Genomic DNA, 93,290 nt, shown 5'->3' on the forward strand with positions numbered 1-93,290 from the left:
GTTCTTCCGGGCGGATAGTCGGCATGTGCTGCTTTTTAGGTCGCTCGAAGGCATTGCCAATCCCTGACGCCGGATTGCTTTCAATTAAACCGGTGTTAACGGCAAATATCATAATCTCATTGATGCGCTGAACCAGCCTGCGTACCGTTTCAAGTGCGCCACGGGCTTTGATCGGTTCTAACGCCTGTATCAGGGTTCTGGCCTTGATGTCCTGCACGGGGATATCTTCTATTGTGGGTAATAGATCCTTTTCAATAGAACGCCAAATATCTTGCGCATGCGTGGCGCTAACGCTGCCTTGTTTGAGGGCAAACCAGTGTTGCGCAACGTTGATAAAAATGCTGTCCTGGGCGATTTGGCGCTGTTCTGCCTCATCCTCGGCTTTGGCCTGGGGATCAATGCCCTTGGCTAAAAGGGCGAGCTTTTCGCCTCTGATTTCTCTGGCATCGGCCAAAGACAGGGCAGGGTAAGCCCCGAGGCTAATCATGGTGCGCTGTGCGGTGCCGGGTCGCTGATAACGAAAACGCCATATTTTTTTGCCGGTGGTTTTTACCAGCAAAAATAAACCGTCGCCATCATGCAGCGTCAGGTCTTTATCGAGGGCTTTGGCTTTTTGTACTTCGGTATGGGTGAGGGGGCGTGTCGTCCGCGCCATGTAAGGGATCGTCCATTAATTGGTATACGTTTATTGGTATACATCATAGCGTATACCAATTCGTATACCAATAGACGCTGGATTTAGCTGGATATCCTCGGACAACTACAGATACAAAAAAGCCCACAAACCTAGGTGGGATGCGGGCTTTCAGGACTTCGCCGGACGTGTCCGGATGATAAATTGGTGGAGCTGGGGGGATTTGAACCCCCGTCCGGAATTATTACATCCTCGGTACTACATGCTTAGTCCAATCATTACATTCACCTGGCAGCTGCGGATGGACACGCCACTGACAAACTAGCCTGATTAGATTTGACGCTTTAACCCCAGGCAGGATCTCCACGCGAGCTCTTATGGGTTTTGGCCTCTCTTGATCCCCGTCCTAAGAGCGGAGGCTAGGGAGAGAGGGAACCATCAGTTTCTTAGGCTGATTAAGCTGCTAAAGCAGCAGGTTCGAACGAGTTATCGTTTGCAATTATTTTTTTTGAGGCTGTTTAACGAGGCCTACCTCACCTCGGCATGCACCTTGGGTTTCACAAATCCCGTCGAATCCAGAATCAGCCCCAAGTTGTTAATTTGATTATAGCAAAATTAGCATAACGCGGCAAACTTTAACGATTGGCGTGCTTCATAATGCGCGCTTTATCCACCTGCCATTCGCGCTCTTTAACGTCTGAGCGTTTGTCGAAATCTTTTTTACCTTTGGCCACGCCGATCTTGATTTTGGTCCAGGCGTTTTTCCAGTACATCGACAGGGCGACCACGGTATAACCCTCGCGGTTGACCCGGCCAATGAGAGAGCCGATTTCTCGTTTGTTCAGCAGCAGTTTACGGGTACGCATAGGATCGCAAACCACATGCGATGAGGCTGCCATCAGCGGCTGGAAGGTGGCGCCGAACAAAAAGGCTTCGCCATCTTTCAGCACGACATAGCTGTCACTGATGTTGGCTTTGCCAGCACGTAGTGATTTGACTTCCCATCCCTGCAACGCGAGTCCAGCTTCGAACTCTTCCTCAATGAAATATTCATGTCGGGCGCGTTTGTTCTGCGCAATGGTGGCTGATCCGGGTTTATATGCTTTTTTCTTTGTCATGATGCTAAATATTATACAGTTTTGTGACGGGAATAAAATGCCTAAGTGCAGGTGTTGTGCGGATCTGCGGTTTTTTAAGACAATCGGTCATTAACAGTTTTTGTCTCATGACAGATAAATGATAATATTATGATGTATTAGTCATGACAGGAATCCTTATGCCTCATATCAATCGTTCTGCACTGGTGCCCTACAGCGCGGAGCAAATGTTCGCTTTAGTCAATGATATTCATGCTTATCCGGAATTTATTCCCGGGTGTACCAGCAGTCGGGTGGTCGCTAAAGAGGGTAATGAGCTCACCGCTGAGATGGCGGTATCCAAGGCCGGTATTAGCAAAACGTTCACTACGCGCAATGTTATTACCGATAATCAAAGCATTGTGATGCGTCTGGTGGAAGGGCCGTTTCGCTCTTTCGCCGGCAACTGGCGCTTTACCAGCTTAAGTCAGGATGCCTGCAAGATCGAGTTTGCGATGAGCTTTGAGTTTAAAAGCAAACTGATTGAACTGGCGTTTGGTCCGATATTCAAAGAAATGGCCAATAGCATGGTGCAGGCTTTTACTCAGCGGGCTAAAGAGGTTTATCGTGCCTGATATCCCGGACAGGCCTGATATCCATGTGGAAGTGGTGTATGCATTGCCCGATCGCCAGTACCGACATCAGATAACTTTGGCGGACGGAAGCACCCTCGAGCAGGCAATACAGGCATCGGGAATTCTTAGACAGCGCAAGGACATCGATTTGGCGAAGAACAAAGTGGGCATTTTCAGCCGACCAGCCAAGCTTGCCGATAAGATTAACGATGGCGACCGGGTGGAAATTTACCGGCCATTGTTAATCGACCCAAAAGATCTCCGCCGCCAACGCGCTGAGCGTACTAAAAAATAACCAGACCGTATCCGGTTATTTCCGAGCAAAAACACCCGGCGTAAAGGGGTTATTTACCGCCCAGTTCCGTTGGTTAAGGTGCTGGTATCCCTTACCATCATCCACTGATGTTTACCTTTTATGTCGCTGCGTTTAACGTTATCCGCTGTTTTCACCAGCCCGCTGTTGATGGGCTGGTAATGCGCCACAGGTTGCACTATTTGTTTTACTTCGGATCGGAATCCAGTGCGTCACGCCGATTAATGTTGGTCAAGACATCCGCATTATTGAAGGTCAGGATGACGGTTTGCTGAGTAACCGGCTCATGACCCGGCTGGCGACGGAATACATAGAACCAGGTGCTCGTGCCGAACGGGTCGCTCATCATTGGTGTACCTAACGTATAGGCTACCTGCTGTTTTTTCATGCCGGTATGAATTTTGGCCAAATCGCTTGCCGTGAGATAGTTTCCCTGATTGATGTCCGGGCGGTAGACCAATCTTTCCAGCGTGGAACAACCGGCGGTTAACATCAGAAGTACGACAGCAGCAGCGGTCAACGTCTTACAGCTCATAATAATCACATTCCTTTTGGGCATAGGATGCCGATGATAATAGACCTTGTCGACATTGGAAACCTCTACAAGGCTCCTCTATGACCTCAGGAACATAAAAAAGTTGGTGTTTTCTAAGCAGCAAGCAATTCTTTAGCATTGGCCAAGGTGTTTTTCGTCACCTCACTACCGCCTAGAAGGCGCGCCAGCTCCTGCAAACGGGCTTTTTTATCCAAAGCCAGCATCTGGGTTTCGGTCTCAAGGCCGTCGGTATTTTTACTAACAAAAAAGTGATGATGGCCTGAGCCGGCAACCTGCGGCAAATGGGTCACACACAGCACCTGGGTAGATTCACCCAGTTGACGCAGCATTTTACCCACGATAGCGGCGGTGGGGCCGCTGATACCGACATCCACTTCGTCGAAGATCAACGCCGGAGTATCCATCTTACGGGCGGTAATGACCTGTACCGCCAGTCCGATTCGGGAAAGTTCGCCGCCGGAGGCGACTTTGACCAAGGGTTGCAGGGGCTGACCGGGGTTGGTGGTCACCAAAAATTCTATACGGTCCGCGCCATCGACGCTTAACTGATCCGCGGCGAAGTGGACGACAATATCAAGTCTGCCGTGGGGCAAGGAGAGTTCCTGGATACTGTGGGTGATCAGGGCTGACAATTCAGCTGCATGCGCTACTCGTTTGTGATGGAGCTGCTCGGCCAACTGTTCAGCCTCATTACGATGCTGTTCAACCGCCAGTACCCGCGTTTGCGCATCGGTATCGTATTGCTCGCCCAATTGCTGTTCACGCAGCAATTGCTGATAAAACTGCGGCAGGTCCTCGGGGTTGACATGATGCTTACGCGCCAGGGCGATCTGGCGCGACAGCCGCAGCTCCAGATCGGATAAACGCTGGGGGTCCAGGTCCAGTCGATCGCCATAATGGCGCAGCTCATCGCTGGCCTCGGTAAGCTGTATTGCGGCCTCTTCCAGCAGGTCCATTACCGGAGAAAGTGTGCCGTCCATTGCCACCAGCTCTGTGACCCGTTGTTTAATGGCATGAAGTTGACTGAGCAGGGTGTGGTCTTCTCCTTCGCTTAGCATCTCAAGCGCCTGACGGGTGGTAGCAATCAGTTGGCCGCTGTTGGCTAACATCTTATATTCCCGATCGATTTGTTCAAACTCATCGGCAACCGGCGCCAACTCATTAAGCTCTTTTAACTGATAGTGCAGCAGCTCACGCCGCGCCTCGCGTTCGGCGGCGTTCTGGCGGAAGGTTGCCAGATCCAGGCAACTTTGGTGCCATTGCTGATAAGCACCCGCCATGGCGTGTAGCAGCGTTTTTTCATCGGCATAGGCGTCCAGCAGCTGTTTTTGATAGTCTGGGCGCAACAAGAGCTGATGTGCGTGCTGACCGTGGATTTGAATCAGGTGATGGCCCAGTTCGCGCAGTTGCGACAGTGGTACCGATGTGCCGTTGATAAAGCCGCGGGAGCGGCCGTCATGGCCTACCACGCGTCGCAGCAGGCACTCATGACCCTCATCGAGCTCATTGTCCACCAGCCACTGAGCGGCCAGTGGGGTGTCGTTTAAGGCGAAACGTGCGCAGATATCCGCCCGGGGCGAGCCGGGCCGTACCATGCCAGCATCGGAGCGGCTGCCCAGGCACAGGCCGAGCGCATCGATGGCAATGGATTTACCCGCCCCGGTTTCGCCGGTGATAACGCTCATTCCCGATTTAAAATCAATCGTTAACTCGCGCACTATCGCAAAATTAGCAATGGTCAATTGAGCCAGCATGGTTGCTCCCTGTATATAAAAACACAGCTGTGGTTAAACACAGTATAAACTGGTTTTATGTACAGTAAAGCAACCAATGCGATTTTTTAAAATAATTTTTTGGACCAGCCCAATTTAGTGCTTAACGTGTGGAAATAGTTGTAATCGTGCGGATGTATCAAATCCAAATGATATTTGCTGCGGCGAATAAAAATCTCTTCACCTTCCTGGATAGGCAGGGCAATTTGACTATCGCAGCTGATTTCCAGTTCGCTGCCCACATGAGAGAATTTCAGGCGAATGGTGCTGCTGCCGTTGATCACCAGCGGACGAGATGACAGGGTGTGTGGGAACATCGGCACCAGCGCGATGGCATCCACCGTCGGGGTAAGAATGGGGCCGCCGGCAGAGAGTGAATACGCCGTGGAGCCGGTAGGCGTGGCGATAATCAACCCGTCCGAGCGTTGGGAAAACGCGAAGTTGTCATCGATATAGACTTCAAACTCAATCATATGCGCCACTTTCCCCGGATGAAGCACCACTTCATTGATGGCGGTGCTCAGCCGGCCGCATTCAGTACCACGGCAGACCTGCGCTTCCAGCAGGAAACGTTGCTCACAGCGGTAATTGCCCACCAGTACTTCTGCCAGTTGCTGCAAGGCTGAATCGGGATCCAGATCAGTGAGGAAACCCAGATTACCGCGGTTTACCCCGATAACCTTGATATCATAACGGGCCAGAATACGCGCCGCCCCCAGCATATTGCCGTCGCCGCCTACCACCACCGCCAGGTCGGCATGTTGACCAATATCCGCCAGGCTGCCGGTTTGCGCACCTTTCAACTTAAGGTCGCGGGCGATTTGGTGCTCCATGATGACGTTATGTCCTTTCTCCATCAGCCAATGATAAAGCTGTTCGTGCGTGGCCAAGGCATTTGGATGGCGCGGGTGGCCCACGATGCCAATACTTTGAAAGGGCGTGTTCATGAATTTACTTTTCCTCACCATGTTTTGCTGGTTACATTATGCAGCATCCCTTGAATCCCCGCTATTCATCCCCATAATAAGCCAGGTAGCAAGATCAAAAGGCTAAAACGCGGAGAAACTCATAATGAGTAGTAAAGAACAGAAGTCCCCTGACGAGCAAGTCTCACAAGAAAACGAAATGGAACTCACACCAGCGCAGGTTGAAGAAGCACTGCCCGAGACCGCAGACGTCGTGGATCCACGCGATGAGCGTATCGCTGTTCTGGAAGCCCGGTTGGAGGAGCTGCAGCAACATGAGCGCGACAGCCTGCTTCGCGCCAAAGCGGAAGTAGAAAACGTTCGTCGCCGTAGCGAGTTGGACGTAGAAAAAGCCCATAAATTCGGATTGGAGAAATTTGCTGGCGAACTGCTGCCGGTGATCGACAATCTGGAGCGCGGGTTGGATATGGCTGATAAGTCAAACAGTGAGTTGACGCCGCTGATTGAGGGGATTGAATTAACCCTCAAGTCATTATTGGACGTGGTTCGTAAATACGGTATCGAGGTGGTCAGTGACACCCACGTGCCTTTCGATCCTTCTGTGCATCAGGCGATGACCATGCTGGAATCCGCCGATCATGAGCCAAATCACGTCATGATGATCATGCAAAAGGGTTATACCCTTAATGGCCGTTTGCTTCGCCCCGCCATGGTGGCGGTGTCTAAAGCTAAAAACTAACGCTCCAGAACCGGTCATCGGAATCGATAACCGGCTGACGTCTGCCATTACGCACTGGGGAGATGCGGTTGCCAATCAATTGGCGTTTCTCCACGTTGCGTCAACAGTGCATTGGCCTGTGAGAAATGCCTACAACCCATAAATCCCCGATGGGCTGATAGCGGCGAAGGATGAGGCGCTTTAAGCACTGCGTGGCGTTTAGCATCAATAATTCCGCCTTTTTTCTGTGCGTGGGATCCCCAGAGCAGGAAAACAATCCCCTCGCGCGAATCATTTAAGACCTCGATCACTTTATCGGTGAAGGTTTCCCAGCCCAGGCTGGCGTGGGAATGCGCTTTGCCCGCTTCCACCGTCAACACGGTGTTGAGCAGCAGTACACCCTGACCGGCCCAGCTTTGTAGGCAACCGTGCTCTGGCCGGATAAATCCCGGGATATCAGTCAGCAGTTCTTTATAGATATTAACCAGCGAAGGGGGGGCAGGCACGCCCGGTCGAACGGAAAATGACAAGCCATGCGCCTGGTTGGGGCCATGATAAGGATCTTGCCCGAGGATCACCACCTTCACCGCCGCCAGTTCGGTGTAGCGAAACGCATTAAACACATCCGACTGCGGAGGATAAATGGTTTTTCCCGCAGCCCGTTGACTGGCGACATACTCCAGTGTGTGCTGGAAGTAGGGCTGGTTTTTTTCACTGGCGAGGGCATCACGCCAGGTTGTACTCTGACTCATGGTTCGCTCCATGTTGTTCGGCAATAAGGACCGTAGCTTACCGGTATCTGGCGTGAGGAGAAATCATTTCCGTTTCTCAATCACCCGACCCACCTGTCTTAGCGACATCGGCGGTTTTATTGCCAGCTCGGCATAACGATAAAAGTGGCTAAATTGATGTAAAACAAAAATAGGATATTTTGATGAACAAGCAAACTGCTCAAAAATTGATTTATATCAAAGAAATCGAACGTCGTTATGGGTATATAATGAGCAATGGACAATTGGTTTTACCAAAAAAATTATCAAGCCACACTACAGAGGCAAATTATGATTAGCGGAATTCAGATTACTAAAGCCGACAACAAAGCACTGCAAAATTCCTTCTGGCTGCTGGACAGCGACGTTAAACAGGCCCGTTGCCTGTGCGCTGTGGGCGGTTACGCCGATGACCAGATCGTTGCGTTAGGGGATCTGGGAAAGATGGAATACCGTGAAATCCCACTGGAAATGAAAGAAAAAGTGCGGGTGGAAGGCGGTCAACATTTGAATGTAAACGTATTGACCCGTGAAACGCTGGAAGAAGCCATCGCCGATCCGGATAAATATCCACAGTTGACCATCCGCGTTTCAGGCTATGCCGTACGTTTCAATTCGTTGACGCCGGAACAACAGCGCGACGTGATCACCCGTACCTTTACGTCCACCCTGTAATTTGTGGTTCGTATTATACGCTAAGGGAGCTACGGCTCTCTTTTTTATGGTCGCGATAATCGCCATAAAAAAGAGCTCCACCCGAGCGGTTTGTTGTGCCTAAACCTAAAGAACTCAACGTTCGGCCATACGGTTTTTTAAATTAATCGCTCACCGCGCAAAAAAAACAAAACCCTGTTTAGATCAAAAAAACCAAACTATGTCGATGCGACAATTTTAACCAATATGTGATTTGGTGTAATTTTGTTTATTTTTCGTTTAATAACAATAAGTTAAAAAAATTTCCTCATGAGGATGATGTTATCGTTATCGGGATAAAAATAAATACACCACCTTAAGGCCAATTTTCCCCTTAAATTGTTGTAAATTAGCCTTTATGCCATAAAAAAACCGCCCTGAAGGGCGGTTTTTTGGTGTGGGTGCCGCATTAATCATCATTCGGCTTATTGCTTATCACACTAGCATCCACGGACTCGGTAGCGGCGGTCGCCGCGGTTTTGCCTACTCGGCGCTTACCAATATTGCGTTTATCACGCAACCGGACCTTTACCTTGTCTTTGACCTGGCTTTGTTCTTTTTTCTCTTTACGTTTTGCCAGTACTTTTTTCGACGGTTTGCCGGTAACTTTCTCGGCGGGGGCGCGGGTCACGGGCCGCAGTTCTTCCACAATGCGCGCTTTTAACGGTTCGTTAAGGTAGCGGCTGATCTTACCCAATAGCAGATGATCGTGGGCTTCCACCAGAGAGATGGCCGAGCCTTTACGCCCGGCGCGGGCGGTGCGGCCAATACGATGCAAATAGACATCAGCCGTGGTAGGCAAATCGTAATTGATAACGTGGCTGATATCATCGATATCCAACCCACGCGCCGCAATGTCGGTGGCGACCAGGACATTCATGCGACCTTCATTCATCCGCCGAATGGCCTCGTTGCGTTTGGCTTGCACCATTTCGCCTTCCAAATAGCACGACGCGATGCCCGCGGCATGCAACCAACTGACCACTTCATGAACCCGTTCGCGTTTGCGCACGAACACAATGGCTTTGGTGACGTCGGGTAACGCAAGCAAATGGCACAGCAGGGCGGTTTTATGTTTCAAATCATCGGCGCGATAAAACCATTGGGTGATTTTTTTGCGTTCACGCCGCGATGGCGACGCGTCGACTTCTACCGGATCATTGAGCAGCCGCTCGGCAAAATCTTTTACCGCATTACCTTCCAGGGTGGCGGAAAACAGTAATGTCTGCTTGCGCCAGCGGGTTTCGGCGGCGATAAGCTCGACATCTTGGGCAAAGCCCATCTCCAGCATGCGATCCGCTTCGTCAAGGATCAGCGTTTCCACGGCCCGGCAATCGAAATTTTCTTCTTTAATGTATTGCAACAACCGGCCAGTGGTGGCAACAACGATATCCTGATTTTCACTAAATACAATCGCGTGATTCATAAAGGCCACGCCGCCGGTGATAGTGGCGATGTCCAGACTGGTATGTGCGGCCAGCTGTTTAGCCTGTTCAGCCACTTGCATCGCCAGTTCGCGGGTCGGTGTCACGATAAGTACCCGGGGTGGGCCGGATTTCCTGCGCGGAAAATCCAGCAGATGCTGGAGCACGGGTAAGAGGTAGGCGGCGGTTTTGCCGGTACCGGTAGGGGCCGAACCCAACACGTCGCGCCCTTCCATTGCCGGCGGGATCGCTTCGGACTGAATGGCGGTAGGGCGCTCATAGCCTTTATCGCGCAGTGCCGCGATCAAGCTTTCATGTAGGTCGAGTTCGCTAAATTGGGTTACAGTCATGGTCTACCTCTGGTTGGGGCGCAGATTATAGACGGATCGGGCAGAATGTTCATCTGTTTCCGTGTGGGGGGGCAATTTACCTTCCGGCGCAGGGGCTGAGAAGCCCGGATCCTCAAGTCCGTCACTAAAGTAACCCGGAATGCCGCGAGAACCAAATGATGAACGATGTGCTGAATGACAATACCCCATTGCGTAGGGATGGCTTTACCTTCAAGCGGTTTTTCGCCGCCCATGACCGCTGCGCCATGAAGGTGGGTACTGACGCTGTACTGCTGGGTGCGTGGACGCCGCTGGCTGACGCGGTAGATGTGTTGGACATTGGCACCGGCTGTGGGCTCATTGCGCTTATGCTCGCCCAACGCACCGGTGATCATGTCCGTGTCGCTGGGATCGAACTGGACGAGCGCGCCGCCTGCCAGGCGCGGGAAAACTTTGCGCTAAGTCCGTGGCGGCAGCGTTTAAAGGTTATCCAGGGGGATATCCTTAATCCCGCCGTCTTGGGTTTTCCGGTGCTTGACAAACCTGGGCATGAACGCGACGGTCATGCCGTTGCCGCTTATCAACTTATCGTCAGTAACCCGCCTTATTTTCCGGTGGGAGTGGCCTGCGGTAGCACTGAGCGCGATCGTGCGCGCCACACGGCGTCCTTAACCCATCAGCGCTTGCTAGAGGTGGTGCGTCTGCTGTTGGCCCCTCAGGGGCTATTCTCAATGGTGTTGCCGGCCGAGATAGGCGAGCGGGTGATCGGATTAGCACAAGGGCAAGGCTGGCACCTGCGTTACCGTACCGATGTGGCAGACCGGCCGGGCAAGGCGCCACATCGGATGCTTCTGGCATTATCATTAACGCCAGGCGCGGCGGTGGTCACCGACATGGTGCTTAAGGACCCAGATGGACGTTACTCGGCGGCGTATCGCACCTTGGCCGGTGATTTTTATCTGCATATGTCCGGTGTCGCCACCCCCGCGCCATAAAACACCGTCACGCTCTATTTATCAGGGATGTAGAATGGTCGGTTGGGGATTGTCCGTCATCTCTGGATAGTCAAGAGTGTAATGCAACCCCCGGCTCTCTTTACGCAACATCGCACTTTTGACGATCAGTTCCGCCACCTGGGTCAGATTGCGAACCTCAAGCAAGCTGTTGGAGATGCGAAAATTGGAGTAATACTCATCGATTTCACGTTGTAACAAGTTGATGCGGTGCAGCGCCCGTTCCAAGCGTTTAGTGGTGCGCACAATGCCGACATAGTCCCACATAAACAGCCGCAGTTCGTGCCAGTTGTGCTGGAGCACTACCGCCTCGTCGGAGTTATCTACCCGGCTTTCATCCCAGACGGGCAGATGTTTGGCCAATTTGATGGTCGGCAATCGCTTGATGATATCTTCTGATGCCGACCAGCCATAGACCAGGCATTCCAGCAGTGAATTGGATGCCAGGCGGTTTGCCCCATGCAACCCGGTATAACTCACTTCGCCGATGGCATAAAGTCCATCGAGATCGGTGCGGCCATGTTGATCGACCATCACCCCCCCACAGGTATAGTGGGCTGCCGGTACGATGGGGATCGGTTGTTTGGTTAAATCGATATCCAGCGACAACAGTTTTTCGTAGATCATGGGGAAATGCTGACGGATGAAATCCGCCGGTTTGTGGCTGATATCCAGGTACATGCAGTCGGCACCCAACCGCTTCATCTCGTGGTCGATGGCGCGGGCAACAATATCGCGTGGAGCGAGCTCGGCGCGTTCATCAAAATCGGGCATGAAACGCGTGCCGTCCGGCCGCTTGAGATAAGCACCCTCGCCGCGCAGTGCCTCGGTCAGCAGAAAATTTCGCGCCTGTGGATGAAACAGGCAGGTAGGATGAAACTGGTTGAATTCAAGATTGGCCACCCGGCAACCCGCACGCCAGGCCATGGCGATGCCATCGCCTGAGGAAATATCCGGGTTGGTGGTGTATTGATACACTTTTGAAGAACCGCCGGTTGCCAGCACCACCGATTTTGCCCGACAGGTTTCCACCTGCTCCTTTTCGCGATTCCAGATATAGGCTCCCACCACGCGGCGGGTCCCGGAAAGCCCGATTTTACTCGAGCAGATCAAGTCTACCGCGTTGCAGCGTTCCATCACGTGGATATTGGGATGGTTGGCCGCCTGGGAAACCAAGGTGGTTTCCACTTCTTTACCGGTCGCGTCGGCGGAATGCAGAATGCGCCTATGGCTATGGCCGCCTTCGCGGGTCAGGTGATAACGCTCTGCCGCAGGATCGCCGGTGGCTAACGCTGCCGTGTCGCGGGTTTCAGTGTCGAACAATACACCTTGGTCGATTAACCACTGTACGCAGTGGTGCGCGTTGCCGGCGATAAATTCCACCGCTTCGCGATCGCACAGTCCCGCTCCGGCGATTAGCGTGTCCTCTACGTGGGAGTCTATGCTGTCGGTTTCATCAAATACCGCGGCGATCCCCCCTTGGGCATAATACGTTGATCCTTCATTGAGAGGGCCTTTGCTTAACACCATGACCTGACAATGCCCTGCTAGGCGTAATGCCAAGGACAGGCCAGCGGCGCCGCTGCCGATCACCAACACATCGGTTACATGTTCAGTTAAAGGTTGCATAATAGAGGGTAGTTACCATAGAAAAAAGACGGTTTTCCGATGGTAGCACTCTATGATTTAGGTCTGAAAGGGTAATTGACGATATTTTATCCGGGGACAAATTACGCATGTTTGCTGACAGCAAATGGATTTCAAGGTACCCTGCGCTCTCAATAGGGTGCTGAAGGGATGACGAGCGCTAAGGCTTTGCGTTTTCGGCATTCAGGGAGCCCCTAATATTAATTTCGTGATAGTCTGTCTGTCACCCGGTGTGAACACCGGCGCACCAAAGGCCGTCTCCCATTTCATTTAACTAAAAATACAGGTGGGACGGAACTTTATGTTTTGCGTAAACTCCAATCGAGTGCTTGCTCGTGTTATCAGTTTAGAGGCTGGCAGTTCTATTTTTCGCGTGGAGATAAATTTGAGGAGAATTTACCTCGGATGAGCGAGCAGTTAACAGATCAGGTGTTGGTTGAACGGGTTCAAAAAGGCGACCAAAAAGCGTTTAACTTGTTGGTCGTGCGTTACCAGCACAAAGTGGCGAGCCTGGTCTCTCGGTATGTCCCCCAAGGGGATGTGCCAGATGTGGCGCAGGAGTCTTTTATCAAAGCCTATCGAGCCTTGGAGTCGTTTCGTGGGGATAGTGCTTTTTATACCTGGTTGTACCGTATTGCCGTTAATACGGCTAAAAATTATTTGGTTGCTCAGGGCCGTCGCCCCCCGTCCAGTGATGTGGACGCGAGCGATGCTGAAAACTATGAAAGTGCCGGTGCATTAAAAGAAATATCGAACCCTGAGAATTTAATGTTGTCTGAAGAGTTACGACAGATAGTGTTCCGCACTATTGAAGCGCTTCCAGAGGACCTAAGAATGGCCATTACCCTGCGGGAATTGGATGGTTTAAGCTATGAAGAAATAGCCTCCATCATGGACTGCCCGGTGGGAACGGTAAGATCCCGAATCTTCCGTGCACGCGAAGCGATAGACACTAAAATTCAACCGCTGATTCAGCGATAATGATGGCGGCAGAAGAGAAGGTACCCACGCATGCATAACGAAAAGATTTCCGCGCTTATGGATGGTGAGTCGTTCGACAACGAACTGCTCAATGAATTATCCAAGGATGACAGGTTACAACAAAGCTGGCAAAGGTATCACCTGATTCGCGACACGATGCGCGGGGATGTCGGTGACGTGATTCACTTTGACATTGCCAGTCGTGTGTCGGCTGCACTGGCACAGGAACCGGCACGATTGACGCCGCAGACTGTGAAGGAATCTCAGCCCTTGCCTGAAACCTGGCACAAACTGCCATTTTGGCATAAGGCTCGTCCTTGGGCGGCGCAGGTTATGCAGATCGGTTTGGCTGCCTGTGTATCGCTGGCGGTGATTGTCGGCGTGCAGCACTATAATCAGCCGAACAATATCGATTCGCAGCCGGAATCACCGGTGTTTAATACGTTGCCGATGATGGGGCAGGCCTCGCCGGTTAGCTTGGGGGTTCCCTCTGCTTCTTCAGCCGCCGACAATGGTTCCCAGCAGCAACTCCAGGAGCAACGTAAGCGGATAAATGCCATCCTGCAGGATTACGAACTGCAGCGTCGAGTTCATTCCACGCAGATGCAGTTCGATCAGCATGAAACTCAACAGGCTGCAGTGCAGGTGCCTGGTACCCAGTCATTAGGAATGCAACCGCAGTAATGAAGCAATTTTGGTGTGCTGTTTGTTTTATAACAAGTAGTCTGTTTTATTCCACCAACACTCTGGCCGAGGCCCCCACAGCGGCCCCCGGGGTGTTGTTGCAACAAATGAGCCAGGCTAGCCAGTCGCTGAACTACGAGTTTTCCTTTATCAGCGTCAGCAAACAAGGTGTGGATTCTCTGCGCTTTCGTCATGCTGTGGTTGAAAAACACCAGCTAGCACAGCTTCTGCAGATGGATGGCCCACGTCGTGAAATAGTGCAACGCGACAATGAAATCAGCTTCTTCGAGCCTGGATTTGAACCTTTCACCTTGATCGGCAATCATATTGTTGATTCTCTTCCATCAATTGTTTACGCTGATTTCGACCATTTATCCAAGTTCTATGATTTTATTTCTGTCGGCCGTACGCGTGTTACCGATCGTTCTTGTGAAGTGGTACGTGTGGTGGCGCGGGATGGTACGCGTTTTGGTTACGTCTTATGGATCGATGCCGCGACTAAACTGCCATTGCGGGCTGATTTACTCGACCGCGATGGGGAAACGCTGGAACAGTTTCGCGTGATTTCATTGATCGTCGATCCGCAGGTACAGTCTCTGATGAAGGGACTCGAAAAAGTCAATTTGCCACCGCAGTTGGCTGTACCAACGACCGGTGCCAGCGACTTTAGCTGGGAGGTCAAGTGGTTGCCTGCGGGTATGATTGAGGTGGCGCATAGCAACCGCACACTGCCCGGGATAAATGTGCCGATTGAAACTCGGCTCTATAGCGACGGACTGTTTAGTTTCTCAGTCAACATCGCCCAGACAGACGCGGTGAATTCCGAGCACTCTATTCGCACTGGCCGAAGGACAATCCATACCCTCATTCGTAGCAATAAAGAAGTTACCGTTGTCGGCGAACTGCCTCCGGCTACCGCCAAACGCATCGCCGACAGTGTGACATTTAAGGTGCAACCATGATTAAAGAGTGGGCAACGGTTATTTCGTGGCAGCAGGGCGTCGCACAACTGCGTTGTGAACAGCATTCCGGTTGTGGCAGTTGCCATTCACAAGGCACCTGCGGCACCAGCATTCTCAATAAAATGGGTCCTGAGTCCACTCAGCAGCTTAATGTCATCAGCACGCAGCCGCTGGTTCCCGGTCAGCGGGTTGAAGTGGGCATTACCGAAGCCAGCTTGATTCGCTCGGCATTGCTGGTGTATATGCTGCCGTTGGTGGGATTAATCGGTTGTGCGGCCTTAATGCAAGGTTGGTTTAATACCGATCTGGCGGCGGCTTTTGGTGGTTTGGTCGGCGCTACCGGTGGTTTTATGCTGGCGCGTTTTTATGCTCAAAAATTGGGTGATAAACGCCAGTACCAGCCGGTGATCCTGCAAATTGCCTTGCCTCCCTCGGCGTTGCGCCTGGAGCAGGAGAAGCCCCAATAGTCTCCTGACCCGGCGAACATGACCTGGTGAACATGACTTGGTGAACATGACCTGGTGAACATGACCTGGTGAACATGACCTGGTGAACATGACCTGGTGAACAATGTGCGGTTGCCATCGCCACAGACGGCTATCATCCCCGGTTTTATCTCTCTGATTATCCTCCACTGTGTACGGTTCAGTGACAGCCGAAGTTGGCTGATCCTGGTGGTGTGTTGCACGGCAATGGCCAACGATCCCTCGCCATGTTTATACATAGGCTATTGTCTGCTCCCGCTATCCTTCCTTGAAACTGCCATACAGTGTAATATGCGGCCATGCCATATTGAGTATTTTGACTTTTAAGTCCATCGCGGTGTTCACCGAAATAAATCTAAGCAACATAATTAGAGAAAAATTCATATAAATGAACCACATAAGAAACTTTTCCATCATAGCTCACATCGACCATGGTAAGTCGACTCTCTCCGACCGGCTGATCCAAACCTGTGGAGGTCTGGCTGAACGCGAAATGGCTGCCCAGGTCCTGGATTCCATGGATTTGGAACGCGAACGCGGCATTACCATCAAAGCCCAGAGCGTGACGCTTGATTACAAAGCCAACGACGGTCAGATTTATCACCTTAACTTCATCGACACGCCAGGCCATGTGGATTTCTCCTACGAGGTTTCCCGTTCTCTTGCCGCCTGCGAAGGCGCGCTGCTGGTCGTCGATGCCGGGCAGGGGGTCGAAGCGCAGACCCTGGCAAATTGCTATACGGCCATGGAAATGAATCTTGAAGTGGTGCCGGTGCTTAATAAAATCGATTTACCTGCCGCTGAACCCGATCGGGTGGCGCAGGAAATTGAGGACATTGTGGGCATTGACGCCACCGACGCGGTACGTTGTTCGGCTAAAACCGGTGTGGGCATCCCTGAATTGCTCGAGCGACTGGTGCGGGATATTCCGCCACCGCAGGGTGATCCGGATGGACCGCTTCAGGCACTGATCATCGATTCATGGTTTGATAACTACCTGGGCGTCGTATCGCTGGTTCGCTTGAAAAACGGCACCCTGCGCAAAGGCGAAAAAGTAAAGGTCATGAGCACCGGCCTGAGTTATAACGCCGATCGTCTTGGTATTTTTACCCCTAAACGTGTCGATCGCGATATTCTCAAATGTGGCGAAGTCGGCTGGCTGGTGTGTGCCATCAAGGATATTCTGGGCGCCCCGGTGGGAGATACCCTGACCCTGGCCCGCCAGCCGGCGGAAAAAGCCTTGCCAGGCTTCAAAAAGGTCAAACCGCAGGTCTATGCGGGCATGTTCACCATCAGCTCTGATGATTACGAGGCGTTTCGCGATGCGCTCGGCAAGCTGAGCCTGAACGATGCGTCTTTGTTCTACGAGCCGGAGAGTTCCACCGCCCTGGGATTTGGTTTTCGCTGCGGTTTCCTTGGCCTGCTGCATATGGAGATTATCCAGGAGCGTTTGGAACGTGAATATGACCTCGAACTCATCACGACTGCGCCGACGGTTATTTATGAAATCGTTACCACCGATAACCAGACCATCTACGTCGATAGCCCGGCTAAACTTCCACCATTGAACAATATTTTGGAATTGCACGAGCCAATTGCCGAATGTCATATGCTGTTGCCCCAGGAGTTTCTCGGCAACGTCATCACCTTATGTATCGAAAAACGCGGTATGCAGACCAATATGGTCTATCACGGCAACCAGGTCGCGCTGACCTATGAAATTCCCATGTCAGAAGTGGTTCTGGATTTCTTTGACCGGTTGAAATCGACATCGCGTGGTTATGCCTCATTGGATTACAGCTTTAAACATTTCCAAACGTCGGATATGGTGCGAGTGGATATTTTGATCAATGGCGAACGGGTAGATGCGTTAGCGTTGATTACCCACCGGGATAATTCCCAGCGGCGTGGCCGGGAAATTGTGGAAAAAATGCAGGAGCTGATCCCACGCCAGCAGTTTGATATTGCTATCCAGGCCGCCATTGGCAACCATATTATTGCTCGTTCCACTATTAAGCAATTGCGTAAAAATGTCCTGGCAAAATGCTATGGTGGTGATGTTAGTCGTAAAAAGAAATTGCTGCAAAAGCAGAAAGACGGTAAGAAACGCATGAAGCAGGTGGGAAATGTCGAGCTGCCGCAGGAAGCTTTCCTGGCGATACTGCACGTTGGCAAAGACAGTAAATAGGTTCTTAAGGAGTTTGCATGGCAAATATGTTTGCCCTGATCCTGGCAATAGCCACCTTGATAACAGGTATTATCTGGTGCGTGGATCGTTTTAAATTGGCACCGGCGCGTCGCGCCCGGCTGGCCGAGCTAGCTGCAGCCGACGATGTGGCTATTGATAAGACGTTGCAGGAAAAAGTCAAACAACCGGGCTGGATTGAAACCTGCGCGTCCATTTTTCCGGTGTTGTTGGTGGTCTTTATTGTTCGTTCGTTCATTTACGAACCGTTTCAGATTCCGTCTGGTTCCATGATGCCGACATTACTGGTGGGCGATTTTATCCTGGTAGAAAAATTTGCCTATGGAATCAAAGACCCCATAACCCAAACGACGCTTATCCCAACCGGCCATCCCAAACGTGGTGATATTGTCGTGTTTAAATATCCACCGGATCCGAAGTTGGATTATATCAAACGGGTCATCGGTTTGCCCGGCGATCGGGTGATCTACGATCCGCTCAGCAAGACGGTGACGGTACAGCCGGGATGTGCGGATAGCACCACCTCCTGCACCAGTGCTTTGCCTATTACCTACAGCGATATGGCACCCAGTGATTTTGTCCAGACCTATGATTCCAACGGTAGCGGTGAATCCTCCACCGGTTTTTTACAGGTCCCACCAGACAGACAGGTTCAGGGTGGTGTTCGCCTGGCCGAACGTACGGAAAACTTGGGAAATATGTCACATCAAATCTTGCAGGTTCCGGGACAGCAGGATCAGGTCGGTATGTACTATCGCCAGCGTAACCAGCAGTTGGCTGAATGGTCGGTGCCGGCGGGACATTATTTTATGATGGGCGATAATCGTGATGATAGTGCTGACAGTCGTTATTGGGGATTTGTCCCCGAACGAAATCTGGTGGGCAAAGCCGTCGCGATCTGGATGAGTTTTGAAAAACAGGAAGGTCAGTGGCCAACCGGCGTTCGTTTAGAGCGTATCGGTGCAATACATTAATCGAAACCTGTTTTAAGCGAAGCATTATTGCGCTTCCCGTTGTAGAATACCCCCCTCTGACAATAAACACTGGCCCCCGTTCCGGGGGCCACTGCAAACGAAACAGATTTGTCTTGGTTTGGTTACTGGTATAACCTTAATAATTCGAGTTGCGGGAAGGCGACGACACAGCGAATCCCCCAAACGCTTACGCAAGTAAGTGATTCGGGTGAAAGATCGTGGTCAGCGCACCTGCAACTTGAAGTATGCCGGGTATAGATGTAATGCCAGGGAGCAGGTCACACGTATCGGCAAACCGGTCCCGTATGTTGTAGTTATTTGACGCATGGTTGAGTTATTGGTAACGCATGAACCCCATCTTAATAAATAGGCTCCAGAAGAAACTGGGCTACACTTTTCAACAGCACGAGCTTTTGTTACAGGCCCTGACTCATAGAAGCGCCAGCAGCAAACATAACGAACGGCTGGAATTCCTCGGCGACTCCATATTGAGTTTTGTTATCGCCAATGAGCTATATCTGCGCTTTCCCCGTGTCGACGAAGGGGATATGAGCCGGATGCGCGCGACTTTGGTGCGTGGCAACACGCTGGCCGAAATGGCTCGGGAGTTTGATCTGGGCGAGTGCCTGCGCTTAGGGCCAGGGGAATTGAAAAGCGGCGGTTTCCGCCGAGAATCTATTCTGGCTGATACGGTGGAAGCCCTTATCGGCGGCATATTTCTTGATAGCAATATTGAAAATATCGAACGTTTGATCCTTAATTGGTATCATAGTCGTCTGGAGGAGATAAGCCCCGGCGACAAGCAAAAGGACCCCAAAACTCGCCTGCAAGAGTATTTGCAAGGGCGTCATTTGCCGTTACCTACCTATTTAGTGGTTCAGGTCCGTGGCGAGGCGCATGACCAGGAATTTACTATTCACTGCCATGTCAGTGGCTTACCAGAACCCGTTGTGGGCAATGGTTCAAGCCGCCGTAAAGCCGAACAGTCAGCTGCCGAACAAGCGCTGAAAGAGCTGGAGCTTGAATGAACGAAAATCAGAACGAAGAAAAAACATATTGCGGATTTATTGCCATCGTCGGCCGGCCAAATGTTGGCAAGTCTACGCTGCTCAATCAGTTTCTCGGGCAAAAAATTTCCATAACCTCACGTAAGCCGCAGACCACACGCCACCGGATAATGGGCATCCATACCGAAGGGCCATACCAGGCGGTTTATGTCGATACCCCTGGACTGCATATTGAGGAAAAACGCGCCATCAACCGATTGATGAACCGTGCTGCCAGCAGTTCACTGGGTGATGTGGAGCTGGTGATTTTTGTGGTAGAAGGTACCCACTGGACGCCGGATGATGAGATGGTGGTCAATAAGTTACGTGGTGTTGATTGCCCGGTGGTGTTAGCGATTAATAAAGTCGATAACGTCACCGACAAAAGTAAGCTGCTACCCCATATCACTTTCCTCAGCCAGCAGATGAACTTCCTGGATGTCGTGCCGATTTGCGCCGAAACCGGGATGAATGTCGATACGCTAGCCAGCATTGTGCGCAAATGTATGCCTGAGGGCATCCATCAGTTCCCGGAAGAGTATATTACCGACCGGTCACAGCGCTTTATGGCCTCTGAAATCATCCGTGAAAAGCTGATGCGTTTTCTTGGTGAAGAGCTGCCGTACTCCGTCACGGTGGAAATTGAACGCTTTATCACCAATGAGCGCGGGGGATTTGATATCCACGGCCTGATCCTGGTGGAACGCGAGGGCCAGAAAAAAATGGTCATTGGCAATAAAGGGTCGAAGATTAAAACCATTGGTATTGAAGCCCGTCAGGATATGGAGACCATGTTTGAGTCCAAAGTGCATCTTGAACTCTGGGTCAAAGTGAAATCAGGCTGGGCCGATGATGAACGTGCTTTGCGCAGCTTGGGTTATACCGACGATCTCTGAGGGCTAACCCGATGGATGGCTGGCAGCGTGCATTTGTCTTGCATGGACGACATTATAGCGAAACCAGCCTGCTGTTGGATTTTTTCACTGAAAACGATGGGCGGGTGCGCATACTGGCTAAAGGCGCACGTTCTCGTCGCTCTGCGTTAAAAGGGATATTACAGCCGTTTACGCCGTTACTGATCCGCTGGAGTGGACGCGGTGAAGTGAAAACCTTGCGCAGCGCTGAGCCGGTATCGATGGGGCTGCCATTAACCGGGTTGATGCTTTACAGCGGGCTATATACCAATGAACTGCTGTCCCGGGTCCTGACCCACGAAACCGATTATTCCTCACTGTTTTTTGACTACCTGCACTGCCTGCAATCGCTGGCGGGTGATAACGGCTCGCCGGAACCCGCGCTAAGGCGTTTTGAACTGGCCCTGCTCGGGCATCTGGGATACGGTGTTGATTTTTTACACTGTGCCGCCACCGGACTGCCGGTGGATGACGATATGACGTATCGTTTTCGTGAAGAAAAAGGGTTTATTGCCAGTGTGGTCATCGACCACTACAGTTTTACCGGACGCGAACTTCAAGCGCTGGCCACCCGCCAGTTCCCCGATATTGACAGCTTACGCGCCGCCAAACGCTTTACACGCATGGCGCTTAAACCCTATCTTGGTGGTAAGCCGCTAAAAAGCCGCGAGCTGTTTCGCCAGTTTATGATAAAAAAACCAACGGATAAAACAGCGCCCACAGAGGATCTCCCTGATAAGGTGTAGAACTATGCCACAGGACACCCAGGGCGAGCGATTTTAGGAGGTAGACATGGCGGTACAGATTACTGCTGGTTTGATGTATCCACGCGCATTGCGAGCGCGCGGATAATGGCCATCCTCGGTCTTGGAACCGATATTGTCGAAATAGCCCGTATCGAAGCGGTGGTAGCACGCAGCGGGGACCGCTTTGCCCAGCGTATTTTGAGCGACGTGGAATGGGCACAATATCTGAATCATAAGCAGCCGATCCGTTTTCTGGCCAAACGGTTTGCGGTAAAAGAGGCGGCGGCAAAAGCCTTTGGCACCGGTATTCGTAACGGTCTCGCCTTTGCACAATTTGAAGTGATCAACGATATCCTGGGCAAACCGGGACTGCGGTTTTATCTGCAGGCCGACGCGTTGGCCAAGCGTTTGGGGGTGACCAGCGTGCATGTCAGCCTCGCTGATGAGCGGCGTTATGCCTGTGCCACCGTTATTCTGGAGAAGTAGCCGGACTCATAAGCGAGGGTCGTGGTACATCAGCACATATTTCTCCCATAGCTTATCGTTGCTTTCGACCCGCTGTGGGTCAGGCAAAATGGTATTATCAATGGGACACACGTTGACGCAGGTGGGGGTGTCGTAATGCCCGACGCACTCTGTACAACGATTTGGATCGATCTGATAGAACTCCGCACCCATGGTAATCGCCTGGTTAGGGCATTCAGGCTCGCACATGTCGCAGTTGATGCACCGCTTTGTTATTAGTAACGCCATCTCAATCACTTAGATATTAAATATATTAAAATCATGCGGTTATCTGGATTTATTTTTGGATATGATCCCGCACTACGGGTCGGTTTTCACCCTTGTTTTGGCATCGAAAAAACCTGTCCAGCAACACCAAATGGCAATATATGCCTTTTTTAGCCTCCAGATTTTACCTCAACTATGAGTGTAGCGCTGGTTGCCACTGATACACGCCAATGCCAATCCCGCGCACTGTAACACACCAGCAGGATAACCCCAATAAGGATGCGCTCCTGGCCGCATTTGCACACGGGAAAAGCGGCAAACTACCATAGGCAAATTCGCGACTACAGTTAACATCATGTCGGCACACTTGGACAAATTTGGAAATTCTTTTCTGTGCAGAGTGCTCTTATGCATAGTGGAACAACATCATGAACTCAATAAAATCACTACTACTCACGCCAGATATCTTATTCATAATTTTAGCCTCTAAATGTCTATACCGAACGAATTATGGGCCTTCGGGGCATGGGTAGGTCCACTCACGTTGCACAATGACCAGAATTACCTTGGTAGTGGCATCAATAATTGAGTATTCTTGTTGCGCCAGACCATAAAGGCAATCCTTTGGCTCAATACAACGCCATTGACCTAGATGGTGAGGGCGGTGATATAACTTGTGTTAAGATGAACCATCATCCAAGATGCACAAAATATACAGAATGGAATTACTTAAGGAGTTTTTTTAGTGAAAAAGGTAAACAAGGGGTCGGCGTTAATTTATTTTTCCGCATCAATTTTTGCCATGATCATTTCTTATTTTCTGACTTACAGATATTTCCCTATTGAACCAGATGCTGCAAACAGTTCCCTGGTTTGGCGCGGTTTCCTGACCGAGGGGTTTTCGGTATTCCGAGATTGGGCGCCCACCCCGGATAACTGGTACTTTACCATTTACCCATTTAATTTCATTTTCTTTTCACTTTATTCTGATGATGGAAAAATACCATTAATACTGTCTACGTCGGCATTCATCGCTCTTACATCGGTTATTATTACAATTATATTAAATAATACTAAAAAAACATACTTTTCATTGATTTCTCTTGCTTGTTTAATACTGTTTCCTGCTTATTCATATACCTTTGGTTTTCTTGCTCATCCATTTTCGCACAATTCAACCAATTTTTTTGGAGTTGTTGTATTTGGTTTATGCTTTTGGAATATTGAAAAAAAATCGATTATTATAACAATATTGTATAGCTTTTTGGCGGTATTAGCCGCGGCCTCTGATCCTTGGTTTTTAGCGTCTTACTTTCTTCCTGTTTTGCTTTCTACTGTTTATTTCTCTTGGAAAAAGTATATTGATAAAAAATCAATGATGGTATTTGGCATAGCCTATGTGTTAGCAATAACCCACGTCATCCAAAGGATTTTCGGATTACCAATACAGCGATTAAAGGTGGTTGGTTTCGAACAATGGATAATAAATGCTGAGTGGGTTGTTAATGTGCTTGGTAAAAGCATGAATATATTTTTCATTGACTTACCAATCGCGTATATTGCTTCATTTATTGTTTGGTCAATTACTATTCTCTACTCACTATCAATTTGTTTAAAAGCAGGGATTAAAGCTCAGTACATCGGAGTTTTCAGTGCGCTCTCAATCGCTGGTATAATTTCGTCTTTCATAATCAGCTATGAAGATCCCGCGTATATAAGTGCCCGTTTTTTCATGAACGCTGTGTGCTTCGGTATCGCTATTTCGGTTTTAACGTTCTCTTTTAAAAGAAAATATTTAATAGCAATTGTACTTGCCATGTTCATTGGATCTTCCATTTACTCGTATCAACAGCATACTCGCCCATTATATGATCAGGAAGAACAAACCTTAAATTATATCAAATTTTTAGAGGATAATAATCTAACATTTGGCTACAGTGACTATTGGAAAATGTCAAATAGCGTAAACTGGTTTTCTAATGGTTCTATTCATATCACCCCTGTTTTGTTTGACAACGTAACATATCGTATTAGATTTAATTTTACTCGCCTACAAACAATGAGGTCATGGTTGACAGATGAATATATTGAAAAGTCACCAAAGCGTCAGTTTGTTGCAATTCCAGCGGTTAAAAGTATTGATGAAAACTCAGAGCCTAATCTTCGATTAAACGCGATAAAGAATCAAGTTGGTATCCCTGACCAAGTACTAACGTTTCAAAACATGACTATTTATGTATATAATCATAAAATAGCAATACATTAGGCACACATTACTTGTTCACATACATCACATTTTAGTTGTTGTACATGAGGAATAATATATACTGTAAATTAGATAAAAATGGATCCCTAACACCTACATTCGAATTGGTCATTCAGTTTGGCGGTTATCAGTAGCTCAGAATAGCCGCCATTTTTAACCCTACTTCATAGGATATGCAAGTTAACTGGCATAACAATTTTTTGCTCGCATTTTATGGATTGCATTGTTGCCTTTTTAGCGTTGGCCAAGCGTTGTGATAATTTTTTATTTACTGGCGTACGACCACAGCGTTTAGCAAAATCCTAGTTTCAATAGCCATGCTGAGATAAATATTGAATAATGCAATTATACTGAGGTACTTTTGGTTTTTAATATGTGCGTTTAAGTAAAACGCGTTGTCTGGAGTGTACAGCCGTTATTGTTAAATTTATCCTATCCAGGGTGTATGCCATTTTGCCAGAATTAGCACTATGGCAAATAATTACTTTATTTCTCAATTATTTGTTTTTTATGTAAAAAATAAATAAATCATTATTGATACCTCTTGCTTTTTGTTAAAAACAATTCTATGTTAAATACATAAATAACTGACATCTATCAGTAGATATTGAATTTGATAATTAGTATTTTATTAAATGGTGAGATAGATTTTTGTGATAATGTTCCTGCAAAAATAATTTATCATCAGTAATGGTTCGGAAGTTGAGTAACCACTTTTGCAAATGGTAGGGTGTTCAATATATATCAGGTAAAATAGCATTTTTGTAATGCCGTATTGTAGAGCGTTTTTTAATTACTTACCTTACTGTTGGTGGTGGAAGAATTAAGTGATTTAGCTCATCAAGAATGATAAGTCGCTAATGAAATGTGTTGGCAGCCCCCTTTAAGGGGCACTTAACCTAAGACATATTGTGTATACGGTCTATCTATAACATCAGGATGCTTTTGTTAAAAAATAGAGTGATAGCACGATGTCGGGATTGTGTGACAATTATTTTTGTATTTCCTCAATGCTGAAAAAGGTAGTTAACGTTATTATTTTCTTCTATTTTACACTAGTCATTCATTGCATAAATCACTTTTTTGGAGATATATGAATATATCATCTATAGAAAAATATACTCATAAAAATAGCGTCAGTGATGGACAACATGGTTTAAATAATTTTTCTACGCTTCCTCCAGGTAATTTACTTGATGACAGCTATCAACCTCAAGGAAAAAGACTCGCAGCCTTAGCCAGAGTGTATAATGATAGCCAGTATTATATTTCTACATATCACCGACCGTCTAAGACGGAGACCTTATTAAGTGGTTTTGTACTTTCGACCCAGTTGCTTATATGGCAATTTTCTCATGTAATTACTCGGCCTATCAGAGATGTTGGTGTATTTTACGATCGATCCGCTTCTTACTTCGATTTGAATGCTTATCAAGGCTGGTTTACCGAAAATATCTATCAAAAGGTATTGAATTTTAGTGATCCTCTGCGTTTTCCTGCTGCGCAAGCGAATGACCAGACCCAGTCGATTTTGTCTGATCACCATGTTATTCCCGTTTCTCCCAACACAGAGTCACCAACGATTTCACCTATTCCAAATGTAACAAATAGGCTTGCCGTTTTTTTTGCCAAAAGATATGGAACGCTGCAAGGTGAGCATGAGGTTGATCTTAACCAACTGATGAGAAATGTTACTGATTATATTACTTTCAATAAAAACGGGGCTGTGGTGTTAGGCAGGGAAATACTGTCATCAGAGACGACTGGCACCATAACGTCCTTAAAAAAATATACGGCTTATACTTATCAAATGACAATTCATCATTGGGTCGAACGACATCTATTCGAACAAAGTGCGTTTGATTATATTGTAAAAAAATTGATTAAGCACCGTGATCATAAAAAGAATATTTTACAAAAAGTTAAAGGCTCTGTTTTTAGTAAAATAAATAGCAGTATTTATAAAGGGCGGAAAACGGGTAACGGTGAATCAGCGACTTATATTTTTGATAAAGTAGCCGTTGCTGAATTTCCTATATGGCATAATGGGTTATCCCTTAGTTTTGGTGAAAATAATCAAACCTGGGGATTTTGTCATGCAGGTTTATCTTTTGCTGCGCGGTGGGGCGCGGATATTTCTTTGTTTTCGCAGGATGAAGCGTATGCGCTGGGTTTGATGGTTTATGTGCAATTGAAGGAACGAGCTATTCCCGCCAGTTGGGTTAGGTTATTTTCAATGCCAGCTTTACTTTTTTATATAATGGAACATCCTGACGAATTGCCGAATTGGGATCCCGCCATGCGTAGTACATATGAAAAAACCGCGCTAGACGCTTTTTTTTCCCAAAGAGAGACTATTGATGAACATCCACTGGTGCTGTTTAACGAAAGTCTAAGTCAATTCAAACCCCGTTTGCAGGTCCTTGGTTGTGATACACCACAGGATACGGAATCCCTCGATAAAGCCTATGAGCTACAAAATTCTTCTATCGCTGATAAGTTTTATGATATTGATAAATTATATATATTGTCGGAATTTAATTTATTAGATACTGATGCTAAAGAATTTATTAATGCGGCAAAAATTTTTATGGTGGAGTTTTCGTTGGTTAAAACCAGAAATCTGGGGCGAAAAATGCAGCTAGTTCCTAGCCTGGATTATGATAAAGACCTGTTGACTGTATTAAATAATCCACCCCATATTGATTTGTTTATGGCTGAACATAATAGGGTTACCCGGATTTATGCTCTAAAGTCGGTAAACGGGCGTTATGAATTACACCGCGTTGATGAGAATGTGCTTCTCTATCGTGAGCTGCTGGCGCCGAATGACCAAACGGTGTTTGATGATCAGTTTACGCTACATATAAAAGAATCTAAGACTGATATTATCATGGCCTCCTCGCAGGTAATGATTAAACTGATTGAACGCTTAGCCGATAAGCATAAACGTACATTTAAGCAGCAGTTGTCGCTTTATGGTTTTGAACAAACCTTAACAGAAAAGGCCAAAGAAATATTATTGTCAATCGTCCCTTTCTACAATTGTGTCAAGGCGGCGAGCAGCGGTAATTATGGCGAAGCGATTTTTGACTGCAGCCTTGATATTTTAGCATTAATACCTTTTATCGGCCAAGCGTCATCCTTGTCAATACGGCTCGCCAGTGGCGTGACCAAAGGTGCGCTGATTGCGTCGCAAAAAACCGCGATGAGTATCAGCATGACCTATGGGGCCAGGCAAGCGGTGAAACATGCGCTGAAAACTGGCTTGTATAACTCGCAGCATTTTATTTTCCAACCCATGGCATCTCAGCTGAGCCGAGCTGTTTTATTGCGTTTGGGACTCTCGGCGCTGCGCGGTATTGACCCCGGAGCGGAAATGATGTTCTCCATCACCCGTTCCGCTAGCAGACGGTCAATAAAGCTGGGGTACCAAATGATCGACGCCATTCCGCAGCTTAACACCGCTTTGCCAAAACTTAACGTCCGTAAATCGACCTCAGGGTTACCCTCTGGCGCGGAGATGGCGAAGCCCCATGCTTTACCAACAGATTTAGTGGTGCAAGGGGGGATGGGTAATCCGGACATACGAAAAATGGAGGCAGGCGATGCGTCTTTGGCAAATGTCGCTATCGGCGTGAACGCAAAGCAGCTTGCCCCTCTCGACTTGACCATAGAGAAAAATACCCGTTGGGTATTGCCGCCGTTTAAAAAATTTATTATGAATCGACCCGTAGTGCTGGCTCCCAATGCGGATGTGAACTACAGCATACAGGCAGCATTAACCGAAATCTTTGGCGATCACCATTATTTTGTTTTTAAAGGCCCAAAGCGTTTTAATAAGGCGTATTACCTTAACGATCTGAAAGCCCAAACCAATAAAGAATTAATGAATGTTAAAATGAGTTTACAACGTGCGTTATTGAATTTGAAATGGATGCAAAAATCACATAATAATATTGTCAAGCTCAATAATTATTTTGCTAAAGCTCTGGGAGTGACTGACCCAGATATTATCCGACAAGCGTTGTTTGTTTTTGAAAAGGTAATTGAAAAAAGTTTATTTATGCTGCCTAAAGTAAAAAATAACATAGCATTTTTTTCAAGGAAAAATTTGTTAAGTGATGATGTTATCATTGAATTGGATACGGTCGAGCAAAATACGGGGCCACTTGCTTTTTGTCTGCCGAGCGATCCGCAACACAGGATCTTTATAAATGTGGATCGTTTGATTACTGTATCAGAAGATCGTTTGGAGATGTCTCATACGTTACTTCATGAAACGTCTCATTTGGCGATCGCAACAGAAGATACAATTTATTTTCCTTCTTCCAATATTCGTTATAGCAGCGCCCAACAAATTTTATCCATTTTTGATCGTGCTTTATATTCGCGTACCCTGCTATTGGAACACATTAGAATGCGCTTAATTGATAATATACCGTTAACGCCAGGGCAGGTTATTTATGACGAAGATATTTACCGCTTACTCGAAAGCGACCCGGTATTCAAAGCCAATGCCATGATGTTAAATGCCGATAATGTCGTAAAGTATATTCGGGATATTGCGGCAATGGATGGCGCAGAAACTGCGCGAGCACCCAGAACGTCCAGAGCGGCATTACCCGATAGGCCACCGCAGCTGCCATCAGAGTTGTTGTGCGACATGATAATTTCTCTGGTGTTGCAACGTGCCTTTGATAGCATCAACGTTGACGAACAGACCAACTGAAGCCTCAATGTCTCAGCCTTGAGCCAGCTTATTGAGCATTTCTTCGCTATGGCGGATTCGTTGTGGCGCATGCTCGAGATCGCGCTGTACCAAGGCCATAAATAACAAATCGGTTAACGCCTGTTGCGCGGTGGTCGACGATAAGGCGCCACTGCCTTGGGCCTGTTCTTGGGCTACTGTGTATAAGGCGATATCGGCATGTTGCTGCAAGGCATTAGGGGAAAAATGGGTGATCGCCAATACGTGTGCACCCACCCGATGTGCCTCTTGTGCTGCCAGGTTGATCTCCCTCCGCCGGCCACTAAAAGAGATGGCCACTAAAAGATCTTCCGGGCTAATGGCCTGGACGGTGGCGAGCAGTACATGCATATCGGTCTGCGCCACTGCCGACATGCCGATTTTCATTAATTTGTACGAAAAATCCTTCGCGACCAGCCCGGAAGCGCCGATACCGACGATAATCACCCTGCGGGCGTCTTGTAGCAGCACCACGCTTTGCCGGAGTCGCTCTTCGCTATTGATATCCAGAGTCGCCCGAAGGGCCGCCACTTTTTCTGTCAGTAATTTTTCCCCAACCGTTTTTAATGGGTCATTGCTGAGAATATGATTATGGACGGTTACCGAAGGGGGATCCTGAACACTTGCCAAGGTTTCGCTCAGCGCCAGCTTTAGCGCGGTAAAACCTTTGTACCCCAGTTTTTGCGCAAATTTGACCACACTTGATTGGCTGACGCCCACCTGCTCGGCCACTTTTTGTGAGCTCAAATGACGGGCTTGGTCGGTTTGTGTCAAAAGGTAATCGGCCAATTTGCGATCATTGGTTGATAATGACCGGTATAGCTGGCGGATGCGTAATACACTACTCATAATTATGGCTCAACGGTGAGGGGCGAAGACAGGTTACAGAATTTTCTCCCCTGTCGGAATTTACTATTCAATAATAGTGTTAAATAGGTGAATTAATAATTCAAGGTAATGTGATGGACAATGATGTGGCAAAGCTCGGCGCGTTAGTGTCGGAAACCCGTAATCCTGCTTCGATGAACCTCGATACACTGACTACGCTGGAAATGGTCACCTTGTTTAATCAGCAGGATCATTTGGTACCCCAGGCGATTAGCCACCAACTACCGGCGATTGCCGCTGCGGTGGATTTAGCCGCGGCGGCGTTGGCGGCCGGCGGTCGTCTGATCTATCTTGGCGCCGGTACCAGCGGACGTTTAGGCGTCTTGGATGCGGCAGAATGTCCTCCCACCTTCGGCGTGCCGTCCGGGCTCGTGGTGGGACTGATTGCTGGCGGCCCTGGTGCCTTGTTGCACGCGGTGGAGGGGGCTGAGGATGACCTTGAGCTAGCCGCTAAGGATTTGCTGGCACTTAACCTGCAGCCGGTGGATATGGTGGTGGGTTTGGCGGCGTCGGGGCGTACACCTTATGTGATCGGCGGACTGCGTTATGCCACCCGTTTGGGCTGCGCCACTGCGGCGATTTCCTGTAATCCGGATTCTCCGATCGCCCATGAGGCTGGTATCGCTATTTCACCGTTGGTGGGTCCGGAAGTCCTTACCGGCTCTACCCGCATGAAGTCCGGTACGGCACAAAAACTTATTTTGAATATGCTCTCCACCGGCGCGATGGTCAAACTGGGTAAGGTATATCAAAATTTGATGGTGGATGTTAAAGCCACCAATATCAAACTCGCGGATCGGGCTTGCCGTATTGTGGTTCAGGCAACTGGCGCTGATAGAGCGCAGGCACAGACCGCGCTGGAACAGGCTGATTTTGAAGTGAAAACGGCAATATTAATGATTCTCACCGGCGTCGACGCTACCCAGGCCAGACGATCGTTATCGCAACAGCGTGGTTTCTTGCGTTGTGCGCTGGGTGATAATGTTGCGGCAAGTGGTGACAAGCGTAGCAACGGATTGAATAATTCTGAGGAGTGATTTTGAGCCCTGTCGCAAACCGACGTATTGTATTTTTCGATTTGGACGGCACGTTACATCAACAGGATATGTTCGGCTGTTTTTTACGTTATATGCTGCGCCATCTGCCGCTCAATTTGATCCTGGTATTGCCGGTCTTGCCATGGGTGTTATTCGGTCTGCTGATTAAAGGACGCTCCGGCCGTTGGCCCATAAGCTTATTACTGTGGGCTATCACCTTCGGTCACAGTGAAGCTCGGCTTATGGCTTTGCAGGAGAGTTTCATCGACTGGTTTCGCCAGCGTGTTACCGCTTATCCTACGGTTTTGGCGCGGCTAAATGAGTACCTTGCCAGTGATGATACGCAGGTTTGGCTGATTACCGGCTCCCTGGAGCCCTTGGTCCGTGGGGTGTATGCCGATGCCCCGTTTTTATCACAGGTAAACGTGATCGGTAGCCGGAGCACCCGTCGATACGGCGGCTGGGTGTTGACCTTACGCTGCCTGGGTCATGAGAAAGTGGTGCAATTGGAGTCAGCGCTGGGTACGCCGCTCAAACTGTTTAGCGGTTACAGCGATAGCATACATGACAGCCCGTTACTCTATTTCTGCCAGCATCGTTGGCATGTTACGCCACGAGGCGAGCTGCAGCCGTTAGAGTAAGTGTCCCCATCACCGTAGGCAACGACGAGCTGCCCGGGGTTTTGCGGTCGTCCGCCTTATACCGCTATAATCAGCCGGCGGGAAATAACCCTGGAGACATATTATGTCTAATGAACTGGACGACGAATACTGGATGCGCCATGCCTTAACCTTGGCCGAGCGGGCCGCAGATGAGGGTGAGGTGCCGGTGGGCGCAGTGCTGGTTCTGGCTGACCGGGTGGTCGGCGAAGGGTGGAACCGCTCGATTGGTCATCACGATCCCACCGCCCATGCGGAAATCATGGCCTTGCGCCAGGGTGGTGCGGCATTGTGCAATTATCGGCTGTTAAACACCACGCTTTATGTCACGCTGGAACCGTGCATTATGTGCGCCGGGGCGATGATTCACGCCAGAATCGGCCGTTTGGTGTTCGGCACCTGCGACCCAAAAACCGGCGCGGTGGGTTCATTTTGCGACGTGCTGCGCCAGTCTGGCCTTAATCATGCGGTGACGGTGAGCCCGGGCGTGTTGGCCGAGGACTGTTCACGTCAACTGAGTGCTTTTTTTCGTGGCCGCCGCGAACTGCATAAAGCGCGGCGTCAAGCCTTGAAACTTCAAGATGCCGGCGTTATGGCGTCGAGTGCGGTTTGGTCCATGAAGGCGCAAAAATAGCACTGGTATTATTGGTCGAAAAAAGCCCGCTGACCTTGGCGGGCTGCTTTGTGGCGTCAAGCGCTGCAGCCTGGTTGGTCACTGCAGTTTGCCGCGCGATTTTTTTCTGTTTTTCCTCTAAATATCCGATTAGGCTCATCTCGTAGAGACGGATATTTTCCACATAGTTATAGGCCTGCTGGCCACGAGCATAACCATAGGTGGTTTGTTGGTAGTAACGAGGCTGGCTAAGCATCGGCAAGCGTTGTTTCACATCCACCCAGCTATCGGGGTTACCCTGTTGGCTGGCCGTTAAGGTGCGTGCGTCCAGCATATGGGAATACCCCATATTATAGGCCGCAAGCGCAAACCAGATTTTTTCCTCTTCAGGTATGGTGTCCGGCACTCGCTGCATCAAGTGCGATAGATAGAGCGCTCCACCGCGGATGCTTTGCTCCGGATCCATGCGATCCGCAATTCCCAGACTATCCGCCGTAGAGCGGGTAAGCATCATCAGACCTCGAACCCCAGTGGGGGAGACGGCCTGGGGATTCCAATGGGACTCTTGGTAAGAAATCGCGGCCAACAATTTCCAATCAATCTCTTTGGCGTATTGCTGAAATAACGATTGCAATGCCGGTAGCGTGGCGTCAATGGATGTCAGGAAAGTTTTGGTATCGACGTAGTCAAAACTGCCCACATGGCCCAGGTATTTTTCCTCAAGCCGCGCCAAGATACCGTTCGTCTGCTGTTGGCTAAAAAAATCCAGCAGGGCGGCGGAGAGATTATCGCTGTTTTTTCGTCGCAGATACCAGGTAACCGGCTCTTCTTCGCTTACGTCAAAGGCGACCGCCAGCCGAGGATGGATACGTTGCAGCAGCCCGACCGTGGCTGAATCCACCAAGGTATAATCAAGTTTACCGTCGGCCACCTGTTCGAGCAGCGATGTGCTGCCGAGATCAGATGACACCTCCCAGTGCAAGTTCGGGTACTTTTTTTGCTTTAACTCGCGCAGCAGGGAAATATGTGCCGATCCGGAAGACACGGCTAGCCGGCCTTGTAGTGCGCCCAGGTTTTTTGGGCGGGGTTGACCTAGCCGATAAACCAGCTGTTGCGAAATATAATAGTAGGCGGGACCGGTGGCGAACCGTTGTAGTCGATCGGTGTTGTAAATCAGACCGGCGGCCAGGAGATCCGCGTCATCATTGTCCAGATCATCAAACAGTTCATTGAGCGTGCTGCGTTGACGGATTACAAGCTTGACACCCAAATAATCGGCGAAACGTTTCACCAGTTCGTAATCGAAGCCGGTTTGCACGTTATTATTGGAATGAAAACTCAACGGCGCGTCAATCGTGCTGACCCGTAGCGTTCCCCTGGATTTTATCTCGCTCAGCTTGTCTTCTCGCGCGTTGTGCCACGGGACGTTGAACCATAACGCCCAGGTTAGCATGGCGGCGACAAGACTCATCACAGCATAGTTAAATTTGATTTTTTTCAAATAGTTATCTCTAGATGGAGCGAATATTTCGCTGTCTCGTTCGGCAGTATTATTAGCATTTTCTCCCTGGAGTGGGGGCATTTTGCGCAACAAAACGCCACTGTGCAACTTTATTGCTTAGCGACCGGGTCTTGAGGGTGCAGATAAGAATCGCAACATTTACCGCGCAAACGGTTTCGTCCGGGGCCGGTATTCTCTATAATGGCGCGCGTTTCCCCCCAAAAATCAAAAATTGCCCGCGCGTATGTGGCGCGCGGAAGTTGGCCAGAGTTGCACCCCATGGCAAGCCGTACCACTGACCTGCGTTCGGCGGTTCAAAGACGAGAGATCTTTTATTATGGAAATACTGCGTGGTTCGCCCGCTTTATCAGCATTTCGTATCAACAAGCTACTATCCCGCTGCCGTGAAGCCCAGTTGCCGGTGAATGATGTTTATGCTGAATATGTCCACTTTGCCGATCTGAGTGCCCCCCTTAACCCAGAAGAGCGCGGCAGGTTGCAACAGCTGTTGAAATACGGTCCCTCGCTTGCTGAACATGCGCCTCAAGGTCGTTTGCTGTTGGTGACGCCGCGTCCCGGCACACTGTCTCCCTGGTCATCAAAAGCTACCGATATCGCCCATAATTGCGGGTTGGCGCAGGTGAAACGTCTAGAACGTGGGCTGGCGTTTTATTTCCAGGGCGAGGCCATGACGGATGTGCAGTGGCGGCAACTGGGTGTGCTGCTGCATGATCGGATGATGGAAACCGTCTTTGATACGCTGGAGCAGGCGGGTGATCTGTTTACTCAACAGCCGCCGGCGCCGGTTCAGCGGGTGGATATGCTAACAACCGGTCGACTGGCGCTCGAACAGGCTAACCTTAAACTCGGGCTGGCGCTGGCACCTGATGAGATAGATTACTTGTTTGAGGCGTTTACCCGTCTGGGACGTAATCCCACCGATGTTGAACTGTATATGTTCGCCCAGGCCAATTCTGAGCATTGTCGCCATAAAATTTTTAATGCCGATTGGATTATCGACGGAGAGCAACAGCCCAAGTCATTATTTAAAATGATTAAGAACACCTTCGAGCGTACGCCTGATTTCGTGTTGTCCGCTTACAAGGACAACGCTGCGGTGATGGAAGGGTCTGCTGTTGGTCGCTTTTTTGCCGACCCACAGGATGGCCATTATGCCTACCATCAGGAGCCGGCGCATATCTTGATGAAAGTGGAAACCCATAACCATCCGACCGCCATCTCCCCCTGGCCGGGTGCCGCTACGGGATCGGGTGGCGAAATTCGTGACGAAGGCGCCACCGGCCGGGGCGCGAAACCCAAGGCCGGGCTGGTGGGCTTTTCCGTGTCCAATTTGCGTATTCCTGATTTTGAACAACCGTGGGAGCAGGATTTCGGTAAGCCGGATCGGATTGTCAGCGCCCTGGATATCATGATGGACGGACCCTTGGGGGGCGCAGCATTTAATAACGAATTCGGCCGCCCCGCGCTGACCGGCTATTTTCGTACTTATGAAGAGCGGGTGAACAGCCATAATGGCCTGGAGCTGCGCGGCTACCATAAGCCCATCATGCTGGCGGGCGGCATCGGCAATATCCGTGACGAGCACGTGCAGAAAGGGGACATTACCGTAGGCGCCAAACTTATTGTACTGGGTGGTCCGGCGATGAATATCGGCCTGGGCGGCGGCGCTGCGTCATCCATGACCTCCGGTCAGTCGGATGCCGATTTGGATTTTGCCTCGGTACAGCGTGATAACCCGGAAATGGAACGTCGTTGCCAGGAAGTGATCGATTGCTGTTGGCAAATGGGTGCGGCCAATCCGATTCTGTTTATCCATGACGTTGGCGCGGGTGGCCTGTCCAACGCCATGCCGGAATTAGTCAGCGATGGTCATCGCGGCGGGCGGTTCCAACTGCGTGCCATCCCCAACGATGAACCGGGTATGAGCCCCTTGGAAGTCTGGTGTAATGAATCCCAGGAGCGTTATGTTATGGCGGTGGCGCCGGCCCAGTTGGCGGTATTCGAGGCCATTTGCCGTCGGGAACGTGCGCCTTACGCGGTCATTGGCGAGGCCACCGAGGAACTGCATTTGCGTCTGGACGACACGCATTTTGCCGATCGGCCCATTGATTTACCGTTGGATGTGTTATTGGGCAAAACGCCCAAGATGCTGCGTGATGTGACTCGGCTGTGCATTGATGCTACGCCGCTGAGCCGCGAGGGCATCGTATTGGCCGACGCGGTGAAGCGCGTACTGCGTCTGCCGGTGGTCGCGGAAAAAACCTTTTTGATCACCATTGGCGATCGGACGGTTACCGGAATGGTGGCACGTGACCAGATGGTCGGTCCGTGGCAGGTGCCGGTGGCGGATTGTGCGGTGACCACGGCGAGTCTGGACAGCTATTATGGCGAGGCGATGTCAATAGGGGAACGGGCGCCTGTGGCACTGCTGAATTTTGCCGCGTCGGCGCGTCTGGCGGTGGGCGAGGCGTTGACTAACCTGGCCGCGACACAGATTGGCGATATTAAACGTATCAAGTTATCCGCTAACTGGATGGCCGCAGCCGGACATCCCGGCGAGGATGCGGGTTTGTATGCAGCGGTTAAAGCCGTGGGTGAGGAACTTTGTCCGGCCCTGGGGTTAACGATTCCGGTGGGTAAGGACTCCATGTCGATGAAAACCCGTTGGCCGCAAGGAGAAGAGCAGCGCGAAATGACATCGCCCATGTCGCTGGTGATCACTGCCTTCGCCCGGGTGGAAGATGTGCGGGGCACCGTGACGCCGCAACTGCGTGCCGATCGGGATAATGTACTGCTGCTAATCGATTTGGGCGCGGGTCACCAGGCGTTAGGGGCAACTGCGCTGGCGCAGGTGTATCGTCAGTTGGGCGATGACACCGCCGATGTGCGCAACGTGGAACAATTGGCGGGATTTTACCGCGCGATTCAGCAACTGGTGGCAGAGCGTGTCTTGCTGGCCTACCACGATCGTTCCGATGGCGGCCTGTTGGTGACCTTGCTGGAAATGGCTTTTGCCGGCCATTGTGGTCTCGCGGTGGATATTGCCGGATTGGGTGATGACACTTTGGCGGCACTGTTTAATGAGGAACTCGGTGCGGTGATTCAAATCGCGGCTGAGGACCGGGCCCAGGTTGAGCAGATATTTGCGCAGCAGGGACTGTCAGACTGTCTGCATGACCTGGGACAGGCGACGGCGGGTAACGACGTGGTGTTCCGCGCCGGCACCGTGGATGTGTATCGTGAAAACCGTACCCAGTTACGGACGTGGTGGGCAGAAACGACCTGGCAGATGCAGCGTTTGCGGGATAATCCTGATTGTGCCGATCAAGAGCACGTCGCTAAGCAGGACGATAGCGATCCGGGGTTGAACGTGGTGCTGACATTTGATCCGGCACAGGATATTGCCGCGCCGTTAATCACCGGGTTCAACATCGCCAAAGGGATATCGCCAAAGGTGGCGATCCTGCGCGAACAGGGGGTTAATTCCCATGTGGAGATGGCGGCGGCTTTCCATCGGGCCGGTTTTGATGCGATCGATGTGCATATGAGCGATCTGCTGTCCGGGCGAGGGCAATTGCATGATTTCCAGGCGTTGGTGGCCTGTGGCGGATTTTCTTATGGCGATGTGTTGGGGGCCGGGGAAGGGTGGGCTAAGTCTATTTTGTTTAATCCGCGGGTGCGCGATGAATTTGAGGCATTTTTTCATCGTGCCGATACCTTGGCACTTGGCGTGTGTAACGGCTGTCAGATGATGTCCAATTTGCGCGATCTGGTACCCGGTGCAGATCTTTGGCCACGATTTGTGCGTAATAAATCGGAACGTTTTGAAGCCCGGTTTAGTTTGGTTGAGGTGACAAGTAGTCCTTCTTTATTACTTCAAGGGATGGTGGGTTCACGTTTGCCGATTGCGGTATCGCACGGGGAAGGGTTGGTGGAGGTGCGTGACGCGGCTCATTTGGCGGCGTTGGAGGCGGCGGGTTTGGTGGCGCTGCGCTTTGTTGATAATCGTGGCCTGCCTACCGAGACGTATCCGGCAAATCCGAACGGCTCGCCTAATGGTATTACCGCTGTGACCAGTGCCGATGGTCGGGTCACACTGACTATGCCGCATCCGGAGCGGGTGTTCCGTACGGTGAGCAATTCTTGGCATCCTGAGGCGTGGGGCGAGGATGGGCCCTGGATGCGGATTTTCCGTAATGCGAGGAAGCAGTTAGGATAAGGGTGGAGGGCGCGCAGCCCTCCCTTTTACAGGGTTTGCGGTGCGATCGGTGATCGCGGGCCTAGCGTACCATGGGGCGCTCTGGCGGCCGGGAAACGGCCGCTTCGACCCCATCGGTGCGCTCTCCCTTTTACAGGGTTTGCGGTGCGATCGGTGATCGCGGGCCTAGCGTACCATGGGGCGCTCTGGCGGCCGGGAAACGGCCGCTTCGACCCCATCGGTGCGCTCTCCCTTTTACCGGGCTTGCGGTGCGATCGGCGATCGCGGGCCTAGCGTACCATGGGGCGCTCTGGCGGCCGGGAAACGGCCGCTTCGACCCCATTGGTACGCTTTCCCTTTTACCGGGCTTGCGGTGCGATCGGCGATCGCGGGCCTAGCGTGACATGGGGTGCTAGGCGGGGCATGAATTTGATTTTATTGTTGCCATAATAAAAAAAACCTGCGAATAGCAGGCGATAAATAAAACAAAATGAAATGAAATAAAGGGTATCTGGTCAGGTTAGAACCCTGACGAGAATGTAATTGTAGATAATGTTTAGTAAAAATAAACATCGTGAAGAACATATAGTACGATTATTAATCAAAAAAGAACTATTCAGAAAAAACTCACAAAAATATCAACATTAGCCCGTGCACAGTTCACCGATATGCCCGAACCATAAATGGGGTGGTGTATTCGATATGACGATTGATATTACAACGGTTAATGCTCACCCTCAATCAACCTACTGATGATCCTGTCATGCATTTTGCCGATGTTGAGTATCCGATAGCCTTGTCGTTTTAGCCGATTGCAGTGTTTCAGGTTTTCACGTCCAATTCGCTGCGTGTAAAGCTTGTTTGTTTAGATCGCAAAAGCCGCCAACATCCGATGAAATCAAACCCACGATGCACAATCGAGTTGTGCAAAACCGTTGCTATAAGGTGTGCCCCGGAGCTCAGTAACGTGCCGGGACATCAAGCTTTTTCGCGTGGATTATTAGCGGCCCGCAACAGACACGCTACCGAATACCAGCATTTTTGTTACAAAATTGCGGTGCCGAACCAACGCAAAAATTATTTTTTGCGCTAATACTATGAATAGAGAATGAAAAACCAGCGAAGGAAAAATGGGGTTCTGGCTCAATGAATACTGATATTCCCCAACCTTTTTTTGATGGTCACAACGACCTGTTGCTGAATTTGTGGTTACATCATGGTGATGATCCGGCTGAGGCTTTTTACGCCGGGCTGGTGGGGCAGCTCGATTATCCGCGAATGCGCCGCGGTGGGTTTGCCGGAGGTCTGTTTGCGGTGTTTGTGCCACCGGCAGCGTATTTGACCAATATGCGTCTACGGGGAAGCATAAGAGACGAGACGGATTGCGCTCCGTTGGCCATTTCTGCAGCACAGATCGAGATATTGCATACATTGGCGCAAGATTCTCAAGGCCGGGCGCGTATCTGTCGTTCGGTAGATGATATCGAATATTGCCTGCGGAACAATGTGTTGGCGATGGTATTGCATCTTGAAGGCGCACAATCCCTCGATACGGATCTGCTGCTGCTAGATCAATTTTACCAGCAAGGTTTACGCAGTATCGGTCCCTTCTGGAATGAGCAAAATCAGTTTGGCTCTGGAGTGAAGGGCGATTTCCCCGGATCGCCGGATACCGGACCCGGCATGACGCCGGCAGGCAAAGCGCTTATTGAGGTCTGCAATCAGAAAAGGATTCTGATTGATTTGTCACATATGAATGAGAAAGCGTTTTGGCAAATGGCTGAATTGAGTGATGCCCCCTTGGTGGCGACACACTCCAACGCGCACACCATTTGCCCACAGCCACGCAATCTTACCGATATGCAATTGGCGGCGATTGCCGCCAGTGATGGTTTGGTCGGCGTCAACTTTGGCACGGCATTTCTTCGCGGGGACGGTAAACATGACGGGGGTACGCCGATAACCGACATTGTCAAACATCTGTGTTATCTCATTGACAGGATTGGTGAAGACCGGGTCGGTTTCGGTTCCGATTTTGATGGTGTCAACGTGCCTGACGCATTGGGTGATGTTGCCGGCATGCCGCGGCTGCTGGAGGCAATGACCCGGGCGGGTATCAATGATGCCTTGCGTGAGAAGCTGGCCTGGCGCAACTGGCTGAGGGTGTTGATGCGGACATGGGGTGGATAAGGAAGTATTGAGCCGCTCCACCCCCGCGCAATATAACCGAATGCCACGTGATGATGATTTTTTGTTGTGCTTTGGATTACCCCTCGTTGTGGGTGGGAACGGTGATACTTTATTTAAAACCAGAGAGGAGAAATATGATGACTGTGTGGACAAAACCGACGTTTGAAGACTTGCGCCTTGGTCTGGAAGTGACGCTTTACATTTCCAACCGTTAATCTTCAATGCCCGCGCTACTGCGGGCATATTTCTTTTTTAATGTTCCGGTTAACATATGCAGATAAAAATTTTAGGCTCCTCGGCTGGCGGAGGATTTCCACAATGGAATTGTAATTGTAAAAACTGCCAGGGCGTACGCACCGGCACGATCAAGGCCTCCAGACGGACGCAATCCTCTATTGCCATCAGTGACAACGGTACTGAGTGGGTGCTGTGCAATGTTTCACCCGATATTTACCATCAAATCCTGGCGACCCCGGAATTGTCACCCTCACCCGGCGTGCTGCGCGGTACCGGTATCGGGGCCATTATTCTCACCGACAGCCAAATAGATCATAGCGCGGGTTTGCTTAATTTGCGGGAAGGATGCCCGCATAAAGTGTGGTGCACTGACGAGGTACATCAGGATTTAACCACTGAGTTTCCTCTGTTTCCTATTCTTTCGCACTGGAAAGGCGGGCTCGAACACTACCCCATTGTGCCAGGGCGGCCATTCAGCGTCTGCGTCAGCCAGACGATACGGTTCACGCCAATTCCGTTGCTGAGCAATGCACCGCCTTATTCCACATACCGCGACTGCCCGCTGCCGGGCCACAACATTGCGTTGTTTATGGAAGACGGCCGCAGCGGTAAAAGTCTGCTCTACGCGCCTGGTTTGGGCGAGCCGGATGAAACGCTGATGCCGTGGCTGCAAAAAGCGGATTGTTTGCTGGTCGACGGCACTCTGTGGCGTGATAACGAACTCGCTCTCACCGGCGTCGGCCAGCATACCGGCAGAGACATGGGGCATATGGCGTTATCGGAAGAATGGGGCCTGGCCGCATTGCTGGCCTCCCTGCCCGCTGAACGCAAGATCCTTATCCACATTAATAATACCAATCCCATCCTCGATGAAGACTCTGTCGAACGGCAAAGTCTGACGCGACAAGGCATCGAGGTGAGCTGGGATGGGATGCTGATTGAGGTATAGCTATGACACAAACGCAACCGCTGTCTCCGCGGGCCTTTGAACAGGCGCTGCGGGACAAAGGCGCCTACTACCATATCTACCATCCCTACCATATCACCATGCATAACGGCCGGGCGACCCGTGAACAGATCCAGGGCTGGGTGGCGAACCGTTTTTATTATCAGACCAGCATCCCACTCAAAGATGCGGCTATTATGGCCAACTGCCCGCATCCGGAAGTGCGTCGCAAATGGGTGCAACGCATCCTTGACCATGACGGTCACGGCGACGGAGACGGCGGTATTGAAGCATGGCTGCGCCTCGGCGAAGCCGTGGGCTTGGCGCGTGATGTGCTGCTGTCCGATGAAAGGGTGTTGCCGGGCGTGCGCTTTGCTGTGGATGCCTATGTCAATTTTGCCCGTAGCGCCAACTGGCAGGAGGCAGCGTGCAGCTCGCTGACCGAGCTGTTTGCGCCGCAGATCCATCAGGCGCGGCTTGATACCTGGCCCGGCCATTATCAGTGGATTGAAATGGAGGGCTACGGCTACTTCCGCAGCCGCCTGAGTCAGGCGAACCGCGATGTGGAACATGGGCTACAGCTGGCGCTGGAGTATTGCGACAGCGTGGAAAAACAGCAGCGCATGTTGGAAATCCTCCAGTTTAAATTGGATATCCTCTGGAGCATGCTGGATGCCATGAGTATGGCGTATGAATTGCAACGTCCCCCTTACCATACCGTCTCCACCGAGTCAGTCTGGCACAAAACGAGACTGGTATGACGGAGCTTAATCCATCTCAGACGCCGATGTTCCGGCGCGGCTTCCGCTTGCAGTGGGAAGAAAAGCAGAACAGCCATGTCATCCTCTATCCAGAAGGGGTGGCGAAACTCAACGATAGCGCCGCTGCCATTCTGCAGTTGGTGGACGGCAAGCGAACCTTGGGTGATATTATTAACGATCTCTGCGCCCGTTTTCCGCAAGCGACGGGGATTGGCGATGACGTCACAGAGTTTTTTGGCCAAGCCTACCGGCAAAAATGGATTATCTTTCGTGAATGAGCTCAACCCGACCGTGAACCCGCCGCTATGGCTACTGGCGGAGCTCACTTACCGTTGCCCGCTGCAGTGCCCATACTGCTCAAACCCCCTCGATTTCGCGGCGCAGGACGAAGAGCTGACGACCGCACAGTGGATCGAGGTATTCAAACAGGCGCGTGCGCTGGGCAGCGTGCAACTCGGTTTTTCCGGCGGCGAGCCACTGATGCGCAAAGATCTGGCGGAGCTGATCGCTGCCGCCCACGACCTTGGCTTTTACACCAACCTCATCACCTCGGGTATCGGCCTGACGGAGAAAAAACTGCAGACCTTCGCGGACGCCGGTCTTGATCATATCCAAATCAGTTTCCAGGCCAGCGATGAAACCCTGAACGCTGCGTTGGCGGGGTCGAAAAAAGCCTTCCAACAGAAGATGGCGATGGCAAAGGCAGTGAAAGCACATGGTTATCCGATGGTGCTCAATTTTGTGTTGCATCGTCATAACATCGATCAGATCGACCGCATTATTGATCTTTGTATCCAGTTGGAAGCGGATGACGTCGAACTGGCCACCTGCCAGTTTTATGGTTGGGCCCAACTGAACCGGGAAGGGCTGCTGCCAAGGCGGGAGCAAATCGTGCGCGCCGAGCAGGTAGTGAAGCGCTACCGTGAGAGCATGGCGGAGAGCGGCAATTTGACCAATCTGCTGTTTGTTACGCCCGATTACTACGAAGAACGGCCCAAGGGCTGCATGGGCGGCTGGGGCGCCATTTTCCTCAGTGTCACGCCGGAGGGCACTGCGCTGCCCTGTCACAGCGCACGTCAGTTGCCGGTTAAATTTCCCTCGGTGCTGGAGCATGACCTGGACCATATTTGGCACCGCTCCTTCGGTTTCAACCGCTATCGCGGTTTCGATTGGATGCCGGAGCCGTGCCGCTCATGCGACGAAAAGGAGAAGGACTACGGCGGCTGCCGCTGCCAGGCTTTTATGTTGACCGGCAGCGCCGACAATGCCGACCCGGTTTGTGCGAAATCGGCTCACCATGACACGATCCTCGCCGCGCGGAAAATGGCCAACCGTACTCGGATTCAGGTTCATGAGTTACAGTTCCGTAACCGCGTCAATTCACTGTTGATCTTTAAAAGCAGCCTGTGAGCGGGGGCCGGCAGATAGCGCGGCTCCGGCTGGCGAATGGTTTAAGGCTTTGTTTACGGCATGATGCGCAGGCAACCGAAGCCGCTGCGCTGCTGCAGGTGGCCGTAGGCAGTGATGCTGAACCACCGGCCTGGCCGGGTTTGGCTCATTTGCTGGAACATCAGCTTTTCACCGGCAGCAAAACCTATCAACAGCAACAGCGGTTGTTAGCCTGGATCCCGGCGCATGGGGGGAGATTGAATGCCACCACCCGCAGCGATCGTTCCGCCTTCTTTTTTGCCCTCGATCCCACAAAGCTGGCGCCAGCTTTGGCTCGCTTGGCAGATATGCTTGCCGCACCGTCATTTGATCTTGCTGCCCTGGAACAAGAGATCAATGTGATTGAGGCGGAATACCGGTTGTTGCTCAATGACCCGGACACTTTATGTGACGCGGCGCAGCTGCATCTGTTTGATGGAGCGCCGGCCCTGAGGCGTTTTCAGGTGGGTAATCGTGTTGCTTTTGGCGCGGATTTGCCGTCTCTGCAACAGGCACTGCAGGATTTTCATCGATGTCACTACCAGGCCGGTCAAATGACACTGTGGCTGCAGGGCCCGCAACCGCTGGCTGAACTGCGCGCGCTGGCAGACCGCTTAGGTGCCTGCCTGCCCGCAAGCCGGACCGTCATCCCGTCGGTGCCGTTACGGTTGGCGACCCGTGGCGACGCTATGCTACGTGTGGCTGGTGCTCCACGGCTGCGCCTGAGTTTTGCCCTGAACGGCTGGCAGGATTGTGACGCCGGTTGGTTTGATGTGTTGCGCACCCTGTTAAATGATGAGGCGGACGGTAGCCTGATGGCCTGGTTGCGAGAACGTGAATGGTGCGACGGTGCCCGTCTGATGAACAGCTGGCGCGGCACGGATGTGGCCATCGTCGCGGTGGAATTTACCTTGGCCCAAGCCGACCCCGCTTTGGGCGTACAGGTGGAACGCGGGTTTTTACACTGGCTAAAACAGCTGTCCGCTCTGTCGGAGCAACAACTGCAGCATTATGCTTGGCTGGCACAGCGGCGCTTTGACAGCCAAACACCACTGGATCAGCTGCGGGATCTGGCTTTTGATGCTCCGGCGTTGTCAGGTATCGATACCCATACCTGGCAACGCTGGCTGTCACGGTTCCGGCCGGAGGGGATAAGTCGTTTATGGTTAGATGAGCAGGTGACGGGGATCCTGGCGCACTGCCGGGGTTTTTCGCTACAGCTTGCCCCGTTTATTCCTCCAGCAGTGGCACCCAGCCCGGTGCCGACATGTTGTTTCCCTGCCGGCCACTCATCTGCTTGGACGCAACCTCTACCATGGATGCCGTCAGTATCGCGAACGGTTTTGCCGGTCGAGTCCGTCAGATTGCGGCATATAGCGGCGGCGGAGGCTGCGGTGCTTATGCTTTACTCCGCGCCCGGCAGTGATTTTACTCAGCTTCAGAAACATGTTCTGCACGCGGCACTGAGGGCTCCGGCGGCGAATCTGGCCCATGGCGGGGGCGAGATTCGCATTGAGTGGCTGCAGGGCGCCTGGTTGCTACAGCTTGGTGCTGATGATGACACAATGTCTTGCGCGCTGGAGGCGATAAGTACACGGCTAAGGGGGCTTTCTGAGTGGATGATTCGCCAAGGACAACGTGCTCGGCAGCATGAATTGCAGCAAGAACAGGGGCAGATCCCGGTACGCCGACTTTTGCGCCAACTGCCGTGCTGGCTGTCGGCGGTGATCGGGGAAGATAATAGCACTGTCCACTGTCTGGCTGATATCTCATGGCAGGGCACCCTGTATGGCGGCACAGCCAGCCTGCATCACAGGCTGTCCCATATGCTAAGCTGTTTCCCCGGCACCTTTACAACACCAACGTTCCCCTCCTCGGCGGCAACAGCGGCTCCATTAGTTGCTGTATCGTCATGTGCTGATGCCTCAACTCCCGCAGTCTACGGGCAAACGGGGGTGACGCGTTTTACACTGACGCAAACCGAGGGAGATAATGCCTTTGTACTTTTTTGCCCGTTGCCGGATACCGACATCAACACCCAACTCGCTTGGCGTCTGCTGGGGCTGATTTATCAGCCGCTGTTCTTCCAACAGTTGCGCGTAGAGCAGAATGTCGGCTATGTCGCCAACTGTCGTTTTCATGATATGGCTTGGCGATCGGGCATTTTATTTGTGTTGCAATCACCGCATCTTAACGGTGAAGACTTGCATCAGCGCACGCTATTATTTTTGCAACAGATGGATCAGCGGCTCGGCGAGATGCCGGTGGCTCGCGTTGCCGAACTGCGCTCAACGCTCTGGCAGATGCTGACCCACCGGGATGCAAACCGCTTTATCCGTGCCAGGCAGGCGTGTTTTACTCTTGATCAGGCACTCACCACACCCCAAGCACAGGCGCGCCTTGAGAAAATAGACCAAAAAGCGCTAAAACGCTGGCACCGAATTTTTAGCCACGCTGCCACACATAGCCGCGATACCATGGTGGCCACGACTACCATTGAATAATGCTTTGACCTAAAGCAAGGCTACAGACATTACCGAGTACGCGTTGCGCAAAACCGTTACCCATGGCTACCATCACAGGGGATAGGTCGTGTTTTTCAGGGGTGGACGCATGTGTTTGTTACCCGATATGCCGTCGTGGGCAGCGAGAAGGCAATACTTTTGATCGTGCACCTTACCTTTGGTTTAGGTGTTGATCGGACTGTGTGGCATAGGAATGAGACGGTGTAGGGGTAGTGTCGCTTTTTTTATGATTATCACTGTTTGAGTGTCTCTGATCGAAGACATATAACTATATGTTTTTAAATAATAAAATATTTACTGTGAATTAGCGTCTCTAAATGGAGACAGTTATTTGCGGTAATAACGAAATTTTAACGTTAAATGCGATGCTGATTATTTTATTATTGTTTTTTATCAGTTAGTTAAATAAATAATTTACTTTTGGCATAATAACTGCATAATATTGCCCAGTTGCTCATTCACCCTGATATGACAATGTTGCCTGATAGTTTGTGGCCTATATTGCATCATAACTTCCGAATGACGCCAAAGAACGGTGCCTATCGTCCAACAATACCGATAATTGCCTCGCGGCTTTATCAAACTTAGGACGACACGTTGAGTGAGGCACCCCCTATTGAGTAAAAAAAAGCACTTGCCGCAAGGTTGAGTGCTTTTTTTTTGCTTTCTTAAGCTGGCTGAAGCGGATAGCATTTGTTTACCTTGGCGGTCAATACAGGATGTTGGGTTTGAAAAGATGGCGTCTGTTTCCCCGATCGTTGCGACAGTTGGTGATCCTGGCCTTTACGTTGGTGCTGTTGCCGCTATTGTTGCTGGCTTTCCAGGCGTGGCAAAGTCTGGATAATTTGAGTGAACAGGCGGCGGATATTAATCGGACCACGTTGGCTGATTCCCGACGGATTGAGTCTATGAGCAGCGTGGCATTGGAAATGGAGCGCAGCTATCGACAATATTGTGTGCTTGATGACCAGACGTTAGTCAACCTTTACCAAAATCAGCGCAAGCAGTACGCGCAAATCCTTAACGTGCGGGCTGATAGATTGCCGAATCAAGATTATTACCATCGATTGTCTCAATTGTTGGAGCAACTGGAGCATGTTCAGTGCGAAAACAGTGGGCCTAATGCCGAAGCGTCGATATTACTCAGTGATTTTTCCCATGCTAATAACGATATGGTGCGCGCGATCCGGAGTCATATTTTTTTGCGGGGACAGCAGTTGCAGCAGGCTATCGCCGAGCGCGGCCATTTTTTCGGTTGGCAGGCGTTGTTGTTATTTCTATTTAGTTTGACCTTGGTGATGCTGTTTACCCGGATGATTATCGGTCCGGTAAAAACCGTTGAGCAAATGATTAACCGGTTGGGGCAGGGGCGTCCCTTGGACGATCGTGTGACCTTTACCGGTCCGCGTGAAATTCAGTCTTTGGCGCAGCGTATTTTGTGGTTGAGCGAGCGTTTATCCTGGTTGGAGTCTCAACGCCATGAATTTTTGCGTCATATTTCACATGAATTAAAAACGCCATTGGCCAGCCTGCGTGAAGGGACGGCGTTATTAGCGGATGAAGTGGCGGGGCCGTTAACCGTCGATCAGAAAGAGGTGGTGACGATTCTCGACAGCAGTAGCCGCCATTTGCAGCAGTTGATTGAGCAGTTGCTGGATTATAATCGCAAGCTGGCCGATAGCCCGGCGGAATTTGAGGATATTGCGCTGCGTGAGATGGTCGATGCGGTTATTGTCGCCCACAGTCTACCGGCTCGGTCAAAAAATATCCGCACCGAGGTCGGGCTGGAATGCGAGCGTTGTCGGACACAGCCGGAATTATTAATGCGTGTGCTTGATAATCTCTACTCCAATGCGGTGCACTATGGTGAGGAATCCGGTACCATTTGGATCCGTGGCAAACAGGCCGCAGGGCGCATCATTATAGAGGTTGCCAATAGTGGGAAATCCATTCCATCCGCTGAGCAAAGCATGATTTTTGAACCTTTTTTCCAGGGCAGCATCCAGCGCAAAGGTGCGGTTAAAGGCAGTGGCCTGGGACTGAGCATCGCGCGTGACTGCGTACGTCGCATGAATGGCGAGCTGAGTTTGGTTGCGGTGGAGTATGCCAGTGTTTGCTTTCAAATAGATTTACCTTTTAACCGCCGGGAATAAATAACCATGACCTTATGTAACTCATCGGCGATTTACCGGCTGGTCAGTATGCTGCACCACCCGTTTAAAGACGTCGTGCGCACCCGGTCGGGACGTTCTTTCGCCCCCTTGTGTTGCTGTTTGCTGTTGTTGGGGTGCTCCAGCCAGTCTGTGCGTACTGGTCTGGGGTCGACATCTTCTCTGGAACAGCATTTGGCCACGCCAGGGCAGCATGTTGCCGAATGTCGTGAACTTTGGCATACCGACGATCAGGCTACCTTGGCGGATGCTCGCTATTGGCTGCGCGCGATGCAATGCGCTGAACGTATTACGCCAACCCAGGCCAGGCTCTTGGCTGCCGAGCAGGACGGTGAAACCTGGTATGAGGCGTTTCGGCAAAGTCTTTTGCTCAATTCAGCCGGCATCAGCGTGATCGAACGTCGCGAAAGTTATCAGCATTTATTGGGTTTTCGTTCCCGGTTCCCTGCTGCAGTCTACCCCTTGTTCAGAATGTGGCGTCAGCAGCAGGCGCTGCGCCTTATGCTCGCTGAGGCGCGTAGTCATAACCAGCAACAGGCGGAGGCAAGTGCTGCCCAGATTGAGCAGATGCGGATACAGCAGATCGAATTACAACGTAAACTGGATGTGACGTCTCGTAAGCTGGAAAATCTGACAGAAATCGAGCGTCGTTTATCGGCCCGCAAACAACAGCTAGCGCCGGATATGCCTGATAATGACGATACTGCCTCTTCGCCAACGGTTCCGGCTAAAACACCGTCCACCACCGGCCATGGGGCCGGTGTAACGCAACAGGGAGCCGGGAGCCAATGAACCAGCGTCGATCCGCCAACCTGTTGCTGGTTGATGACGATACCAGTTTGCTTAAACTGCTGGGAATGCGTTTGACCAGTGAGGGTTTTCATGTCACTACCGCAGAAAGTGGTCAGGAAGCGTTACGGTTGCTGGTTCGTGAGAAAATCGATTTAGTCATAAGCGATTTGCGCATGGATGAAATGGATGGTTTAGCGCTGTTTGGCGAGATTCAGCGCTACCAACCAGGAATGCCGGTGATTATTCTTACTGCCCACGGTTCTATCCCTGATGCGGTGGCTGCGACGCAAAAGGGGGTATTCAGTTTTCTGACCAAACCGGTGGATCGCGATGCGCTGTATGAGGCTATCGATAATGCCCTGCGCTTATCGATGCCGGCGGGGGACGATAGCTGGCGTGATGCCATAGTGACACGTAGTCCGCTGATGTTAAGGCTGTTGGAGCAATCGAGAATGGTGGCGCAGTCGGACGTCAGCGTGTTGATCACCGGCCAAAGCGGTACGGGTAAAGAGATCCTGGCGCAAGCCATCCACGCGGCCAGTCCGCGGGGAAAACACGCGTTTATCGCCATCAACTGTGGTGCGTTGCCGGAGCAGTTATTGGAATCCGAGTTGTTTGGACATTCGAAAGGCGCATTCACCGGCGCGGTGAGCAGCCGTGAAGGGTTGTTTCAGGCTGCGGCCGGGGGAACCTTGTTTCTCGACGAAATCGGCGATATGCCGTTATCCTTACAGGTTAAACTATTGCGGGTATTGCAAGAGCGCAAGGTGCGGCCGTTGGGCAGCAATTGGGATGTCGATATTGATGTGCGGATTATTTCCGCCACCCATCGCGATTTACCAAAAGTGATGGCTGCGGGGGAATTTCGCGAGGATCTCTATTATCGCCTGAATGTAGTCAGCCTGAAATTACCCACGCTGCAGGAACGCGCTGAAGATATTCCGATCTTGGCGACCCACTTACTGCGTGCCGCCGCGCAGCGGCATAAGCCATTTGTTCGCAGTTTTTCCACTGACGCCATGAAACGCCTGATGGCGGCGAGTTGGCCGGGTAATGTACGCCAGTTGGTTAACGTGATAGAACAGTGTGTGGCTTTGACATCCGCGCCGGTGATCAGTGAAGCACTGGTCGAGCAAGCGCTGTCTGGAGAAAACACCATATTGCCGACCTTTGTTGAGGCGCGGTTGCAGTTTGAATTACATTATCTGCGTAAATTACTGCAGATTACTAAAGGGAATGTAACCCAGGCGGCGAGGATGGCCGGCCGAAACCGGACGGAATTTTATAAACTGTTGTCCCGCCACGAGCTGGATGCAAATGATTTTAAAGCATAAGTTGGCTCTGTTTTACCCGATGACGTGCGGCAAGCGCCGCCAATCAGCTTGCAAAAGGGTTTTGTGATGAAAAAAATTGATGCAATTATCAAACCGTTCAAATTGGACGATGTCCGCGAGGCCTTGGCGGAAGTCGGCATTACCGGCATGACCGTAACCGAGGTAAAAGGCTTTGGCAGGCAAAAAGGGCATACCGAGTTGTATCGCGGTGCGGAGTACATGGTGGATTTTCTGCCCAAGGTGAAAATAGAGTTGGTGGTGTCGGATGATATCGTCGACAGTTGTGTGGAAACCATTATGAATACCGCCCAGACTGGCAAAATTGGGGATGGCAAAATATTTGTTTTCGACGTGGCGCGCGTCGTGCGTATCCGTACCGGTGAGCAAGACGAAGAAGCGATATAATTCCAGTGCAGGCAGTCCCGACGCGGATAACGGTCGGGTCCGCCGGTTTTTCTGTCATGAAAAGACTGCCACGGGCATGAAAAAATTTCCCGATCCCTTCCCAACGCCCGCCCAACGCCCGTTCTGAGGTACCCTACGGTATCGTTTGCGTAAAAACCCCATCCAGACCCTATCGGAACGAGGGCAAAAAAGTTTACACTATCGCTATGACCATTCCGGATTTTAATTGTTTTTTTTATTGACAGAATTCAGCCAGCCGAGCCAGCTGATTTAGGAGAAGCGGATGTTAAAGCGTGAAATGAACATTGCGGATTATGACGCCGAACTTTGGCAAGCAATGGAGCAAGAAGTGGTGCGCCAGGAAGAGCATATCGAGCTGATTGCTTCGGAAAACTATACCAGTCCCCGCGTAATGCAGGCACAGGGCTCGCAGCTGACCAATAAATATGCCGAAGGTTATCCGGGTAAACGCTATTATGGCGGATGCGAATTTGTTGATGTGGTTGAGCAACTGGCCATCGATCGTGCCAAAGAGCTGTTTGGTGCCGACTACGCCAATGTGCAGCCGCATTCAGGTTCTCAGGCAAACTTTGCCGTTTACACCGCACTGCTACAGCCTGGTGATACCGTTCTGGGTATGAATCTCGCCCACGGTGGGCACTTGACCCACGGTTCGCCAGTAAACTTTTCCGGTAAACTTTATAACATCATCCCTTATGGCATTGACGAAAGCGGCCATATCGATTACGCCGAATTGGCTGAACTGGCGTTGAGCCACCGTCCTAAAATGATTATCGGCGGTTTCTCCGCTTACTCCGGTATTGTGGATTGGGCCAAAATGCGCGAAATTGCCGACAGCGTTGGCGCCTATCTGTTTGTGGATATGGCACATGTAGCGGGACTGGTTGCCGCTGATGTCTATCCTAACCCGGTACCTCATGCTCATGTGGTCACTACCACCACCCATAAGACACTGGCGGGTCCGCGTGGCGGTTTGATTCTGGCCAAAGGCGGCAGCGAAGAACTGTATAAAAAGCTAAATTCCGCAGTGTTTCCTGGTGGGCAGGGCGGTCCATTGATGCACGTCATCGCGGGTAAAGCGGTTGCGCTAAAAGAGGCTATGGAACCAGCGTTCCGTATCTACCAGCAGCAGGTGGCTAAGAATGCCAAAGCGATGGTGTCGGTATTCCTGCAGCGCGGCTACAACATCGTGTCCGGCGGCACTGAAAACCATTTGTTCTTGGTGGATTTGGTGGATAAAAATATTACCGGTAAAGAAGCCGATGCAGCCCTGGGCCGGGCAAATATTACGGTTAACAAAAACAGCGTTCCTAACGATCCGAAAAGCCCGTTTGTCACCTCTGGTATTCGTATCGGTACTCCGGCGGCCACGCGGCGCGGTTTTAATGAGCATGATGTGCGTGAACTGGCTGGCTGGATGTGTGACGTGCTAGACAGCATCCATGATGAAGCCGTGATTGAACGCACCAAACAAAAAGTGCTGGATATTTGCGCCCGTTATCCGGTTTATGCCTGATACCGGCAAACGTCACTGGCGTTTGTTGGCTTGCCCAATAGGGTAAGCGGGTAGTATTGAACGGCCCTCGTTGACAGGGCCGTTTTTTTTGGGGTACCGGCGGTTTGCTTAGATGCTGCCCTGTCGTGAGGGCGCTTCAAGCAGTTGGCGGATCCGCTCTTGTTGGGAGGGTGCCAGCGGCAGGTGGACCAACATCAGCGGAGGTGAAAATAACGGCAGCGTCATGGCAAATGGCGTCACAATCAGCGCGGTATTTTGGGGCGCCCCTTGCGCATGAAACTCGTCCATGGGCTGGAATTTGATGTTCAGCGGCAGCAAGGTCAGTTCGCGGATCTGCAGTTCCAGTGGTTTTTCTTCTTGCCCCTGGCTTTTAGTCAGAATGACCACCTGCCGCTCTTGCAAATCATTATCATGCATCAGCCAGGCACCAAATATTACGGCTATCAGGCCCACCTCCTCACAGGAAAACTGCATACGGTATGCGGCTTCAAACGACATGACTGCGATGCGTGTGGTGCGCAGTAGCCGAGGATATTTTTCTTCCACTTCTGACTGCAGGGTATTGTCGATGCCTACATGAAAATAGCCTCTTTCCAATGCGGCGCCAAGATGGGAAAATAACTGATTGGCCAGCATTTCTGGCTGGTTGAATGTCATACTGGCCAAGTGTTCAAAGTCCTGAATCAGTTTTTCCACTGCTTGCAGTAAGCGTCGGTCGCTCTCGGAATTGGCCTGCGGCAGATGAGGCGTCTTTAATTGGTTAACCAGCAGAGTGAAACACAGTAATTCCGTCGTGGGCAGTGGCCATTGGCGAAACATCTCCGTCACTGGGCGATATTCGGCCTTAAGCTGCAGCCATTGCTGCTGATGTTGAGTAAAGTCTGGATGGCATTGAAGATGGCATTGAATGAGAACATAACGCAGATAGAGCAACAAAAATGCGCGGTCATAGGCGGCGGCCTGCCGACCGAGCAAGGCGAGATAGTGCTCCATCAATTCCTCGATCCGTTCCCGTGTTGCCTTAAGCTCCGCCGGTAGCCCGAGCCACTTTTGTTCCAGCAGGGGTAAAAAGTGACAGTCTACTTTTGTCGGACACAGGCGCAGCGCTCGGCGCATGCCTTCGATCAGGCACAATCGCTGATTGAGAATATTGCCTTCTATCCGATAGCTGCCATCGTGGCGTACGATTAGTGTCAGATGGTATATTTGCCGGATTTCGCGCGCGATATGCGCGAGATCCCGCTGGGTTACCAGCACGTCGTCGTCGTTACACTGGGCAAGGGAATGTAGCGTTAAAGACGATAACGGCGCAAAAAGCATCAACAGTAAATGGCTACGACGCTGGAAACCGGAAAGCACTGGTACCTGCCGGGTGTTCACTCTCATTGGTTGAGATGACCTTGGGTTAGCGTTATTGCCAAGAATAGCGAATTAATCACCGGTCTGGGCGGTTAGCGGTTTATTATCCGAGCAGCGTCACGTTTTAACCGGTTTGGGCCGCCGTGATGGGGGCGGTTCATAGAAAGGGGACTCGACCACGTTGGACATTGATTATGTTATGTAGCGACTATCGCGTGACGGCGCGAAATACGGCAGTATGGCACGGCATGATCCGGTTATTGCTGTGGTTAAGTTGGACTATCAGCGCTTCGGCCCTGGCTCACCCGCACAGTTTTATTGACATGAAAACGGAAATCGTTAGTCAAGATTCACGGCTTATCGGTTTGAAAATGACCTGGACCATGGATGAAATTACCTCTTCGGACGTATTTTACGATGCCGCCGACGCTAAACCCGGTTCTGTGACCTGGAAAAAATTGGCGGCGCAGGTGATGGCCAACGTATTGGGCCAACATTATTTCACCGAAATGTATCGTGACGGCCAGCGGATAAAATTTGAAAATTTACCTGCGCAATATCATTTGTATCGTAACGGATTGAAAGCCACGCTGATGTTTGTGATGCCGCTGGCGCATCCTCCGCTACTTGCCGGCTCCCCGATTATCTTTTCGACCTACGACCCCACCTATTTCGTTGATATGACGTATCAAGGCCCCGCCGCTATAACCCTGCCGTCAACGGTGGCGTCGCGCTGCACCATCGCGTTGGCGACCCCGACGCCGAATGTGTCGCTGCAGGCTTATGCGCTTTCACTGGATAAACCTGGCTCACCGGGCGTGGATATGGCGCTCGGTAAACAATTTGCTCAACGGGTAACACTGCAATGTCACTAAACCGGTTAATTTCACGTACCCCAGGTGCGCAACAGCGACCATTCGCGTCCTTCTGGTTGCTCGGGGGGCTGTTAGTTATCATGCTAACGCTAATTTGCGGGTTGATTTTGTATTGGCCGCAGATTTTCGAGCAAAGCGTACTCTGGCAAAAACTGCTTCATCAGCACTTGGTGTTATTGATCCAACGGGTGCAGGAGAATCCCAGCCGGGCCGGCAGCGGGCTGCTGTGGTTTAGTTTACTTTATGGAGTATTGCACGCCATCGGGCCTGGCCACGGCAAAATGGTGATTTCTACCTACCTGGCGACCCATCGTTCCAGGTTGAAGATGAGCCTGTATATGACGCTGGCCGCCTCCTTGTTGCAGGGTGCGGTGGCGATCGTTCTGGTGTCGAGTGTTTTGGTTGTCCTGCGCCTGTCTTCCCGGTTTTTACATCTCGGTGAATTCTGGTTGGAAAAAAGCAGCTATCTGCTGATGGCGGTGCTTGGCCTGATCTTATGCCAGCGCGCGGCCCGACGCGGTTGGTCCATTATAGCGACGCGCAATCACCATCATCATCATGATGGCTGCGGTTGCGGACATCATCATTTGCCCGATGGCGAGCAATTAAAAACCGTCGATGGTTGGCGCACCCGGCTGGCGGTGATACTGGCGATGGGCATTAGGCCCTGTTCCGGGGCGGTGCTGGTATTATTGTTTGCCAAAGTCCTGGGGGTGTATCTCTGGGGGGTATTGGCGGCGATAGTGATGGCGTTCGGCTCGTCGTTTACACTGCTGCTGGTCGCGTTGTTGGTGTTTTGGAGCCGTCAGTTGGCACAGAAACTGGCACAACACCACGATGGGGGATCGGGGGCTGGCGTAGCTTGGAGCATACTCTCGTTTGCGGGAGGTGCACTGCTAATCCTGGTCGGCGTAGTGCTGTATATCAGCGCACAGCCCATGTTTATGGGCGGGATTGGACCTTTTAGCCATTAACTGGCCTGATGATAGCCAAAACAATGCGACACAGTGTTAGCAAGCCACCTGCTCAGCGGTAGTAGCCTGAGCAGTTTTGCCAACGGCATGCAGCCCTAGAGACGCATTACTGACACCGGATGCCAGGCTATCCAACAGTCTCTACGGCCATAGAGAAATCCGGGCGCGTTGGTCCGGTGGCCGCGATCCTTTCGCGGGCTTAACGTTTAAGCGCGTCACTCAACTCTTCGCGCATGGCCGCTAGCATGGCTTTGACTACCCGGGGATTACCCGCCACCAGGTTACCTGAGTTCAGGTAGTTATGGCCACCGACAAAATCGGTTACCAGACCGCCCGCTTCTCTGACCAGCAGCTCGCCGCCGGCGTAGTCCCAAGGTTTTAAGCCAATTTCAAAAAATCCATCCACCCGGCCGGCGGCTACGTAGGCCAGATCCAGTGCGGCAGAGCCGCTACGACGGAAATCAGCACATTGCTTAAACAGTTTGCTGATGAGATTCATATAGCTATCAGAGTGCTGCTTGAGTTTGAAAGGAAAACCGGTGGCGATGATGGTGCCTTCCAAATCGCGTGAGGTGCTGCCACGCAGACGATAACCGTTAAGCTGAGTGCCTTGGCCACGGGTTGCGGTGAACAGCTCGTTGCGCATGGGATCGTAAACGACAGCCACTTCAGTGCGGCCTTTAATGCGTACGGCGATGGAAACAGCGAAATGGGGGAGGTGTTTAATGAAGTTGGTGGTGCCATCCAGTGGGTCGATAATCCATTGTACATCGCCATCTTCACCGGGCAACTCACCACATTCTTCACTAATAATAGTGTGCTGTGGGTAAGACTTGCGGATAACTTCGATGATTAAACGTTCCGCCTCGCGATCGACGTTGGTCACGAAGTCATTGTCGCCTTTCTGGCTGGCTTCAACAGCATCGGGGGTTTCATAATGTTTGGCAATTAAATTACCGGCCTTTCGCGCAGCGCGAATGGCGATGTTGAGCATCGGATGCATGGATATCGTCCACTAAGATGTTAAAGAACTAAAACGGCACGGATTATAGCAGAGCCACAGCAAAATACCTACGGCTGTGATAATATATTGCCCACTTCTCCTCTGCCATATAAGACTATGCTACACAATATTCGCGTCGTTCTGGTTGAAACGTCCCACACCGGCAATATCGGCTCCACCGCCCGGGCCATGAAAACCATGGGTCTGAGCAATCTTTATTTGGTCAACCCACTGACTAAACCCGATTCCCAAGCCATAGCACTCTCTGCCGGGGCCAGCGACATCATCGGCAACGCCACCCTGGTTGATAGCCTTGACGAAGCCTTATCCGGCTGCGGCCTGGTGGTCGGCACCAGCGCGCGTTCCCGCACCTTGCCCTGGCCGATGCTCGACCCCAGGGAGTGTGGCGCCAAGTGTATCCAGGAAGTGGAACATGCGCCGGTGGCACTGCTGTTTGGCCGTGAACGGGTCGGTCTGACCAATGAGGAATTGCAAAAATGCCACTTCCACGTTGTCATCCCGGCCAACCCGGAATACAGCTCATTAAACCTGGCCATGGCAGTACAAATCCTGGCTTATGAAGTCCGCACCGCTTTCCTGGAACACCAGCGGGCGGCCACGCCGGCTAGGGTTCACGATGAGTCACCTTATCCGCTAGCGGAAGAAGTGGAGCGGTTTTACCAACATTTGGAACAGGTGCTCAACCATACTGGCTTTATCCGCCAGGCGCATCCGGGACAGGTGATGAGTAAACTGCGTCGCTTATTTACCCGTGCGCGCCCGGAAGCCCAAGAATTGCATATCCTGCGCGGTATCCTGACATCTATCGAGCATATGTCGCCGGCGCGGCATGAGCGATCGGCAGACGCAGACGTTGCGGCGGAAAAGGTGATACGGCACAATAATACTTGAGTAAAATGGTTGGTTAAATAGTTGACTAAATTAGTCGGGAATGGCAGACTTTTGATATAATTCACCCACCAGGATACATCATTATGAGATTGACTTCCAAGGGTCGCTACGCGGTTACTGCTATGCTAGACGTTGCTCTGCACTCTAACGAGGGCCCCGTGCCGCTGGCGGAAATATCCGAACGTCAAGGGATTTCCTTGTCCTATTTAGAGCAACTGTTCTCTCGTTTGCGCAAACATGAGCTGGTGGCCAGCGTGCGTGGACCAGGCGGTGGTTATCTGTTGGGCAAGGGCGCTGACCAAATCGCCGTTGGCGCCATTATCACCGCCGTTGACGAGTCCGTTGATGCAACCCGTTGCCAGGGCAAGGAAGCTTGCCAGAACGGTGATCGCTGCCTGACGCATACGCTGTGGCGCGATCTTAGCCTGCGTATCAGTGATTTCTTGAATAATATTTCTCTGGCCGAACTGGTCAACAACCAAGACATTCTGGATGTCGCAGATCGGCAAAACAATGACATTCGCCGTACCACCAACGGCCGCATTCAAGAAACCATCAACGTGAATCTGCGTGCATAAGCAGAACACGGTGGCTGCGGCGCTTGCCTGCGGTCTTTCAGGGGCATAAACGCAATGAAATTACCTATCTATCTGGATTATTCCGCCACCACGCCCGTCGACCCTCGGGTGGCGGAAAAAATGATGGGGTGTCTCACCCTGGACGGGACCTTCGGTAATCCCGCGTCCCGCTCACATCGTTTTGGCTGGCAGGCGGAAGAAGCGGTAGATATCGCACGTAACCAAATCGCGGAATTGGTGGGTGCCGATCCGCGCGAAATTGTGTTTACTTCCGGTGCGACGGAATCCGATAATCTGGCGATAAAAGGCACGGCTGGTTTTTATCGCGACCAGGGCCGGCATATCATCACCAGCCAAACAGAACACAAAGCCGTACTCGATACCTGCGAGCAACTGGAGCAGGAAGGTTTTTCCGTGACCTATCTGGCGCCGCAGGCCAGCGGGATTATCGATCTCGGCGATCTGGAAAGGGCGATGCGCCCCGACACGATCCTGGTGTCAATCATGCATGTGAATAACGAAATTGGCGTCATCCAGGATATTGCGGCCATCGGTGATTTATGCCGTAATCGCGGGATCATTTTTCATGTTGACGCCACGCAAAGCGTAGGAAAAATTGCCATCGATCTCAATGAATTGAAGGTCGATTTAATGTCGTTCAGTGGCCATAAAATATATGGTCCGAAAGGGATCGGCGCGCTGTACGTTCGCCGTAAACCCCGGGTGCGAATTGCCGCCCAAATGCACGGTGGCGGCCATGAACGTGGTATGCGATCCGGCACGCTGCCGGTCCACCAGATTGTCGGCATGGGCGAAGCATTCCAGATTGCCAAGGCGGAAATGGCCAGCGAATCACGTCGTTTGCGCGCGCTGCGTGATCGACTCTGGACGGGGCTCAACGGGCTGGAAGCGGTCCATCTTAACGGTTGTCTGGAGCAGGGCGCGCCCAATATTCTTAATGTCGGCTTTAACTATGTGGAAGGCGAATCACTCATTCTGGCATTAAAGGATCTGGCGGTTTCTTCAGGTTCCGCGTGCACCTCCGCCAGTCTGGAGCCGTCCTATGTCCTGCGCGCCTTGGGGGTTAATGCGTCGTTGGCCCATAGTTCGATCCGTTTTTCTCTGGGGCGCTACACCACCGAAGAGGAAATCGACTTTGCCATTGCGCTGATCAATACTGCCATTGGCCGCCTGCGCGGTTTCTCGCCAGAGTGGATGGCGTTTAAACAACACCAGAAGTTAACCCGCTGAGCTATTGTTATACCCTGAGTAATTTACGTCGCAGGAAAACCAAGGCCCATGCAACCGGAAGTGTGACGGGTATATCCATTATTATTGCCCCGCTCAACGTCGCATTTTATAAAACAATTAACGGAGTCAAAAGATGACAACCGAAACGATGCTGGTCACGCTATCCACGGCGCCAGCCGACCCCCGGTGGGGCGAAAAAGCATTATTGACCGTTAACGATCGCGGTATGACAATTCATCTCAAGAGTGATAATCGACTTGTCAGTATCCAGCGCGCTGCTCGCAAGATTGACGGACAGGGAATCAAGCATGTCCAACTGGCGGGAGATGACTGGGATTTGGAAAGCTGCTGGTCTTTTTGGCAAGGTTTCCGTGGGCCGAAAGGGCAACGTCACGTGGAATGGCCGGTATTGGACGACGCAGCACGACGCGAGCTGGATAACCGACTGAAAATCATCGATTGGGTACGCCATACCATCAATACGCCGGCTGAAGAGTTGGGGCCAGAACAATTGGCGCAGCGTGCAGTGGATATGATGTGCTTTGCCTCGTGCGACGCGGTGAGTTACCGCATCACTAAAGCTGAAGATCTGCGCATCAGTAACTATATGGGCATTCATACTGTGGGACGCGGATCCGACCGTCAGCCGGTGTTACTGACGTTGGATTACAACCCCAGTGGCAACCAGGATGAGCCGGTAATGGCCTGTTTGGTGGGCAAAGGCATCACCTTTGATACCGGGGGTTATAGCCTAAAAGGCAGCGCCAATATGGATTCAATGAAATCCGATATGGGTGGTGCTGCGCTGGTGACTGGGGCATTGGCGCTGGCCATTACCCGCGGGCTGACCAAGCGTGTGCGACTTTATCTGTGCTGCGCCGACAATATGGTCAGTGGCAATGCGGTCAAGTTAGGCGATATTATTCGCTATCGTAACGGTAAAAGTGTGGAAGTCATGAATACCGACGCGGAAGGGCGTCTGGTTCTGGCGGATGGATTGATTGACGCCTCAGCGCAGCATCCACAAATTATCATCGATTGCGCTACCCTGACCGGGGCCGCCAAGACCGCGTTGGGCAATGATTATCATGCTATGTTCAGCTTTGACGATGCGCTGGCGAACGCGTTGCAACACAGTGCGGCTAAAGAGAACGAACCTTTTTGGCGTCTGCCGCTGGCTGAGTTTCATCGCGACCAGCTACCGTCCAACTTTGCCGATCTGAGCAATGTGGCGGGCGGTGCCTATAGCGCGGGTGCCAGTACCGCGGCCGGATTTTTGTCCCATTTTGTCGAGAATTACCGACAGGGATGGCTGCATATCGACTGTTCCGCTACCTATCGTAAGAGCGCGGTGGATCAGTGGTCAGCCGGGGCCACCGGATTGGGGGTGCGCACGCTGGCCAATCTATTGCTGGCCCAGGCGGCCAAGTAGTCTGTCATGATTGCGTTGGCAGTCTGAGCGCGCGAAAGTTGCCCCAAAGGTTTCACTTTCGCGCGTGTATCGTAGACGTCGGTCTGGACCCTGGTGTCTGACCGGGGCCTTAAAAAAGCTGCGTCCGCTTAAGCTGCTGGTTTGCGGCGGATGGGCACCATCAGCGGAAACATAACCATGAGTACAGATAACGCGCTAGAGCAGGCTCTCAAACTTGCCGCCAACGAACCGGCGCATCGCCCGGCATTTTTTAATGTATTGCTTGATTCTACGGTGTATGTCCTGGGCGACGCCGGCAGTAACTGGATTGCGGGTGCTGCGCGTCCAGAGGGTGATGAGCCCGTGACGCTTGAGCATTGGGAAAAACCCGATGGCAGCAGCGCTATCCCATTTTTTACCTCCATGGAAGCACTGCAGCAGGCACAGGGGCGGGGGGAGGGAAATAACGCGCCGCAGCCGTTTCTGGCGCTGCCGGCGCGTACGTTGTTTGCTATGACCGCGGGTGCAGAGCTGTTTCTTAATCCGAAGCTGCCCTATGGCAAGGAATTTGGGCCGGACGAAATCACCGCGCTGATGAGCTATGAAGGTGATGCGTTGACCGAGCGGACGATTCTGGAGGGGGAAACGCGGATCACCCTTAGCGAACCGCTGGAAAAACCAGCACAAATGATCGACTCTCTGACGCGCCTGTTTGCCGACGTTAAGCAGGTGCGTCGGGCATTTCTCGTGCAGGTGCGCGACCAACCCCAGGAGGAACCGCACTGGCTGATAGGTTTGCAGTGCGAACGGGATGAGGAGGCCGCCATTCAGGCTACGGGACGGGTTGCCACCGATACTGCCCCGGACGACCAGCCGGTGGATATCTGTCTGGTGGGAGAGGATGAGCCCGGCATCAGTCACTATTTCACCCATCATATTACGCCGTTCTACATGCGTAAGTGGGGCGGTTGGTTGCGTACCCTGAACGAGAGCACTCCAGGCTGATCGTTGCCTAGGTGTATATTATTAGGCTTCCTGTGCTGCGCCGGTTTGTATTGGCAGATCGTCGCGCGTTCCCCATTCGCTCCAGGACCCGTCGTAGAGCGTCACATCCGTTATCCCAAGGGCAGTAAGCGCCAGTACCACTACGGCGGCGGTGACGCCTGAACCGCAACTGGCTATCAGCGGCTGTGCGCGGTTCACTCCGGCTTGCGTCAATAATTCAACCAGCTCGTCATCGGATTTTAATCTTCCGTCCTGCACCAAATCGCTCCAGGGCAGATTGACACTGCCGGGAATATGGCCGCTGCGCATTCCTGGGCGCGGCTCCGGTGCCTGACCGCTAAAACGCGCCGCTGGGCGTGCATCAACGATCTGTGCCGAATGATCCGCAACCGTGCGCTGGATATCCGTCACGTTTTTGACTTTAGCAAGATCAAACACCCCCTGAAATGCCTGTGGCGCAACGGTTACCGCACCTTGATCCAGCGGCAGTCCAGCCTGTTGCCACCCCGCCAACCCACCGGCCAGTAATGACACCTGTTTAACGCCGGCAATGTGCAGCATCCACCAAACGCGGGGAGCAGAAAACAACGACCCGTCGTCATAGACCACCAGATGCTGGTGTTCACTGATGCCTAATTCACCCATGTCGCGTGCAAAATCCGCGTAGGGCGGCAGCATATGCGGCAGGGTGCTGTGGCCATCGCTGAGCGCTTCCACATCAAAAAATACCGCCCCAGGTAAATGTTCTTGTAAATACTGTTGCCGGATGTTTTGGGGGCCCTGATAACCGGCCGGCAGCATGCGTGCGTCGATGATTCGTACCAGCGGATCGGTGAGATGACTTTCCAGCCAACGTGGGGAGACAAATAAGGATGCGGTCATGATAGGGCTCCGGAATCAGTTCGGCCGGTCGCTTTCGCGGGCCAGCAACGGAAATAAGACATCATCGTCAGGGATTTTACGTTACCGGTCAAGGGGATCACCATCAACCAAGGTGCACTGAACAATCTGGTCGAATTGATGCCTTGCGCGCTTTTTGATGACCCCATTAATGTTAACGTCTTGCGCATAAAATGTCGATGTGCCAGTGGTTTATCCTTTCGGGGCAGCAGTAAAAAACAAATTCCGAGATTGAGCAGGATTTGTACTGGAATAAAACGCCTTTTTATGGAAAATGGAATAGCCCCTTGATAACTAGGGAATAAGATACATGTTTTTTTACCAAAATGTTGCGTTTGTGGTAGGCAAGCGTCTAGCAGATCCCTATAATCTGCGCCACTTAAACCGGTCGGTATAACATTCAATTAACCCGACCCCCCATTGCTGTGTAACATAGAGGTCATGATGACGGTAGAACGTACTTTATCCATTTTAAAACCCAATGCGGTGGCAAAGAATGCCATTGGCGCCATTTATGCTCGTTTTGAAAGCGCTGGTTTTACCCTCGTTGCAGCTAAAATGTTGCAACTGAGCCGTGAACAGGCTGAAGGATTTTATGCTGAGCATAAGGGCAAACCTTTTTTTGATGGACTGGTGGGTTTTATGATCTCCGGCCCCGTAATGGTTCAGGTACTGGAAGGCGAGAACGCGGTACACCGCAATCGCGACATCATGGGCGCCACTAATCCGGCTAACGCCCTCGCTGGAACCCTGCGTGCAGATTATGCCGACAGCTTCACCGAAAACGCGGTGCATGGCTCGGATGCGGTGGAATCCGCTGAGCGGGAAATCGCTTATTTCTTCAGTGAAGATGAAATTTGTCGCCGCACACGCTAAGCATCGCCGCAAAATTAATAAAAAAGCCGGGCTTATGCTTTTAAGCCACCCGCCTGTGCGCTAAAATCTATTTCTAATGCGCCCCGAATGAGCGTTAAACCGTACTCGGCCGGGGCATTTTATTATTTTCTCCACGCCATAACGTGTAACAACGAGGCATTCCTACATTATGTCATCTCCATTTATACCTGCCGTGCTGCCAGAAGCGACGCCAATTTCTGTTATCGACACCGCTCCTTCTACTGGTCAAAAACTGAACCTGCTGGATATGAACCGCCCGCAGATGCGTGAGTTTTTTGCCGGGATGGGTGAAAAACCTTTCCGCGCCGATCAGGTGATGAAATGGATGTATCACTACTGCTGTGATGATTTTGATCAGATGACCGACATCAACAAACATCTGCGCGCGCGGTTAAAGGCGGTGGCGGAAATTCGCGCCCCGGAAGTTGCCAGCGAGCAGCGTTCCACCGATGGCACTATCAAGTGGGCCATTCAGGTCGGTGGACAGCAGGTCGAAACCGTCTATATACCTGAAGATGACCGCGCTACTCTGTGCGTGTCCTCTCAGGTAGGCTGTGCGTTGCAATGTACTTTCTGCTCCACGGGACAGCAAGGATTCAACCGAAATCTGCGTGTGTCTGAAATCATCGGACAGGTTTGGCGTGCGGCGAAAATTATCGGTGCTGTCGGCATCTCCGGGCAGCGGCCGATCACCAATGTTGTCATGATGGGCATGGGTGAACCTCTGCTTAACCTTAACAACGTGGTGCCGGCTATGGAGATCATGCTGGACGATTTTGGTTTTGGCCTGTCCAAGCGCCGAGTGACCTTATCCACCTCTGGTGTAGTGCCAGCACTGGATAAGCTTGGAGAAATGATTGACGTGGCGCTGGCCATCTCGTTGCATGCGCCCAACGATGCCATTCGTGATGAAATCGTACCCATTAATAAAAAGTATAATATCGAGATGTTTTTAAGCTCGGTGCGCCGTTACCTGGATAAATCCAATGCCAATCAAGGGCGGGTCACGGTGGAATACGTTATGCTGGATCATATCAACGACGGCACTGAACATGCGCACCAGTTGGCTGAATGCCTAAAGGATACGCCGTGTAAAATTAATCTTATTCCGTGGAACCCCTTTCCTGGCGCCCCTTATGGCCGTAGCTCCAATAGCCGCGTCGATCGGTTTTCCAAGGTATTGATGGAATATGGTTTTACCACTATTGTGCGTAAGACCCGCGGTGACGATATAGATGCTGCTTGTGGCCAGTTAGCGGGTGAGGTGATCGATCGTACCAAAAGAACGTTGCGTATACGCGAAGCCGGCGCAACCATCGACGTCAAAACCGTTTGATGATTGGCGGCGTAGCCAAAGCCAACGCACCTGCGGCGCGAAAGATGAAGGTTTACCCAAAAGATTTCGGGTTGCAGGCAGGCGGCAAGGGAGAGCATCCCGATGAGCTTACAGAGTGATTCGGGTGAACGACAAATCTGCCGGGAGCAGATTTGAACGCTGCTTGCAGCGGCCCCAAAGGGGCGAGGCTCATGGATGAGCCGAGTAACGCAGCCAACGCACCTGCGGCGCGAAAGATGAAGGTTTACCCAAAAGATTTCGGGTTGCAGGCAGGCGGCAAGGGAGAGCATCCCGATGAGCTTACACAGGTAAGTGATTCGGGTGAACGAGTGCAGCCAACGCACCTGCGGCGCGAAAGATGAAGGTTTACCCAAAAGATTTCGGGTTGCAGGCAGGCGGCAAGGGAGAGCATCCCGATGAGCTTACACAGGTAAGTGATTCGGGTGAACGAGTGCAGCCAACGCACCTGCGGCGCGAAAGATGAAGGGTATGGGCATGATGCTGAGTCGGTTAAGTAGAGTCACCCTAGTCGTATTAGTGGTTTTTTTGAATGGATGTGCGAGTAACAAGCAGCAAACCGATGTTTCTTCTCAGTCGGCGCAAACCCGGTTGCAGTTGGGTATGGAGTATTTGGCGGCCAATAATCTTGATGCGGCGCGGCAAAATCTTGACAAGGCTGTTAAAGGCGCACCGGATGATTATCGTACTCAACTGGGCATGGCGTTATATGAACAACGGGTCGGTGAAAACGCCGCAGCGCAGAATAGATATCGGTTGGCGCTGAAATTGGCGCCGCAAAACGGCACAGTCCTAAATAATTACGGTGCGTTTTTATGTAGTTTAGGGCAGTATGTACCGGCACAACAACAGTTTGTCGCTGCTGCTCAGGCCGCAGATTATGGTCTGGTTGCCGACAGTCTGGAAAATGCCGGTTATTGTTTTTATAAAGCAGGCAAGAACGACGAAGCGCGCAAGTTACTGAGTCGTGCGTTGAAATACGATCCGGAAAAAGGCGTGACTTTGCTGGCGGAAGCTGACCGGAAATTTAGTGAAGGGAAAGGCGACAAAGCACAATTATTATTGAATGTTTATCAGCATATACTTCCAGCCAGCGCTGAAAGTTTATGGTTACAGATTCGTTTCGCTGCGTTAGCGGGACGCCAGAATGACGTAAAACGTTATGGCGCACGGCTTGCGCGAAGTTTTCCACACTCTAAACAGTACCAGCAGTTCCTAGCTAATGAATACTGAAGCCCTCCAAGATCAAACAGCAGCAACGACGACAGGTACTCGCCTGCGTCAGGCCCGTGAACAAATGGGCTTAAGCCAGCAGGCCGTGGCGGAACGCCTGTGCCTGAAAGTGACAACCGTAAGGGAGATAGAAGAGGATAAGGCCAACCCAAATTTGGCGTCGACGTTTTTACGTGGATATATCCGCTCCTATGCCCGTTTGGTCCATGTCTCCGAAGAAGAGCTATTGCCGATGATGGCAAAACAGGCGCCTATCCGCGCCTCGAAAGTGGCTCCTATGCAGAGTTTTTCCTTAGGGAAAACACGCAAAAAACGAGACGGCTGGCTGATGGGGTTCACCTGGCTTATTTTATTCGTGGTCATCGGTCTGACCGGCGCCTGGTGGTGGCAAAATCACCAGGCCCAGCAGAAAGATATTACCGATATGGCTGATCAATCCTCTAACCGGCTACCGGGTTCGGATAGCAATAATAACGCCGCCATCTCCCTGAACGGCGGTGACGGTGCCTCAGTGGAGGATGCTGGCCAACCCACGGACAGTGAAAATGGCACCGCAGCGGTTAATCCGCCGTCAACCGGGGCTGAGCCAAGCTCGGGGTCTGTGCAGCAAGGCACGAATGTTCCACTCAACACCCATACCGCTAGCAGCACCACCACTAGCGGCACTACCGCAGGCACACCGGCCCCCACGCCGGCACCTGCACCAACCCCAACCACGGAGCCTCAGCCCACGACTGCGTCAGCTGAAACCGGCTCCGATGGCTTGGTAATGAATTTTACCGCAGACTGCTGGCTGGAAGTGACGGACGATACTGGCAAGAAGCTGTTCAGCGGTACGCAACACAATGGCGGTAAGTTGGATTTGTCTGGCAAGGCGCCGTATAAATTGAAAATTGGCGCTCCGGCGGCGGTTAAAATCGAATTCCAGGGCAAACAGGTTGATCTCAGCCGGTATGTCAGATCTAACCAGGTTGCGCGATTTACGATAGCCGCCAACTAAGCGACTGTCCGGCAATCATGGAGAGAATCCTATGCATAATAAACACCCATCAGCCGCCGCAAATATTTACGAAAATTAGCCGCCGATTTGGCGGCTGTTCGGCAATTATGGAGAAAATCTGATGCATAATAAAGCACCCATCAACCGTCGGAAATCAACACGAATTTACGTCGGCAAGGTGCCCATTGGTGATGGTGCGCCAATTGCCGTGCAGTCGATGACCAACACCCGAACCACCGACGTTGACGCGACCGTGAGGCAAATTCAGGCCCTTGAACGCGTCGGGGCTGATATCGTGCGAGTGTCCGTACCCACTATGGACGCCGCGGACGCTTTTCGGCTGATCAAACAGCAGGTGAACGTCCCGCTGGTGGCCGATATCCATTTTGATTACCGCATTGCGCTAAAAGTAGCGGAATACGGCGTTGACTGCCTGCGCATTAATCCAGGTAATATCGGCAGCGAGGCGCGCATTCGTTCGGTAGTGGATTGCGCGCGCGATAAAAATATTCCCATTCGGATCGGGGTTAACGCGGGGTCGCTAGAGCGGGATATCCAGGAACGCTATGGCGAACCCACGCCTGAAGCCTTGCTGGAGTCGGCCATGCGACACGTGGATATTTTACAGCGTCTCAATTTTGATCAGTTCAAGGTGAGCGTGAAAGCGTCCGATGTCTTCTTGGCGGTTGAATCCTACCGTTTGCTGGCTTCGCGCATCGAACAACCCCTGCACCTCGGTATCACCGAAGCGGGCGGGGCACGAAGCGGTTCAGTGAAATCCGCCATTGGTTTGGGGTTGCTGCTCAGTGAGGGGATTGGGGACACGCTGAGGATTTCCTTGGCCGCTGACCCGGTAGAAGAGGTGAAGGTCGGTTTTGATATTCTCAAATCCTTGCGCATTCGGGCACGCGGTATCAATTTCATCGCCTGCCCAACCTGCTCGCGCCAGGAGTTCGACGTTATCGGTACCGTTAACGCGCTTGAACAACGGCTTGAAGATATTATTACCCCGATGGATATTTCCATCATTGGCTGTGTAGTCAATGGACCGGGGGAAGCGCTGGTGTCAACCATCGGTGTTACTGGCGGTCATAATAAAAGCGGTTTCTATGAGGATGGCGTGCGCCAGCGGGAGCGCTTTGACAACGAGCAAATGATCGATCAGCTCGAAGCGAAAATTCGCGCCAAGGCCGCCATGCTTGATGAAACCAATCGTATCGTCGTCAATTTGATTGATAAGTAATTAAAAACGCAAAGAGAATCGACATGGCAAACAATATCCAGGCTATCCGTGGCATGAATGACTATTTGCCGACGGATACCGCCATTTGGCAGCGTATCGAAGGCGTGCTCAAAAACGTATTGGCCGGCTATGGCTACAGTGAAATTCGCATTCCGCTGGTTGAGTCCACTCCGCTGTTTAAACGCGCCATTGGTGAAGTGACCGATGTCGTGGAAAAAGAGATGTACACCTTCGACGATCGCAACGGCGAAAGCCTGACGCTGCGACCGGAAGGCACGGCAGGATGTGTGCGTGCCGGTATTGAACATGGCCTGTTTTATAATCAGGAACAGCGTCTGTGGTATATCGGCCCGATGTTTCGCTACGAACGCCCGCAAAAAGGGCGCTACCGCCAGTTTCATCAGATGGGCGTTGAGGTCTTTGGCCTGATGGGACCGGATATCGACGCGGAGTTGATTTTACTCACCGCCCGTATGTGGCGGGCGCTGGGGATTGATGGAGATGTTGCGCTGGAGCTCAATTCCATTGGGTCCCTTGAGGCCCGAGCCCGTTATCGTGATGCGTTGGTGGCTTTTCTTGAGCAACACAAGGACCAACTGGATGACGATTGTCGGCGGCGCATGTACAGTAATCCGTTGCGGGTTCTTGATACCAAGAACCCTGAAATCCAGGTTTTGCTAAATGCTGCGCCGGTGTTAACTGATTATCTTGATGATGAATCTCAGCAGCACTTTGACGGACTGTGTGAACTTTTAGCGCTTGCTGGCATCCCATATACGGTTAATCCGCGTTTGGTTCGTGGTCTGGACTATTACAACCGCACGGTATTTGAATGGGTGACCACCAGCCTTGGCGCACAGGGTACCGTTTGCGCCGGTGGCCGCTATGATGGATTGGTGGAACAACTTGGCGGGCGTGCCACGCCGGGTGTGGGTTTTGCAATGGGCCTGGAGCGCCTGGTACTGCTGGTGCAGGCGGTGAATCCAGACTTTACGCCTAAAGCAGCGGTGGATGTCTATCTGATCGCTTCTGGAACCGATACTCTCGGTGCGGCTATGGCGTTGGCGGAGCGCATTCGCGACGCCATGCCCGAATTGCGTCTCATGACCAACCACGGCGGTGGTAATTTTAAAAAGCAGTTCGGCCGAGCCGATAAATGGGGCGCCAGACTGGCTCTGGTGCTCGGTGAGGACGAAATTGCCACGCAACGGGTGGTGGTAAAGAATCTGGCCACGGGCGACCAGGAGTCGCTGGCACAAAGCGATATAGCGGCGCGCCTGGCATCGATATTAGGTTAAGGAGAAGGACACCGTGGAAGTCTACAGTTCGGAAAACGAACAACGTGAAGCGCTTGGCCAGTTTTTAGCCGATAACGGTAAAGCGTTGGTTATCGGCGTGGTCATCGGTATTGCCGCGTTGGTGGGCTGGCGTTATTGGCATAACCATCAAAACGACAGCATGCTGGCCTCGTCGGCATCATGGCAGCAGGTTAATACGGCGCTGACCAAGGACACCGGTCAAAAGAGCGTTGATGCCGCGCAGAAATTCGCGGATGAGAACCATAACAATTATGGTGCGCTGACCGCTATGGATCTGGCGCGTTATTATGTGGATAAAGGCAATTTCACCGCAGCAGAACAGCAGTTGGCAAAGGCGTTAACCCAGACCAAGGAAGAAAATCTCCAGGCGCTGATTAACATCCGGCTGGCACGCGTGCAGTTACAGACGAAAAATGTCGATGCCGCGCTAAAAACCCTGGGCAATATTACGCATGCAGGGTGGTCGGCTTTAGTAGAGGATGCCCGTGGCGACGCGCAGGTCATCAAAGGCAACAACCAAGCGGCGCGTGACGCGTATGAAAAAGCGCTTAAAGCGAACCCGCCTCAGGCATTACAAGCCTTGTTGCGCATGAAACTGAACAACCTGGCCAGCTAAGAGGGACCCCATGCAATTGCGTAAAACATTTTTTGTAGGACTGATTTCCATTGCCTTGCTCAGTGGTTGTTCATTATTTAGCGGTGAGGAAGATGTGGTTACCATGTCTGCGCTGCCTAAGGTGGATAATCAATTTCAGCCTACTGAAGTTTGGAGTCGTTCGGTCGGTGACGGCACGGGTGCTTTTTACTCCAACCTACATCCAGCCTGGCAAGATAACCGGGTGTTTGCTGCCGATCGCCACGGTGTAGTAAAAGCCATGGATATTGATACCGGCAAAGAGATCTGGTCGGTGGATCTGTCGGAAAAAACCGGTTTTTTCTCCAGTAACCTGCCAGCACTGCTGTCTGGCGGCCTGGCGGTTGCCAATGGACACGTTTTTATCGGCAGTGAAAAGGCCCAGGTCTATTCTCTAAATGCTGAAGATGGCACTGTCGCCTGGCAGACCAAAGTGGCGGGGGAAGCCCTGTCGACGCCGGTTATCAGCGACGGCCTGGTACTGGTGCATACCAGCAATGGCATGTTGCAGGGACTCGACGAAACGGATGGCACGGTTAAGTGGACCGTTAATTTGGATATGCCAGCGCTTACGCTGCGTGGCGAGTCGGCACCTACACCCGCGTTTGGTGCGGCGATCGTCGGTGGCGATAATGGCCGTGTCAGCGCAGTGATGATGAAGCAAGGCCAGATGATTTGGCAGCAGCGTATTTCAAAGCCTAGCGGCGCGACCGAAATCGCCCGCCTGGACGACGTGAATATGACGCCGGTTGTGGTCAACAACGTGGTGTATGCGCTTGCTTATAATGGCGATCTGGCGGCACTGGATCTCCGGTCTGGCCAAATTATCTGGAAGCGTGAAGTCGGCTCGGTGAACGACATTATCGTTGACGGTGGCCGCATTTATGTGGTGGATCAAAATGATCGCCTGGTGGCGTTTGATACACAGGGCGGTGTGGAAATCTGGCGTCAAAGTGAGCTATTGCACCGTAACTTAACCGCGCCGGTATTGTTCGACGGCTACATCGTAGTCGGCGATGCCGAAGGTTATCTCCATTGGATGAATACCACCGATGGCCGTTTTGTGACGCAACAAAAAGTTGATAGTTCGGGCTTGCAGAGCACACCTGTCGTAGCCGGTGGTAAACTGTTGGTACAGTCGAAAAACGGTGAGGTTTACGCCTTTACCCGCTAGTTTCCTTACCACGCCGCCGCCGAAGGTTTGCGCGAGCGGGCCATTAACGGCTCCTGACATGTTCAGGAGCCGTTTTGTCTTATATAATCAGCTTTGTTTATATGCTGAATAATTAAAATTACCTGATGAGGTTGTAACAATGATACCTGTCGTCGCGCTAGTCGGGCGCCCGAACGTAGGAAAATCCACCCTGTTTAATCGATTAACGCGGACTCGCGACGCGTTGGTGGCGGATTTCCCCGGGCTGACGCGTGACCGCAAGTACGGTCGTGCGGAATGGGAAGGCCATGAATTTATTGTTGTTGATACCGGCGGTATCGACGGCACCGAAGACGGCGTCGAAACCCGCATGGCCGGCCAGTCGCTGGTGGCCATTGAAGAAGCGGACATTGTGCTGTTCATGGTTGACGGTCGCGCTGGCATGATGGCGGCCGACCAGGGCATAGCCAAACATCTGCGTAGCCGTAAGAAGACCACGGTAGTTGTGGCCAATAAAACCGATGGCATCGATGCTGAAAGTGCGGTGGGCGATTTTTATTCCCTTGGGCTGGGTGAAGTTTTTGCCATTGCCGCTTCCCATGGCCGTGGTGTTAACGGGCTGATGGAACATGTATTGCAGCCGCTGATTGAGGACGAAGCTCCCGCCGAGAAGATTGAATACCCTGGTATGGAGCCTTGGACCGATGAGGACGACGAGGATTACCAAATTCCCCCCGATGAAGAGGAGGAGTTCGATCCACAGTCTTTGCCGATCAAGCTGGCTATTGTCGGTCGTCCCAACGTGGGCAAATCCACCTTGACCAATCGGATCCTGGGTGAGGATCGTGTCGTGGTGTTTGACATGCCGGGCACTACCCGCGACAGCATCTATATTCCGATGGTGCGTGATGAGCGGGAATATATCCTCATCGATACCGCCGGGGTGCGCAAGCGCGGTAAAATCTCCGAAACGGTGGAGAAATTTTCGGTGATCAAAACGTTGCAGGCGATTGAAGACGCTAACGTTGTTCTGCTGATTATCGACGCCCGTGAAGGTATCTCCGATCAAGATCTCTCCCTTTTGGGTTTTATCCTTAATAGCGGACGTTCGTTGGTCATCGCAGTCAACAAATGGGACGGATTGACGCAGGAAACCAAGGATGAGGTTAAAGAAACGCTGGATATGCGCCTGGGCTTTATCGATTTTGCGCGGGTGCACTTTATCTCGGCGTTGCATGGCAGCGGCGTGGGCAACCTGTTTGAATCCGTGAATGAAGCCTACCGCTGTTCAACGAAACGTATCAATACCTCAATGCTGACCAAGATCATGTTGATGGCAGTGGAAGAACATCAACCACCATTGGTGCGTGGCCGACGGGTAAAACCCAAATATGCCCATGCTGGTGGATATAACCCGCCGATTGTGGTGATTCACGGGACTCAAGTTAAAAGCCTGCCCGATTCGTATAAACGTTACTTGATGAACTATTTCCGCCGCTCGTTAGAAATCATGGGTACACCGATCCGGATACAGTTCAATGAAGGAACCAATCCCTTTGCCGGCCGGCACAATACCTTGACGCCTAATCAGATGCGTAAACGTAAGCGTTTGATAAGCCATATCAAAAAGAGCAAATAAGTCTTACACCGGTGAGCATGTTTGGTCGGCTGGAGGGTTCTCAAGGATGAGAGCCGTTATCACATGCCTGGGAATACGCAAGGCTTGACGGTGTGTTACGATGTTGACCATCATGCCAGCAGCATGTGAACAGGAGAATTCTATGGAAATGCGATGCCCGGTTTGCCAATCTCCGCTGCAATCGCACGATGATCATGTCTATTGTGACCATTGTCAGCGACGTTACCAGCAGTTGGCGCTTTGCCCGGATTGTAGTAAACCGCTTGATGTGCTTAAAGCTTGCGGCGCGGTGGATTATTTTTGTTCCCATGGCGACGGCCTTATTTCTAAACGGCGGGTTAATCTGTTGTATGCCCCACTGTAAACCCCGCGTCGACACGCTTAACCTACTCCAATCTGCCTTTTTTCCATAACATCGCCAATTCAGGTGGTGCGCTGCTTTCCGGTACCACAATTTCGAATTCTGGCGGCAAGTGCCGTGCGGGATCTTGTCCTAAAATCAAAATACGATAAAACCGCTGATCGCCGCGTCCGGCACTGGGGCCGCTGTCAGCGGCTGCCTGTGATGCCATGGGATTAATCAGTGCACACAGGCGTTCGCGTTGCGTCAACGGGAGATCACACCAGGCGACCCGTTGGTGTACGTTAAACGCCGGTATAAAGGCCAGCCCCCCCTCGCGGGTCACGTCAAGTACCGTATGTTCATCTAATGGGGATAACAACATCATGTCATGCCTCCGAAACCGCTATTTGGCTTTGGCTAACACACCGACCTGCCGCCAAGCGTCGGTAACAGCGGCGGCAGTGTCATCGGAAAAAAGTGCACTGGCATGCTTAACGGTCAGATGGGCGAAGGCGGCGAAATCGGCGTTTTGCTTTAGGCCATTATCGCATATTGTGGCATACCAGATGTTACCGGCTTTCTCCCAAGCATTGCCCCCTAATACCATGGCTGTCAGATAAAATGCTCGGTTGGGAATGCCGGAATTAAGGTGCACACCGCCGTTATCTTCACGGGTATGCACAAATCCGTCCATATCGGCCGGTTGCGGATCCTTGCCCAAGACCGGATCGTCGTAAGCCGTGCCCGGCGCCGACATCGAACGAAGGCCTTTGCCCTTGATGCCCGCGGCTAACAAACCTTCACCGATAATCCAATCAGCCTGGTCGGCGGTCTGGCGCAAGTGAAACTGCTTTACCAGCGAGCCAAACACATCCGACATGGATTCATTTAACGCGCCGGATTGTTCAAAGTAGACTAAATTGGCTTCGGATTCCGTCACCCCATGGGTCAACTCATGAGCCACTACGTCAATGGCGATGGTAAAACGGTTAAAAATTTCACCGTCGCCATCGCCAAATACCATTTGCTCACCGTTCCAGAAGGCATTTTGATAAGCGCTACCGTAATGTACGCTACCGGTTAATGGCAGTCCCTTATCATCAAGGGAGTTACGATGGAAAATCTGCCAATAAAAGTCGTAGGTTACGCCTAAATAATCATACGCCTCATTGGCGGCGACATCCGACACTGCCGGTTGGCTTTCCTTGCGTAGCAGCGTACCGGGCAAATTCATGGTATTGCGCGCATCATAAATAGCACGCTCGGCCTTGCCAGCCTGTTCTGCCGCCTGATAGCGGATGGGCAGGGGATTATGGCCCATCAAGGCGTGAACATGAGTTAGAGTATGTTGTGCATAACGCCGTTGATGTTCACTGCCCTTTTCGATAATCCGTCGTAGAATATAAGGCGGGATAACGCATTGATAACGTGAAGTATAGATACCCACAAGCGCCTCTTAATGTTAATAATTAACATATAAAGTATAACTCACTTCGCGGCGACAGCCAGGGCGCTACTCCCGCCGCCAACTCAGCGTATAACGGTACTCGCGCTGGTTGAGCAGATACTCTGGATGTACACTGGGACTCCATGAGTCATCACCGCCCACACCCATATGCTGGGCATCAAGGTGCAGCCAGAGTCCGGTTTCCGGTTTTAACGTATGCCAATGGGTGGCATTGGTGAGCTGGCCCGTGCTGTAGGGGCTGACGGAAAAATGGAATTCGCCGTCGATTTGCCAATCCGCTACCGACAGGTGCCGGGTATCACAGCGCAAGCCATTTTCACTCGGGAAGATATAAGGGGTAAACATCTGCGACACCGGCAGTTGCCAGCGGGAAAATAGCGCCGAGGCACAGCGATCTGGATAGTTTTCATGTGGCCCTAAACCCAGCCAATCTACCGTCTGCGGCGTGTCCGCAAGCTGGCAAACCACCCCGACGCGCGGCAGGGGCGGCAGGCTCGGTGATACGCTTACCTGGATATCGGTCTCCAGGTGCCCGGAGCTGTCGATGGTGATAAGCCACACGCTCTGAATGAGCAGCGTATCGCGAGAGTAATAGCCCTGTACCGATCGTAATATCACCCGATCCGCCAACTGCTCCGCCCGCAGGGAAAGGCAGCGACGGTTAAGATCAAACAGACCGGCGGCACGCCAGCGCTCAACCCAAGCCTTTGGATCGATCCTATCTGCTTCACTAACACCAATATCGTTATCCAGCGGCGCGCGGATAAACTGATCGGTGAGTGCCGCATTCAGTCCTGGCACGTCGTCACGATACCACTGGACGAGCAGACCGCTGTGTTTATCCACGATCCAGCGCTGTGTACCCTGGCGCACGCTAAATGCCTGGTCATTTTCCTCCAGTACAGGCGCCTTCCCCGGGGGTGGATCGATGAGTCGCGGCGTGATAATACCGCTCTCCAGTGGCCATTGTTGCCATGCTACCCGGTGTCCGGGCGGTGACCAGGGGGTGGCTTGCGGCTGCTCGACGCTGACCTGCAAATAGAGTGCCCCTGGCCGGTCCGGCTGTGGCAAGCTGTCGCATAGGGTCAGTTCGATGGTGTGTTGTGGTTTCAGGACGAGCCGTATTTCCCCGCGTTGCACGGTGATACCTTCGCACGCCAACGACCAGTGCATGACCTCATTGTCGCAGGTGCGAAACAGATATTCACTGGTGATCTTTATGCGCAGCGGCTGGCTCTCCAGCAGTTGGAACTGAAAATATTGCTGCTGCTGTTTGACCTCTACCATGGCCGGGTGTGGCGTGCGATCGGGGAATACCAGACCGTTCAGACAGAACTGGCGATCGTTGGGTTGATCACCAAAGTCACCACCATATGCCCAATGGGTTTTGCCATCGGTGCCGGTGAGGTCCAGTGCCTGATCGGCCCAATCCCAGATAAACCCGCCCTGCAAACGCGGATATTGCCGAAAAGCATGCCAGTAATCGGCAAAACCACCCAGACTGTTGCCCATGGCGTGGGCATATTCACACAGGATCAGTGGCCGATGTTCTTCTGGCAGGCCAATCCATTTTTTGATTGACCATTTTGGTACCGCCGCAAAGGGCTGATCCTGGTCCACCCTGGCATACATCGGGCAGATAATATCGGTAGCACGGCTGTTGGCACCGCCACCTTCATATTGCACCGGGCGGCTGGGATCGCGGGTTTTCACCCATTGGTATAATGCGTCATGGGTGGCGCCATGACCGGATTCATTGCCCAGCGACCAGATAATAATACTGGCATGGTTGCCATTGCATTGCACCATGCGGGTCACCCGTTCGCTAAAGGCGGCAAACCACTGCGGATCGTCCGCCAGCCGACTCATGGGTTCCATGCCGTGGGTTTCGATATTGGCTTCATCCACCACATATAACCCGTACTGGTCACATAAGCGATACCACAGCGGATGGTTGGGATAGTGCGAACAGCGGACCGCATTGAAATTATTTTGTTTCATCAACACAATATCCTGGCGCATGGTCTCGGCATCCATCACCTGACCACGGCCGGGATGATGTTCATGCCGGTTAACGCCGCGGATCAACAAGGGTTGACCGTTTAACCGCAGTAGACCCTGCTTCACTTCAACCTGGCGGAAACCGACATCATAAGCCTCCACCTCCACCGTGCGGTTTTCGCCGTCGCGCAGGACCACTACCACCCGATATAAATCGGGCGTTTCGGCGCTCCATAGCCGTGGGGACGATACCGGGATCGCGACATTTACCCGCTCAGCATAACGACCACGTTCGTCGATAATCGCTGTGCCCAGCGGGCAGCGCTGAGTTGCCACCGTTTGCCCCTCTCGCCATAATGAGATGTCGAGAGTATGGTTTGTCGCCGCCGCTGGAGGGACTACCGCCACGGCGACCTCAAGGGTAGCATCAGTGAAAAGCGCATCCAGATGGGTGTGGATTTGGATATCACCAAAACCGACCTGCGGTTTATGCAACAGCGAAACGGAGCGAAAAATGCCGCTCATGCGCCACATATCTTGATCTTCGAGATAGCTGCCATCGCACCAGCGCAACACCATGACACAAAGCCGGTTGGCACCCGAATGCAAATACGCCGTCAGATCAAACTCCGCCGGCAGCCGGCTATCTTGGGAATAACCCACCCAAACGCCATTGCACCACAGATAAAACGCCGAGTTCACGCCATTAAAAATAATCCGGGTTTGGCCATCATTGAGCCATGCTTGCGGGATGCTGATATCGCGGGAATAGCACCCGGTCGGGTTACGATCGGGCACCCATGGTGGATTGACCGGTATCGGATATTTTACGTTGGTATAGATGGGCTGGTCATAACCCGCCAGTTGCCAATTTGACGGTACGGTAATATTTTCCGTCGCGGGTAAATCCTCTTGCAACCAGCTTTCGGGTACCGCCTGGGGGCGTGGGTGATAGCTAAAACCCCACTCGCCATCGAGCGACTGCAGGTTTGGGCTGATCTCGTCAATGCGCGCTGATTCCGCGTCCTGCCAACTGTGAAAGGGCGCATGGGCCGCCAGTCGATGGTAATGGGTCACGGCAGGATTTTGCCAATCCTCGCGTGATAGGACGGTACGTAAAGAGGACAAGATGGCAGGGCGCAAGTGAGACATAGTCTACCTTTAGCCGCGAGGCGGCGGTTAATCGGATTCGGTTTGAGCGCAATGTTATCCGCTCACATATTGTAATATTGAAGGATATAGTGTCATCTTAGCAATGCCGAACGGCAAATAATATGACCCAGTAAGCAAATATCTATGCCAATATTGCAATGCTCGGTGTGCTTTTTGTTATGATGTGAGCGCATAACTTACAGTGTGCCTGCATGTCGTATCATGTCGTGTTATGTAGTGACATGTAGCGTGCCTGTGTGAGGACGGCTATCAGATAATGCCCTCCCGTTAACGGCATGGCAAAAGGGCTGGATGATTGCCGCCACGAGAGGTTTGATGGACTGTCGGGAGAGACGTATTGAAACCAAAAAACGCCACATTGGATGATGTGGCCCGCCGGGCCGGCGTGTCTTACCAAACGGTATCCAGAGTTCTTAACCAATCGGCCCATGTTACCGACGCCACCCGGGCTAAGGTGGCGGACGCTATCCGAGCGCTCAACTATGTGCCTAATCGTATGGCCCAGCAGTTGGCGGGCAAGCGCGGATTTACGCTGGGGCTGGTGACCATATCACTGGGGCTGCACGCCCCGGCGCAAATTGCCTCTGCGTTAAAATATTACGCCAGCCAGCAGGGATTTAACGTGCTGATTGCACTGGCCGATGGCGACGCGGGCGGGGGATTGCAACGGGCGCTGGATGAGTTGCAGGCGCAACGGGTGGATGGCGTGATGTTGAACCTGCCGCTGGACGCGCAACAGGCGCAGCAGGTCGCTGCAGATAACCCGCGCTTGCCCTGTTTATTTCTAGACGTCCCGCCCAGCGTGCAGGTATTCCATGTGATTTTTAACCCTAACGATGGGACACGGGCCAGCGTAGAGCATTTATACCGGCAGGGGCACCGCAGCTTCGGACTGTTGTCTGGACCGCTCGCGTCGGTTTCTGCCCGACTGCGTTTAGAAAGTTGGCAACGGACGCTACAGGAGTATGGTTTAGCGCCGGCGATATGCCGCCAGGGGGATTGGAGCGCCCAAAGCGGCTATCATTGTACCCTGGAGATGACCCGTAACCCGGATGCCTTTACCGCGCTGCTGGTAGGGAATGATCAGATGGCGCTTGGCGCGCTAAGTGCGCTACAACAGTTGCGGCTTGACGTACCGGCGAGGATATCGCTTATTGGTTATGATGATACCCGTGATAGTGCTTTTTTCCTGCCGTCGCTCACCACGGTTTCTCAGGATTTTGACTGTCTGGGTCGGGAAGCGGTGAATCGGCTGGTGGCTTATATTAATGACGGCCCTCGCCAGGGGGCGCAATCGCTGGTTTTACCTACCCAACTGGTTATTCGCGGTTCCACTGCCAAACCGGGTACTGGCCATGAAAATCATCTGCAGCTGGCGGAACGGTTGCAGCAGATCGCCGCGCAATTACGGCGCTAATTGCGCTCATATCAAGGAAACAGGGTTTCGCCCACAAAGAGAGTGCCGATCGCGGCTGGGATGCGTCAGCGGCCCACTTGAGCCGCTGCATTACCTGTCATATGTCATCGCCGGTGCCTGGGCCACCACCCGAAATAGAGTGGTTATTGCGCTATGGGCGCCGATGCTGGTTTATGCGCGCCGGCGGTTAGATGACTTTCGACAGGTTGTTCCAGTGTTCAGCACCGGTGCCATTATCCCCCAGCCCTGATTCACGGTAGGCCAATTGCAGAATGTCGCAGGTGTAGGCCCGAATCTTATTGGTCATTTCGACACTGCCGTCCAGGGTTTGACCATAAGAGGGGATCATCTCACGCAGCTTATCGCGCCAGGCATCGCTAGCCGCACGTTCCTTGAACATGCTCGCCAACAGTTCCAGCATGATGGGCGCGGCAGTGGAGGCGCCAGGCGACGCACCCAACAGCGCAGCCAGTGTGCCGTCGGCCGAGCTGACCATTTCCGTGCCGAACTGTAAAATGCCCCCTTTGATCGGATCTTTTTTAATGATTTGTACCCGTTGGCCGGCATCCATAAGTTCCCAGTCCTCGATCTCGGCTTGCGGGTAATATTCTCGCAGCGCCTCCAGGCGTTTTGGGGGCGACATGAGTGCTTGTTCCACCAAATAACCCACCAGGCCGAAATTGTCCAGACCAACACGCAGCATGGGTAGCAGGTTCTGCCAGGTCAAAGAACCGAACAGATCCAGCCAGGAACCGCGCTTAAGAAATTTACTGCTAAAGGTGGCATAGGGGCCGAACAGCAGGGTTCGTTTGCCATCCAGCATGCGGGTATCAATATGCGGCACCGACATTGGCGGCGCGCCCACCGACGCCTTACCATATACTTTGGCCAAATGACCGTTAACTACCTCGGGACGGGTACTGACCAGAAACTTGCCACCGACCGGGAAACCGGCATAGATACGGGCTTCGGGAATGCCGGATTTTTGCAACAAACGCAGCGAAGCACCGCCGGCGCCGATAAACACATAACGCGCCCGCACTGAGGTTTGTTTCCCCTGGTTGGCCAAATCGGCCACCTTTACCGTCCAGGTATTGTCAGCATTGCGGCTGATATCAACCACCTCATGCTGCAGATGCAAATTGATATTGTCATGCTTGTCCAGTGCGCTGAGCATTTGATGGGTCAATTCGCCAAAATTGACATCGGTGCCCATGGCCATATGGGTCGCGGCCACTTTCTGGAAAGGTTTACGCCCTTCCATGATCATCGGCGCCCACTGTTTGATTTGATGGCTGTCTTCTGAATACTCCATGCCATGGAATAGCGTACTTTGCTGTAGCGCGGTGTAGCGTTTGCGCAGGTAATTCACGTCCTCTTCCCCCCAGACAAAACTCATATGGGGAACGTTATTGATAAAGGTCTTGGGATCGCCCAATATCCGGTTTTTAACCAGATAGGCCCAAAATTGACGGGATATTTCATACGACTCGTTGACCGATACCGCCTTGGTGATATCGATAGAGCCGTCTGCCTGCTGCGGTGTATAGTTTAATTCACAAAACGCCGCATGCCCGGTACCGGCGTTATTCCAGCCATTGGAGCTCTCTTCAGCGGTTTTATCCAGCCGCTCGTACATATTGATGGTCCAGTCGGGTTCCAGTTCCTTAATGTAGGTCCCAAGCGTGGCGCTCATGACGCCGCCCCCAATAAGGACAACATCCACTGGGGCGTTATTCGCAGCCTTTTGCTGTTGGGCTGACGCCAACAAATTCATGCAAAGGGATGCGATGAAATGCTCTTTCATGCGCAGTGTCTCTATGTAAGAAATTAAGTCTCTACACAAAAGCTTTCGGGTTGCAGACCGGCGACAAAGGCGTGACGTCCCGATGAACTTATCTAAGTAAGTGATTCGGGTTACCACGTGTAGCCAACGTATCTGCAATTTGAAAGATGGAGTGTATACCGCAGGGCAATATTATTGAGATTGCTTTTAACCCAATACTGTCTGCTATTACTTTTCGATTCTATTAGCCGACAGCGGCTAAGTAAACTAAAAAGTGATGTTACTGTCCGGTTAAGATATACATTACTTATGGATGTTAAATTATTGAAAATAAATAATTTTTTCTTTTATCCTTTGATATTTTTACTTTTCATTAACAAGTGGTTACCGTCTTTTTATCATAGCTAAAAGGATAATTAAAGTGTTATCTACGTGATATTCGCCATTTCACCACCGTATCGTCTTTAATACCAAAATAAATAGCAGCTCGTGGTTTCGCCATTTTTTTTGTGCCCGGCAGAAGTTGTTTTTATGTCGAGTAGATTGATATTATTTCTGCTTCTTTGATGCGTTGCGTCCTGAAAAAAATAAATTTTCCGTGTTTCGTATTTGGCCAGCGAAAGGAGTCATCAATGCTCAGTGCCACCCCTGCCGCCTTGGTCGATGGCAACCGCTACTGGCAGCGAAATTTAGCGGTCTGCGTGTTTGGCTCGTTTACGACCATCATTGCGATGACGCTACTGCTGCCATTTCTTCCGCTATATATTGAGCAACTGGGGGTGACCCACCCTGCGGCCATCAGCCAATGGTCGGGCCTGGCCTATGGGGCGACATTTTTTAGCGCCGCGCTGACCGCGCCGCTGTGGGGGCGTTTAGGGGATCGCTACGGCCGCAAGCTGATGTTGATCCGCGCAAGTTTGGGCATGGCCATTGCCATGACGCTACTGGGCATGGCGCACAGCGTGGGGCAACTGGTGGCGCTACGTCTGCTGGCTGGCCTGTTGGGGGGTTATGCGTCCGGTTCCATGATCCTGGTGGCGACGCAGACCCCTAAGGCTCGCACCGGCTGGGCGTTAGGGGTACTGTCCTCGGGTATTATGGCGGGCAATGTTATCGGGCCGTTGATTGGCGGTACTCTGCCGCCATTGATCGGGATCCGTGCCACCTTTATTGTCGCAGGTGCGGTGATCTTTATCTCTTTTCTGGTCACCACCTTCCTGCTTAAAGAGGAACCGGGATCCGGTGCTCGGCGAGCGAGCGTGTCAACTGCTGGCAACGTCATCGGCTTTAGCCAGCCGGTGGTGGCGATGCTGGTGACCGGAACCCTGCTGATGGTTGCCAATATGTCTATCGAGCCGATTATTACGCTGTATGTGGCGCAATGGGTCGCGTCTTCCCATGTGACCTTGGTGGCGGGCCTCACCATGGCCAGTGCTGCCCTGGGCAGCATTATCTCTGCGTCCTGGCTAGGACGTCTGGCGGATCGCGTTGGCTCATGGAACGTGATCATCGGCTGTCTGTTGGCGGCGTCACTGCTGTTAATCCCCCAGGCCTTGGTTACCCAGGGATGGCAACTGGTGGTGCTGCGCTTTTTCATGGGCCTGGCCCTGGGAGGATTGCTTCCCTGTATCGCCAGCGTGATTCGTCATAACGTGCCGGATAACATCGCCGGTAAGATGTTAGGTTATTCGACGTCCGCTCAGTATCTGGGCCAGGTGGTGGGCCCACTGATGGGTGGCATGATTGGCGGACATTTTGGTATGCGGCCGGTGTTTTTCGGCACCTGCGTGCTGCTGCTGATCGGTGCCGGTTATAACTGGCTGGCGCGCGTTAACGCGGATGCATTCAAGGTCAATTCATAGCGCCTGGTAGCAAGGCTAAGGTGAGTGCGTGGTGGCGGTGAACTTATTTCGCGCCCCGGGGCGACGGCAACGCAGCCGGTGTTACGGTCATCACCTGGCTGTCCACCCAACCGTCGGTCAAACGGGTGGTCAGCCGGTCACCGGTTTTCACCTGCACAGTTTGCCGGATCAGGGCGCCCGAGGCGTTGGTAGTGACGCTAAAGCCGCGCGCCAGGGTTTTAAGCGGGCTGACCGCCTCCAACTGCGAACACAACCTACCGAACGACTGCTGCCGTTGGTTTAACTGGCGATTCATTCCCTGCTGCAATTGATAACCCAACTCCTGCAGCCGCCCTTGCTGGTTTAAGGGGGCGGCGATGCTTTGCTGCAGGCGGTAGCGCAGGCTTTGCAACTGCTGCTGCGCGCGGCTGATGCGTGCAGCGGGTGCCTGCTGATGCAAGCGCTGAAGTGTGCGTTCATGGCGGCGTTGCGCCAGGCGCAACTGCCCCTGTAGGTTATCATCCAGGCGGCGGCGTAACTTGATGAGCGCGGTTTGCTGACGAGCCAGGCGCAGATGGGGATGCTGCTGCTGCAAACGGTGCTGGAGACGGGTAAAGGCCTGTAGCCGCTGCGCCAGATAATAATCCAGCGCCATTTCCAGACGCTGGCGCTGCGACTGGATTTGTCGCACCAGTTCCAATTGATTGCGACTGACCAGTTCCGCTGCGGCAGAAGGGGTCGGTGCGCGCAAATCGGCGACGAAGTCGGCAATGGTGATATCGGTTTCATGGCCAACGGCGCTGACCACCGGCAAGATGCTGGCAAATATTGCCCGAGCGACCCGTTCATCGTTAAAGCTCCATAAGTCTTCCAGCGATCCACCACCCCGGCCGACGATCAGCACATCGCATTCGCCACGCCGATTGGCGTTTTCAATCGCCCGGACGATCTGCGCCGGCGCGTCCAGCCCCTGCACTGGGGTGGGGTATATCACCACCGGTAGCGACGGGTCGCGCCGGCGCAAAATATTCAGAATATCGTGCAGCGCCGCGCCGCTGGCGGAGGTGATCACGCCTACTTTGCGGGCTGGGCTGGGCAATGGCTGCTTATGGATTTGGTCAAAAAGTCCTTCGGCGGACAGGCGCGCTTTAAGCAGCTCAAACTGCTGCTGCAGCAAACCGTCGCCGGCAGGTTGCATACTTTCGGCAATCAGCTGATAGTCGCCGCGCGGTTCATACAGCGTCAACGCCGCGCGCACCAGCACCTGTTGACCGTTACGCGGCGCAAAAGTGACCCGCCGGTTGCTGTTACGAAACATGGCGCAGCGCACCTGAGCCCGGTCATCCTTGAGGGTAAAATACCAGTGGCCAGACGCGGGCTGTGAAAAGTTGGAGATTTCGCCGGTAAGCCTGACCTGGCCCATTTCGCCTTCCAGCAGTTCTCGTACCGCCTGGTTAAGACGGGAGACGGTAAAAATCAGCGCGGTAGGGGGTATGGACATGTGAGCCAGATCAACTTCCTAAAACAAAGGTTAATCGGTTGATATTACTTATCGTGTCGCGGTTATCAAGCATTTTTTTTAAAAAGTGCTGGAGGCAATCGGTTACGTTCTGTATAATGCCACGGCAATATTTTATACATTAATTCGGTGAGATATTGCATATGCTACGTATCGCTAAAGAAGCACTGACGTTCGACGATCTCCTCCTGTTACCCGCGCATTCTACCGTTTTGCCTAACACGGCCGAACTTGGCACGCAACTGACTAAAACCATACGCTTGAATATCCCTTTGCTGTCCGCTGCCATGGATACGGTGACCGAAGCGCCTTTGGCGATCGCCCTGGCCCAGGAAGGTGGCATTGGTTTTATCCACAAAAACATGTCTATTGAGCGCCAGGCGGAAGAAGTGCGTCGGGTGAAAACACATGAAAGCGGGGTGGTCACCGACCCTAAAACCGTCACCCCCGGCACCACGCTGTCCCAAGTGAAAGAAATGACTGCCCGTTACGGATTTGCCGGTTTTCCCGTGGTAACCGACGACAACGAACTGGTCGGTATTATCACCGGCCGCGACGTGCGGTTTGTCACTGATTTGTCTCAGCCGGTCACTGCGGTCATGACGCCGAAAGAGCGTCTGGTGACCGTCAAGGAAGGTGAGGCCCGCGAGGTGGTGCTGCAAAAGATGCATGAAAAACGCGTGGAAAAAGCCTTGGTGGTCGACGCGCATTTCCATCTGCTCGGCATGATCACGGTGAAGGATTTCCAAAAAGCCGAACGTAAGCCAAACGCCTGCAAAGACGAACGTGGTCGTCTGCGTGTTGGCGCCGCAGTGGGTGCCGGTGCCGGCAATGAAGATCGCATCGACGCGCTGGTTGTCGCCGGCGTTGATGTGCTGTTGATCGACTCCTCCCATGGTCACTCCGAAGGGGTACTGCAGCGTATTCGTGAAACCCGCAACAAATACCCTGATTTGCAAATTATCGGCGGTAACGTCGCCACCGGTGCCGGTGCCGTCGCGCTGGTCGAAGCCGGTGTCAGCGCGGTCAAAGTCGGTATTGGCCCAGGTTCCATTTGTACCACCCGCATCGTTACCGGCGTTGGTGTACCGCAAATTACCGCCATTTCCGACGCGGTTGACGCATTGGAAGGCACCGGAATCCCGGTTATCGCCGACGGCGGCATCCGTTTTTCCGGCGACATTGCCAAAGCCATCGCCGCCGGCGCGTCCTGCGTGATGGTTGGCTCGCTGCTGGCGGGTACCGAAGAGTCCCCGGGTGACATCGAGTTGTTCCAGGGCCGCTCGTTCAAATCCTATCGTGGCATGGGATCCCTTGGCGCGATGTCCAAAGGGTCATCCGACCGTTATTTCCAGACCGACAACGCCGCCGATAAACTGGTGCCTGAAGGTATCGAAGGCCGAGTCGCCTACAAGGGCCGACTAAAAGAGATTGTGCATCAACAAATGGGTGGCCTGCGTTCCTGTATGGGTCTGACCGGCTGTGCTACTATCGACGAACTGCGCACCAAGGCTGAATTCGTTCGCATCAGCGGCGCCGGCATACAGGAGAGCCACGTTCACGACGTTGCTATTACCAAGGAATCGCCTAACTACCGCATGGGCTAAGCCCTAGCTGTACGCGAATCCTGAGTTGCGGAATGGCTGAGGCCGGCCATTCCCCGTTTTAACTATACCCGACTGCGGTCGGGTGGTTTTTTCATATTGATATCCGCTCCTGGAATACGCCCCATATGACAGATAATATTCATAAGCATCGCATTCTAATCCTGGATTTTGGTTCGCAATATACCCAGCTGATTGCTCGGCGGGTCCGCGAACTTGGCGTCTACTGCGAACTGTGGGCCTGGGATGTGACTGAGGCGCAGATTCGCGCTTTTGCCCCCAGCGGCATTATTCTCTCCGGCGGCCCGGAAAGTACCACAGAACAGGATAGCCCGATTGCGCCCGAGTACGTCTATCAGGCCGGTGTACCGGTGCTGGGTGTGTGCTACGGTATGCAAACCATGGCCATGCAACTGGGTGGGCGAGTGGAAGGATCCAACCAGCGCGAATTCGGTTATGCCCAGGTAGAAGTGTTGCAAGACTGTGCTCTGGTGCGCGATATCCAGGACTCGTTAAGCGCCAACGGCAAACCGCTGCTGGATGTGTGGATGAGCCATGGTGACAAGGTGACCAGCATCCCTGCGGATTTTGTGACTGTCGCCAGTACCGAATCCTGCCGTTTCGCCGTTATGGCCAACGAAAACAAACGGTTTTATGGCGTGCAGTTCCATCCGGAAGTGACCCATACCCATCAAGGACAGCAGATCCTGCAACGTTTCGTGCTTGATATTTGCGGGTGTGAAGCGCTATGGACGCCGGATAAAATTATTGAAGACGCGGTAACCCGGTTACGCGACCAGATAGGTGAAGATCACGTGATACTCGGCCTGTCGGGCGGGGTGGATTCGTCGGTCACCGCCATGCTGTTGCATCGCGCTATTGGCAAACGCTTAACCTGCGTGTTTGTCGATAACGGCTTGCTGCGGCTCAACGAGGCCAATCAGGTATTGGACATGTTCGGCGAGAAATATGGCCTGAACATTGTGCATGTTGCCGCCGAGGAGCTGTTCCTCAGCGCGCTGGCCGGGGTGTCCGAACCCGAAGCCAAGCGCAAAATCATCGGCCGGGTGTTTGTGGAAGTTTTCGATCGCGAAGCCAGCAAACAGGCTGCCGTGAAGTGGCTGGCGCAGGGCACCATCTATCCCGATGTTATCGAATCCGCCGCCTCTGCTACCGGTAAGGCCCACGTGATCAAATCCCATCATAATGTCGGCGGGTTGCCGCTGGAGATGAAACTGGGTTTGGTGGAGCCGCTCAAAGAGCTGTTCAAGGATGAGGTGCGTAGAATTGGCCTGGAACTTGGCCTGCCTTACGATATGCTCTACCGTCATCCGTTCCCTGGCCCGGGTCTGGGCGTGCGGGTGCTGGGTGAAGTGAAGAAAGAATACTGCGACCTGCTGCGCCTTGCCGACGCGATTTTCATCGAAGAGCTGCACAAGGCCGATCTGTACAATAAGGTCAGCCAGGCGTTTACCGTCTTCTTACCGGTGCGCTCGGTCGGTGTGATGGGTGATGGACGCAAATACGATTGGGTGGTTTCGCTACGAGCAGTGGAAACCATCGACTTTATGACCGCGCACTGGGCCCACCTGCCTTACGAGTTCCTCGGACGTGTCTCGAACCGTATTATCAATGAAATTGAAGGCATTTCCCGGGTGGTCTATGACATCTCGGGTAAACCGCCGGCGACGATTGAGTGGGAGTGAGTGGTTTTTTACAACTAATTGATTTTATTTAATAAAATTAATGCCATTGATGATGTGTTTCACATTGTCAGTGGCATTTTTCATGGTATGTGAAAAGGATGCGATAGTATGGAACGCATTTGCACGCCTCTATCTATCCGAGGATCAGCACCCTTCCCGAAAATGCAATTCGCTGCCCGATGTGATTTCCTGCGCAGGCCCCGGCTTGGCTGTTGGGAGCAAGTTGATTAACCGCTCGACAACGGCGGCCTCACCAGGTACCAGATCGACACTCGCCACTTGCAATCGTTCCTCGCCTTCCCAAATCCTATAACCGGCCGTCAGCGCGGAGGTACCAAGCCCCGCATGGTGCGGATAGAGAAGCATGACTTCGGGACAGCGATAGAGCCGGGCATAGGCCATCATCTGATAGACATCTGCTTGTGATACGCCGTGCTTGGCATCTTCGGGATTGCGCCCGATGCGCTTCCATTTGGTGTCGATTATCATCACGGTATCGTGGCCCTGCTTGATAAGCAGGTCGGGTCTAGTCTGGAAGCGCTGCCTGCCGTCTTCGCCTTCTTCGACCAGGCAAAACAACTTGCCGCCTTGGGTATGGACCGTCCATTCAGTGCCGCGCACTGCCTGCTTGGCCAGCGCCGCAATATAAGCCTCGAACAGGTCGTTCATAGGAAAAAGCAGCGTGATCCCGCTCTGTGCGCGGCTATCGAGATGTGTGGCCTGCCAATCGCGTTTCAGGAATAAGCGCGCCAATCCGTAGAGCGTTTCCCAGCGGCTGTTGGTTCGGTCGATGCGAACCTGTGACCATGGGAGATTGCTTAGGGGCACATCGCTGACATCGGCTAACAGGAATCGCAGCTCGTTCAGGTGGCGGATAGTTTCGGTTGCACGAGCATAGCGGCGAAGCAGGGCTACGCACGACTTCATGATACGGAGCAGCGCTGTATCGGCTAACAGCGTGTCGTAACGGCAAACGACTCCGGGTTCGGGCCTGATCTGCAAGGGCACAAATTTCCCGGAAGATCCCCGGCATGGGAGTAAGTCGGAATCCCGCTGGCGAGGTTTCATCTCCGCCGGTTTCTGGACGGAGGCCCTCAACGAAGGTTTCGTAGTCATAGCTCTGATGGAAGGTGACAAAACCGATCCGCTTTTCTGCCATCAGCTCGTTGTAACGCGCCATCAAGGCCGCACGTCCCGCCTTTGATTCCGGATAGCCGACTATCCCATCGCATAGAGTAACGGCCTCCCTCGCCGAGTGATAGGTCTTGCCGGTGCCGGGAGGGCCATAGAGAATGAGGTTAGTGGGGGTCGATTTGATTTGGGCCACGCGGTCGTCTCCTTCAGCGAGTATGAAAGTCAATTTCCGGGTCGTGCTTTGTTTCGGCCCCTCCGCAACAGGCGGGGGCACATCGACCAATTCCTGAAATTTTCGCCCTTCCAGTGCCTGACAAATATTAGGCCAAGCCATGTTGAGGCCCATTTCATTATTTAGGGGGCCTACCACCACGGTAACGCTGGTATCTCCCCGTTCACGGGCTGGGCTGATGTAGTGTTCAAGGACATAATCCCGTATCTCGTCGGCTTGGGAATCATCACCTCCAAGGAAACGCCCGTATTGCGCCAGCCAACTGTTCCAGTTGGACAGTCTGTTAAGAGGATTTTCCGAATCAGGCATCAGAAGTCGATATTCGTCGTCGCCGTTTTTGATGTTGCTGCGAATTTGTTTGATTCGCTCACGCAATTGCGCAAACCCATCCGCAGTATGGGCTGAAGCAAGGTCGGCGTGGGGTGAACCCAAAGCAGCTAGATTCTTCTCGATTGTCTTTACCGCATAAATACGAGAATTTCGGCCAGCTTGCGTTTTTGCGCCTCTGGCTTCCAGCCATTCTCTAAATTTAACTTCTTGCATTCCCGTCATCCCCCTATTTAACGTTAAGTAACGGATAGCTATCGACGTGGATGACGAGATTGCCTTCAAGGGCGTCCGGCCCAACTCTACTCTCTGGATGCGGCACGGGAGGGCGGAAGTGAGCAGGGAGAAGGTGGTTGTGAGTGAGCTGTTTACTCTTAAAACTCAGCTCAGCCATGGCGTTTCCCGGATGTGTTGGTGGTGGTAACATTACTAACTGGGCGAGCGTGTTTCTCGATCACCACGGCTTCAACCCGAGCGGTATCAATCAGCCGTCCAAAATTGTCTTTCACGTCCCTGACGGATTGTGCGTGCATGGCAGTCCCAGTCGATTTATCGTTATGTATTAATTTTAGCCATTTAGCCATCTTTGGCAAGCATGCATACCATGTGCCCATCTTGTCGGTAATTGAAAAATTCCTTACTTCGGGTGTGACGGACAGGAGGTTGCGATGGCATCGCTTGCAGTCACGTGAAAGTGCCGGTAACACTGACGCACGATTTATTCGAGGATGCGACGTTGAGCACTGTGTCGCATGAAGGCAAGTGGCTGAGTTGTGAAACCTTTGTGTCCTTTGACAAGAAGGCGGTTTTGCAGCTACCTCGGTAGGATGAGGCCACATGGCAACTGACCTTAAGGAAGCGTTGCATTGGTGTGGTATTGTTCGTGGTATTACTCACCATTTCTTGGTTTACTATTAATGGAATAGTTTCACTAATAGTGAATGTATGTCGTAAAAAATAAACTGGCTTTTACAAAATACTGCACCAGGCTCTTTGGTGGCAAAGTCTTGGCTGACAAAGCATGATATCAGTCCTTCCCTGGCGCATAGGTATGAGCAGAGCAACTGGCTGCATAAACTGCGTTCGGGAATATACTTGCGCACCGGTCGTGAGCCTGATTGGCATGACGCGGTATTATGCCTGCAAAACCAGTTATCGGTGCCGGTCCATCTGGCAGGCCTTACCAGTTTAACCTATCAGGGCCGTCCAGCTAACCCACAAGAGCGTCTGGCTGTATGTCGATGACAAAGCGGCGTTGCTCAAATGGTTTAAAGAATTCCCCGGCGTTGACTGGCTTTTTCTTTCCAACCAAAAGTTGTCCCCGCTTGGCGAGCAATATCTGACCGATATCGAGATTAAAGGGAATACGTTAAAAGCCAGCGTGCCTGAGTTAGCGGCCTACGAACTGGTAAAAGCTGTGCCGGCGGAGATCGCTTTTGAGCATGCGGCCGAACTGTTTCAGGGACTGGTTAACCTGAATCCGCGCAAAGTGGAGAAGTTACTTAACGCCAGCGGTGCGGTGCAAACGAACCGCGTATACCTATTTTTGGCAGATTATTATGCCCATGACTGGGCTAAACGGATCGATAAAACCAGCATCGACCTAGGATCAGGAAAACGGCAGGTGGTATCAGGCGGTAAGTTGGATAAACAATATCAGATCACCGTCCCTGAAAAATTTATCAACGGAGAGTCAACGCATGGATAAGCAATCACCCTATTACCAACAGGTCGCGCTATTGATAAGCGCGCTACCGGCGTGTCGGCGGTCCCGAAAACCAATAATCCGAATGAGATGCGCAGATAAAAATTGAAGTTTCACCCGTTGCGCGCGGTTCTCTGTACCCGCCCGAAGATCGCGACACAGTTGAAACGCTAGGTGGAGACAACACGCCAGCATCTTGCTATACTTTGTAAGTAAATGGGGGGTTTTCGATGACTAAAACAGCCGCTGTAAGTGTTGCAACTCAAGTCCGCAGGCTTGCTAAATCCCACAAAGTCACTACTGAACGTGACGGCATAAGCCGTATGGCCGTAGCTATTACCCGTATGGCTGGTGACGTAGTCGAGTTGGATAACGTCGAGCAATTACTCGTCAATCTAAAAAGAAAAGGCGTGCTGAGCAAGTCTGAAATCCTGACCCTCCAAGGGGGGTACCTTCAGGAGAAAAGAGATTCCAAGAAAAAAATCAGCATATGAGTTTTGATCCCTTTGGCGATTTTGAAACTGCTGGATATCTTCAAAATTCGCTACAGCTTAAAGATCCTGGCGAAGTAAAGGAGTCAGAGCATCTTTCGTTCGAATTGAGTATCGAAGAGGCTCTTGCCTACTTGCCTACTTGCCTACTTGCCTACTTGCCTACTTGCCTACTTGCCTACTTGCCTACTTGCCTACTTGCCTACTTGCCTACTTGCCTACTTGCCTACTTGGCTAGCAGGCGGCCCATCGACTACCAGACCGTACTTAAAGTTCATGAGATCCTTTTTGCCGACTTCTATCACTGGGCAGGGAAAGATCGTAACGAGCTTGTGCCGCACCTCGCAGTATTCAAAGGGTCGCACGAAGATCCTCATAGCACCGTCTTTGAGCGCCCGGATTTGATCAAAATGTCTATCGACTATGCGCTTCAGTTGGCAGCAAACAAGAAGCGCTTTAGAGATCGGCCTGGCGAGGTGATGGGTCAGTTGGCTTTCGCACACCCCTTCCTGGACGGCAATGGTCGCACTATTCTGCTTGTCTTCATGGAACTCTCCTATCGTGCCAAATTCGCTATCGACTGGTCAAGGACAACCAAGGACGACTACCTGCGGGCACTCAGCGACGAGATCCGAGATCCTTCCAAGAGACATCTCGATAATTACCTGAAACCGTTCGTGGTAAACATTTCTAGTCGTGACGAGTGGCCAGAGTTGATAAGTGGTATTAGAGGCTTGGATGGCTTAGACAAAGAAAATATCGTGTACGAGAGTTTAGACAATCCTGCGGTCCAACAGATCTACAAGACATATAGAACACATTCACTGGATGCCCCGAATCCTACTGAATCTGACGGTTGAAAATTCGATGGATCACTAACGGACAGGAGTGTCCATGGTTCTCAATACCGTTTTGGCGACTAATTAACAAGTATCAGTTTGGCGATTTTTATAAACCGTCATTCTTGGCTTAAAAAAATACAGTCAAGTTGGTATAACAAGACCTGATTGACAATGATCCCGAAAACGTCAACGCCCCGCAAATTGCTCCATCTCCCGCGCCAGCCAAAGAGCTGTGCATTTGACGGTAAAAGCGACGGTAAAGGCTCCAGGTCAATCACCACCAAACCCTTTAACCACGCGGGTCAAAGAAGTCTGTTGATAATCGAGTGGGAATGAGTTTCTAACAATAAATGTCTGGCACTAACAGGCATTAAATTAAGCTTAAGTCCGCGTAATTGCGGACTTTTTTGTTTTCAGGTTTGTTTACTTTGCGCATAAACCATCAATCGTAAGTGACGGTCTGCAT

77 protein-coding genes, 1 other RNA gene and 1 pseudogene are annotated in these 93,290 nt (G+C 52.0%); 58 read left to right on the forward strand and 21 right to left on the reverse strand.

The window, feature by feature from the left end; translation table 11 throughout:
* The 3 genes from SJI19_RS17990 to smpB all read right to left on the reverse strand — a co-directional run.
* The coding region (locus tag SJI19_RS17990) for a phage integrase central domain-containing protein (protein WP_323479649.1) at positions 1-655 on the reverse strand (655 nt) is incomplete at its 3' end.
* 184 nt (positions 656-839) lie between these two features.
* Positions 840-1,223: a transfer-messenger RNA gene (gene ssrA, locus SJI19_RS17995) on the reverse strand.
* Positions 1,224-1,269: 46 nt separating this feature from the next.
* Entirely contained in the window at positions 1,270-1,752 is a 483-nt protein-coding gene (gene smpB, locus SJI19_RS18000; RefSeq protein ID WP_323479650.1) for an SsrA-binding protein SmpB, read from the reverse strand.
* A 158-nt stretch (positions 1,753-1,910) separates the two neighbouring features.
* Between smpB and SJI19_RS18005 the strand changes: the two genes are divergently transcribed.
* The gene (locus SJI19_RS18005; protein ID WP_323479651.1) at positions 1,911-2,345 is read left to right on the forward strand and encodes an SRPBCC family protein; all 435 of its coding nucleotides are present in this window, start codon (positions 1,911-1,913) and stop codon (positions 2,343-2,345) included.
* A gap of 1 nt (position 2,346) precedes the next feature.
* The gene (locus SJI19_RS18010) at positions 2,347-2,640 is read left to right on the forward strand and encodes an RnfH family protein (RefSeq protein ID WP_323479715.1); all 294 of its coding nucleotides are present in this window, start codon (positions 2,347-2,349) and stop codon (positions 2,638-2,640) included.
* A 205-nt stretch (positions 2,641-2,845) separates the two neighbouring features.
* Here SJI19_RS18010 and bamE read toward each other — a convergent pair whose 3' ends face one another.
* The 3 genes from bamE to nadK all read right to left on the reverse strand — a co-directional run bounded on the left by bamE (position 2,846) and on the right by nadK (position 5,933).
* Complete coding sequence (gene bamE / locus SJI19_RS18015; RefSeq protein ID WP_323479652.1) at positions 2,846-3,193, reverse strand: outer membrane protein assembly factor BamE; 348 nt, start codon at positions 3,191-3,193, stop codon at positions 2,846-2,848.
* A gap of 113 nt (positions 3,194-3,306) precedes the next feature.
* Positions 3,307-4,968 (reverse strand): DNA repair protein RecN, encoded by a 1,662-nt coding sequence (gene recN, locus SJI19_RS18020; protein ID WP_323479653.1) that lies wholly within the window; start codon positions 4,966-4,968, stop codon positions 3,307-3,309.
* Between the two features lie 86 nt (positions 4,969-5,054).
* Positions 5,055-5,933, reverse strand: coding sequence for an NAD(+) kinase (nadK, locus tag SJI19_RS18025; RefSeq protein WP_323479654.1), 879 nt, complete (start codon positions 5,931-5,933; stop codon positions 5,055-5,057).
* Between the two features lie 124 nt (positions 5,934-6,057).
* Between nadK and grpE the strand changes: the two genes are divergently transcribed.
* Complete coding sequence (gene grpE, locus SJI19_RS18030) at positions 6,058-6,651, forward strand: nucleotide exchange factor GrpE (protein ID WP_323479655.1); 594 nt, start codon at positions 6,058-6,060, stop codon at positions 6,649-6,651.
* 47 nt (positions 6,652-6,698) lie between these two features.
* Here grpE and ung read toward each other — a convergent pair whose 3' ends face one another.
* Entirely contained in the window at positions 6,699-7,382 is a 684-nt protein-coding gene (gene ung / locus SJI19_RS18035) for a uracil-DNA glycosylase (protein ID WP_323479656.1), read from the reverse strand.
* Between the two features lie 182 nt (positions 7,383-7,564).
* Between ung and SJI19_RS18040 the strand changes: the two genes are divergently transcribed.
* Together SJI19_RS18040 and grcA are read left to right on the forward strand one after the other, a co-directional pair.
* A complete protein-coding gene (locus SJI19_RS18040; RefSeq protein ID WP_323479657.1) occupies positions 7,565-7,699 on the forward strand; it encodes a hypothetical protein in 135 nt (44 codons plus the stop codon).
* Positions 7,692-8,075: an autonomous glycyl radical cofactor GrcA gene (gene grcA, locus SJI19_RS18045; protein ID WP_323479658.1), complete on the forward strand. Its 384-nt coding sequence runs from the start codon at positions 7,692-7,694 to the stop codon at positions 8,073-8,075. Before SJI19_RS18040 ends, grcA begins: the two co-directional genes overlap by 8 nt.
* A gap of 427 nt (positions 8,076-8,502) precedes the next feature.
* Here the strand turns inward: grcA and srmB are convergent, their stop codons facing one another.
* Complete coding sequence (gene srmB, locus SJI19_RS18050; protein WP_323479659.1) at positions 8,503-9,867, reverse strand: ATP-dependent RNA helicase SrmB; 1,365 nt, start codon at positions 9,865-9,867, stop codon at positions 8,503-8,505.
* A gap of 155 nt (positions 9,868-10,022) precedes the next feature.
* Here srmB and SJI19_RS18055 point away from each other — a divergent pair, with 155 nt between their 5' ends.
* The gene (locus SJI19_RS18055; RefSeq protein WP_416347564.1) at positions 10,023-10,841 is read left to right on the forward strand and encodes a tRNA1(Val) (adenine(37)-N6)-methyltransferase; all 819 of its coding nucleotides are present in this window, start codon (positions 10,023-10,025) and stop codon (positions 10,839-10,841) included.
* 21 nt (positions 10,842-10,862) lie between these two features.
* Here SJI19_RS18055 and nadB read toward each other — a convergent pair whose 3' ends face one another.
* Positions 10,863-12,488: an L-aspartate oxidase gene (nadB, locus tag SJI19_RS18060; RefSeq protein ID WP_323479660.1), complete on the reverse strand. Its 1,626-nt coding sequence runs from the start codon at positions 12,486-12,488 to the stop codon at positions 10,863-10,865.
* A 423-nt stretch (positions 12,489-12,911) separates the two neighbouring features.
* On the opposite strand from nadB, the gene rpoE reads away from it, so the two are divergent.
* The 10 genes from rpoE (at position 12,912) to acpS (ending at position 21,990) form a co-directional block, all read left to right on the forward strand.
* Positions 12,912-13,487, forward strand: coding sequence for an RNA polymerase sigma factor RpoE (gene rpoE / locus SJI19_RS18065; RefSeq protein WP_323479661.1), 576 nt, complete (start codon positions 12,912-12,914; stop codon positions 13,485-13,487).
* A gap of 30 nt (positions 13,488-13,517) precedes the next feature.
* On the forward strand, positions 13,518-14,171 hold the full coding sequence (rseA, locus tag SJI19_RS18070; protein WP_323479662.1) for an anti-sigma-E factor RseA: 654 nt from the start codon (positions 13,518-13,520) through the stop codon (positions 14,169-14,171).
* A complete protein-coding gene (gene rseB / locus SJI19_RS18075; RefSeq protein WP_323479663.1) occupies positions 14,171-15,133 on the forward strand; it encodes a sigma-E factor regulatory protein RseB in 963 nt (320 codons plus the stop codon). Before rseA ends, rseB begins: the two co-directional genes overlap by 1 nt.
* Complete coding sequence (gene rseC, locus SJI19_RS18080; RefSeq protein ID WP_323479664.1) at positions 15,130-15,600, forward strand: SoxR-reducing system protein RseC; 471 nt, start codon at positions 15,130-15,132, stop codon at positions 15,598-15,600. The genes rseB and rseC overlap by 4 nt, the downstream gene beginning before the upstream one ends.
* Before the next feature lie 406 nt (positions 15,601-16,006).
* A complete protein-coding gene (gene lepA / locus SJI19_RS18085) occupies positions 16,007-17,806 on the forward strand; it encodes a translation elongation factor 4 (protein ID WP_323479665.1) in 1,800 nt (599 codons plus the stop codon).
* A gap of 17 nt (positions 17,807-17,823) precedes the next feature.
* Entirely contained in the window at positions 17,824-18,798 is a 975-nt protein-coding gene (lepB, locus tag SJI19_RS18090) for a signal peptidase I (RefSeq protein WP_323479666.1), read from the forward strand.
* A gap of 347 nt (positions 18,799-19,145) precedes the next feature.
* Positions 19,146-19,826, forward strand: coding sequence for a ribonuclease III (rnc, locus tag SJI19_RS18095; RefSeq protein ID WP_323479667.1), 681 nt, complete (start codon positions 19,146-19,148; stop codon positions 19,824-19,826).
* Positions 19,823-20,740 (forward strand): GTPase Era, encoded by a 918-nt coding sequence (gene era, locus SJI19_RS18100; RefSeq protein ID WP_323479668.1) that lies wholly within the window; start codon positions 19,823-19,825, stop codon positions 20,738-20,740. Before rnc ends, era begins: the two co-directional genes overlap by 4 nt.
* A gap of 11 nt (positions 20,741-20,751) precedes the next feature.
* The gene (recO, locus tag SJI19_RS18105) at positions 20,752-21,504 is read left to right on the forward strand and encodes a DNA repair protein RecO (protein ID WP_323479669.1); all 753 of its coding nucleotides are present in this window, start codon (positions 20,752-20,754) and stop codon (positions 21,502-21,504) included.
* Positions 21,505-21,609: 105 nt separating this feature from the next.
* Positions 21,610-21,990 (forward strand): holo-ACP synthase, encoded by a 381-nt coding sequence (gene acpS, locus SJI19_RS18110; protein ID WP_323479670.1) that lies wholly within the window; start codon positions 21,610-21,612, stop codon positions 21,988-21,990.
* A gap of 6 nt (positions 21,991-21,996) precedes the next feature.
* On the opposite strand, the gene SJI19_RS18115 is transcribed toward acpS, so the two are convergent.
* On the reverse strand, positions 21,997-22,257 hold the full coding sequence (locus tag SJI19_RS18115; RefSeq protein WP_323479671.1) for a YfhL family 4Fe-4S dicluster ferredoxin: 261 nt from the start codon (positions 22,255-22,257) through the stop codon (positions 21,997-21,999).
* A gap of 724 nt (positions 22,258-22,981) precedes the next feature.
* Here SJI19_RS18115 and SJI19_RS18120 point away from each other — a divergent pair.
* Together SJI19_RS18120 and SJI19_RS18125 are read left to right on the forward strand one after the other, a co-directional pair.
* Positions 22,982-24,502 carry a hypothetical protein gene (locus SJI19_RS18120; RefSeq protein ID WP_323479672.1) on the forward strand — a complete coding sequence of 507 codons (1,521 nt, stop codon included), beginning with the start codon at positions 22,982-22,984 and terminating at the stop codon, positions 24,500-24,502.
* Positions 24,503-25,595: 1,093 nt separating this feature from the next.
* The gene (locus SJI19_RS18125) at positions 25,596-29,234 is read left to right on the forward strand and encodes a hypothetical protein (RefSeq protein ID WP_323479673.1); all 3,639 of its coding nucleotides are present in this window, start codon (positions 25,596-25,598) and stop codon (positions 29,232-29,234) included.
* A 12-nt stretch (positions 29,235-29,246) separates the two neighbouring features.
* Here the strand turns inward: SJI19_RS18125 and SJI19_RS18130 are convergent, their stop codons facing one another.
* Positions 29,247-30,101, reverse strand: coding sequence for a MurR/RpiR family transcriptional regulator (locus SJI19_RS18130; protein WP_323479674.1), 855 nt, complete (start codon positions 30,099-30,101; stop codon positions 29,247-29,249).
* Between the two features lie 113 nt (positions 30,102-30,214).
* Between SJI19_RS18130 and murQ the strand changes: the two genes are divergently transcribed.
* From murQ to tadA, 3 genes are all read left to right on the forward strand, one after another.
* Positions 30,215-31,177: an N-acetylmuramic acid 6-phosphate etherase gene (gene murQ, locus SJI19_RS18135; RefSeq protein ID WP_323479675.1), complete on the forward strand. Its 963-nt coding sequence runs from the start codon at positions 30,215-30,217 to the stop codon at positions 31,175-31,177.
* Between the two features lie 68 nt (positions 31,178-31,245).
* A complete protein-coding gene (gene yfhb, locus SJI19_RS18140) occupies positions 31,246-31,818 on the forward strand; it encodes a phosphatidylglycerophosphatase C (protein WP_323479717.1) in 573 nt (190 codons plus the stop codon).
* A 103-nt stretch (positions 31,819-31,921) separates the two neighbouring features.
* Positions 31,922-32,470, forward strand: coding sequence for a tRNA adenosine(34) deaminase TadA (gene tadA, locus SJI19_RS18145; protein WP_323479676.1), 549 nt, complete (start codon positions 31,922-31,924; stop codon positions 32,468-32,470).
* Here tadA and mltF read toward each other — a convergent pair.
* Positions 32,427-33,950 carry a membrane-bound lytic murein transglycosylase MltF gene (gene mltF, locus SJI19_RS18150; RefSeq protein ID WP_323479677.1) on the reverse strand — a complete coding sequence of 508 codons (1,524 nt, stop codon included), beginning with the start codon at positions 33,948-33,950 and terminating at the stop codon, positions 32,427-32,429. The genes tadA and mltF overlap by 44 nt on opposite strands.
* 334 nt (positions 33,951-34,284) lie before the next feature.
* Between mltF and purL the strand changes: the two genes are divergently transcribed.
* The 13 genes from purL (at position 34,285) to glyA (ending at position 52,495) form a co-directional block, all read left to right on the forward strand.
* On the forward strand, positions 34,285-38,190 hold the full coding sequence (purL, locus tag SJI19_RS18155; protein WP_323479718.1) for a phosphoribosylformylglycinamidine synthase: 3,906 nt from the start codon (positions 34,285-34,287) through the stop codon (positions 38,188-38,190).
* A 1,125-nt stretch (positions 38,191-39,315) separates the two neighbouring features.
* Positions 39,316-40,359, forward strand: coding sequence for a dipeptidase (locus SJI19_RS18160; RefSeq protein WP_323479678.1), 1,044 nt, complete (start codon positions 39,316-39,318; stop codon positions 40,357-40,359).
* 143 nt (positions 40,360-40,502) lie between these two features.
* Positions 40,503-40,574 carry a pyrroloquinoline quinone precursor peptide PqqA gene (gene pqqA, locus SJI19_RS18165; protein ID WP_213989677.1) on the forward strand — a complete coding sequence of 24 codons (72 nt, stop codon included), beginning with the start codon at positions 40,503-40,505 and terminating at the stop codon, positions 40,572-40,574.
* A gap of 56 nt (positions 40,575-40,630) precedes the next feature.
* Complete coding sequence (gene pqqB, locus SJI19_RS18170) at positions 40,631-41,545, forward strand: pyrroloquinoline quinone biosynthesis protein PqqB (protein ID WP_323479679.1); 915 nt, start codon at positions 40,631-40,633, stop codon at positions 41,543-41,545.
* Positions 41,546-41,547: 2 nt separating this feature from the next.
* On the forward strand, positions 41,548-42,303 hold the full coding sequence (gene pqqC, locus SJI19_RS18175; RefSeq protein ID WP_323479680.1) for a pyrroloquinoline-quinone synthase PqqC: 756 nt from the start codon (positions 41,548-41,550) through the stop codon (positions 42,301-42,303).
* Positions 42,300-42,581, forward strand: a complete 282-nt coding sequence (pqqD, locus tag SJI19_RS18180) for a pyrroloquinoline quinone biosynthesis peptide chaperone PqqD (protein ID WP_323479681.1) — start codon at positions 42,300-42,302, stop codon at positions 42,579-42,581. The genes pqqC and pqqD overlap by 4 nt, the downstream gene beginning before the upstream one ends.
* Positions 42,520-43,713 (forward strand): pyrroloquinoline quinone biosynthesis protein PqqE, encoded by a 1,194-nt coding sequence (gene pqqE, locus SJI19_RS18185; protein ID WP_416347565.1) that lies wholly within the window; start codon positions 42,520-42,522, stop codon positions 43,711-43,713. Before pqqD ends, pqqE begins: the two co-directional genes overlap by 62 nt.
* Positions 43,710-46,235 (forward strand): pyrroloquinoline quinone biosynthesis protein PqqF, encoded by a 2,526-nt coding sequence (gene pqqF / locus SJI19_RS18190; RefSeq protein WP_323479682.1) that lies wholly within the window; start codon positions 43,710-43,712, stop codon positions 46,233-46,235. Before pqqE ends, pqqF begins: the two co-directional genes overlap by 4 nt.
* A 740-nt stretch (positions 46,236-46,975) precedes the next feature.
* Positions 46,976-48,409, forward strand: coding sequence for a HAMP domain-containing sensor histidine kinase (locus tag SJI19_RS18195; protein WP_323479683.1), 1,434 nt, complete (start codon positions 46,976-46,978; stop codon positions 48,407-48,409).
* Positions 48,410-48,415: 6 nt separating this feature from the next.
* Complete coding sequence (locus SJI19_RS18200) at positions 48,416-49,219, forward strand: two-component system QseEF-associated lipoprotein QseG (RefSeq protein WP_323479684.1); 804 nt, start codon at positions 48,416-48,418, stop codon at positions 49,217-49,219.
* Positions 49,216-50,553 carry a two-component system response regulator GlrR gene (gene glrR, locus SJI19_RS18205; RefSeq protein ID WP_323479685.1) on the forward strand — a complete coding sequence of 446 codons (1,338 nt, stop codon included), beginning with the start codon at positions 49,216-49,218 and terminating at the stop codon, positions 50,551-50,553. Before SJI19_RS18200 ends, glrR begins: the two co-directional genes overlap by 4 nt.
* Positions 50,554-50,619: 66 nt before the next feature.
* Positions 50,620-50,958, forward strand: a complete 339-nt coding sequence (glnB, locus tag SJI19_RS18210) for a nitrogen regulatory protein P-II (protein WP_323479686.1) — start codon at positions 50,620-50,622, stop codon at positions 50,956-50,958.
* 283 nt (positions 50,959-51,241) lie between these two features.
* The gene (glyA, locus tag SJI19_RS18215; protein ID WP_323479687.1) at positions 51,242-52,495 is read left to right on the forward strand and encodes a serine hydroxymethyltransferase; all 1,254 of its coding nucleotides are present in this window, start codon (positions 51,242-51,244) and stop codon (positions 52,493-52,495) included.
* Between the two features lie 108 nt (positions 52,496-52,603).
* On the opposite strand, the gene csiE is transcribed toward glyA, so the two are convergent.
* Complete coding sequence (gene csiE / locus SJI19_RS18220; RefSeq protein ID WP_323479688.1) at positions 52,604-53,881, reverse strand: stationary phase inducible protein CsiE; 1,278 nt, start codon at positions 53,879-53,881, stop codon at positions 52,604-52,606.
* Positions 53,882-54,102: 221 nt separating this feature from the next.
* Between csiE and SJI19_RS18225 the strand changes: the two genes are divergently transcribed.
* Entirely contained in the window at positions 54,103-54,729 is a 627-nt protein-coding gene (locus SJI19_RS18225) for a DUF1007 family protein (RefSeq protein WP_323479720.1), read from the forward strand.
* A gap of 80 nt (positions 54,730-54,809) precedes the next feature.
* Positions 54,810-55,703: a nickel/cobalt transporter gene (locus tag SJI19_RS18230; protein WP_323479689.1), complete on the forward strand. Its 894-nt coding sequence runs from the start codon at positions 54,810-54,812 to the stop codon at positions 55,701-55,703.
* A gap of 199 nt (positions 55,704-55,902) precedes the next feature.
* On the opposite strand, the gene suhB is transcribed toward SJI19_RS18230, so the two are convergent.
* Positions 55,903-56,706: an inositol-1-monophosphatase gene (suhB, locus tag SJI19_RS18235; RefSeq protein WP_323479690.1), complete on the reverse strand. Its 804-nt coding sequence runs from the start codon at positions 56,704-56,706 to the stop codon at positions 55,903-55,905.
* Positions 56,707-56,823: 117 nt separating this feature from the next.
* On the opposite strand from suhB, the gene trmJ reads away from it, so the two are divergent.
* From trmJ to sseB, 5 genes are all read left to right on the forward strand, one after another.
* Positions 56,824-57,618 (forward strand): tRNA (cytosine(32)/uridine(32)-2'-O)-methyltransferase TrmJ, encoded by a 795-nt coding sequence (gene trmJ, locus SJI19_RS18240; protein WP_323479691.1) that lies wholly within the window; start codon positions 56,824-56,826, stop codon positions 57,616-57,618.
* A gap of 83 nt (positions 57,619-57,701) precedes the next feature.
* Entirely contained in the window at positions 57,702-58,196 is a 495-nt protein-coding gene (gene iscR / locus SJI19_RS18245) for a Fe-S cluster assembly transcriptional regulator IscR (RefSeq protein WP_323479692.1), read from the forward strand.
* A gap of 54 nt (positions 58,197-58,250) precedes the next feature.
* A complete protein-coding gene (locus SJI19_RS18250; protein WP_323479693.1) occupies positions 58,251-59,447 on the forward strand; it encodes an IscS subfamily cysteine desulfurase in 1,197 nt (398 codons plus the stop codon).
* A gap of 133 nt (positions 59,448-59,580) precedes the next feature.
* Complete coding sequence (gene pepB / locus SJI19_RS18255; protein ID WP_323479694.1) at positions 59,581-60,879, forward strand: aminopeptidase PepB; 1,299 nt, start codon at positions 59,581-59,583, stop codon at positions 60,877-60,879.
* A gap of 177 nt (positions 60,880-61,056) precedes the next feature.
* Positions 61,057-61,863 carry an enhanced serine sensitivity protein SseB gene (gene sseB / locus SJI19_RS18260; RefSeq protein WP_323479695.1) on the forward strand — a complete coding sequence of 269 codons (807 nt, stop codon included), beginning with the start codon at positions 61,057-61,059 and terminating at the stop codon, positions 61,861-61,863.
* 21 nt (positions 61,864-61,884) lie between these two features.
* Here sseB and sseA read toward each other — a convergent pair whose 3' ends face one another.
* Positions 61,885-62,745 carry a 3-mercaptopyruvate sulfurtransferase gene (gene sseA, locus SJI19_RS18265; protein ID WP_323479696.1) on the reverse strand — a complete coding sequence of 287 codons (861 nt, stop codon included), beginning with the start codon at positions 62,743-62,745 and terminating at the stop codon, positions 61,885-61,887.
* A gap of 462 nt (positions 62,746-63,207) precedes the next feature.
* On the opposite strand from sseA, the gene ndk reads away from it, so the two are divergent.
* From ndk to SJI19_RS18315, 10 genes are all read left to right on the forward strand, one after another.
* A complete protein-coding gene (ndk, locus tag SJI19_RS18270) occupies positions 63,208-63,639 on the forward strand; it encodes a nucleoside-diphosphate kinase (RefSeq protein WP_323479721.1) in 432 nt (143 codons plus the stop codon).
* Positions 63,640-63,808: 169 nt separating this feature from the next.
* Positions 63,809-64,996: a bifunctional tRNA (adenosine(37)-C2)-methyltransferase TrmG/ribosomal RNA large subunit methyltransferase RlmN gene (locus tag SJI19_RS18275; RefSeq protein ID WP_323479697.1), complete on the forward strand. Its 1,188-nt coding sequence runs from the start codon at positions 63,809-63,811 to the stop codon at positions 64,994-64,996.
* Between the two features lie 495 nt (positions 64,997-65,491).
* Positions 65,492-66,247 (forward strand): type IV pilus biogenesis/stability protein PilW, encoded by a 756-nt coding sequence (gene pilW / locus SJI19_RS18280; RefSeq protein ID WP_323479722.1) that lies wholly within the window; start codon positions 65,492-65,494, stop codon positions 66,245-66,247.
* Positions 66,237-67,247: a cytoskeleton protein RodZ gene (gene rodZ, locus SJI19_RS18285; RefSeq protein WP_323479698.1), complete on the forward strand. Its 1,011-nt coding sequence runs from the start codon at positions 66,237-66,239 to the stop codon at positions 67,245-67,247. Before pilW ends, rodZ begins: the two co-directional genes overlap by 11 nt.
* Before the next feature lie 121 nt (positions 67,248-67,368).
* The gene (ispG, locus tag SJI19_RS18290) at positions 67,369-68,490 is read left to right on the forward strand and encodes a flavodoxin-dependent (E)-4-hydroxy-3-methylbut-2-enyl-diphosphate synthase (protein ID WP_323479699.1); all 1,122 of its coding nucleotides are present in this window, start codon (positions 67,369-67,371) and stop codon (positions 68,488-68,490) included.
* Positions 68,491-68,513: 23 nt separating this feature from the next.
* Positions 68,514-69,788: a histidine--tRNA ligase gene (gene hisS / locus SJI19_RS18295; RefSeq protein WP_323479700.1), complete on the forward strand. Its 1,275-nt coding sequence runs from the start codon at positions 68,514-68,516 to the stop codon at positions 69,786-69,788.
* A gap of 13 nt (positions 69,789-69,801) precedes the next feature.
* Positions 69,802-70,425, forward strand: a complete 624-nt coding sequence (locus SJI19_RS18300) for a YfgM family protein (protein ID WP_323479701.1) — start codon at positions 69,802-69,804, stop codon at positions 70,423-70,425.
* Positions 70,426-70,435: 10 nt separating this feature from the next.
* A complete protein-coding gene (gene bamB, locus SJI19_RS18305) occupies positions 70,436-71,617 on the forward strand; it encodes an outer membrane protein assembly factor BamB (RefSeq protein ID WP_323479702.1) in 1,182 nt (393 codons plus the stop codon).
* Positions 71,618-71,756: 139 nt separating this feature from the next.
* On the forward strand, positions 71,757-73,235 hold the full coding sequence (der, locus tag SJI19_RS18310; protein ID WP_323479703.1) for a ribosome biogenesis GTPase Der: 1,479 nt from the start codon (positions 71,757-71,759) through the stop codon (positions 73,233-73,235).
* A gap of 142 nt (positions 73,236-73,377) precedes the next feature.
* Entirely contained in the window at positions 73,378-73,599 is a 222-nt protein-coding gene (locus SJI19_RS18315; RefSeq protein WP_323479704.1) for a zinc ribbon domain-containing protein, read from the forward strand.
* Between the two features lie 22 nt (positions 73,600-73,621).
* Here SJI19_RS18315 and SJI19_RS18320 read toward each other — a convergent pair whose 3' ends face one another.
* From SJI19_RS18320 to SJI19_RS18330, 3 genes are all read right to left on the reverse strand, one after another.
* Positions 73,622-73,963, reverse strand: a complete 342-nt coding sequence (locus SJI19_RS18320; RefSeq protein WP_323479705.1) for a protealysin inhibitor emfourin — start codon at positions 73,961-73,963, stop codon at positions 73,622-73,624.
* A gap of 18 nt (positions 73,964-73,981) precedes the next feature.
* Entirely contained in the window at positions 73,982-75,019 is a 1,038-nt protein-coding gene (locus SJI19_RS18325) for a M4 family metallopeptidase (RefSeq protein WP_323479723.1), read from the reverse strand.
* Positions 75,020-75,091: 72 nt separating this feature from the next.
* Positions 75,092-78,199 (reverse strand): beta-galactosidase, encoded by a 3,108-nt coding sequence (locus SJI19_RS18330; protein ID WP_323479706.1) that lies wholly within the window; start codon positions 78,197-78,199, stop codon positions 75,092-75,094.
* Positions 78,200-78,557: 358 nt separating this feature from the next.
* Here SJI19_RS18330 and SJI19_RS18335 point away from each other — a divergent pair, with 358 nt between their 5' ends.
* Positions 78,558-79,637: a LacI family DNA-binding transcriptional regulator gene (locus SJI19_RS18335; protein ID WP_323479707.1), complete on the forward strand. Its 1,080-nt coding sequence runs from the start codon at positions 78,558-78,560 to the stop codon at positions 79,635-79,637.
* Between the two features lie 187 nt (positions 79,638-79,824).
* Here the strand turns inward: SJI19_RS18335 and mqo are convergent, their stop codons facing one another.
* The gene (gene mqo / locus SJI19_RS18340) at positions 79,825-81,444 is read right to left on the reverse strand and encodes a malate dehydrogenase (quinone) (RefSeq protein WP_323479708.1); all 1,620 of its coding nucleotides are present in this window, start codon (positions 81,442-81,444) and stop codon (positions 79,825-79,827) included.
* Positions 81,445-82,055: 611 nt separating this feature from the next.
* On the opposite strand from mqo, the gene SJI19_RS18345 reads away from it, so the two are divergent.
* Complete coding sequence (locus tag SJI19_RS18345) at positions 82,056-83,285, forward strand: MFS transporter (protein ID WP_323479709.1); 1,230 nt, start codon at positions 82,056-82,058, stop codon at positions 83,283-83,285.
* A 43-nt stretch (positions 83,286-83,328) separates the two neighbouring features.
* Here the strand turns inward: SJI19_RS18345 and xseA are convergent, their stop codons facing one another.
* The gene (gene xseA, locus SJI19_RS18350; RefSeq protein WP_323479710.1) at positions 83,329-84,765 is read right to left on the reverse strand and encodes an exodeoxyribonuclease VII large subunit; all 1,437 of its coding nucleotides are present in this window, start codon (positions 84,763-84,765) and stop codon (positions 83,329-83,331) included.
* A 161-nt stretch (positions 84,766-84,926) separates the two neighbouring features.
* Here xseA and guaB point away from each other — a divergent pair, with 161 nt between their 5' ends.
* Together guaB and guaA are read left to right on the forward strand one after the other, a co-directional pair.
* Positions 84,927-86,390, forward strand: coding sequence for an IMP dehydrogenase (guaB, locus tag SJI19_RS18355; RefSeq protein ID WP_323479711.1), 1,464 nt, complete (start codon positions 84,927-84,929; stop codon positions 86,388-86,390).
* A gap of 125 nt (positions 86,391-86,515) precedes the next feature.
* Positions 86,516-88,093, forward strand: coding sequence for a glutamine-hydrolyzing GMP synthase (gene guaA / locus SJI19_RS18360; protein WP_323479712.1), 1,578 nt, complete (start codon positions 86,516-86,518; stop codon positions 88,091-88,093).
* A 144-nt stretch (positions 88,094-88,237) separates the two neighbouring features.
* On the opposite strand, the gene SJI19_RS18365 is transcribed toward guaA, so the two are convergent.
* The gene (locus SJI19_RS18365; RefSeq protein ID WP_323479713.1) at positions 88,238-89,209 is read right to left on the reverse strand and encodes an McrC family protein; all 972 of its coding nucleotides are present in this window, start codon (positions 89,207-89,209) and stop codon (positions 88,238-88,240) included.
* Positions 89,210-90,743: 1,534 nt separating this feature from the next.
* Between SJI19_RS18365 and SJI19_RS18370 the strand changes: the two are divergent.
* From SJI19_RS18370 to SJI19_RS18385, 3 genes and pseudogenes are all read left to right on the forward strand, one after another.
* A pseudogene (locus SJI19_RS18370) lies at positions 90,744-91,494 on the forward strand (type IV toxin-antitoxin system AbiEi family antitoxin domain-containing protein).
* A gap of 227 nt (positions 91,495-91,721) precedes the next feature.
* A complete protein-coding gene (locus tag SJI19_RS18380; RefSeq protein ID WP_162368064.1) occupies positions 91,722-91,985 on the forward strand; it encodes a hypothetical protein in 264 nt (87 codons plus the stop codon).
* Positions 91,982-92,842, forward strand: coding sequence for a Fic family protein (locus SJI19_RS18385; protein ID WP_323479714.1), 861 nt, complete (start codon positions 91,982-91,984; stop codon positions 92,840-92,842). The genes SJI19_RS18380 and SJI19_RS18385 overlap by 4 nt, the downstream gene beginning before the upstream one ends.
* Positions 92,843-93,290: the final 448 nt, after the last annotated feature.

Origin of the sequence: Acerihabitans sp. TG2 (assembly GCF_035013185.1) — a bacterium.
Lineage (GTDB): Bacteria > Pseudomonadota > Gammaproteobacteria > Enterobacterales > Enterobacteriaceae > Acerihabitans.

Coding starts and splice junctions, on each gene's coding strand:
- pilW (WP_323479722.1), top strand. CDS start 65,492: ATGATGCTGAGTCGGTTAAGTAGAGTCACCCTAGTCGTATTAGTGGTT.
- SJI19_RS18315 (WP_323479704.1), top strand. CDS start 73,378: ATGGAAATGCGATGCCCGGTTTGCCAATCTCCGCTGCAATCGCACGAT.
- guaB (WP_323479711.1), top strand. CDS start 84,927: ATGCTACGTATCGCTAAAGAAGCACTGACGTTCGACGATCTCCTCCTG.
- suhB (WP_323479690.1), bottom strand. CDS start 56,706: ATGCATCCGATGCTCAACATCGCCATTCGCGCTGCGCGAAAGGCCGGT.
- nadK (WP_323479654.1), bottom strand. CDS start 5,933: ATGAACACGCCCTTTCAAAGTATTGGCATCGTGGGCCACCCGCGCCAT.
- rpoE (WP_323479661.1), top strand. CDS start 12,912: ATGAGCGAGCAGTTAACAGATCAGGTGTTGGTTGAACGGGTTCAAAAA.
- mqo (WP_323479708.1), bottom strand. CDS start 81,444: ATGAAAGAGCATTTCATCGCATCCCTTTGCATGAATTTGTTGGCGTCA.
- SJI19_RS18365 (WP_323479713.1), bottom strand. CDS start 89,209: ATGACTACGAAACCTTCGTTGAGGGCCTCCGTCCAGAAACCGGCGGAG.
- grcA (WP_323479658.1), top strand. CDS start 7,692: ATGATTAGCGGAATTCAGATTACTAAAGCCGACAACAAAGCACTGCAA.
- pepB (WP_323479694.1), top strand. CDS start 59,581: ATGACAACCGAAACGATGCTGGTCACGCTATCCACGGCGCCAGCCGAC.
- nadB (WP_323479660.1), bottom strand. CDS start 12,488: ATGCAACCTTTAACTGAACATGTAACCGATGTGTTGGTGATCGGCAGC.
- SJI19_RS18330 (WP_323479706.1), bottom strand. CDS start 78,199: ATGTCTCACTTGCGCCCTGCCATCTTGTCCTCTTTACGTACCGTCCTA.
- SJI19_RS18230 (WP_323479689.1), top strand. CDS start 54,810: ATGCTAACGCTAATTTGCGGGTTGATTTTGTATTGGCCGCAGATTTTC.
- bamE (WP_323479652.1), bottom strand. CDS start 3,193: ATGAGCTGTAAGACGTTGACCGCTGCTGCTGTCGTACTTCTGATGTTA.
- csiE (WP_323479688.1), bottom strand. CDS start 53,881: ATGAGAGTGAACACCCGGCAGGTACCAGTGCTTTCCGGTTTCCAGCGT.
- pqqE (WP_416347565.1), top strand. CDS start 42,520: ATGACGTCACAGAGTTTTTTGGCCAAGCCTACCGGCAAAAATGGATTA.
- SJI19_RS18125 (WP_323479673.1), top strand. CDS start 25,596: ATGAATATATCATCTATAGAAAAATATACTCATAAAAATAGCGTCAGT.
- SJI19_RS18385 (WP_323479714.1), top strand. CDS start 91,982: ATGAGTTTTGATCCCTTTGGCGATTTTGAAACTGCTGGATATCTTCAA.
- yfhb (WP_323479717.1), top strand. CDS start 31,246: ATGTTCGGCTGTTTTTTACGTTATATGCTGCGCCATCTGCCGCTCAAT.
- SJI19_RS18380 (WP_162368064.1), top strand. CDS start 91,722: ATGACTAAAACAGCCGCTGTAAGTGTTGCAACTCAAGTCCGCAGGCTT.
- rnc (WP_323479667.1), top strand. CDS start 19,146: ATGAACCCCATCTTAATAAATAGGCTCCAGAAGAAACTGGGCTACACT.
- pqqC (WP_323479680.1), top strand. CDS start 41,548: ATGACACAAACGCAACCGCTGTCTCCGCGGGCCTTTGAACAGGCGCTG.
- murQ (WP_323479675.1), top strand. CDS start 30,215: ATGGACAATGATGTGGCAAAGCTCGGCGCGTTAGTGTCGGAAACCCGT.
- SJI19_RS18195 (WP_323479683.1), top strand. CDS start 46,976: ATGTTGGGTTTGAAAAGATGGCGTCTGTTTCCCCGATCGTTGCGACAG.
- bamB (WP_323479702.1), top strand. CDS start 70,436: ATGCAATTGCGTAAAACATTTTTTGTAGGACTGATTTCCATTGCCTTG.
- pqqB (WP_323479679.1), top strand. CDS start 40,631: ATGCAGATAAAAATTTTAGGCTCCTCGGCTGGCGGAGGATTTCCACAA.
- SJI19_RS18250 (WP_323479693.1), top strand. CDS start 58,251: ATGAAATTACCTATCTATCTGGATTATTCCGCCACCACGCCCGTCGAC.
- era (WP_323479668.1), top strand. CDS start 19,823: ATGAACGAAAATCAGAACGAAGAAAAAACATATTGCGGATTTATTGCC.
- rseA (WP_323479662.1), top strand. CDS start 13,518: ATGCATAACGAAAAGATTTCCGCGCTTATGGATGGTGAGTCGTTCGAC.
- SJI19_RS18005 (WP_323479651.1), top strand. CDS start 1,911: ATGCCTCATATCAATCGTTCTGCACTGGTGCCCTACAGCGCGGAGCAA.
- xseA (WP_323479710.1), bottom strand. CDS start 84,765: ATGTCCATACCCCCTACCGCGCTGATTTTTACCGTCTCCCGTCTTAAC.
- SJI19_RS18320 (WP_323479705.1), bottom strand. CDS start 73,963: ATGATGTTGTTATCCCCATTAGATGAACATACGGTACTTGACGTGACC.
- ndk (WP_323479721.1), top strand. CDS start 63,208: ATGACGGTAGAACGTACTTTATCCATTTTAAAACCCAATGCGGTGGCA.
- rseB (WP_323479663.1), top strand. CDS start 14,171: ATGAAGCAATTTTGGTGTGCTGTTTGTTTTATAACAAGTAGTCTGTTT.
- SJI19_RS18115 (WP_323479671.1), bottom strand. CDS start 22,257: ATGGCGTTACTAATAACAAAGCGGTGCATCAACTGCGACATGTGCGAG.
- glrR (WP_323479685.1), top strand. CDS start 49,216: ATGAACCAGCGTCGATCCGCCAACCTGTTGCTGGTTGATGACGATACC.
- trmJ (WP_323479691.1), top strand. CDS start 56,824: ATGCTACACAATATTCGCGTCGTTCTGGTTGAAACGTCCCACACCGGC.
- glyA (WP_323479687.1), top strand. CDS start 51,242: ATGTTAAAGCGTGAAATGAACATTGCGGATTATGACGCCGAACTTTGG.
- rodZ (WP_323479698.1), top strand. CDS start 66,237: ATGAATACTGAAGCCCTCCAAGATCAAACAGCAGCAACGACGACAGGT.
- ispG (WP_323479699.1), top strand. CDS start 67,369: ATGCATAATAAAGCACCCATCAACCGTCGGAAATCAACACGAATTTAC.
- srmB (WP_323479659.1), bottom strand. CDS start 9,867: ATGACTGTAACCCAATTTAGCGAACTCGACCTACATGAAAGCTTGATC.
- SJI19_RS18225 (WP_323479720.1), top strand. CDS start 54,103: ATGATCCGGTTATTGCTGTGGTTAAGTTGGACTATCAGCGCTTCGGCC.
- guaA (WP_323479712.1), top strand. CDS start 86,516: ATGACAGATAATATTCATAAGCATCGCATTCTAATCCTGGATTTTGGT.
- sseA (WP_323479696.1), bottom strand. CDS start 62,745: ATGACCGCATCCTTATTTGTCTCCCCACGTTGGCTGGAAAGTCATCTC.
- recO (WP_323479669.1), top strand. CDS start 20,752: ATGGATGGCTGGCAGCGTGCATTTGTCTTGCATGGACGACATTATAGC.
- SJI19_RS18130 (WP_323479674.1), bottom strand. CDS start 30,101: ATGAGTAGTGTATTACGCATCCGCCAGCTATACCGGTCATTATCAACC.
- recN (WP_323479653.1), bottom strand. CDS start 4,968: ATGCTGGCTCAATTGACCATTGCTAATTTTGCGATAGTGCGCGAGTTA.
- SJI19_RS18345 (WP_323479709.1), top strand. CDS start 82,056: ATGCTCAGTGCCACCCCTGCCGCCTTGGTCGATGGCAACCGCTACTGG.
- pqqD (WP_323479681.1), top strand. CDS start 42,300: ATGACGGAGCTTAATCCATCTCAGACGCCGATGTTCCGGCGCGGCTTC.
- tadA (WP_323479676.1), top strand. CDS start 31,922: ATGTCTAATGAACTGGACGACGAATACTGGATGCGCCATGCCTTAACC.
- glnB (WP_323479686.1), top strand. CDS start 50,620: ATGAAAAAAATTGATGCAATTATCAAACCGTTCAAATTGGACGATGTC.
- grpE (WP_323479655.1), top strand. CDS start 6,058: ATGAGTAGTAAAGAACAGAAGTCCCCTGACGAGCAAGTCTCACAAGAA.
- iscR (WP_323479692.1), top strand. CDS start 57,702: ATGAGATTGACTTCCAAGGGTCGCTACGCGGTTACTGCTATGCTAGAC.
- der (WP_323479703.1), top strand. CDS start 71,757: ATGATACCTGTCGTCGCGCTAGTCGGGCGCCCGAACGTAGGAAAATCC.
- ung (WP_323479656.1), bottom strand. CDS start 7,382: ATGAGTCAGAGTACAACCTGGCGTGATGCCCTCGCCAGTGAAAAAAAC.
- lepB (WP_323479666.1), top strand. CDS start 17,824: ATGGCAAATATGTTTGCCCTGATCCTGGCAATAGCCACCTTGATAACA.
- sseB (WP_323479695.1), top strand. CDS start 61,057: ATGAGTACAGATAACGCGCTAGAGCAGGCTCTCAAACTTGCCGCCAAC.
- SJI19_RS18055 (WP_416347564.1), top strand. CDS start 10,023: ATGATGAACGATGTGCTGAATGACAATACCCCATTGCGTAGGGATGGC.
- SJI19_RS18040 (WP_323479657.1), top strand. CDS start 7,565: ATGAACAAGCAAACTGCTCAAAAATTGATTTATATCAAAGAAATCGAA.
- hisS (WP_323479700.1), top strand. CDS start 68,514: ATGGCAAACAATATCCAGGCTATCCGTGGCATGAATGACTATTTGCCG.
- SJI19_RS18160 (WP_323479678.1), top strand. CDS start 39,316: ATGAATACTGATATTCCCCAACCTTTTTTTGATGGTCACAACGACCTG.
- smpB (WP_323479650.1), bottom strand. CDS start 1,752: ATGACAAAGAAAAAAGCATATAAACCCGGATCAGCCACCATTGCGCAG.
- SJI19_RS18275 (WP_323479697.1), top strand. CDS start 63,809: ATGTCATCTCCATTTATACCTGCCGTGCTGCCAGAAGCGACGCCAATT.
- acpS (WP_323479670.1), top strand. CDS start 21,610: ATGGCCATCCTCGGTCTTGGAACCGATATTGTCGAAATAGCCCGTATC.
- SJI19_RS18200 (WP_323479684.1), top strand. CDS start 48,416: ATGACCTTATGTAACTCATCGGCGATTTACCGGCTGGTCAGTATGCTG.
- rseC (WP_323479664.1), top strand. CDS start 15,130: ATGATTAAAGAGTGGGCAACGGTTATTTCGTGGCAGCAGGGCGTCGCA.
- lepA (WP_323479665.1), top strand. CDS start 16,007: ATGAACCACATAAGAAACTTTTCCATCATAGCTCACATCGACCATGGT.